The sequence below is a fragment of the Pseudomonas sp. 203-8 genome, from assembly GCF_020708595.1.
GTDB classification, from domain to species: domain Bacteria; phylum Pseudomonadota; class Gammaproteobacteria; order Pseudomonadales; family Pseudomonadaceae; genus Pseudomonas; species Pseudomonas aeruginosa.
In genome coordinates, this window is record NZ_JAJFDF010000013.1 from 1 (window position 1) to 110,694 (window position 110,694).

The 110,694-nt window shown below is 66.2% G+C and carries 112 protein-coding genes, 2 tRNA genes and 3 pseudogenes (1 of these 117 only partly in view); 49 read left to right on the plus strand and 68 right to left on the minus strand.

All coding sequences use genetic code 11. The features are described from left to right. The 10 genes and pseudogenes from oprB to edd all read right to left on the minus strand — a co-directional run. Positions 1-425 (minus strand): annotated as a pseudogene (gene oprB, locus LJF27_RS26545) (carbohydrate porin OprB); the annotation flags it as partial. A gap of 43 nt (positions 426-468) precedes the next feature. Further along, the gene (locus tag LJF27_RS26550) at positions 469-1,629 is read right to left on the minus strand and encodes an ABC transporter ATP-binding protein (RefSeq protein ID WP_010793235.1); all 1,161 of its coding nucleotides are present in this window, start codon (positions 1,627-1,629) and stop codon (positions 469-471) included. 32 nt (positions 1,630-1,661) lie between these two features. Next, entirely contained in the window at positions 1,662-2,507 is an 846-nt protein-coding gene (locus LJF27_RS26555) for a carbohydrate ABC transporter permease (RefSeq protein ID WP_003091470.1), read from the minus strand. After that, complete coding sequence (locus tag LJF27_RS26560; RefSeq protein ID WP_003091471.1) at positions 2,500-3,432, minus strand: carbohydrate ABC transporter permease; 933 nt, start codon at positions 3,430-3,432, stop codon at positions 2,500-2,502. Before LJF27_RS26560 ends, LJF27_RS26555 begins: the two co-directional genes overlap by 8 nt. Positions 3,433-3,532: 100 nt before the next feature. Next, positions 3,533-4,795: an ABC transporter substrate-binding protein gene (locus tag LJF27_RS26565; protein ID WP_023117030.1), complete on the minus strand. Its 1,263-nt coding sequence runs from the start codon at positions 4,793-4,795 to the stop codon at positions 3,533-3,535. 113 nt (positions 4,796-4,908) lie between these two features. Then, positions 4,909-5,262, minus strand: a complete 354-nt coding sequence (locus LJF27_RS26570; protein ID WP_305954541.1) for an endonuclease domain-containing protein — start codon at positions 5,260-5,262, stop codon at positions 4,909-4,911. 57 nt (positions 5,263-5,319) lie between these two features. Next, positions 5,320-6,741: a two-component system sensor histidine kinase GtrS gene (gtrS, locus tag LJF27_RS26575; RefSeq protein WP_003158346.1), complete on the minus strand. Its 1,422-nt coding sequence runs from the start codon at positions 6,739-6,741 to the stop codon at positions 5,320-5,322. 23 nt (positions 6,742-6,764) lie between these two features. Further along, positions 6,765-7,493, minus strand: coding sequence for a two-component system response regulator GltR (gene gltR, locus LJF27_RS26580; RefSeq protein ID WP_003091475.1), 729 nt, complete (start codon positions 7,491-7,493; stop codon positions 6,765-6,767). 34 nt (positions 7,494-7,527) lie between these two features. Beyond that, a complete protein-coding gene (locus LJF27_RS26585; RefSeq protein ID WP_023117031.1) occupies positions 7,528-8,523 on the minus strand; it encodes a glucokinase in 996 nt (331 codons plus the stop codon). A gap of 102 nt (positions 8,524-8,625) precedes the next feature. Further along, positions 8,626-10,452, minus strand: a complete 1,827-nt coding sequence (gene edd / locus LJF27_RS26590) for a phosphogluconate dehydratase (RefSeq protein WP_023117032.1) — start codon at positions 10,450-10,452, stop codon at positions 8,626-8,628. Between the two features lie 129 nt (positions 10,453-10,581). Here edd and gap point away from each other — a divergent pair, with 129 nt between their 5' ends. Continuing rightward, the gene (gap, locus tag LJF27_RS26595; RefSeq protein ID WP_003091480.1) at positions 10,582-11,586 is read left to right on the plus strand and encodes a type I glyceraldehyde-3-phosphate dehydrogenase; all 1,005 of its coding nucleotides are present in this window, start codon (positions 10,582-10,584) and stop codon (positions 11,584-11,586) included. A 6-nt stretch (positions 11,587-11,592) separates the two neighbouring features. Here gap and LJF27_RS26600 read toward each other — a convergent pair whose 3' ends face one another. From LJF27_RS26600 to LJF27_RS26625, 6 genes are all read right to left on the minus strand, one after another. Continuing rightward, on the minus strand, positions 11,593-11,775 hold the full coding sequence (locus LJF27_RS26600; protein ID WP_003091481.1) for a DUF1289 domain-containing protein: 183 nt from the start codon (positions 11,773-11,775) through the stop codon (positions 11,593-11,595). Positions 11,776-11,889: 114 nt separating this feature from the next. Continuing rightward, positions 11,890-12,420 carry a hypothetical protein gene (locus tag LJF27_RS26605; RefSeq protein WP_003114836.1) on the minus strand — a complete coding sequence of 177 codons (531 nt, stop codon included), beginning with the start codon at positions 12,418-12,420 and terminating at the stop codon, positions 11,890-11,892. A gap of 80 nt (positions 12,421-12,500) precedes the next feature. Then, positions 12,501-13,499, minus strand: coding sequence for an SMC-Scp complex subunit ScpB (gene scpB / locus LJF27_RS26610; protein ID WP_003114835.1), 999 nt, complete (start codon positions 13,497-13,499; stop codon positions 12,501-12,503). Between the two features lie 144 nt (positions 13,500-13,643). Next, on the minus strand, positions 13,644-14,396 hold the full coding sequence (locus tag LJF27_RS26615; protein ID WP_003124353.1) for a segregation and condensation protein A: 753 nt from the start codon (positions 14,394-14,396) through the stop codon (positions 13,644-13,646). A 172-nt stretch (positions 14,397-14,568) separates the two neighbouring features. After that, the gene (locus LJF27_RS26620; RefSeq protein ID WP_003091486.1) at positions 14,569-15,198 is read right to left on the minus strand and encodes an L-threonylcarbamoyladenylate synthase; all 630 of its coding nucleotides are present in this window, start codon (positions 15,196-15,198) and stop codon (positions 14,569-14,571) included. After that, positions 15,195-16,082 carry a PHP domain-containing protein gene (locus LJF27_RS26625; protein WP_016253156.1) on the minus strand — a complete coding sequence of 296 codons (888 nt, stop codon included), beginning with the start codon at positions 16,080-16,082 and terminating at the stop codon, positions 15,195-15,197. The genes LJF27_RS26620 and LJF27_RS26625 overlap by 4 nt, the downstream gene beginning before the upstream one ends. A 215-nt stretch (positions 16,083-16,297) precedes the next feature. On the opposite strand from LJF27_RS26625, the gene LJF27_RS26630 reads away from it, so the two are divergent. The 7 genes from LJF27_RS26630 to LJF27_RS26660 all read left to right on the plus strand — a co-directional run bounded on the left by LJF27_RS26630 (position 16,298) and on the right by LJF27_RS26660 (position 20,952). After that, the gene (locus tag LJF27_RS26630; RefSeq protein ID WP_003091488.1) at positions 16,298-16,885 is read left to right on the plus strand and encodes a septation protein A; all 588 of its coding nucleotides are present in this window, start codon (positions 16,298-16,300) and stop codon (positions 16,883-16,885) included. 1 nt (position 16,886) lies between these two features. Then, positions 16,887-17,186, plus strand: a complete 300-nt coding sequence (locus tag LJF27_RS26635) for a YciI family protein (protein WP_003091489.1) — start codon at positions 16,887-16,889, stop codon at positions 17,184-17,186. Between the two features lie 175 nt (positions 17,187-17,361). Beyond that, positions 17,362-17,724 (plus strand): hypothetical protein, encoded by a 363-nt coding sequence (locus LJF27_RS26640; protein ID WP_003114832.1) that lies wholly within the window; start codon positions 17,362-17,364, stop codon positions 17,722-17,724. A 10-nt stretch (positions 17,725-17,734) separates the two neighbouring features. Further along, the gene (locus LJF27_RS26645; RefSeq protein WP_003091491.1) at positions 17,735-18,412 is read left to right on the plus strand and encodes a response regulator transcription factor; all 678 of its coding nucleotides are present in this window, start codon (positions 17,735-17,737) and stop codon (positions 18,410-18,412) included. A 128-nt stretch (positions 18,413-18,540) separates the two neighbouring features. Next, positions 18,541-18,981 (plus strand): Spy/CpxP family protein refolding chaperone, encoded by a 441-nt coding sequence (locus LJF27_RS26650; RefSeq protein ID WP_003114831.1) that lies wholly within the window; start codon positions 18,541-18,543, stop codon positions 18,979-18,981. A 114-nt stretch (positions 18,982-19,095) separates the two neighbouring features. Beyond that, positions 19,096-20,433 carry a sensor histidine kinase gene (locus LJF27_RS26655; RefSeq protein WP_003114830.1) on the plus strand — a complete coding sequence of 446 codons (1,338 nt, stop codon included), beginning with the start codon at positions 19,096-19,098 and terminating at the stop codon, positions 20,431-20,433. Positions 20,434-20,472: 39 nt separating this feature from the next. After that, on the plus strand, positions 20,473-20,952 hold the full coding sequence (locus tag LJF27_RS26660) for a hypothetical protein (protein WP_003114829.1): 480 nt from the start codon (positions 20,473-20,475) through the stop codon (positions 20,950-20,952). Here LJF27_RS26660 and LJF27_RS26665 read toward each other — a convergent pair. Beyond that, the gene (locus LJF27_RS26665) at positions 20,933-21,493 is read right to left on the minus strand and encodes a nitroreductase family protein (RefSeq protein WP_003114828.1); all 561 of its coding nucleotides are present in this window, start codon (positions 21,491-21,493) and stop codon (positions 20,933-20,935) included. The genes LJF27_RS26660 and LJF27_RS26665 overlap by 20 nt on opposite strands. A 64-nt stretch (positions 21,494-21,557) precedes the next feature. Continuing rightward, positions 21,558-21,929 (minus strand): YkgJ family cysteine cluster protein, encoded by a 372-nt coding sequence (locus LJF27_RS26670; protein WP_003114826.1) that lies wholly within the window; start codon positions 21,927-21,929, stop codon positions 21,558-21,560. 157 nt (positions 21,930-22,086) lie between these two features. Between LJF27_RS26670 and LJF27_RS26675 the strand changes: the two genes are divergently transcribed. The 5 genes from LJF27_RS26675 (at position 22,087) to LJF27_RS26695 (ending at position 27,125) form a co-directional block, all read left to right on the plus strand. Continuing rightward, positions 22,087-23,541 carry a TrkH family potassium uptake protein gene (locus tag LJF27_RS26675; protein ID WP_003114825.1) on the plus strand — a complete coding sequence of 485 codons (1,455 nt, stop codon included), beginning with the start codon at positions 22,087-22,089 and terminating at the stop codon, positions 23,539-23,541. A 66-nt stretch (positions 23,542-23,607) separates the two neighbouring features. Continuing rightward, on the plus strand, positions 23,608-24,753 hold the full coding sequence (locus LJF27_RS26680; RefSeq protein WP_003116404.1) for an MlaE family ABC transporter permease: 1,146 nt from the start codon (positions 23,608-23,610) through the stop codon (positions 24,751-24,753). Then, positions 24,750-25,544 carry an ABC transporter ATP-binding protein gene (locus tag LJF27_RS26685; protein WP_003114823.1) on the plus strand — a complete coding sequence of 265 codons (795 nt, stop codon included), beginning with the start codon at positions 24,750-24,752 and terminating at the stop codon, positions 25,542-25,544. The genes LJF27_RS26680 and LJF27_RS26685 overlap by 4 nt, the downstream gene beginning before the upstream one ends. Before the next feature lies 1 nt (position 25,545). Next, entirely contained in the window at positions 25,546-26,484 is a 939-nt protein-coding gene (locus LJF27_RS26690) for an MlaD family protein (RefSeq protein ID WP_003114822.1), read from the plus strand. Then, positions 26,481-27,125: an ABC-type transport auxiliary lipoprotein family protein gene (locus LJF27_RS26695; RefSeq protein ID WP_003109195.1), complete on the plus strand. Its 645-nt coding sequence runs from the start codon at positions 26,481-26,483 to the stop codon at positions 27,123-27,125. The genes LJF27_RS26690 and LJF27_RS26695 overlap by 4 nt, the downstream gene beginning before the upstream one ends. Before the next feature lie 22 nt (positions 27,126-27,147). Here LJF27_RS26695 and LJF27_RS26700 read toward each other — a convergent pair whose 3' ends face one another. Next, positions 27,148-28,161 (minus strand): AraC family transcriptional regulator, encoded by a 1,014-nt coding sequence (locus LJF27_RS26700; RefSeq protein ID WP_003158340.1) that lies wholly within the window; start codon positions 28,159-28,161, stop codon positions 27,148-27,150. A 142-nt stretch (positions 28,162-28,303) separates the two neighbouring features. Here LJF27_RS26700 and LJF27_RS26705 point away from each other — a divergent pair, with 142 nt between their 5' ends. Then, on the plus strand, positions 28,304-28,621 hold the full coding sequence (locus tag LJF27_RS26705) for an Mpo1-like protein (protein ID WP_003114819.1): 318 nt from the start codon (positions 28,304-28,306) through the stop codon (positions 28,619-28,621). 216 nt (positions 28,622-28,837) lie between these two features. After that, the gene (locus LJF27_RS26710) at positions 28,838-30,229 is read left to right on the plus strand and encodes a protein CyaB (protein WP_003124349.1); all 1,392 of its coding nucleotides are present in this window, start codon (positions 28,838-28,840) and stop codon (positions 30,227-30,229) included. Here LJF27_RS26710 and LJF27_RS26715 read toward each other — a convergent pair. Continuing rightward, positions 30,219-31,274: a glycosyltransferase family 4 protein gene (locus LJF27_RS26715; protein WP_003114817.1), complete on the minus strand. Its 1,056-nt coding sequence runs from the start codon at positions 31,272-31,274 to the stop codon at positions 30,219-30,221. The genes LJF27_RS26710 and LJF27_RS26715 overlap by 11 nt on opposite strands. Next, on the minus strand, positions 31,271-32,083 hold the full coding sequence (locus tag LJF27_RS26720; RefSeq protein ID WP_003091510.1) for a UDP-2,3-diacylglucosamine diphosphatase: 813 nt from the start codon (positions 32,081-32,083) through the stop codon (positions 31,271-31,273). Before LJF27_RS26720 ends, LJF27_RS26715 begins: the two co-directional genes overlap by 4 nt. 146 nt (positions 32,084-32,229) lie before the next feature. On the opposite strand from LJF27_RS26720, the gene LJF27_RS26725 reads away from it, so the two are divergent. From LJF27_RS26725 to LJF27_RS26735, 3 genes are all read left to right on the plus strand, one after another. Further along, on the plus strand, positions 32,230-32,994 hold the full coding sequence (locus tag LJF27_RS26725; RefSeq protein ID WP_003114816.1) for a helix-turn-helix domain-containing protein: 765 nt from the start codon (positions 32,230-32,232) through the stop codon (positions 32,992-32,994). Positions 32,995-33,058: 64 nt separating this feature from the next. Further along, positions 33,059-33,394 carry a tRNA-binding protein gene (locus tag LJF27_RS26730; RefSeq protein ID WP_003109191.1) on the plus strand — a complete coding sequence of 112 codons (336 nt, stop codon included), beginning with the start codon at positions 33,059-33,061 and terminating at the stop codon, positions 33,392-33,394. 9 nt (positions 33,395-33,403) lie between these two features. Continuing rightward, positions 33,404-34,303 (plus strand): DMT family transporter, encoded by a 900-nt coding sequence (locus LJF27_RS26735; RefSeq protein WP_003116401.1) that lies wholly within the window; start codon positions 33,404-33,406, stop codon positions 34,301-34,303. A 104-nt stretch (positions 34,304-34,407) separates the two neighbouring features. Here LJF27_RS26735 and azoR3 read toward each other — a convergent pair whose 3' ends face one another. Further along, positions 34,408-35,049 (minus strand): FMN-dependent NADH-azoreductase AzoR3, encoded by a 642-nt coding sequence (gene azoR3 / locus LJF27_RS26740; protein ID WP_003114814.1) that lies wholly within the window; start codon positions 35,047-35,049, stop codon positions 34,408-34,410. A gap of 146 nt (positions 35,050-35,195) precedes the next feature. Next, positions 35,196-35,513, minus strand: a complete 318-nt coding sequence (locus LJF27_RS26745) for a hypothetical protein (RefSeq protein WP_003091533.1) — start codon at positions 35,511-35,513, stop codon at positions 35,196-35,198. Positions 35,514-35,712: 199 nt separating this feature from the next. Between LJF27_RS26745 and LJF27_RS26750 the strand changes: the two genes are divergently transcribed. The 5 genes from LJF27_RS26750 to LJF27_RS26770 all read left to right on the plus strand — a co-directional run bounded on the left by LJF27_RS26750 (position 35,713) and on the right by LJF27_RS26770 (position 40,464). Next, on the plus strand, positions 35,713-36,642 hold the full coding sequence (locus LJF27_RS26750) for a LysR family transcriptional regulator (protein ID WP_003091534.1): 930 nt from the start codon (positions 35,713-35,715) through the stop codon (positions 36,640-36,642). A gap of 6 nt (positions 36,643-36,648) precedes the next feature. Further along, positions 36,649-37,476 carry an alpha/beta fold hydrolase gene (locus tag LJF27_RS26755; RefSeq protein WP_003119699.1) on the plus strand — a complete coding sequence of 276 codons (828 nt, stop codon included), beginning with the start codon at positions 36,649-36,651 and terminating at the stop codon, positions 37,474-37,476. Further along, positions 37,458-38,021 carry a peptidylprolyl isomerase PpiA gene (gene ppiA, locus LJF27_RS26760; protein WP_003114812.1) on the plus strand — a complete coding sequence of 188 codons (564 nt, stop codon included), beginning with the start codon at positions 37,458-37,460 and terminating at the stop codon, positions 38,019-38,021. The genes LJF27_RS26755 and ppiA overlap by 19 nt, the downstream gene beginning before the upstream one ends. Positions 38,022-38,083: 62 nt before the next feature. Next, complete coding sequence (locus LJF27_RS26765) at positions 38,084-39,916, plus strand: ABC transporter ATP-binding protein (RefSeq protein ID WP_003109184.1); 1,833 nt, start codon at positions 38,084-38,086, stop codon at positions 39,914-39,916. Between the two features lie 281 nt (positions 39,917-40,197). Continuing rightward, a complete protein-coding gene (locus tag LJF27_RS26770) occupies positions 40,198-40,464 on the plus strand; it encodes a DUF2790 domain-containing protein (RefSeq protein ID WP_003091540.1) in 267 nt (88 codons plus the stop codon). A 32-nt stretch (positions 40,465-40,496) separates the two neighbouring features. Here the strand turns inward: LJF27_RS26770 and LJF27_RS26775 are convergent, their stop codons facing one another. The 7 genes from LJF27_RS26775 to LJF27_RS26805 form a co-directional block, all read right to left on the minus strand. Then, positions 40,497-41,621, minus strand: a complete 1,125-nt coding sequence (locus LJF27_RS26775) for a GNAT family N-acetyltransferase (RefSeq protein ID WP_003114811.1) — start codon at positions 41,619-41,621, stop codon at positions 40,497-40,499. Between the two features lie 274 nt (positions 41,622-41,895). Next, on the minus strand, positions 41,896-42,054 hold the full coding sequence (locus LJF27_RS26780) for a DUF3309 family protein (protein WP_003109182.1): 159 nt from the start codon (positions 42,052-42,054) through the stop codon (positions 41,896-41,898). Between the two features lie 108 nt (positions 42,055-42,162). Further along, positions 42,163-42,789, minus strand: a complete 627-nt coding sequence (locus tag LJF27_RS26785) for a 3'-5' exonuclease (protein ID WP_016253151.1) — start codon at positions 42,787-42,789, stop codon at positions 42,163-42,165. Beyond that, complete coding sequence (locus LJF27_RS26790) at positions 42,786-44,585, minus strand: cyclic nucleotide-binding/CBS domain-containing protein (RefSeq protein ID WP_003119696.1); 1,800 nt, start codon at positions 44,583-44,585, stop codon at positions 42,786-42,788. The genes LJF27_RS26785 and LJF27_RS26790 overlap by 4 nt, the downstream gene beginning before the upstream one ends. 89 nt (positions 44,586-44,674) lie before the next feature. Next, complete coding sequence (locus LJF27_RS26795) at positions 44,675-46,330, minus strand: cation acetate symporter (protein WP_003091546.1); 1,656 nt, start codon at positions 46,328-46,330, stop codon at positions 44,675-44,677. Next, positions 46,327-46,638, minus strand: a complete 312-nt coding sequence (locus LJF27_RS26800; RefSeq protein WP_003091547.1) for a DUF485 domain-containing protein — start codon at positions 46,636-46,638, stop codon at positions 46,327-46,329. Before LJF27_RS26800 ends, LJF27_RS26795 begins: the two co-directional genes overlap by 4 nt. Before the next feature lie 217 nt (positions 46,639-46,855). Next, the gene (locus LJF27_RS26805) at positions 46,856-47,713 is read right to left on the minus strand and encodes a glycine betaine ABC transporter substrate-binding protein (RefSeq protein ID WP_003452840.1); all 858 of its coding nucleotides are present in this window, start codon (positions 47,711-47,713) and stop codon (positions 46,856-46,858) included. A gap of 293 nt (positions 47,714-48,006) precedes the next feature. On the opposite strand from LJF27_RS26805, the gene LJF27_RS26810 reads away from it, so the two are divergent. The 4 genes from LJF27_RS26810 (at position 48,007) to LJF27_RS26825 (ending at position 51,536) form a co-directional block, all read left to right on the plus strand. Further along, on the plus strand, positions 48,007-48,228 hold the full coding sequence (locus LJF27_RS26810; RefSeq protein WP_003091551.1) for a DUF2061 domain-containing protein: 222 nt from the start codon (positions 48,007-48,009) through the stop codon (positions 48,226-48,228). 142 nt (positions 48,229-48,370) lie between these two features. Then, positions 48,371-49,732, plus strand: a complete 1,362-nt coding sequence (locus tag LJF27_RS26815) for an alpha/beta fold hydrolase (protein WP_003114807.1) — start codon at positions 48,371-48,373, stop codon at positions 49,730-49,732. A 3-nt stretch (positions 49,733-49,735) separates the two neighbouring features. Next, on the plus strand, positions 49,736-50,539 hold the full coding sequence (locus LJF27_RS26820; RefSeq protein WP_003114806.1) for an MlaA family lipoprotein: 804 nt from the start codon (positions 49,736-49,738) through the stop codon (positions 50,537-50,539). A 139-nt stretch (positions 50,540-50,678) separates the two neighbouring features. Beyond that, a complete protein-coding gene (locus LJF27_RS26825; protein ID WP_003116397.1) occupies positions 50,679-51,536 on the plus strand; it encodes a pirin family protein in 858 nt (285 codons plus the stop codon). A gap of 63 nt (positions 51,537-51,599) precedes the next feature. On the opposite strand, the gene LJF27_RS26830 is transcribed toward LJF27_RS26825, so the two are convergent. Together LJF27_RS26830 and LJF27_RS26835 are read right to left on the minus strand one after the other, a co-directional pair. Beyond that, on the minus strand, positions 51,600-52,769 hold the full coding sequence (locus LJF27_RS26830; protein ID WP_003091575.1) for a patatin-like phospholipase family protein: 1,170 nt from the start codon (positions 52,767-52,769) through the stop codon (positions 51,600-51,602). A gap of 67 nt (positions 52,770-52,836) precedes the next feature. Beyond that, entirely contained in the window at positions 52,837-53,775 is a 939-nt protein-coding gene (locus LJF27_RS26835; RefSeq protein ID WP_003158335.1) for a lipid A biosynthesis lauroyl acyltransferase, read from the minus strand. A gap of 159 nt (positions 53,776-53,934) precedes the next feature. Between LJF27_RS26835 and minC the strand changes: the two genes are divergently transcribed. From minC to LJF27_RS26860, 5 genes are all read left to right on the plus strand, one after another. Then, positions 53,935-54,726 (plus strand): septum site-determining protein MinC, encoded by a 792-nt coding sequence (gene minC / locus LJF27_RS26840; RefSeq protein ID WP_003114802.1) that lies wholly within the window; start codon positions 53,935-53,937, stop codon positions 54,724-54,726. Between the two features lie 61 nt (positions 54,727-54,787). Continuing rightward, complete coding sequence (gene minD / locus LJF27_RS26845) at positions 54,788-55,603, plus strand: septum site-determining protein MinD (RefSeq protein ID WP_003091579.1); 816 nt, start codon at positions 54,788-54,790, stop codon at positions 55,601-55,603. Beyond that, positions 55,600-55,854 (plus strand): cell division topological specificity factor MinE, encoded by a 255-nt coding sequence (minE, locus tag LJF27_RS26850; RefSeq protein WP_003091581.1) that lies wholly within the window; start codon positions 55,600-55,602, stop codon positions 55,852-55,854. The genes minD and minE overlap by 4 nt, the downstream gene beginning before the upstream one ends. A 103-nt stretch (positions 55,855-55,957) precedes the next feature. Further along, a complete protein-coding gene (locus LJF27_RS26855) occupies positions 55,958-56,593 on the plus strand; it encodes an RluA family pseudouridine synthase (RefSeq protein WP_003114801.1) in 636 nt (211 codons plus the stop codon). Positions 56,594-56,761: 168 nt separating this feature from the next. Next, complete coding sequence (locus tag LJF27_RS26860; protein ID WP_003114800.1) at positions 56,762-58,051, plus strand: M18 family aminopeptidase; 1,290 nt, start codon at positions 56,762-56,764, stop codon at positions 58,049-58,051. Between the two features lie 42 nt (positions 58,052-58,093). On the opposite strand, the gene LJF27_RS26865 is transcribed toward LJF27_RS26860, so the two are convergent. After that, on the minus strand, positions 58,094-58,645 hold the full coding sequence (locus LJF27_RS26865) for a GNAT family N-acetyltransferase (protein ID WP_003114799.1): 552 nt from the start codon (positions 58,643-58,645) through the stop codon (positions 58,094-58,096). Positions 58,646-58,710: 65 nt separating this feature from the next. Beyond that, positions 58,711-59,427, minus strand: coding sequence for a UTRA domain-containing protein (locus LJF27_RS26870; protein ID WP_003091585.1), 717 nt, complete (start codon positions 59,425-59,427; stop codon positions 58,711-58,713). Positions 59,428-59,790: 363 nt separating this feature from the next. Here LJF27_RS26870 and LJF27_RS26875 point away from each other — a divergent pair, with 363 nt between their 5' ends. From LJF27_RS26875 to LJF27_RS26900, 6 genes are read left to right on the plus strand one after another with little or no spacing between them, the layout of a single operon-like run. Further along, positions 59,791-60,849, plus strand: coding sequence for an ABC transporter substrate-binding protein (locus tag LJF27_RS26875; RefSeq protein ID WP_003160733.1), 1,059 nt, complete (start codon positions 59,791-59,793; stop codon positions 60,847-60,849). A 54-nt stretch (positions 60,850-60,903) separates the two neighbouring features. Further along, positions 60,904-61,713, plus strand: a complete 810-nt coding sequence (locus tag LJF27_RS26880) for an alkaline phosphatase family protein (RefSeq protein ID WP_015649204.1) — start codon at positions 60,904-60,906, stop codon at positions 61,711-61,713. Next, positions 61,710-62,549 (plus strand): ABC transporter permease, encoded by an 840-nt coding sequence (locus LJF27_RS26885; RefSeq protein ID WP_003091588.1) that lies wholly within the window; start codon positions 61,710-61,712, stop codon positions 62,547-62,549. The genes LJF27_RS26880 and LJF27_RS26885 overlap by 4 nt, the downstream gene beginning before the upstream one ends. Next, a complete protein-coding gene (locus tag LJF27_RS26890; RefSeq protein ID WP_003091589.1) occupies positions 62,536-63,333 on the plus strand; it encodes an ABC transporter permease in 798 nt (265 codons plus the stop codon). Before LJF27_RS26885 ends, LJF27_RS26890 begins: the two co-directional genes overlap by 14 nt. A gap of 2 nt (positions 63,334-63,335) precedes the next feature. Continuing rightward, on the plus strand, positions 63,336-64,331 hold the full coding sequence (locus LJF27_RS26895; protein ID WP_003109170.1) for an ABC transporter ATP-binding protein: 996 nt from the start codon (positions 63,336-63,338) through the stop codon (positions 64,329-64,331). After that, a complete protein-coding gene (locus tag LJF27_RS26900; protein ID WP_003091591.1) occupies positions 64,331-64,981 on the plus strand; it encodes an HAD family hydrolase in 651 nt (216 codons plus the stop codon). Before LJF27_RS26895 ends, LJF27_RS26900 begins: the two co-directional genes overlap by 1 nt. Positions 64,982-65,041: 60 nt before the next feature. On the opposite strand, the gene LJF27_RS26905 is transcribed toward LJF27_RS26900, so the two are convergent. Continuing rightward, entirely contained in the window at positions 65,042-66,004 is a 963-nt protein-coding gene (locus tag LJF27_RS26905) for an NAD(P)H-quinone oxidoreductase (protein ID WP_003143495.1), read from the minus strand. Positions 66,005-66,133: 129 nt separating this feature from the next. Here LJF27_RS26905 and LJF27_RS26910 point away from each other — a divergent pair, with 129 nt between their 5' ends. Both LJF27_RS26910 and LJF27_RS26915 read left to right on the plus strand, forming a co-directional pair. Next, on the plus strand, positions 66,134-68,230 hold the full coding sequence (locus LJF27_RS26910; protein WP_003091593.1) for a carboxy terminal-processing peptidase: 2,097 nt from the start codon (positions 66,134-66,136) through the stop codon (positions 68,228-68,230). Between the two features lie 95 nt (positions 68,231-68,325). Next, positions 68,326-70,074: a bifunctional diguanylate cyclase/phosphodiesterase gene (locus LJF27_RS26915; RefSeq protein ID WP_023117033.1), complete on the plus strand. Its 1,749-nt coding sequence runs from the start codon at positions 68,326-68,328 to the stop codon at positions 70,072-70,074. Between the two features lie 13 nt (positions 70,075-70,087). Here LJF27_RS26915 and LJF27_RS26920 read toward each other — a convergent pair whose 3' ends face one another. Genes LJF27_RS26920 through LJF27_RS26930 form a run of 3 tightly spaced genes read right to left on the minus strand, consistent with a single transcriptional unit; the run spans position 70,088 to position 71,236 of the window. Continuing rightward, positions 70,088-70,567 (minus strand): sel1 repeat family protein, encoded by a 480-nt coding sequence (locus LJF27_RS26920; RefSeq protein WP_003114794.1) that lies wholly within the window; start codon positions 70,565-70,567, stop codon positions 70,088-70,090. Then, a complete protein-coding gene (locus LJF27_RS26925) occupies positions 70,557-70,922 on the minus strand; it encodes a hypothetical protein (protein ID WP_003114793.1) in 366 nt (121 codons plus the stop codon). The genes LJF27_RS26920 and LJF27_RS26925 overlap by 11 nt, the downstream gene beginning before the upstream one ends. A 2-nt stretch (positions 70,923-70,924) precedes the next feature. Then, positions 70,925-71,236 carry a helix-turn-helix domain-containing protein gene (locus LJF27_RS26930; RefSeq protein WP_003091597.1) on the minus strand — a complete coding sequence of 104 codons (312 nt, stop codon included), beginning with the start codon at positions 71,234-71,236 and terminating at the stop codon, positions 70,925-70,927. Between the two features lie 103 nt (positions 71,237-71,339). Between LJF27_RS26930 and LJF27_RS26935 the strand changes: the two genes are divergently transcribed. Beyond that, positions 71,340-72,086 (plus strand): substrate-binding periplasmic protein, encoded by a 747-nt coding sequence (locus LJF27_RS26935; RefSeq protein WP_014602680.1) that lies wholly within the window; start codon positions 71,340-71,342, stop codon positions 72,084-72,086. Here LJF27_RS26935 and LJF27_RS26940 read toward each other — a convergent pair. The 4 genes from LJF27_RS26940 to LJF27_RS26955 form a co-directional block, all read right to left on the minus strand. Continuing rightward, positions 72,074-72,505 carry a YkvA family protein gene (locus LJF27_RS26940; protein ID WP_003114790.1) on the minus strand — a complete coding sequence of 144 codons (432 nt, stop codon included), beginning with the start codon at positions 72,503-72,505 and terminating at the stop codon, positions 72,074-72,076. The genes LJF27_RS26935 and LJF27_RS26940 overlap by 13 nt on opposite strands. A gap of 369 nt (positions 72,506-72,874) precedes the next feature. Continuing rightward, on the minus strand, positions 72,875-73,636 hold the full coding sequence (locus LJF27_RS26945) for an FKBP-type peptidyl-prolyl cis-trans isomerase (protein ID WP_003091600.1): 762 nt from the start codon (positions 73,634-73,636) through the stop codon (positions 72,875-72,877). A 256-nt stretch (positions 73,637-73,892) separates the two neighbouring features. Continuing rightward, positions 73,893-73,969 (minus strand) — tRNA-Asp (locus LJF27_RS26950). A gap of 16 nt (positions 73,970-73,985) precedes the next feature. Beyond that, positions 73,986-74,061, minus strand: a tRNA-Val gene (locus LJF27_RS26955). Positions 74,062-74,225: 164 nt separating this feature from the next. Here LJF27_RS26955 and rdgC point away from each other — a divergent pair. The 4 genes from rdgC (at position 74,226) to LJF27_RS26975 (ending at position 77,046) form a co-directional block, all read left to right on the plus strand. After that, a complete protein-coding gene (rdgC, locus tag LJF27_RS26960; protein ID WP_003091601.1) occupies positions 74,226-75,146 on the plus strand; it encodes a recombination-associated protein RdgC in 921 nt (306 codons plus the stop codon). An 86-nt stretch (positions 75,147-75,232) separates the two neighbouring features. After that, positions 75,233-76,168 carry a bile acid:sodium symporter family protein gene (locus tag LJF27_RS26965; protein ID WP_003115569.1) on the plus strand — a complete coding sequence of 312 codons (936 nt, stop codon included), beginning with the start codon at positions 75,233-75,235 and terminating at the stop codon, positions 76,166-76,168. A gap of 139 nt (positions 76,169-76,307) precedes the next feature. Beyond that, positions 76,308-76,622 (plus strand): quaternary ammonium compound efflux SMR transporter SugE, encoded by a 315-nt coding sequence (sugE, locus tag LJF27_RS26970; RefSeq protein ID WP_003091603.1) that lies wholly within the window; start codon positions 76,308-76,310, stop codon positions 76,620-76,622. A gap of 214 nt (positions 76,623-76,836) precedes the next feature. Further along, entirely contained in the window at positions 76,837-77,046 is a 210-nt protein-coding gene (locus LJF27_RS26975; RefSeq protein ID WP_003115568.1) for a cold-shock protein, read from the plus strand. A 60-nt stretch (positions 77,047-77,106) separates the two neighbouring features. Here the strand turns inward: LJF27_RS26975 and LJF27_RS26980 are convergent, their stop codons facing one another. The 4 genes from LJF27_RS26980 to LJF27_RS26995 all read right to left on the minus strand — a co-directional run bounded on the left by LJF27_RS26980 (position 77,107) and on the right by LJF27_RS26995 (position 82,926). Next, on the minus strand, positions 77,107-78,981 hold the full coding sequence (locus LJF27_RS26980) for an MFS transporter (protein ID WP_003117607.1): 1,875 nt from the start codon (positions 78,979-78,981) through the stop codon (positions 77,107-77,109). Positions 78,982-79,155: 174 nt separating this feature from the next. After that, positions 79,156-81,321: a TonB-dependent receptor family protein gene (locus tag LJF27_RS26985; RefSeq protein ID WP_003091606.1), complete on the minus strand. Its 2,166-nt coding sequence runs from the start codon at positions 81,319-81,321 to the stop codon at positions 79,156-79,158. A 96-nt stretch (positions 81,322-81,417) separates the two neighbouring features. Continuing rightward, positions 81,418-82,272, minus strand: coding sequence for an AraC family transcriptional regulator (locus LJF27_RS26990; RefSeq protein ID WP_003091607.1), 855 nt, complete (start codon positions 82,270-82,272; stop codon positions 81,418-81,420). A 66-nt stretch (positions 82,273-82,338) separates the two neighbouring features. Further along, a complete protein-coding gene (locus tag LJF27_RS26995; protein ID WP_003119682.1) occupies positions 82,339-82,926 on the minus strand; it encodes a GNAT family N-acetyltransferase in 588 nt (195 codons plus the stop codon). Between the two features lie 265 nt (positions 82,927-83,191). On the opposite strand from LJF27_RS26995, the gene LJF27_RS27000 reads away from it, so the two are divergent. Then, positions 83,192-86,671: a PAS domain-containing hybrid sensor histidine kinase/response regulator gene (locus tag LJF27_RS27000; RefSeq protein WP_003117605.1), complete on the plus strand. Its 3,480-nt coding sequence runs from the start codon at positions 83,192-83,194 to the stop codon at positions 86,669-86,671. A 7-nt stretch (positions 86,672-86,678) separates the two neighbouring features. Here LJF27_RS27000 and LJF27_RS27005 read toward each other — a convergent pair whose 3' ends face one another. Both LJF27_RS27005 and LJF27_RS27010 read right to left on the minus strand, forming a co-directional pair. Then, the gene (locus tag LJF27_RS27005) at positions 86,679-91,025 is read right to left on the minus strand and encodes a DEAD/DEAH box helicase (protein ID WP_023117034.1); all 4,347 of its coding nucleotides are present in this window, start codon (positions 91,023-91,025) and stop codon (positions 86,679-86,681) included. Positions 91,026-91,093: 68 nt separating this feature from the next. After that, entirely contained in the window at positions 91,094-91,477 is a 384-nt protein-coding gene (locus tag LJF27_RS27010) for a hypothetical protein (RefSeq protein ID WP_003091614.1), read from the minus strand. 166 nt (positions 91,478-91,643) lie between these two features. Between LJF27_RS27010 and LJF27_RS27015 the strand changes: the two genes are divergently transcribed. Further along, entirely contained in the window at positions 91,644-91,931 is a 288-nt protein-coding gene (locus LJF27_RS27015; RefSeq protein ID WP_003091615.1) for a hypothetical protein, read from the plus strand. 78 nt (positions 91,932-92,009) lie between these two features. Here LJF27_RS27015 and LJF27_RS27020 read toward each other — a convergent pair whose 3' ends face one another. The 13 genes from LJF27_RS27020 to LJF27_RS27080 all read right to left on the minus strand — a co-directional run bounded on the left by LJF27_RS27020 (position 92,010) and on the right by LJF27_RS27080 (position 102,626). Beyond that, entirely contained in the window at positions 92,010-92,339 is a 330-nt protein-coding gene (locus LJF27_RS27020; protein ID WP_003091616.1) for a YnfA family protein, read from the minus strand. Continuing rightward, a complete protein-coding gene (locus LJF27_RS27025; RefSeq protein ID WP_003091617.1) occupies positions 92,336-92,758 on the minus strand; it encodes a hypothetical protein in 423 nt (140 codons plus the stop codon). The genes LJF27_RS27020 and LJF27_RS27025 overlap by 4 nt, the downstream gene beginning before the upstream one ends. Positions 92,759-92,990: 232 nt before the next feature. Next, the gene (locus LJF27_RS27030; protein WP_023117035.1) at positions 92,991-93,803 is read right to left on the minus strand and encodes an SDR family oxidoreductase; all 813 of its coding nucleotides are present in this window, start codon (positions 93,801-93,803) and stop codon (positions 92,991-92,993) included. 125 nt (positions 93,804-93,928) lie between these two features. Then, positions 93,929-94,228, minus strand: coding sequence for a hypothetical protein (locus LJF27_RS27035; RefSeq protein WP_003091621.1), 300 nt, complete (start codon positions 94,226-94,228; stop codon positions 93,929-93,931). Between the two features lie 168 nt (positions 94,229-94,396). Beyond that, complete coding sequence (gene oprP, locus LJF27_RS27040; protein WP_023117036.1) at positions 94,397-95,719, minus strand: outer membrane porin OprP; 1,323 nt, start codon at positions 95,717-95,719, stop codon at positions 94,397-94,399. 458 nt (positions 95,720-96,177) lie between these two features. After that, complete coding sequence (gene oprO, locus LJF27_RS27045; RefSeq protein WP_003104423.1) at positions 96,178-97,494, minus strand: outer membrane porin OprO; 1,317 nt, start codon at positions 97,492-97,494, stop codon at positions 96,178-96,180. A 246-nt stretch (positions 97,495-97,740) separates the two neighbouring features. After that, complete coding sequence (locus LJF27_RS27050; protein WP_003114076.1) at positions 97,741-98,331, minus strand: DoxX family protein; 591 nt, start codon at positions 98,329-98,331, stop codon at positions 97,741-97,743. Positions 98,332-98,333: 2 nt separating this feature from the next. Continuing rightward, positions 98,334-99,068, minus strand: coding sequence for a DNA-binding domain-containing protein (locus tag LJF27_RS27055; RefSeq protein WP_003114075.1), 735 nt, complete (start codon positions 99,066-99,068; stop codon positions 98,334-98,336). Further along, positions 99,065-99,919, minus strand: a complete 855-nt coding sequence (locus tag LJF27_RS27060; protein ID WP_003114074.1) for a DUF692 domain-containing protein — start codon at positions 99,917-99,919, stop codon at positions 99,065-99,067. Before LJF27_RS27060 ends, LJF27_RS27055 begins: the two co-directional genes overlap by 4 nt. A gap of 18 nt (positions 99,920-99,937) precedes the next feature. After that, on the minus strand, positions 99,938-100,252 hold the full coding sequence (locus tag LJF27_RS27065) for a hypothetical protein (protein ID WP_003091625.1): 315 nt from the start codon (positions 100,250-100,252) through the stop codon (positions 99,938-99,940). A gap of 405 nt (positions 100,253-100,657) precedes the next feature. Then, a complete protein-coding gene (locus LJF27_RS27070; protein WP_003104432.1) occupies positions 100,658-100,897 on the minus strand; it encodes an anti-sigma factor family protein in 240 nt (79 codons plus the stop codon). Beyond that, entirely contained in the window at positions 100,891-101,502 is a 612-nt protein-coding gene (locus tag LJF27_RS27075) for an RNA polymerase sigma factor (protein ID WP_003104434.1), read from the minus strand. The genes LJF27_RS27070 and LJF27_RS27075 overlap by 7 nt, the downstream gene beginning before the upstream one ends. A 2-nt stretch (positions 101,503-101,504) precedes the next feature. After that, positions 101,505-102,626 (minus strand): beta-ketoacyl-ACP synthase III, encoded by a 1,122-nt coding sequence (locus LJF27_RS27080; RefSeq protein WP_003104436.1) that lies wholly within the window; start codon positions 102,624-102,626, stop codon positions 101,505-101,507. 490 nt (positions 102,627-103,116) lie between these two features. On the opposite strand from LJF27_RS27080, the gene LJF27_RS27085 reads away from it, so the two are divergent. Continuing rightward, positions 103,117-103,632 carry an ankyrin repeat domain-containing protein gene (locus LJF27_RS27085; RefSeq protein WP_003091630.1) on the plus strand — a complete coding sequence of 172 codons (516 nt, stop codon included), beginning with the start codon at positions 103,117-103,119 and terminating at the stop codon, positions 103,630-103,632. A gap of 3 nt (positions 103,633-103,635) precedes the next feature. Here the strand turns inward: LJF27_RS27085 and LJF27_RS27090 are convergent. Then, positions 103,636-104,138, minus strand: a pseudogene (locus LJF27_RS27090) (cysteine hydrolase family protein). A gap of 79 nt (positions 104,139-104,217) precedes the next feature. Between LJF27_RS27090 and LJF27_RS27095 the strand changes: the two are divergent. After that, positions 104,218-104,631, plus strand: coding sequence for a hypothetical protein (locus tag LJF27_RS27095; protein WP_003091632.1), 414 nt, complete (start codon positions 104,218-104,220; stop codon positions 104,629-104,631). Positions 104,632-104,670: 39 nt separating this feature from the next. Here the strand turns inward: LJF27_RS27095 and LJF27_RS27100 are convergent, their stop codons facing one another. The 6 genes and pseudogenes from LJF27_RS27100 to tssI all read right to left on the minus strand — a co-directional run. Next, entirely contained in the window at positions 104,671-106,806 is a 2,136-nt protein-coding gene (locus LJF27_RS27100) for a T6SS phospholipase effector Tle1-like catalytic domain-containing protein (RefSeq protein ID WP_023117037.1), read from the minus strand. A gap of 530 nt (positions 106,807-107,336) precedes the next feature. After that, positions 107,337-107,888, minus strand: coding sequence for a DUF3304 domain-containing protein (locus LJF27_RS27105; RefSeq protein WP_071535749.1), 552 nt, complete (start codon positions 107,886-107,888; stop codon positions 107,337-107,339). Positions 107,889-108,075: 187 nt separating this feature from the next. Then, entirely contained in the window at positions 108,076-108,270 is a 195-nt protein-coding gene (locus LJF27_RS30490; RefSeq protein ID WP_079281339.1) for a DUF3304 domain-containing protein, read from the minus strand. Between the two features lie 139 nt (positions 108,271-108,409). Beyond that, positions 108,410-108,929: pseudogene (locus LJF27_RS27110) on the minus strand (DUF3304 domain-containing protein). Continuing rightward, positions 108,926-109,741, minus strand: a complete 816-nt coding sequence (locus tag LJF27_RS27115) for a DUF4123 domain-containing protein (protein ID WP_003107607.1) — start codon at positions 109,739-109,741, stop codon at positions 108,926-108,928. Before LJF27_RS27115 ends, LJF27_RS27110 begins: the two are co-directional and overlap by 4 nt. A 9-nt stretch (positions 109,742-109,750) precedes the next feature. After that, positions 109,751-110,694, minus strand: the 3' end of a protein-coding gene (tssI, locus tag LJF27_RS27120; protein WP_010791865.1) for a type VI secretion system tip protein TssI/VgrG. Its footprint extends 1,123 nt past the window's final position; only the last 944 of its 2,067 coding nucleotides appear in the window; its start codon lies beyond the right edge, outside the window; the stop codon is at positions 109,751-109,753.

Here is a 110,694-nt window from a genome sequence, read left to right on the forward strand (position 1 = left end):
CCGCGGCCCCAGACCTCCTGCACCGAGCTGATGTGCCCGGCACGCGGGTCGCCGATGCGGTCGTTGGAAAGGTTCTTGCCGTTGCGCTCGGTGACGGTGAACTGGAACTCGGTAGCCTTCCAGCCGAAGATCTTCTCCAGATCCATGTGCACGCCCAGGGCGAACTGGTCGGTGTAGCGTCCGGTCTTGTCGTCGTCATAGCCGCCATCGAGGTTGGCCGCCGCCTCGCCGACGTACTCCAGCTTGAAGTCGTAGCCCTTCTCCAGCAGCTCGGTGCGCTTGCCGCCCCAGTCGCCGAGCATCCATTTCGAGTTCGGGGAGAACGCCTCGGCGGCGTGCGCCGCGCTCCCCAAGCCCAGCGCTCCAAGGGCAAACAGGCAGCCAACGGTCCTGGCGGCCGGTCTGGTTTTCTTGTTCTTGTACATTTCCAGCGTCCTCGTGGTTGTAGTCTAGGCAGTACGAAAGGATTCAGGAGTTCTTCTGGCGATTGCCGTTCAAGGCGGTGACCTTTTCCGCCGCCACGCCCGCCGTGCGCACGGCCACGCGCTCGCCGCTCTGCGCGTCGAACAGCAGGACCCGCGCGGGATCGAAGCGCAGGCTCATGCCGCTGCCCGCGGCCGGCGCGACGTCCGGCGCCAGGCGGCAACAGACCTTGACCTGGTTGACGGTGACGAAGACCAGGGTGTCCGGCCCGGTCGGTTCGAGCACCTCGACCTCGGTACGCAGGTCATGGGCAGCGCTGCCATCGCCCAGGGCGATCTGCTCCGGTCGTACGCCGAGGATCAGCTCGCGCCCCTCCTCCAGGCTGGGCTCCAGGCTCAGCGGCAGTTCGATACGGTCCTGGCCGCTATCGAGCAGGCCGGTCCAGCGTCCGTCCCGGCGCTGCAGGCGCAACGGAATGAAATTCATCGGCGGCGAACCGATGAAGCTGGCGACGAACAGGTTGGCCGGGTCGTTGTAGATCTGCTGCGGCGTGCCGAACTGCTGGATGACGCCGTCCTTCATCACCGCCACCTTGTCGCCGAGGGTCATGGCCTCGATCTGGTCGTGGGTGACATACACGGTCGTGGTCTTCAGCCGCTGGTGCATCAGCTTCAGCTCGGTGCGCATTTCCACCCGCAGCTTGGCATCGAGGTTGGACAGCGGCTCGTCGAACAGGTAGACCTTGGGCCGCCGCGCCAGCGCCCGGCCCATGGCCACCCGCTGCTGCTGGCCGCCGGAGAGCTGCGAGGGCTTGCGTTCGAGCAGGTGCTCGATCTGCAACAGCCTGGCCACCCGCGCCACCTCCTCGTCGATGGCGGCCTGGGGCATCTTGCGGATCTTCAGGCCGAAGGCGATGTTCTCGCGCACGCTCATGGTCGGGTACAGGGCGTAGGACTGGAAGACCATGGCGATGTCGCGGTCCTTGGGGCTCATGCCGCTGATGTCCTGGCCGTCCACCAGGATCGCACCGCCGGTGATGCTCTCCAGCCCGGCGATGCAGTTCATCAGGGTCGACTTGCCGCAACCCGAGGGCCCGACGAGGATCAGGAATTCGCCGGAGTCGATCTTCAGCCGGATGTCCCTGAGGGTATCCGCCAGGCCGCTGCCGTAGCTCTTGTGCAGGTTGCGCAGTTCGAGGGTTGCCATGTTTCGTTCGTCTCCGGGGTCAGCGACCCGTCTCAGCCTTTCACGGCGCCGGCGGTGAGGCCGCGCACGAAGTACTTGCCGGCCAGTACGTAGACCACCAGCGTGGGCAGCGCGGCGATCATCGCCGCGGCCATGTCGACGTTGTATTCCTTGACCCCGGTGGTGATGTTCACCAGGTTGTTCAGGGCCACGGTGATCGGTTGCGAATCGCCGCTGGCGAACACCACGCCGAACAGGAAGTCGTTCCAGATCTGGGTGAACTGCCAGATCAGGCAGACCATCACGATGGGCGTGGACATCGGCAGCAGGATGCGCAGGAAGATGGTGAAGAAACCGGCGCCGTCCAGGCGCGCGGCCTTGACCAGGGCATCCGGGATCGCCACGAAATAGTTGCGGAAGAACAGCGTGGTGAAGGCCAGGCCGTAGATCACGTGGACCAGCACCAGGCCACTGGTGGTATTGGCCAGGCCGAGCTTGCCGAGGGTGAAGGACATCGGCAGGAGGATCACCTGGAACGGCAGGAAGCAGCCGAACAACAGCGCGCCGAAGAACAGCTGGGAACCGCGGAAGCGCCACATCGACAGCACGTAACCGTTCAACGCGCCGATGAAGGTGGAGATCAGCACGCCGGGCACGGTGATCAGCACCGAGTTCCAGAAGAACGCGCCGACGCTGTCCCAGGCCTTGAGCCAGCCGATGACGGTGAAGGTGTCGGGCAGCGACAGCAGGTTGCCGGTGCGGATGTCGTCCGGCGTCTTGAAGCTGGTCAGCAGCATCACCAGCAGCGGCACCAGGTAAAGCGCGCAGGCGCCCCAGAGGGTCAGGTGCACGGCCAGGCGGCTGACGCTGAAGCTCGGGTTCAGGGACGCGTCACGCATGGCGCTTGCCTCGCAGTTCGGAATACAGGTAAGGCACCACGATCGCCAGTACAGCGCCGAGCATCAGCATCGCGCTCGCCGCGCCGAGCCCCATCTGGCCACGGGTGAAGGTATGCGCATACATGAACATCGCCGGCAGGTCGGAGGAATAACCCGGGCCGCCGGCGGTCATCGCCGCCACCAGGTCGAAGCTCTTGATCGCGATATGGGCGAGGATCATCAGCGCGCTGAAGAACACCGGGCGCAGGCTCGGCAGGACGATGCGCAGGTAGATGGTCGGCAGGCTCGCACCGTCGACCTGGGCGGCGCGCACGATGGCCGGGTCGACCCCGCGCAGGCCGGCGAGGAACAGCGCCATGACGAAGCCGGAGGCCTGCCACACGGCGGCGATCACCAGGCAGTAGACGACCCGCTCCGGGTCCACCAGCCAGTCGAAGCGGAAACCTTCCCAGCCCCAGTCGCGGAGCAGCTTGTCCAGGCCCAGGCCCGGATTGAGCAGCCACTTCCAGGCGGTGCCGGTGACGATCATCGACAACGCCATGGGATACAGGTAGAGGGTGCGGATGAAGCCTTCGCGGCGGATGCGCTGGTCCAGCAGCACTGCGAGGAACACTCCGAGCACCAGGCAGATGGCGATGAACGAGCCGCCGAAGAGCAGCAGGTTCTTGCTCGCCACCCACCAGCGGTCGTTGTCCCACAGGCGCTGGTACTGGCTCAGCCCGGCCCACTTGTAGCTGGGCATGAAGCGCGAGTTGGTGAAGGACAGCAGCAGCGTCCAGCCGATGTAGCCATACATGCAGAACAGCACCACGACCACGCTTGGCGCCAGCACCAGCTTCGGCAGCCAGCCTTGCAGGCGATCGAGTGGCGAGACGCGACGAGGCGCTACCGGAGCCGTGGGATAGACAGGGGAATTGGTCGCCATGCGTTTTCTCGCGTGCGAAGGAACCCACCCGTGCCGCTCGGCGGCACGGAGCCAGTCGGGAGGATCGAGCGGAGCCCAGGCCGGGCTCCGCGCCAGGGACTTACTGCGCCGCCGCCTCGATGGCGGCCGCCAGTTGCTGGGCGGCCTTCTGCGGATCCGCGGCGGGGTCGTTGAAGAAGTTGGTCACCACGTCGAAGATCGCCCCCTGCACGTAGCTGGAAGCGGCCATGCTGTGGGCCATGCTCGGCACCAGGTTGCCGTCCTGGGAAGCCTGCTTGAAGTCCTTCATCGACTGCTGGGCGCAACTGTCGAACGGCGCCATGTCGGCGTCCAGGCGAACCGGGATGGAGCCCTTGTTGAGGTTGAAGTCCTTCTGGAAGGACGGGTCGAGCACGCTGCGCGCCAGGTCTTCCTGGGCCTTGCGGTTCTCCGCGTTGCTCAGCTTGAACATCACCAGCGAGTCGATGTTGTAGTCGAAGGCTTTCTGCGTGCCGGGGAACGGCAGGCACTGGTAGTCCTTGCCCGGCACCTTGCCGGCGGCGGTGAACTCGCTCTTCGCCCAGTCGCCCATGATCTGCATCCCGGCCTTGCCGTTGATCACCATCGCCGTGGCGGCGCTCCATTCGCGACCGGCGGCGTCGGCATCGACATAGCCGCGGAGCTTCTTCAGCGCGGCGAACACCTCGACCATCTGCGCTCCGGTGAGGGTCGCCTTGTCCTGTTCGACGAAGGCCTTGCGATAGCCTTCCGGACCCATCTTGCTCAGCACCAGGTTCTCGAACACGGTGCCGTCCTGCCACGGTTGGCTGCCATGGGCCAGCGGCGTGAAACCGGCGGCCTTGAGCTTGTCGGCGGCGACGAACAGTTCGTCGAGGGTGGTCGGCGGGGTGGCGCCGGCCTTCTTGAACACTTCCGGGTTGATGTAGAGCCAGTTCACCCGGTGTACGTTGATCGGCACTGCTACGTAGTCGCCGTCGTACTTCATGATCTGCGCCACCTGCTTCGGCAGCAGGCGGTCCCACTTGCCTTCGGCGGCCACCGCGTTGAGGTCGGCGAGCAGGCCCAGTTCGCCCCACTCCTGGATATCCGGCCCCTTGATCTGCGCCGCGGCCGGCGGATTGCCGGACACCGCGCGGGTCTTCAGCACGGTCATCGCAGCCTCGCCGCCACCGCCGGCCACGGCGAAGTCCTTCCAGGTGTGGCCCTTGGCTTCGACCAGCTTCTTCAGGGTTTCGGCGGCGCGCTTCTCGCCGGCGGAGGTCCACCAGTGCAGCACTTCGACTTCGCCGGCCTGGGCCAGCAGTGGGGAGAGGCAGAGGGAGGAAAGACAGATGACGGCAGAGAGGCGACGGATCGCATTCATGAGGAAAACCTTCTTCTTGTTATTCGGAGCAAGTCTGCGCTTGCAATGCTTCGAGTCTATTCAAGCGTTCCGCGTCGCGGGTAACGAAGCGATCCGGGTTTGTCACGGAGTGGTTACATTGGGATTGAGGCAGAGCAGGAAAATCTGGACTCGAACTCGGCAAGGCGGTTTCGCGACAGAAACCTCCTACAACACGAGAATGACCTCCAGCAGCACCTCCCTGCGCGCCAGCACCTTGTCGTTCCAGAACCGCAGTACCCTGGACCCCGGCTCTCCAGCCAGGCATCGGCCGGCGAACCCACATGCTGCCCGCCATCCAGTTCGATCACCAGCATCCGCTCATGGCAGACGAAATCGACGATGTACGGCCCGAGAACCTTCTGCCGACGAAACTTCAGCCCGAGCAATCGATGCCCGCGCAAACACTGCCATAGCGCCCGCTCCGCCTCTGTCTGCGGCTGCCGCAGAACACGGGAGAACCTCGTGCCTGCCCGCCTCGTTCAAGGGCCCGGCAGGCCAGCCCATCACTCCAGCCCCAGGCGCGGCAAGCGCAGGCTGACCCGCAGGCCGCCCTCGCGACGGTTCTGCAAACTGACTTCGCCGCCATGGGTGTGCGCGATGTTGCGCGCAATGCCCAGGCCCAGCCCGTAGCCCTGCCCTCGCGGAGACAGACGGAAGCGCGGCTCGAAGATCTGTTCCAGGCGCTGCTCGGGCACGCCGGGGCCGTCGTCGTCGACGTGCAGCGCCACCGCTTCCGGCCCGTCCTCCAGGCTCAGGCGGGCGCGTTCGCCGTATTTCAGCGCATTGTCCAGCAGGTTGCCGATACAGCGCTTGAGCGCCAGGGGCTTGCCCGGATAAGGCTCCGCGGCGCGACCGACGACCTCCACCCGGCCATCGGCCAGGTAGGGCTCGGCGATGTGCTGGAGCAACAGGTTGAGGTCGACCGGCTCGACGTTCTCGTGGATATCGGTGTCCTTCACGCACTGCAGCGCGCCCTTCACCAGCAGTTCCAGCTCGTCCAGGTCGCGCCCGAACTTCTCCTGCAAGCGCTCGTCCTCGAGGAGTTCTACCCGCAGGCGCAGGCGGGTGATCGGCGTGCGCAGGTCGTGGGAGATGGCGCTGAACAACTGCCCGCGCTCGTTCAGGTAGCGGTCGATGCGCTCATGCATGGTGTTGAAGGCGCGCGCCACCTCCACCAGTTCGCTGGCGCCGCGCTCCTCCAGCGCTGCCGACGGACTGCCCAGGGCCAGGTCGCGGGCGGCGCGCGCCAGGCGCTTGAGCGGACGGCTCTGCCAATGCATCAGCAAACCGGTGAAAAGCAGCAGCAACAGGCTGGTGAAAACGATCGAGAGCACCTGCTGCGGTTGCAGTCCCTCGGGTTCCAGGCTGACGTACGGCGCCGGCATCAGGCTGGCGATGTACAGCCACTCGCTGTCGCCGATGCGGATCTGGGTCACCAGCACCGGCGGGTTCACCGGCTCCAGGGTCAGCGCGTAGTGCGCCCAGGAACGCGGCAGCTCGTCGAGCTTCAGCGCGCCGTTGAACAGGCGCAGCTCGTCGGGACTGACGAATTCGACCTGCAGCTCGACCTCCTTGCCCAGGCGTTGGTGCAACACGTCCTGGACGATCTCCAGCACCGCCTGCTTGTTCGGCGTGTCCGGCAGGGCACGCATCTCCAGCGGCCGGTCGTTCAGCGAGACGAAGAAGCGCGTACCGCCCATGCTGCGCAACTGGTCGAGCACCAGCGGACGGTAGCCGAGCGGCAGGGAACGGAAGTAGCTGACGCTGGCCGCCATCGAGTAGGCCAGGCTGCGCGAGCTGGTGAGCAGGCCCTCGCGCTGGCTGGAGCGCAGGTGCGACAGCCAGAACAGGCTGGAAAGCCCTTGCGCGACCAGCACCGCGAGCAGGGTCAGGAGCAGCATGCGCCCGAGCAGCGAGCGCGGCACCGGCGACCAGCGCCGCCGTTCGCTCATGGCTGCAGGTGCGGCCGCACCTGCGCCGCCAGCAGGTAGCCACTGCCGCGCACGGTCTGGATCAGCCGCGGCGCCTTGCCGGTGTCGCGCAGGCGCTGGCGCAGGCGGCTGACCGCCATGTCGACGATGCGCTCCAGCGGCAGCACCTCGCGGCCGCGGGTGGCGTTGGCGATGGTGTCGCGGTCGAGGATCTGCTGCGGATGGTCGAGGAACAGCTTGAGCAGGGCGAAATCCGCGCCGCTGAGGAAGAACTCCTCGCCGTCCTCGTGGAACAGTCGGTGGCTGACCGTGTCCAGCCGCCAGTCCTCGAAAGCCAGTACGTCGCCACCGCGCACCTGGGTGAACTGCGCGCGGCGCAGCAGGGCCTTGATCCGCGCCAGCAGCTCGCGCGGGCTGAACGGCTTGCCCAGGTAGTCGTCGGCACCCAGTTCCAGGCCGATCACCCGGTCGGCCTCGTCGGAACTGGCGGTGAGCATGATGATCGGCATGCAGGCCAGGCGCTGGTGGGAGCGAATCCAGCGACAGAGGCTGAAGCCGTCCTCGTCCGGCAGCATCACGTCGAGGATCGCCAGGCTCGCCTCCTCCTCGCACAGCGCCTGGCGGAAGTCGGCGCCCCGCGAGACGCTGCGGACCTGGAAGCCGGCGCGGCTCAGGTAGGTCTCCAGCAATTCGCGGATTTCCTGGTCATCGTCCACCAGCAGGATCGATCGTCCGTTCGCGCTCACGAGGCTCCTCCTTATGCGGTTGCTCGACGCCGACTCAACCCTCGGCGTCCAGGGCCTGCTGCAGGGCGACTCCGGCGCCGAGCAGGCCCGGATGTTCGGCGGTCATGACCCACACCGGTACGTCCTGCAGGTAAGCGCCGCTAGTCTTGCCACGGCTGGCGAAGGCCTCGGCGAAGCCGCTGGCGATGAAACGCTCGAGGAAACGCGGGACGATGCCGCCGGTAATGTAGACGCCACCGAGCGCGCCGACGGTGAGCACCGCGTTGCCGGCGACCCGCGCCAGCCACAGGAAGAAGTGCTCCAGCACGGCGTCCGCCTGGGCGTCGCCGGCCATGGCCAGGGCACCGACTTCCGCCGCACTGCTCGCGCGTACGGCGACCCCGTCCAGGGCACAGCTGATTTCATAGAGGGCGAGCAGGCCGTTGCCGGACAGTGCGCGCTCGGCGGAGACATGTCCGTAGCGCGCCTGCAGGCCCTGCCAGAGCGCGAAGTCGCGCGGCGAAGTGACCGGCAGGTCGACGTGCCCGCCCTCGCAGGGCAGCACTTCCCAACGTCCCCCGCCCAGCGGCAGCAGGCTGCCGACGCCAAGGCCGGTGCCGGGACCGATGATCAGCCGGGCACGATCCGCCTGGGCACTGCCGGCGCGGACCTGCACCAGCTCGTCCGCGCCTAGCCGCGAGGCGGCCCAGGCCATGGTGCTGAAGTCGTTGACCAGCAGCAGGTGATCCAGCCCCAGCTCCTCGCGGAACGCGGCACGATTGATCACCCAGTGGTTGTTGGTGAAACGGAAATCGGCCGCCCCGACCGGACCGGCGCAGGCCAGGCAGACCGAGTCGATGTTCGCCACCGATTCGCCGATCCGCGCCAGGTAGTCGCGCACGGCCAGTTCAGGCCGCGGGTAGTCGGCGCAGGCGAGCACCTCGATGAATTCCAGGCGCTGCCCGCGCCAGAGCGCGAAACGCGCATTGGTGCCGCCGATATCGCCGACCAGGCCGAGGCCGCCGGCGCTTCTCTTGTTGTCGTTATTCATCGTCGTTGAACCGCAATGCCCCGCGCCAGGGCGGGACGGTCGGCAGATGTTGCCGGAGAGACAGCCGCCAGCCAAGCGCCGGCGGATATCGACCTATCAGAATCAGCGCCAGCCGTTGAGGCTCTCGGTAAAGCTGCAGGCGCCCTCTTCCGCGCTGCTCATGGCGTTGCGCATGAAGGCGAACAGCTCGCGGCCGCAACCGAGATTGCCGTCCTGCGGCGCCGGCTCCAGGCTGCGCGCCTGCCATTCGGCGTCGTCGACCAGCACCCGCAACTCGCCGTTCACCCCATCCACCCGCACCCGGTCGCCGTCGCGCAGGCGCGCCAGCGGACCGCCGGCGATGGCTTCCGGACTCACATGGATGGCCGCGGGCACCTTGCCCGACGCCCCGGACATGCGCCCGTCGGTGACCAGCGCCACCTTGAAGCCACGATCCTGCAGGACCCCGAGGAACGGCGTGAGCTTGTGCAGCTCCGGCATGCCGTTCGCCCGCGGGCCCTGGAAACGCACCACGGCGACCAGGTCGCGCTCCAGCTCGCCGGCCTTGAAGGCCGCGGCCAGGCTGGCCTGGTCGTGGAAGATCCGTACCGGCGCCTCGACCACTTGGTGTTCCGGCGCCACCGCCGAGACCTTCATCACGCCGCGACCGAGGTTGCCCTTCATCAGGCGCAAGCCGCCTTCGGCGGAGAACGGCTTGTCCAGCGGACGCAGGATGGCTTCGTCGAGACTCCGTTCCGGCCCTTCGCGCCAGACCAGCCGGCCATCCTCGAGGAACGGCTCGCGGGTGTAGCGGCGCAGGCCGGGGCCGGCGACGGTCTGTACGTCCTCGTGAAGCAGCCCGCCGTCGAGCAGTTGGCGGATCAGGAAGGACATGCCGCCGGCCGCCTGGAAGTGGTTGATGTCGGCCTGGCCGTTCGGATAGATGCGCGCCAGGGTCGGCACCACATGGGACAGCTCGGACATGTCCTGCCAGGTCAACTGGATGCCCGCCGCCTGGGCGATCGCCAGCAGGTGCAGGGTGTGGTTGGTCGAGCCGCCGGTGGCGAGCAGCGCCACCACCGAGTTGACGATGGCCTTCTCGTCGACGATCTCCGCCATCGGCACGTAGTTGCCGTTCTCGGGGGTCAGCCGGCTGGCCTGGCGTGCCGCTTCGCGGGTGAGTTCGTCGCGCAGCGGGGTGTTCGGGTTGACGAAGGAGGCACCGGGCAAGTGCAGGCCCATCACCTCCACCAGCAACTGGTTGGTATTGGCGGTGCCATAGAAGGTGCAGGTGCCGGGTGCATGGTAGGAGGCCATTTCCGAGGCCAGCAGCTCTTCGCGAGTGGCCTTGCCCTCGGCGAACAGTTGGCGCACCGCGGCCTTTTCCTTGTTGGAGATGCCGGTCGGCATCGGCCCGGCCGGGACGAACACGGTGGGCAGGTGGCCGAAGCGCAGCGAGCCGATCAGCAGGCCCGGCACGATCTTGTCGCAAACACCCAGGCACAGCGCTGCATCGAACATGTTGTGAGACAGCGCGATGGCGGTGGACATGGCGATCACGTCGCGGCTGGCCAGCGACAGTTCCATGCCCGGCTCGCCCTGGGTCACCCCGTCGCACATGGCCGGCACGCCGCCGGCGAACTGGCCGACCGAACCGATCTCGTGCAGCGCCTGCTTGATCAGCCCCGGAAAGCGCTCGAACGGCTGGTGCGCCGAGAGCATGTCGTTGTAGGCGGAAACGATGGCCACGTTGGCCTGGTTCATCAGCCGCAGGGTCTGCTTGTCGCTTTCGCCACAGGCCGCGACCCCGTGGGCGAGGTTGCCGCACGGCAGGGTGCCGCGGTGCGGCCCCTTGCTGGCCGCAGCCCGGACCATCTCGAGGTAGCGCTGGCGAGTGGCCGCGCTACGGGCCTGGATGCGGCGGGTGACTTCGAGCACACGAGGGTGCATGGCAGATTCTCCTACAGACTATCAATTGTTGTTTTTACAACATAATCATCGGTTGAAGGATGTTTACTTTTCTTTCTGGACGAAATGTAATGGTTTTTACCACAACAATAGAAAAGAGACGACCTCATTATGACTATCCGCCTGGCCATCAACGGCTTCGGTCGCATCGGCCGAAACGTTCTTCGCGCCCTGTATACCGGCCACTACCGCGAACAGTTGCAGGTAGTGGCGATCAATGACCTCGGCGACGCCGCGGTCAACGCCCACCTGTTCCAGTACGACAGCGTCCATGGACGCTTTCCCGGCGAGGTCGAGCACGATGCCGAAAGCCTGCGGGTGATGGGCGACCGCATCGCCGTCAGCGCCATCCGCAACCCGGCGGAACTGCCCTGGAAGAGCCTCGGCGTGGACATCGTGCTCGAGTGCACGGGGCTCTTCACCAGCCGCGACAAAGCCGCTGCCCACCTGCAGGCCGGCGCCGGCAAGGTGCTGATCTCGGCGCCCGGCAAGGACGTCGACGCCACCGTGGTCTACGGCGTCAACCACGAGGTGCTGCGCGCCTCCCATCGGATCGTCTCGAACGCCTCCTGCACCACCAACTGCCTGGCACCGGTGGCCCAGGTGCTGCATCGCGAGCTGGGCATCGAGCACGGCCTGATGACCACCATCCATGCCTACACCAACGACCAGAACCTCTCCGACGTGTACCACCCGGACCTGTACCGCGCACGTTCGGCGACCCAGTCGATGATCCCCACCAAGACCGGCGCCGCCGAGGCGGTCGGCCTGGTCCTGCCGGAACTCGCCGGCAAGCTTACCGGGCTGGCGGTGCGGGTGCCGGTGATCAACGTGTCGCTGGTCGATCTCACCGTGCAGGTGGCCCGGGATACCAGCGTAGACGAGGTCAACCGCCTGCTGCGCGAGGCCAGCGAGGGCTCTCCGGTGCTCGGCTACAACACCCAGCCGCTGGTGTCGGTGGATTTCAATCACGACCCGCGCTCGTCGATCTTCGACGCCAACCACACCAAGGTCAGCGGCCGGCTGGTCAAGGCGATGGCCTGGTACGACAACGAGTGGGGCTTCTCCAACCGCATGCTGGACAGCGCCCTGGCGCTGGCCGCCGCCCGCGACTGACGCGCCTCAGCGGAACTTGCGCCGACCGCGCGCCTGCAACGCCAGCAGGCGCAGGTCGGCCTCGGCGAGGATCAGTCGCTGCTCGGCCTTGTCCGCGCGCTTCCAGGCACGGATTTCCTGGCGCGTACGCCCGCAGCCGCGGCACACGTCGGCATCGAACTCACAGATATTGATGCAAGGACTTTTCAAGCGTTCCCCCTTTTTCGGCGCGGACCGCAACCGGTCCTCGCCCGTCACTTCACGACAGGCGGTGGGCCGGCGTCCAGGAGGGAATGACTATCGGGCCGATCGAGCGGCCCGCGGTCACTCGGCCTCGGCGTCGCGCAGGCTTTCGTAGGCAGGCGCGGCATAGATGCCGGCCTCGACGCAGAGCGCCATGACCCGCGGCAGGTCCTGGGTATAGACCAGCACCGCCTGCAACTCGTCGTCCAGCGGCTCGCTGAAATCCACCAGCACGTAGCCGCCCTTTTCCGGATACATGCTGCTCAGTTGCACCTGGATACGGTTGAGGGCGACCAGCGGCTCGGTCTTGAGCAACTGCTTCGGCTTGATGTTGAACGCCACGTCCTTGCCGAAGGAGGCGACGATCCGGGCGAACAGCTCGGCATAGGTGTCGGCCTGGAACAGCACGATATCCGGCAGGCTACCGACCACCACCCACTCGCCGAGCGGGATCGGGAAGCTGTCGTCGTAGTTGATGTCCGGGTTGGCGGCGAGGAACCCTGCCGGATCGGCGTAGGCCTGGGCCGCCTCGTCGGCGATCCGCCGGATCTCCTCGGCGCCCATGCAGCCGGTGCTGATGAGTGTGATCAGTTCGTTCAGGGTCTCTTTCATGGGGAGTTCCAGGGTCGATGAAACGGAGCGGGCCGGCCTCGCCGGCGCGGCCGGATGAATTCTACAGGGTGGAACGACGGTCAGCGGCGCGGCCAGTCGTCGTCGGCGTCCAGTGCCTCGCGCTCCTCGCGCATGGCCTCCGCCAGGGCGCGCTCTTCGTCATCGGGATCGGCGCCCGCGACAGCCTCCGCGACGGCAGGCTCGACGGCTTGCTCCGCGACCACGGGAATCGGCCCAGCCGCTGGCTCGGCGGACTCGTCGCCCTGCTCCGAGGGCTCCGGAGGGTCGAGCAGGTCGTCGAAGTCGGTCTTCAGGCCCTGCTCCATCTCGTCCAGTTCCAGCAGCAGGCTGCGGAAGCTGGTTTCCTCGCGCGGCTTCTCCGGCTCGCCGGCCTCCCCCTCGATCTCCTCGAGGCTTTCCCCGGCCTCGGCGATGGCGCGATCGGCCAGGGCCTGGATCGAGGCAGGAATCGCATCCTCGTCGAGATCGTCGCGCGGCGGCTGCGCCGCGGGCGCCACTTCGACCGGCGGTTCCGGCTCGGGCTCCATCTCGCGCAGCGCCGACAGCGGCGGCAGCTCGTCGAGGCTCTTCAGGTTGAAATAATCGAGGAACGCCTTGGTAGTCGCCAGCATCGCCGGGCGCCCCGGCACCTCGCGGTAGCCAACGATGCGGATCCACTCCCGCTCCATCAGCGTCTTGACGATCTGGGTGTTCACCGCCACGCCGCGGATCTCCTCGATCTCGCCACGGGTGATCGGCTGGCGGTAGGCGATCAGCACCAGGGTTTCCAGCAGCGCGCGCGAATAGCGCTGCGGACGCTCCTCCCAGAGGCGGCCGACCCACGGCGAGAAACGCTCGCGAATCTGCAGGCGATACCCGGACGCGACTTCCTTCAGCTCGAAGGAGCGCCCTGCGCAGGACAGTGCCAGGATCGCCAGGGCGTCGCGGAACTGCCCCGGCTCCGGCCGCTCTGCCTCGTCGAACAGCTCAGCCAGGCGTTCCAGCGACAGCGGCTTGCCGGCCGCGAGGAGGATGCCTTCGAGCAGGGTGGCGAGTTCGTGGGGATCGGACAGGTTCATCGTCGCAACGGATACCGGAGCCAGGAAGAGGGAAAGATAGCGGAATCGGGCATGCAGCTTAACAGGCCACGGCAGGGAGCGAAGCCGGAAGCTCGGAAAAGGCGACCGTCCGCAGGGGGACGAACGGCCAGCGGCGCGGCGCGCTCACTCGAAATCGTCTTCCAGGGCTTCCTCCAGGGTTTCGCCTTCCTCCGCTTCGCGGGCTATCCGCAGGCGCACATGGATGGCGCCGAAAGCCTCGTTCTGCACCAGTTCCACCATCTGCTCCTTGACCAGTTCGAGGATCGCCATGAAGGTGACCACCACGCCGAGCTTGCCCTCCTCCAGGGTGAACAACTGGATGAAGGGCACGAAGGCGCCGCCTTTCAGGCGCTCCAGCACTTCGCTCATGCGTTCGCGGGTGGACAGTACCTCGCGGGTCACCTGGTGGCTCTCGAACAGGTCGGCGCGGCGCAGCATCTCGCCCATCACCAGCATCAGCTCCTGCAGCGCCAGCTCCGGCAGCAGCTTGCGCGCCCGCGCCTCGGGAGCAGCCACCGCCGGCACCAGCACGTCGCGGCCGACCCGGGGCAGTTCGTCGAGGTCTTCGGCGGCCTTCTTGAACCGTTCGTACTCCTGCAGGCGGCGGATCAGCTCGGCCCGTGGATCTTCCTCTTCCTCCTCGGCTTCCGCCGAGCGCGGCAGCAACATGCGCGACTTGATCTCCGCCAGCATCGCCGCCATCACCAGGTACTCGGCGGCCAGCTCCAGGCGCACCGCCTTCATCAGCTCGACATAGCCCATGTACTGGCGGGTGATTTCCGCCACCGGGATATCCAGGATGTCAATGTTCTGCTTGCGGATCAGGTACAGCAGCAGGTCGAGCGGGCCCTCGAAGGCCTCGAGGAAAACCTCCAGCGCGTCCGGCGGGATATAGAGGTCCTGCGGCAGCTCGGTGACCGCCTCGCCGTAGACCAGCGCCAGTTGCAGCGGCACCCGCTCGGCGGCGGGTTCGGCTGGAGGGGTGTCGGCGTTGGCCGGGTTATCGTCCTGCATCGCTAGGCTCGTGGTGGGCGGATTCGGGCGGCGCTCAGGCCGGCTGCATGAACGGCGCCGGATCGCCGCAACCCACGCGGATCACTTCGGGATCGGTGTCGGTCAGGCTGATCACGGTGGAGGCCTCGCCGCCGCCATAGCCCCCGTCCACGATCAGGTCGACCTGGTGTTCCAGTACCTGGCGCATTTCATAGGGATCGTTCAGTGGCTCGCCGCTGCCGGGCATGATCAGGCTCACGCTCATCAGCGGTTCGCCCAGTTCCTCCAGCAGCGCCCGGGCGATCGGACAGTTCGGCACGCGCAGGCCGATGGTGCGGCGCTTGGGGTGCAGGAGCATGCGCGGCACCTCGCGGGTGGCGCTGAGGATGAAGGTGTAGGGACCGGGGGTGTGCGCCTTGAGCAGGCGGAACAGGCCGGTGTCGACCTTGGCATAGACGCCCAGCTCGGAAAGGTCGCGGCAGACCAGGGTGAAGTTGTGCTTGTCGTCCAGTTGGCGGATGCGGCGGATGCGATCCACCGCGGTCTTTTCGCCGATGCGGCAGCCCAGGGCATAGGACGAGTCGGTGGGATAGACGATCACCCCACCCTGGCGGACAATTTCCACCGCCTGCTTGACCAGCCGCGGCTGGGGATTTTCCGGATGGATCTGGAAGAACTGGCTCATTCGGCCCCCTTGGCTTCGGAATGACGTTCGGTATCGCGAAAATGCCTGGCGAAACGCGGCCACATGGCCGGAAGGTCCTCTGGAACCGCACGGTACATGCCCAGTTCGGACCAGTCGCCCGGCGCGTGGAAATCGCTGCCGGCGGTGACCATCAGGCCGAACTCGCGGGCCAGGATCGACAGGGTACCGACCTGTTCGGCCGGCTGCACGCCATTGACCACCTCGATGGCGTGTCCGCCGGCCTGGAGAAAGTCGGCGACCAGGCGCCGGCGCTTGGTCCGGGTGAAATCATAATGATACGGGTGCGCCAGGCTGATCCAGGCGCGCGCCTCGTGCAGGCAGCCGACCACTTCCTCCAGGGTCGGCCAGTGCTGCTTGACGTCTCCCAGCTTGCCGGCCCCCAGCCACTTGCGGAACGCGTCGGCGCGATCCTTGACCCAGCCGCCCTGGACCAGGAACTCGGCGAAATGCGGCCGCGCCGGCGCGTTGCCGCTGTCGCCCAGGGCCCGCTGGATCGCCCGCGCGCCCTCCAGCGCACCGGGCATACCCTTGGCCGCAAGCCGCCGGTCGATTTCCTCGGCGCGCGCCCAGCGGCCCCGGTGCAGGGCTTCGGTCGCCTGGCGCAGGGGAGCGGCGTCGAGGTCGAAACCGTAGCCCAGCACATGAATGGTGGCACCGCCCCAGGTGCAGGACAGCTCGACACCGTTGACCAGTTCGATACCGAGTCGAGCGGCCGCCTGGTGGGCTTCCGGCAGGCCTTCCAGGGTGTCGTGGTCGGTCAGCGCCAGCAGCCCGACGCCTTTCTCGTGGGCCCGCTGCACCAGGGCGGCGGGCGCGAGCACGCCATCGGAGGCGGTACTGTGGCAATGCAGATCGACACGCATGGCTGAATCCTGATTCCAGTGAAGAATGGTGATGAAGCAACGCCGATTCGCTGCCTCGCGGTATCGAGACGTACCGTTCATGGGTCCGGGGAGCCTGCTCCACCTGGCGAATGCGCCTGCGGCACAGGCCTGACGCATTCGGAAAGACAGGATGACTGTTTCAGAACATCCAGAGGTTGCTATTATGCCGTTTCAACCGTGTCCTGACTGCCACCATGAAGCAATTCATCGATTTCATCCCACTGATCCTGTTCTTCATCGTCTACAAGATAGACCCTCAGAACGTCGAGTTCGCCGGGTTCAATCTGAGTGGCATCTACGGCGCGACCGCGACCCTGATCCTCGCCTCGGTGATCGTCTACGGCGCCCTCTGGCTCAAGCACCGCCACCTGGAAAAGAGCCAGTGGTTCACCCTCGGCGCCTGCCTGGTCCTCGGCGGCCTGACCCTGGCCTTCCACGAGGACACCTTCCTCAAATGGAAGGCGCCGCTGGTCAACTGGCTGTTCGCCCTGGCCTTCGCCGGCAGTCACTTCATCGGCGACAAGCCGATGATCCAGCGCATCATGGGCCATGCCATCCAGTTGCCGCAGGGCCTCTGGGTGCGCCTGAACATCGCCTGGGTGGTGTTCTTCCTGGTGTGCGGCTTCGCCAACCTGTACGTGGTCTTCACCTATCCGAACTTCTGGGTGGACTTCAAGGTGTTCGGCAGCCTCGGCATGACCTTGCTGTTCCTGATCGGCCAGGGCCTGTTCCTGGCTCGCCACCTGCACGACGCCGATACCGGCGAAAAGCCCAAGGACTGACATGCTCTACGCGATCATCGCCCGTGACATCCCCGCTTCCCAGGAACGCCGCCTGGCCAGCCGCCCGGCCCACCTGGCCCGTCTCGAACAGCTGAAGGAAGAAGGCCGCCTGGTACTCGCCGGCCCGCACCCGGCGATCGACAGCAACGACCCGGGCGCCGCCGGCTTCACCGGCAGCCTGATCGTCGCCGAATTCGATTCGCTGGCCGCGGCGCAGAGCTGGGCCGAGGCCGATCCCTACCGGGCCGCCGGGGTGTACGCCGAGGTGGTGGTCAAGCCGTTCAAGAAAGTCCTGCCCTGAGGCAGTCGCCGGGTACCGGCGGCCGGCCCGGTCGCCCTCCCGGCAAACGTTTTCGCACCGGACGCCGCTTTCCGGTGCCCGCCGCAGCGCAACCAGGCCGGCCCGGCGCTTTCGCCAAGCCGGAAGGGCGAACCGGAAGACAGTGCAATCCGTCGCTTCATCGGTACAAGGAGTCATGATGCGTCCATCCGCTGCCCATTGCCTGCTGCTGAGCCTGGGAGCTTCCCTGGCCCTGGCCGAGGAACCCGCGCCAGCACCGATTCCAGCCGCGCAGCCTTCCATTACGCAGGCTACCGCCGAACTGGAGCGCCGCCTGGTGGAAACGGAACGCCAGCGCGACGAACTGGTCAGTCGTATGCGCCAGGAGAACCGCCAGTTGCGCGAGCAGCTGCAGGCGGCCCAGGCGCAGCGGCAACCGCCGCTGCTCACGGAAGAGCAGACCTGGTATGTCGCCGGCGCCGCCACGGCCCTGCTCGCGTTCGTCCTCGGTGCCCTGAGCCGCGGCCGCCGGCGACAGCGACGCGAATGGATCAATTGAGCGACACTCGATGAGCGAACTGCTGTTGATCGACGATGACCGGGAGCTCTGCGAGCTGCTCGGTACCTGGCTGGTCCAGGAAGGTTTCTCCGTGCGTGCCAGCCACGACGGCGCCCAGGCCCGTCGCGCCCTCGCCGAGCAGACACCGGATGCCGTGGTGCTCGACGTGATGCTGCCGGACGGTAGCGGCCTGGAACTGCTCAAGCAACTGCGCGGCGACCATCCCGACCTGCCGGTGCTGATGCTGTCCGCCCGCGGCGAGCCGCTGGACCGCATCCTCGGTCTGGAACTGGGCGCCGACGACTACCTGGCCAAGCCCTGCGACCCGCGCGAACTCACCGCACGGCTGCGCGCCGTGCTGCGGCGAACCCACCCGGCGCAACCCAGCGCGCAGATGCAACTGGGCGACCTGTCGCTGAACCTGACGCGCGGCGTGGCGCAGATCGACGGCCAGGAGATCAGCCTGACCCTTTCCGAAAGCCGCATCCTCGAAGCGCTCCTGCGCCAGCCCGGCGAGCCGCTGGACAAGCAGGCCCTGGCGCAACTGGCGCTGGGCCGCAAGCTGACCCTCTACGACCGCAGCCTGGACATGCACGTCAGCAACCTGCGCAAGAAGCTCGGCAGCCACCCCGACGGCAGCCCGCGCATCCTCGCCCTGCGCGGCCGCGGCTACTACTACAGCCACTGAGCGGGTTTCGTCAGCCCGCCGACACAAGGTCTTTACCCAAGCTTTACCCAGGGCTGACCGCGCTTGACCTTGACCTCCCTAGACTGGGCTCATCCGGTAAATGGCCGGACCCAGAAAGGAGAAACACCATGCGCAAGACGCTAACCGCCCTGTTCATCGCCGCCGCCCTGCCGACCTTCGCCATGGCCGCGCCCGCCGCCAACGACCTGCCCCCCCCGCCGATGGAAGGCGGCCACATGATGGGCCAGCACGGTCCCCGGCATGGCGGCCCGATGAAGGAACTGGACCTGACCCGCGAACAGCGCCAGCAGATGGGCAAACTGATGGGCGAACAAATGAAGGCCCGCCACGAGATCACCCAGCGCTACCTGGCCAAGCTGCCGGCGGCCGAGCAGAAGGCCCTGAAGGACGAACTCAAGGCCAGCCACGAGAAGACCCAGAAGGACATCCGCGCCCTGCTCACCCCCGAGCAGCAGAAGAAGTTCGACGAACTGCAGAAGAAGCGCGAGCAGCGCAAGGCAGAGTGGGCCGAATTCCAGCAATGGAAGGCCGACAAGAAGTCCAACTGACGTCCGAGCCACCGCTACCGGGTCCTCCGGTAGCGGTCTTCCGACCAGCCGGAATCGCATATCCTAGGGGTTTACCCTCGCGGCCGGCCCGACATGCGATTCAACAGGAAAACCATGCGTTCACTCTTCTGGCGAATCCTCGCCGCCTTCTGGCTGGCCCTGCTGCTGGTCGCCGGGCTGTCCATCCTGCTGGGTCGTGCGCTGAACCAGGACACCTGGATCATCGCCCGCCATCCTGGCCTGAAGGATCTCGCCGAGCAGTGGACCGCCCTCTACGAAGAACAGGGCAGCTACGCGGCCCAGGGCTTGCTGGAGCAACGCCGTCGCGACTACGGGATTTCCATCCAGGTGCTCGATGAAAGCGGCCAGCGCCTGGTCGACGGCACCTACCTGCCGCGCCCCCACCACCGCCCGCCGCGCACCAGCGACCGCAACCTGCCGCGCTTCCCCTGGCGCCAGCTGAGCCAGGAATACGTCAGCCCGCAGAGCAACCATACCTATCTGTTCATCTACCGCATCCCGCACCCGGAGCTGGAGGCCTGGCACCGCGGCAGCCTGCTCTGGCCGCTCAGCGCGCTGGGCATCGCACTGGTGGTGCTGACCCTGTTCAGCCTGCTGCTGACGCTGTCCATCACCCGTCCGCTGAACCGTCTGCGGCGCGCCGTGCACGACCTCGGCCAGACCGCCTACCAGAAGGACAGCCTGGCCCGCCTGGCGCGGCGCGGCGATGAACTGGGCACCCTGGCGCGCGATTTCAACCGCATGGGCGAACGCCTGCAAAGCCTGATCGGCAGCCAGCGTCAGTTGCTCCGCGACGTATCCCACGAACTGCGCTCGCCGCTGGCTCGCCTGCGCATCGCCCTGGCCCTGGCCGAACGCGCCGAACCGGAAGCGCGGGCGCAGATGTGGCCGCGCCTGGAACAGGAATGCGACCGCCTGGAAGCGCTGATCGGCGAGATCCTCGCCCTCGCCCGGCTCGACGCCGAACCCGGCGCGAGCCAACGGATCGCCCTGCTACCGCTGCTCCAGCGGCTGCGCGAAGACGCCCTGCTGCTGGCTCCGGAACAGGATATCCGCCTGGAGGTGGCGCCTGACCTGAGCATCGACGGCTGGCCGGACATGTTCGAACGCGCGGTGGACAACCTGCTGCGCAACGCCGTGCGCTTCAACCCCGTCGGCCAACCCCTGGAGGTGCGTGCCAGCAGCGCCGGCGACTACCTGCGCCTGAGCGTCCGCGACCATGGGCCAGGCATCGCCGCCGAACTGCAGGAGCAGTTGGGCGAGCCGTTCTTCCGCGCACCCAACCAGAGCAGCCCGGGACACGGCCTGGGCCTGGCCATCGCCCGCCGCGCCATCGAGCGCCACGGCGGGCACCTGCGCCTGGGCAACCATCCCGACGGCGGCTTCATCGCCACCCTCAGCCTGCCGCTACGGCGCAAGGCGACCGAATGACGCCGCGCCCAGATGAACAATTCCCCAGGAGCATCCGGCATGACTCTTCCCGCTTCGTTGTTCCTCGATGAACGCCCGCTCGCCCAGGCCATCGCGCCGCCGCCGGAACCTCCCGGCGACGAACCGCAATCGCTGGTCCTGGCGGTCGAGCTGGGACAGGTCGCCCAGCAACTGCGGCATCGCTGGGCGCGCCTCGACCTGAACCTGCCGGAACGCGGCACCTGGCCGCTGGAAAGCTGGCGCCCGGCCTTGCACGAGGCGCTCTACGGCCTGCTCGGCGGCGCCGCGCAGGCCCGCCCGTGGCAGCGCATCACACTGAATCCGGCGCTGGACGCACGCCACGGCCGGCTGCGCCTGGACATCCTCGGCCAGGCGGAAGAAGGCCGGCGCTGGCTGCCGGCGGCCGTGGAAGCCGCCCGACGACTGGCCGGCTGGCAGGGCGGACGACTGCTCTGGCACGCCCAGGGCGCGTATTGGTGCGTACGCCTGCTGTTGCCGCTCAGCCCGGCCAGGCGCTGACGAAGGCCGTCGGGTCGAGTTCCGCCGGCGTGCGCAACTCGCCCATCGGCGTACCCAGGTAGACGAAGCCGATGATCCGCTCCTGCTCGCCGAGCCCCAGGCCGGCGTGCACCACCGGATCGGTGGCCATCTCGCCGGTCCGCCACATCGCCCCCAGTCCCTGGGCATAGGCGCCCAGCACCAGGCCGTGGGCGGCGCAGCCGGCAGCCAGCAGTTGCTCAGCGTGCGGCACCTTCGGGTGGTCCTGCAGGCAAGCGACCGCCACGACCAGCAGCGGTGCGCGCAGCGGCATGTTGCGGGCCTTGGCCAGCGCTTCCTCGGCGGCGTCCGGCTGGCGGCTCGCCAGGGCGCGGGCGTAGAGGTCGCCCAGGGCCCGGCGGCCTTCGCCCTCTACCAGGATGAAGCGCCAGGGCCGCAGTTGCCCGTGGTCCGGGGCACGCAAGGCGACCCGGAACAGCCGGTCGAGCTGCTCCGGCGAGGGCGCGGGATCGCTCAGGCGGGCGTGGGAAACGCGAGTGAGCAAGGCGTCGAGAGCCTCCATGGGCGAACTCCTGTCAGAAACGAAATCGCCATTGTAGACGCAATCGCCAGGCTCACGCCCGCTCTCAGGCGACCCGTCCCGGCGCCAGGTGCGGCTGCAGCGGCGGGGTCAGCGGCGGCAGGCCGTAGGCGGCGCGCGCGGCATCGCAGGCCGGGTTGGGCTGGCCGTTGGCCCAGGCCGCCTCGAACTCGCGGCAGGTACTCGAGCGCTGCTCGTAGACGGTGCAGCGAACGCCGCAACCGACCTCGCCGAGCAGCCCGACGCAGCGTGCCGGCTTGTTCTCGGTACCGCTCATGGCAACCATCTGCGGGCTGATGCGGACGGTCAGTTCGTCGGGTACGACGCCGCCTGCGGAACGGCACTCGCCCCAATAGAAAGACACACGAAAATGCGCACAGCAGGCGCCGCAGGTAAGACACGGATTGTCAGTGGACATGGTTGGCAGAACACCAGAGAAACCGGCGAGCGCCGGCGGGCGAAGCGAGATTCTAGCGATTTCGCGGCAGCTGTGAAGAGGGGTGCAGCGGCAGATTTACTCTCCGCGGACGGCTGGTAGAATGGCCGGTCCGCCACAGCCCAGAGCCCCACGATCCATGGCCTTGCCGACCCTACGTATCCTCGGTTTCATCATCGGCATCTTCCTGATCACTCTGGCCGCCAGCATGCTGGTCCCGATCCTGACCATGCTCGCCTTCGACCGTACCGAAGGCATCCAGGCATTCATCTGGTCCAGCGTCGCCACCTTCGTCACCGGCCTCGGCCTGGTCCTGCCGGGACGTCCCGAGCATGTCCACCTGCGCCCGCGGGACATGTACATGCTCACCGTATCGAGCTGGGTGCTGGTATGCATCTTCGCCGCCCTGCCGTTCGTCCTGCAGCAGCACATCAGCTACACCGATGCCTTCTTCGAAAGCATGTCGGGAATCACCGCCACCGGCTCCACCGTGCTCAGCGGGCTGGACGACATGTCCCCGGGCATCCTCATCTGGCGCTCTCTGCTGCACTGGCTGGGCGGCATCGGCTTCATCGCCATGGCCGTGGCGATCCTGCCGATGCTGCGGATCGGCGGCATGCGCCTGTTCCAGACCGAATCCTCGGACCGCTCGGAAAAGGTCCTGCCACGCTCGCACATGGTCGCCAAGTACATCGTCGCCACCTATGTCGGCATCACCCTGCTCGGCAGCCTGGCCTTCTGGGGCGCGGGCATGAGCCCGTTCGACGCGGTCAACCACGCCATGTCGGCGATTTCCACCGGCGGTTTCTCCACCTCCGACCAATCCCTGGCCAAGTGGAAGCAGCCAGCGGTGCACTGGACCGCGGTAGTGGTGATGATCCTCGGCAGCCTGCCGTTCGCGCTCTACGTCGCCACCCTGCGCGGACACCGCAAGGCGCTGATCAAGGACCAGCAGGTCCGCGGCCTGCTCGGCCTGCTGCTGGTGACCTGGCTGCTGATGGGCACCTGGTACGCGGTAACCTCCAAGCTGCCCTGGATGGATGCTTTCCGCATTGTCGCAGTGAACGTCACCTCGGTGGTCACCACCACCGGCTTCGCCCTCGGCGACTACAGCATGTGGGGGCACTTCTCGATCATGCTGTTCTTCTACCTCGGCTTCATCGGCGGTTGCTCCGGTTCTACCGCCGGCGGTATCAAGATCTTCCGCTTCCAGGTCGCCTATACCCTGCTCAAGGCCAACCTCTACCAGTTGATCCATCCGCGCGCAGTGCTCAAGCAGAACTACAACGGCCATCGCCTGGACGAGGAAATCGTCCGCTCGATCCTGACCTTCTCGTTCTTCTTCGCGATCGTCGTCTGCCTGCTCGCCCTCGGCCTGTCGCTGATCGGCCTGGACTGGATGACCGCGCTCACCGGTGCCGCCAGTACCGTGGCCGGCGTAGGCCCGGGGATGGGGCCCATCATCGGCCCCTCGGGCAACTTCGCCAGCCTGCCGGACGCCGCCAAGTGGCTGCTGGCCGCCGGCATGCTGCTCGGTCGCCTGGAGATCATCACCGTGCTGGTCCTGCTGACCCCGGCGTTCTGGCGCCACTGAGCGCTCACGGGCCTGTCTGCAATGGCTCTACTCAGGGACTGAAAAGCCGGTGTAAGCTTCTGCACCATGACGACACAGCCGCAACCCGGCCACGTGAGCCTGGATAGCTCCACCCAGCCCGCCCGCGTCAGAGCCATAGGTGATTGGACGCTCGCCCACTACACGGCTCTGGAGCGCGAGGTGACGCGCCTGCGCAGCGAAGTGGCGGGCAACGCCAGCTTCGACCTGAGCCAATTGGGCGCCCTGGATACCGCCGGCGCCGCCCTGCTCGCCGAATTGCTCGGCGCCGAGCGCCTGGCCGACCTCGCCGAGCTGGAGCCCGGCCTGCCGCGCGAGCGCCAGGCCCTGCTGAAGACCGTCGGCCACGCCCTGCACGACTTCTGCGAGCCGGAGAAACCCAAGCCGCCAACCACCGCCATCGAACTGCTGGCTCGCATCGGTTGTGCCATGGAGACCTTCTGGCTGCACCTCAAGGCACTCCTCGGCTTCATCGGCCTGACCCTGGAGACCCTGTTCCGCAGCCTGGTCCGCCCGGCCAGTTGGCGGGTCACGCCGCTGGTGGCGAACATCGAGAAGAGCGGCCTGGACGCGGTGCCGATCATCGCCCTGCTGACCTTCCTGGTCGGCGCGGTGATCGCCTTCCTCGGCGCCACGGTGCTGGCCAACTTCGGCGCGACCATCTACACGGTCAACCTGGTGGTGTTCTCCTTCCTCCGCGAGTTCGCCGTGCTGCTCACCGCGATCCTCATGGCCGGCCGCACCGCCAGCGCCTTCACCGCACAGATCGGCTCGATGAAGGCCAACGAGGAGATCGACGCGATCCGCGCCCTCGGCCTCAACCCCATCGAGCTGCTGGTGCTGCCGCGGGTGCTGGCGCTGCTGGTATCGCTACCGATGCTGACCTTCGTCGGCATGCTCTGCGGCATCGTCGGTGGCATGACCGTCTGCGCCTGGACCCTGGACATCCCGCCGGCGATGTTCCTGTCGATCATGGAGGACGGAATCGGCGTACAGCATTTCCTGGTCGGTATCAGCAAGGCCCCGCTGTTCGCCTTCCTGATCGCCGTGATCGGCTGCCTGGAAGGCTTCAAGGTCAGCGGCAGCGCCCAGTCGGTGGGCGAGCACACCACCACCAGCGTGGTCCACTCGATCTTCGTGGTGATCCTGCTCGACGCCCTCGCCGCGCTGTTCTTCATGGAGATGGGCTGGTGAACCAGGACAACCCGCAGGCGATCATCCAGGTCCGCGACCTGTGCAACCGTTTCGGCGCCCAGGCGGTCCACGAGCACCTCGACCTCGACGTCCGTCGCGGCGAGATCCTCGGCGTGGTCGGCGGCTCCGGCACCGGCAAGTCGGTGCTGCTGCGCAGCATCGTCGGCCTGCGTCGGCCGACCTCCGGCAGCGTGCGGGTGTTCGGCGAAGACCTGCTGCAACTGCCAGAGGAGCGCCGCTCCCTGGTCGAACGGCGCTTCGGCGTGCTGTTCCAGCAGGGCGCGCTGTTTTCCTCGCTTACCGTGGTGGAGAACGTCGCCCTGCCGCTGATCGAGAACGCCGGCCTGCCGCGCGCCGACGCCGAGCACCTGGCCCAGGTCAAGCTGGCCCTGGCCGGGCTACCGGCCAACGCCGGCGACAAGTATCCGGCCTCGCTTTCCGGCGGCATGATCAAGCGCGCCGCCCTGGCCCGCGCCCTGGCGCTGGACCCGGACATCCTGTTCCTCGACGAGCCCACCGCCGGCCTCGACCCGATCGGCGCGGCGGCCTTCGACAACCTGATCCGTACCCTGCGCGACGCCCTCGGCCTGACCGTGTTCCTGGTCACCCATGACCTGGACACCCTGTACACCATCTGCGACCGGGTCGCCGTGCTGTCGCAGAAGAAGGTCCTGGTAGTCGATACCCTGGAACGGGTCGCCGCCACCGACGACGCCTGGGTCCGCGAATACTTCCACGGGCCGCGCGGGCGCGCCGCCCACCAAGCCGCCGCCGTGCCGGAGAATCACTGAGATGGAAACCCGAGCCCACCATGTGTTGATCGGCCTGTTCAGCGTGATCGTGATCGGCGCCGCCCTGCTCTTCGGCCTGTGGCTGGCCAAGTCCGGCTCGGAGGGCAAGTTCAACTACTACGACATAGTCTTCAACGAAGCGGTCAGTGGCCTTTCCCAGGGCAGCTCGGTGCAGTACAGCGGGATCAAGGTCGGCGACGTGGCCTTCCTCCGCCTCGATCCGAAGGACCCGCGCAAGGTCTGGGCACGCATCCGCGTGGTGGCCAGCGCGCCGATCAAGCAGGACACCACCGCCAAGCTGGCGCTCACCGGGATCACCGGCACCTCGATCATCCAGCTCAGCAGCGGCACGCCCGCCAGCCCGATGCTGGAGGGCAAGGACGGGAAGATCCCGGTGATCGTCGCCACGCCCTCGCCGCTGACCCAGTTACTGAGCAACGGCGAAGACCTGATGGGCAACATCAACCAGCTCATCGCGCGCTTCAGCAACCTGCTCTCCGAGGAAAACACAGCGCGCATCAGCCGCACCCTCGACCATCTCGACCAGGCCACCGGCGCGCTCTCCGCCGAGCGCGAGAACGTCAGCGCGGTGATGCAGCAGTTGGCCCAGGCGAGCAGGCAGGCCAACGCCGCCCTGGCCCAGGCCAGCGAGTTGATGCGCAGCGCCAACGGCCTGCTCAACGAGCAAGGCAAGGGGATGCTGGAAAACGCCAACAAGACCATGGCTTCGCTGGAGCGCACCAGCGCCACCCTCGACCAGTTGATCAGCGAGAATCGCCACTCGCTGGACGGCGGCATCCAGGGACTCGCCGAGCTGGGCCCGGCGGTCAGCGAACTGCGCGATACCCTGGCGGCACTGCGCGGAATCAGCCGGCGCCTGGAAGAGAACCCGGCGAACTACCTGCTGGGCCGGGAAAAAACCAAGGAGTTCACCCCATGAGGCTCGCCCTTCGCCCGCTGCGTCGCCTGTCCCTGGCCGCCGGCCTGGCCGCGCTCGCCACCCTCGGCGCCTGCTCGATCCTGCCGGAGGCGCAGGTCCTCCAGGTCTACCTGCTACCGGTGCACAACCCTCCGGCCAGCGCCGCCGCGCGGCCGGTCGACTGGTCGCTGCGGATCGCCCGGCCGCGTACCAGCCTGGTGCTGGAGAGCCCGCGCATCGCGGTGCGCCCACACGGCGACGAAATCAGCGTGTACCAGGGCGCGCGCTGGAGCGATCCGGCGCCGTCGCTGCTGCGCGACCGTCTGATGCAGGCGTTCCAGGCCGACGGCCGGGTCCGCGGCCTGAGCAGCGACGACAGCAACCTGCAGGCCGATTTCGAACTGGGCGGCGACCTTCGCGCCTTCCAGACCGAGTACCCGAACGGCCAGGCCAGCGCGCTGATCCGCTACGACGCGCGCCTGGTGCGTACCGACGACAAGCGCGTGGTCGCCAGCCGGCGTTTCGAGGTCAGCCAGCCGGTGGATGGCAAGAAGGTCGCGGCGGTGGTCAGCGCCTTCGGCAAGGCCGGCGATACGCTGTCGGCCCAGGTTCTCGACTGGACCCTGCGCCAGGCCTCGGCGCAACCCGCCGTGCAACCCTGAAGCGTCCCGCCTGGCCTGGCGACTAGCCCGGGCGCTCCTGGCGGCGCGCCCGGTATTCGTTGGGCGTGCAGCCGAACCAGCGGCGGAATGCCCGGAAGAAATTGCTCGGATCGGCGAAACCCAGCAGGTAGGCGACTTCCAGCAAGGTCAGGCCGGGCTGCTGGAGATACTGTTCGGCCATATCCCGGCGCGTGTCGTCGAGCAGTTGCTGGTAGCTGGTGCCTTCTTCCTGGAGGCGCCGTTGCAAGGTGCGCTGCGACAGGTGCAGCGCCTGGGCCACCCGTTCGCGCTTGGGTTCTCCCTGCGGCAGCAGCCGGCACAAGGTCTGCCGGGTCAGATGGGTAATGCGGCTGGTACTGAAACGCGCCAGGTATTCGCCGGCGAAGCGATCGTGCAACTGGGCCAGCGCCTCGTTGGCCGAGGGTAGCGGCGTCTCGAGGTCGACGCGGGAAAACACCAGCGCGAACTCCTCGGCGTGAAAGCGCAGCGGCGCGCGGAACAGATCGACATAGGGTGCCAGCGGCTCGCGGGGCGCGCCGGGCAGCTCCACCGCCAGCGGGTCCAGCGACCGGCCGGTGATCCAGCGGACCATGTCCACCAGGTAGGCCAGCGAGCATTCGGCACTCTGCGGTGGCGCCGGCAGGCGATCGCCATGCACCGTGACGCCGATTCGATAGCCCTGCGGCGTGCGGCGGAAAGTCAGGTCGGACGCTTCCGCGATGATCCGCTGGTAGCGCTCCAGGCGCGCGAAGCCTTCCGCCAGGTTGCGGCTCGACATCAGCGCATAGCCGACGACGTGGAAAGCCGGGCGCCGGACCCGGGCGATGTTCAGGGCGATCGCCGGGTTGCCGCTGAGCGCCACCGCACGCTGCCACAGACGGCTCATGGCGTCCTGCGGGAAGCGCGCGTCGGGGTCCTGCAAGGCCTGGTAGTCGAGGCCCAGCTCGGCGAACAGCTGGCGTCCGTCGAGGCCTTCCAGCTCCAGGGCGAGGACGATGCCCTGGACCCAGCTGGACAAGGTTGTACGTTCCGGCATCGGTCTCTTCTTGTTCTGGCGGGAGGCACGCCGACCGTCGTCCGGCCTGGCGGCCCAAGGATACTAAACTGGCCCTGTATGTCATCCGCGACATCGTGCGGCCCGCACTACACTGCGCGGACACAACGAGAGGAGGCATTCCATGAGCAGCCCTGATGACGAGCGTTTCCACAGTTTCGCCGAGTTCTACCCCTACTACCTGCAGGAACACAGCAACGCGGTGTGCCGCCGCCTGCACTACGTCGGCAGCCTGCTGGTGCTGGCGGTGCTCTTCCACGCCGTGGCCAGCCAGCAGTGGCTATGGCTGCTGGCGCTGCCGCTGGTGGGCTACGGCTTCGCCTGGGTCGGCCACTTCGTCTTCGAGAAGAACCGCCCGGCCACCTTCAAGTACCCGCTGTGGTCGTTCATGGGCGACTGGGTGATGCTCAAGGACGCTTTCACCGGCCGCATCCGCTTCTGACCCATCCGCGCGGCTGGCCCCCGGGCCGGTCGCTCCCCCGGGACGACCGTCGGTCCCGGATCGGCGCGCTTTCCTGAACTATCGATCAGCTGTCACTGGCCGCCGCGCAAACGCTTGGTTAAGATTCCGCCAGCAACCTGGCCACCCGCCATTCCCCAGGCGGAAAGCTCACGAGGCCGAGCCGGGACGAAAATACACAGGGATCCTCTCCAGCGCATGAAGCCTACCCTCCCCGACCGCTCGCCGACGAGCCGGTCCGTCGCGTCCATGCGTGAATACTATTCGCGCGTGCTGGCCTATATCGCCTGTGGCGCCAGCATCGCGGCGGGAACCTACACCCAGTATTTCAGCTACGGCATCCTCTGGATGGTGCCCTATGCGCTGCTCTACCCGCACCTGGCGTACCACCTCGGCCAGCGCTTCCGCCAGCACGACCCGCGCAAGGTGACCCGCGCCCTGCTCGCGGTCGACGCCGTGCACTGTGGCCTGGGCATGGCGCTGCTCGGCTTCTCCGTGGTGCCCAGCCTGATGTTCCTGCTGGTGCTGAGCTTCACCGCGCTGGTCATCGGCGGCCTGCGCCTGCTCGGCATGGCCTTGCTGGTATCGGCCAGCAGCGCCCTGCTGGTCGCCGTGCTCGTCGCCCCGCCGCTGCTGGGCAATACCCCGGTCGAGGTGGCCGCGGTCAGCATCCTGTTCTGCGGACTGTACATCTGCATCACCGCCTTCTTCGGCCACCAGCAGGGCCTGCGCCTGGCCCAGGTGCGCCAGGAGATCGCCCGCGAGCAGGAAAAGGCCGCGCGGCTCGCGCGCAACCTGGCCAAGTACCTGTCGCCGCAGGTCTGGGAAATGATCTTCAGCGGCAAGAAGAGCGTGCGCCTGGAAACCCAGCGCAAGAAGCTCACCGTGTTCTTCTCCGACATCCGCGGCTTCACCGAGCTATCCGAGGAACTGGAAGCCGAGGCCCTGACCGACCTGCTCAACAACTACCTCAACGAAATGTCGAAGATCGCCCTCAAGTACGGCGGCACCATCGACAAGTTCGTCGGCGACTGCGTCATGGTGTTCTTCGGCGACCCCAGCACCCAGGGCGCGAAGAAGGACGCCGTGGCTGCGGTATCGATGGGCATCGCCATGCGCAAGCACATGAAGGTGCTACGCCAGCAGTGGCGGGCCCAGGGCATCACCAAGCCGCTGGAAATCCGCATGGGCATCAACACCGGCTATTGCACGGTGGGCAACTTCGGCGCCGACACGCGCATGGACTACACCATCATCGGCCGCGAGGTGAACCTCGCCAGCCGCCTGGAAAGCGCCTCGGAAGCCGGCGAAATCCTCATTTCCCACGAGACCTACTCGCTGATCAAGGACGTGATCATGTGCCGCGACAAGGGCCAGATCGCGGTCAAGGGCTTCAGCCGCCCGGTGCAGATCTACCAGGTGGTGGACTCGCGCCGCGACCTCGGCGCCGCGCCCAGCTACGTCGAGCACGAATTGCCCGGCTTCTCCATGTACCTGGACACCAACAACATCCAGAACTACGACAAGGAACGGGTCATCCAGGCCCTGCAACAGGCCGCCGAACGCCTGCGCGACAAGGTCATCCTCTAAGTTCGTCGAACGCCGCCGGCAGTTCGTCGCGCCATTCCGGCGCAGTCCGTGGGCCGCTCGCCTGCAGCGCCAGGAACTCCTCCGCCGAAACCCGCCAGGACTGCTCCCGCGCCCAGCGCCCGCAGGCCTGGCGATCCAGCGCCAGCGCCTGGCGGCAGGCTTCGCCAAGATCCTCGTGCATGACCCCGGTCACGCCCTGCTGCAATACATCCAGCGGCCCCGGCACGGCGAAGGCCGCCACCGGCACGCCACAGGCCAGGGCTTCGAGCATCACCAGGCCATAGGTATCGGTCAGCGAGGGGAACACCAGCACCGAGGCCGCCCGGTAGGCGTCGGCCAGCGCGCGGCCATGGCGGTAGCCGAGAAAACGCGCCTGTGGATAGCGCTGCTCCAGCGCCGCCCGCTGCGGGCCGTCGCCCACCAGCCATTTTTCGCCCGGCAGTTCGAGATCGAGGAACGCCTCCAGGTTCTTTTCCGTCGCCAGCCGCCCGACATACAGGAACACCGGCGGCCGCTCTTTCGCCGGAGGTGTCTCGGCGGGATGGAACAGTTCGGTATCGACGCCCTTGCGCCACAGCCGCAGGTGCTGGAAGCGCCAGGCGCAGAACTCGTCGCGCAGGCGCGGGGTGCTCACCAGCACCGCCCGGCTCGGCCGATGGAAGGTGCGCAGGAAGGCATAGCCCCAGGACAACGGCAGCCACGGACAGCGGTCACGCAGGTATTCGGGAAAGCGCGTATGGATCGCCGAGGTGAAGTCCAGGCCGCGCTTGCCCAGCCAGCGCCGCGCGGCCCAGCCGAGCGGCCCCTCGGTGGCCAGGTGCACGGCATCCGGGGCGAAGGCCTCGATCAACCCGCCGAGGCGCCAGAGGTTCCAGGCCAGGGGGATTTCCGGATAGCTGGGACAGGGCAGGCAGCGGAAGTCGGCGGGCGACAGCACCCGTACCTGGTGGCCCAGCAGTTCCAGCTCGCGCTGCAGGGCCAGCAGGCTGGTGACGACTCCGTTGACTTGCGGTAACCAGGCGTCGCTGACGATCAATAGCCTCATGCCGCCGGCTCGACCGCCGCGGCCTGCGCCGCCAGCCGCGCCTGCTCCTCGGCCAGGCGGTAGAGCTGGATGCTGCCGTCCCAGTGTTCGATCAGCGCCGTGCAGGACTCCACCCAGTCGCCGCAGTTGAGGTAATCGACGCCCTCGATGCGGCGGATCTCGGCATGGTGGATGTGCCCGCAGACCACCCCGTCGAGCCCGCGCTTGTGGCACTCGTGGGCGATGGCTTCCTCGAAGTCGCTGATGAAGTTCACCGCGGTCTTGACCTTGTGCTTGAGGTACGCCGACAGCGACCAGTAGCCGTAGCCCCAGCGCCGCCGCCAGTGGTTCAGCCAACGGTTGAGGAGCAGGGTGAACTCGTAGGCGGAATCGCCGAGGAACGCCAGCCAGCGGTGGTAGCGGGTGATCACGTCGAACTGGTCGCCGTGTATCACCAGCAGCTTGCGGCCGTCGGCGGTACTGTGCACCGCCTCGTCGACCAGGCGGATGTTGCCGAGGATCAGGCTCGAATAGCGGCGCAGGAATTCGTCATGGTTGCCAGTGACGTAGATCACCTCGGTGCCGCGCTTGCTCAGGGTGAGCAGGCGGCGGATCACGTTGGTGTGCGCCTGCGGCCAGTAGATGCCGCCGCGCAGCTTCCAGCCGTCGATGATGTCGCCCACCAGGTAGATGCGATCGGCGTGGTAGCGCTTGAGGAACGCCGCCAGGTGTTCGGCCTGGCAATCCCGCGTCCCCAGGTGGACATCCGAGATCCACAGGGTCCGGACCCGCTGCTTGCGGTTCGAGGTGAAGCGTTGCGCGGTGCTCATCGGCGGGTCTCCGACGGTGTTTTTCCGATCTTGGCCGGCGCCGGTGAAACGACTGTGACAGGCCGGCGACCGTTGCGTGACAGGGCCCGGCTGTCTGTCGCCGGCGCCAGCGGGTAGACTGGGCGCCTGCCTCCGGGAGCTTCGCCATGGGTTCGATCCTTTCCCTGCGCCACTACAGCCACGACCAGATCGTCCACAGCCATGACCATGCCCAATTGGTCCTGGGCCTCAGCGGCTGCCTCGACTTCGAGGTCGAGGGGCGCGGCAGCCGCGTGTTGCGGCAGACCTTCGCGGTGGTTCCGGCGCAAGCCCGGCATGCCTGCTCGAGTCCCTCCGGCAGCCGCTGCCTGGTCCTCGACCTGCCCTGCGACGGCAGCCTGCTGCTGGGCCTGGGCGAACACGCCGAAGCCGGCAGGCGGCTGTTCGAGCGACCGCAGGCGCTGTCGCTGACGCCCGCCCAGGGCCAACTGGTGAACTGGCTGGCCAGCGGCCCGATCAACGACCCGGTGATCGCCCACCAGGGCGCCGGCCTGCTCCTCGCCAGCCTGGCCAGCGAGCGCCAGCCGCCGCGCCAGCAGCCCCGCCTGCCACTGGCCAGCCTCGACGCCTACCTCGACCGCCATGCCGCCCATCCGCTACAGGTAGCCGACCTGGCGCGGCTGGCCGGTCTTTCGGTGGCGCGCTTCCACAGCCTGTTCCTCGCCGAGACCGGACAGACGCCCATGGACTACGCGCGCAGCCGACGCCTGCACCAGGCCCACGAACTGTTGCTGGAGAGCAGCCTGGCGGTGGGCGAGATCGCCGCCCGGGTCGGCTACGCCTCGCAGAGCGCCTTCACCGCAGCGCTGGTCCGCGAGTTCGGCGTCACCCCGCGACAACTGCGTCGCGAGTCCCGCGACAAAACCGGCTAGCCGCACGACAGACAAATCCGTCACGACTCCTTACTCTCTGCCCATCGACAGAACAGGAGTCAGCATGGACATCATCGAATGGCAGGATTTCGAACGCGTCGAACTGCGCGTCGGCACCATCCTCAGCGCCGCTCCCAACCCCAAGGCACGCAAACCCGCCTATGTCCTCGAGGTCGACCTCGGACCGCTCGGCCTGCGCACCTCCAGCGCGCAACTGACCGCACACTACCAGGCCGAGCAACTGGTCGGACGCCAGGTCCTCTGCGTCTGCAACTTCGCTCCGAAGCAGATCGCCGGGGTGCGCTCGGAGGTCCTGGTCACCGGGGTCTACGATAGCGAGGACAAGGTGGTCCTGGCCGGCTTCGACAAGCCCCTGCCCAACGGTGCGCGCCTGGCCTGAAGGATCCCCATGAATCGACGTTCCGCCCTCGCCGCCCTGCACGGCGGCGCCCTCCTCTTCGGCCTGACCGGGGTGTTCGGCAAGCTGGCCAGCGCCTCCCCCGGGGTGATCGTGTTCGGTCGTGCGCTGTTCGCGGTGCTCGCCCTCGGCCTCTTCGCCCGCCTCGCGGGCCAGGCCTGGCGCGCCCTGGGACCCGCGCAATGGCTGCGCCTGGCGCTCTGCGGCCTCCTCCTGGCCGGCCACTGGGTGAGTTTCTTCATCGCCGTGAAGACCGCCGGCGTGGCCATCGCCACCCTCGGCTTCGCCAGCTTCCCGGCCTTCACGGTAATCCTCGAAGGGCTGCTCTTCCGCGAGCGCATTCATCTCGCGGAAGGACTGCTGGTGGTCCTGGTCAGCCTTGGCCTGGTGCTGGTCACGCCGAACTTCGACCTCGCCAGCGGCGCCACCCTCGGCCTGCTCTGGGCGATCCTTTCCGGCCTGCTGTTCGCCCTGCTGTCGCTGGCCAACCGTAGCAACAGCGGGCAGGTCGGCCCGGTGCAGGCGGCGCTCTGGCAGAACCTGGTAGTCGCCCTGTGCCTGCTGCCATTCGCGGTCGGCGAACTACCGGCGCTACCCGCTCTCGACTGGCTCTGGCTGGCCCTGCTGGGCGTCTTCTGCACCGGCCTGGCGCACAGCCTGTTCGTGGCCAGCCTGGCGGTGGTCAAGGCCCGCACCGCGGCACTGGTATTCGCCCTGGAGCCGGTCTACGGGATCGCCTTCGCCTGGCTGCTGTTCCATGAGACGCCGGGGCCGCGGATGTTCCTCGGCGGTGCCCTGATCATCCTCGCCATCGTGCTGTCGGCGCGCCTCGGTGCACGGGGCAGGAAAACCGCAGTCGGCGACGAACGAGGCGATCCCGAGCGCGCCTGAATCCGCCCCGGCCGTCACACCGGCAACCATCGAAAGTCCGCAGGGAATAAAAAAACCCGGTCGAACACGCGGGGGGAAGGGGTTCGACCGGGTGCTGCGTCCAATCACCGGAGCGTTGGCAGAGGGACGCAAAGGGAGGTGTCGGTTTCCAGCGCCTGCCGCATCCGCTCACGGGCTCGCGCCAGGCCTTTCTCACGGAATTCCGGGCCCATGTTCATGCCCTCCGCGTGGATGAAGGTGACGTCGTGGATGCCGACGAAGCCCAGCACCTGGCGCAGATAGGGTTCCTGGTGATCGAGACCACCGCCGGCGTAGATCCCGCCGCGGGCGGTGAGAACGAAGGCGCGCTTGCCCTGTAGCAGGCCTTCCGGCCCCTGCTCGGCGTAACGGAAGGTCAGGCCGGCGCGCAGCACATGGTCGAACCAGCTCTTCAGGCTGCTGGGAATGGCGAAGTTGTACATCGGTGCCGCCAGCACCAGCACGTCCGCCATCCGCAACTCCTCGGTCAGGCGATTGGAACGCTCGAGGGCGCGCCTTTCCGCAGCGCTATGGCCATCACAGGGGGTGGTCCAGGCTCCCAGCAATAATTCATCGAGGTGCGGCAGCGGCTCGCGCGCCAGGTCGCGGACCTGGAAGCGATCAGCGGGATGCGCGATTTTCCAGTGGGAGATGAATTCCGCCGTCAGCAGGCGGGAAACCGAGCCCCGTTGGCGGGCACTGCTCTCGATAACCAGGACACGGGACATGACTCGACCTCCACCCACTGCGCTACAACGATGGAGGTGAGGGTAGAGAATGATTAATCGATTAAAAAGTTGAAAAAACCGCTGTTAAATATCGACCAGGTTGATTTATAAACAGGCACCACCTAGTCTTTCGGTGAGAGAACGCTCTATTTCGCGATCTTGCAGGTCAGCTTGATCCGCAACTTGATGATGTCGCGGCCGAATTGCGCGGTGAAGTTGCTGTTCTGCCCGGGCTGGATCACGCCCTTGCGCACTTTCGGGGTCTCCGGGCCGTTGCGGAACACCGCCGTGCACTCTGCCGCCTGGCCTCCCAGGTTGGTGAGAAGGATCGCGCCCATGTCGCGCCCGATGTCCTGGGTGCTGTAGGAGACCTCGGTGCCGTTGAGTTGCGGGTCGACCTCGATCGGATAGGCGAAAGCGGACAGGGGCAGCAGCGATAGTGCGAAACAGCAAAGCCTTTTCATGGCCGGACTCCCGGTAGCGACAGATGGAAAAATGGCAACACCCTGAAAACCACGGCATCCCGTACGTCAAGAGAATGGACAGCTACCCCGTACAGGACGCCGACGACACGATAAGCGAAGTCGCCCCTCCGGCGCACTCGTCATCGCCTGCCGGCCGCGGAAACGCCGGCGAGGCATCCCTGCATTCGAGGAGGCGGAAATGAAAGCGCCACGCGTAACCCTGGACCAATGGCGGACCCTGCAGGCGGTGGTCGACCACGGCGGCTTCGCCCAGGCCGCGGAAGCCCTGCACCGCTCGCAATCGTCGATCAGCTATACCGTGGCGCGCATGCAGGAACAGCTCGGCGTGCCGCTGCTGCGCATCGACGGACGCAAGGCGGTGCTGACCGAGGCCGGCGAAGTATTGCTGCGCCGTTCGCGGCAACTGGTCAAGCAGGCCGGGCAACTGGAGGAACTGGCGCACCACATGGAACAGGGCTGGGAACCCGAGGTGCGCCTGGTGGTGGACGCCGCCTACCCCACCGCGCGGATCGTCCGCTCGCTGTCCGCCTTCATGCCACAGAGCCGCGGCTGTCGCGTGCTGCTGCGCGAGGAAGTGCTCTCCGGCGTCGAGGAAGCGCTGATCCAGGGCGCCGCCGACCTGGCGATCAGCGGCCTGATCATTCCCGGCCACCTCGGCGCCGACCTCAGCGTGGTCGAGTTCGTCGCCGTGGCCCACCCCGACCATCCGCTGCACCGCCTGCAACGCGAACTGACCCACCAGGACCTGGAAACCCAGATGCAGGTGGTGATCCGCGACAGCGGCCGGCTACAGCCGCGCGACCACGGCTGGCTGGGCGCCGAACAGCGCTGGACGGTGGGCAGCCTGGCTACCGCGGCGACCTTCGTCGGCAACGGCCTGGGCTTCGCCTGGCTGCCGCGACACATCATCGAGCGCGAACTGCAGAGTGGCCAGCTCAAGCCGCTGCCGCTGAGCCAGGGCGGCGTGCGGCAGAGCCGCTTCTACCTCTACACCAACAAGGAAAAGCCGCTCGGCCCGGCCAGCCAGATCCTCATGGAAATGCTCAAGTCGTTCGCCAACGTACCGCTCAACGCGCCCTTCGCGGCGCCCGAACCGGCCGCCGAGTGAACGCAGATGCCTGACTTCCAGCACCGCGACTGCACCCTCGTCTACGACGACCACCCCGGTCCCACCGAGCGCGCGCCGGTCCTGCTGCTGCACGGTCTCGGTTCGAGCGCCCGCGACTGGGAATACCAGTTGCCGGCCCTGCTGGGCCACTACCGCCTGCTGGTCCCGGACCTGCGCGGCCACGGCCGCTCCGGCAAGCCGCGCGGCGGCTACAGCATGGCCGGCTTCGCCGAGGACTGCGCGGCGCTGCTCGACCGGCTCGGCTGCGGCCCGGTACACCTGGTCGGCATCAGCATGGGCGGGATGATCGGCTTCCAGTTGGCCTGCGACCGACCCGACCTGCTGCGCAGCCTGACCATCGTCAACAGCACTCCGGAAGTCATCCCGCGCAAGCCTCGCGAACATCTGGAGGTGGCCAAGCGCAAGCTCCTCTCGCGCCTGCTCAGCCTGCGGACCATCGGCCGCGCCCTCGGCCGGCTGTTGTTTCCCAAGGCGGAACAGGCCGGGCTGCGAGAGAAGATCGAGGCGCGCTGGGCGGAGAACGACAAGCGCGCCTACCTGGCCAGCCTCGACGCGATCATCGGCTGGGGCGTGCAGGAACGATTGGCCGAGATCGCCTGTCCGACCCTGGTGATCAGCGCGGATCGCGACTACACGCCGGTATCGCTGAAGCAGGCCTATTGCGAGCGGATCGCCGACGCCCGCCTGGTGGTGGTGGAGGACTCCCGCCACGCCACGCCGATGGACCAACCCGAGATTTTCAACACCACCCTGCTCGGCTTCCTCGCCGATATCGATAAAACCAAGGAACAACCATGCTCAAACGTCTCCTGATCGCCGCCTGCACCCTGCTCTTCGCCGGTTCCCTGCTGGCCGCCACTCCTGCCGCCAAGCCGCACGTCCTGATCGCTACCAGCCTCGGCGAGATCGAGGTAGAACTCGATCCGGCCAAGGCGCCGATCAGCGTGAAGAACTTCCTCGAGTACGTCGACAGCGGCTACTACGACGGCACCCTGTTCCACCGCGTGATCCCGGGCTTCATGGTGCAGACCGGCGGCTTCAGCGCCGGCATGCAGGAGAAGAAGACCCGTGCACCGATCAAGAACGAGGCCGACAACGGCCTGCTCAACGAGCGCGGCACCCTCGCCATGGCCCGTACCGGAGTGGTCGATTCGGCCACCAGCCAGTTCTTCATCAACCTGACCGACAACGACTTCCTCAACCATGGTGCCCGCGACTTCGGCTATGCCGTGTTCGGCAAGGTGGTGCGTGGCATGGGCGTGGTCGACCAGATCGCCAAGGTTCCCACCACCCGCCGCAACGGCTTCGCCGACGTGCCGAGCGACGACGTGGTGATCCTGTCCGCCAAACGCCTCTGAGTCCAGCCGCAGGGGCTTGATCCGGCGGGCCCAGGACGGGCCCGCTCCAGAAGAGAGCCATCATGCTTTATCGTCGTTTCGAACGTCTGATCGACCCGTTCCGCAGTGCTTCCGAACGCATGCCGCCCAGCGAAGTGCTGCGTTTCTATGTCTACTTCCTGCGCCAGGTCTGGCCGGTGTTCCTGGCCCTGCTGGTGGTCGGCCTGATCGTCGCGCTGATCGAGGTGGCGCTGTTCAGCTACCTCGGCCGCATCGTCGATCTCGCCCAGAGCACGCCCAGCGCGGAGTTCTTCCGCGTGCACGCCAACGAACTGATCTGGATGGCGGTGGTGGCGCTGGTCCTGCGCCCGCTGTTCAACGCCCTGCACGACATGCTGGTGCACCAGAGCATCAACCCGAGCATGACCAACCTGATCCGCTGGCAGAACCACCGCTACGTGCTCAAGCAGAGCCTCGGCTTCTTCCAGAACGATTTCGCCGGGCGCATCGCCCAGCGCATCATGCAGACCGGCAACTCGTTGCGCGATTCGGCGGTGCAGGTGGTGGACGCCCTCTGGCACGTGCTGATCTATACCGTCAGCGCCCTGGTGCTGTTCGCCGAGGCCGACTGGCGCCTGATGATCCCTCTGGTGCTGTGGGTGTTCGCCTACGTCGGCGCCCTCGCCTACTTCGTTCCCCAGGTCAAGCGCCGCTCGGTGGAGGCCTCGGATTCGCGCTCGAAGCTGATGGGGCGGATCGTCGACGGCTACACCAACATCACCACGCTGAAGCTGTTCGCCCACACCCGCCAGGAAGAGGACTACGCCCGCGAAGCGATCGGCGACCAGACCCTCAAGTCGCAACGCGCCGGGCGCGTAGTGACCTCCATGGACGTGACCATCACGGTGATGAACGGCGTGCTGATCACCGGCACCACCGGCCTGGCCCTGTGGCTGTGGAGCCAGGAGCTGATCTCGGTGGGCGCCATCGCCCTGGCCACCGGGCTGGTGATCCGCATCAACAACATGTCCGGCTGGATCATGTGGGTGGTCGGCGGCATCTTCGAGAACATCGGCCAGGTCCAGGATGGCATGCAGACCATCGCCCTGCCGCGCAAGGTGGTCGACCGCGAGGACGCCCAGCCGCTGCGGGTAGAGCGCGGCGAGGTGGAGTTCGAGCACATCGCCTTCCACTACGGCAAGGGCAGCGGCGTGATCCAGGGTCTCGACCTGAAGGTCCGGCCCGGCGAGAAGATCGGCCTGGTCGGACCTTCCGGCGCCGGCAAGTCGACCCTGGTCAACCTGCTGCTGCGCCTGTACGACCTGGAGAGCGGACGCATCCTGGTCGATGGCCAGGACATCGCCGGGGTGACCCAGGAAAGCCTGCGCGCGCAGATCGGCATGGTCACCCAGGACACCTCGCTGTTGCACCGCTCGATCCGCGACAACCTGCTCTACGGCCGCCCCGGCGCCAGCGACGCGGAACTCATGGAAGCGGTGCGCAAGGCTCGCGCCGACGAGTTCATCCCGCTGCTCAGCGACGCCGAGGGCCGCCGCGGCTTCGACGCCCATGTCGGCGAACGCGGAGTGAAGCTCTCCGGCGGCCAGCGCCAGCGCATCGCCATCGCCCGGGTGCTGCTCAAGGACGCGCCGATCCTGATCCTCGACGAAGCGACCTCGGCGCTGGACTCGGAAGTCGAATCGGCGATCCAGGAAAGCCTGGAGACCCTGATGCAGGGCAAGACGGTGATCGCCATCGCCCACCGCCTGTCGACCATTGCGCGCATGGACCGCCTGGTGGTGCTGGACAAGGGCCACATCGCCGAAAGCGGCACGCATGCCGAGTTGCTCGCCCATGGCGGCCTCTATGCGCGCCTCTGGCAACACCAGACCGGCGGCTTCGTCGGCGTCGACTGAAGCCTCGGCACCGGGCGGCGGCTCGCGCCGCCCGGCCTGGGTGACCTTGTCAAAGGCTCTGCAACGGGCCTTTTCGCGGCAATCATCACCGCCGTCGATCTCGACTAGCACGCGCTTCGATTTTTTCCGCCAGCGAAACGGTGTTCTTATCGAACCCGTGCCCCGGCTCGATCCCGACGCCTGCCGCATCGTCCCCGTCCACCTGGCGTCGGCCACGGACGACCAAGGATGCCAGTGCTCGGTACCGGGGATTTCGCCCCATCGCTACGGAGAATCACAGAATGAAACTTGCCTCTGTCGTGTCCGCCGTCATCACCAGCCTCGCCCCCATGGCCTTCGCCCAGGACGTGGACAAGGACCCGGGCCGCGGCCTGCCGGTCGAGGAATACCACTACGGCATGCAACTGGACGTGAAGAATGTCCTGCACCGTACCGACAATTCGACCAGGACCGGCGTAGTGCCGGTGACCGTGGTCTACGAGGACCATAGCGGCGAGCTGCACAAGATCCGCTTCCTCGAATGGGGCGGCAGCACCAGCAACGGCTGAGCGGACGCCACGCCCTATCGTTCCGGCCCCCTTCAGGCCTGGCGGTAGGGCAACAGGCCGTGGGCCTCCTCGGCGTAGGCGCGCACACCCGCCCGCTCCTGTTCGAGGAACTGCGCCACGGCATCGCGCAGACCGGGATGCGCCAGGTAGTGCCAGGAGCGCGTCAGCACCGGCTCGAAACCGCGGATCAGCTTGTGTTCGCCCTGGGCGCCGGCGTCGAAGCGCGCCAGGCCGGCGCCGATGGCGAATTCCAGGCCCTGGTAGAAGCAGGTCTCGAAGTGCAGCCGGTCGAACTCGGCCAGGCATCCCCAGTAGCGCCCGTACAGGGTATCTCCAGCGACCAGGCTGAACGCCATCGCCACCGGCTTGCCACGCTGGTGGGCGAAGACCACACGGATCGCCTCCGGCATGCGCTCGGCCAGCAGGCCGAAGAACTCGCGGCTCAGGTAGGGATCGCGGTCGCGCACCAGGTAGGTGTTGGCGTAGCAGAGATAGACGAAATCCCACTCCAGTTCGGACAACTGGCCGCCTTCCCGCCATTCGAACTCGATGCCCTGTCCGCCGACCTGTTCGCGCTCCTTGCGCAGTTGCTTGCGCTTGCGCGAACTGAGGGCCTCGAGGAAGTCCTGGAAGTCCCGATAGCCGCGGTTGTGCCAGTGGTACTGGCAACCCAGGCGTTCGAGCCAACCGTCACGCGCGGCAAGCAAGGTGTCCGCCCGGGCGTCGGTGAAATTCACATGGATGCTCGACAGACCGCTCGCCTCGGCCTCCTCGCCAAGGGACGCGAGCAGCCCCTGCAACCCTTCGTCCTCGCCCAGCAGGCGCGCACCGGCGACCGGGGTGAAGGGCACCCCTACCAGCAGCTTCGGGTAGTAGCGGATACCGGCCCGCTGGCAGGCGTCGGCCCAGCTCCAGTCGAACACGTATTCGCCGTACGAGTGCGCCTTCACATAGGCCGGCAGCGCCGCGCACAGCCGCCCTTGCGGATCGCGCAGCACGCGATGAGCCGGGCGCCAGCCGGTAGCGGGCGTCACGCTGTGGCTGTCTTCCAGCGCGGACAGGAAAGCATGACGCAGGAATGGCTGGGCGGGAGGCAGCAAGGCGTCCCACTCGGCGGCGTCGATATCGGCAAGGGTGGCAAGCGTCTGGATCGGCATGCGCGCCAGTCTGGCGCGAGACGCAAGGCAAGTGAAGCCGGTCGATGGAAAAAAGCGCCCGGCGGACCCGCGATGAAACCGCCCTTCTCCAAGCGAAGGCTTCGATCCATCCTACGTAGAGCGCATAACGCCAACGGCGTTATCCGCCGATACCCCGCCGCAACGGCGGAGCGAAAGCTGGGAACCCTCCGCGTAGGGCGAATAACGCCGGAGGCGTTATCCGCCGATACCCGCCGCGACGGCGGACAACCGCGACGGCATTCCCGATCGGGCCCTAGATCATGCCCAGCAGCAACAGGACCAACAGCACCACCAGCAATGCGCCGATGATCCCCGAGGGCCCGTAGCCCCAGTTGCGCGAATGAGGAAAGACCGGCAGGCCGCCGATCAGCAGCAGGATCAGGATGATCAGAAGAATCGTACCGAGACTCATGGGCGTCGCTCCTGTTCGGCTCATGGGGCAAAGGGCGGGAGATTCCGCCCTTGTAGTTCTCGACCCCCGCCGAGCAACGAAGATTCAATAAATCCGCGACCTCCAGCCTCAGTGGATGACCTTGGGCGCCGGCCCCTTGAGCAGACGCATGAACATCAGCGCCACCGCCTGGGCGTCGCCGAGGGCGGTGTGGCGACCGCTGACCGGCACATCCAGGGCCCGCGCCAGGGTGTCGAAGCGCAGGTCGATGTGTGCGTCGGGAAAATGCCGGCTGACCTTCCGGTGGTACAGCGACGAAATCTCGATGGAGGGGTTGTGCAACTGTCGGTCGAGGAGCTGGCGCAGGTGCCGGTTCAGCACGGCGACATCGAACGACAGATAGTAGCCCAGCAGCGGTCGGTCGCCGATGAACGCCAGCACCTGGCGCAGGGCCTGCTCCAGCTGCAACTGTCCCTCCAGGTCGGCGCGGCGCAGCTTGTGGATGCGGATCGACTCCGCATCCAGGCTCGGCGGCGGCTCGACGTAGAGTTCCAGGCGCTCGCCCATGACCAGTTTGCCGCGCCGCACCAGCACCGCGCCGATGCTGAGGATGTCGGCACGACGCGGGTCGAGGCTGGTGGTCTCGAGATCGAGGGAGATCACTTCTTCCGCCTCGACCGCCTCGTGCATCAACCAGTACAGCCGGCGGCGCCAGCCCGGCCAGCGGCTGTCGGGCAACTTGACCATGGTGTTCATCGGGTCTCCAGGTGGAATTGACGGGCCACGCTCTGCTTGAACTTCTTCACCACATGCAGGCCGTAGCGCAGCATGTCGCGATCGTGGCGGCTCATGCCGCTGACGTCCAGGCCCTGCTGGCGACCGTCGCGTTGGCCGGCCAACTGGCGGGTCAGGCGCAGTTGCAGGAACAGCTCGAAAGACTCGCTCAGGTCGTCCGCCAGGCGTGCTTCGAGGACCTTGTGTCGCTTCAGCGCCTCGATCCGTGCCAGGGTCCCGCGGGTCTCCAGGCCTTCGCGCAGGGCCAGGGTGCGGATGCCGTGGACGATGGGGAAGATCCCGCCGCGCTTGAGATCGAGGCGGGCGTCCTGGGTTTTCAGCTGGCCGAGGAAGGTCAGCGGCGTATCGAATTGCAGGGCCGCCGCCGCGATATCCGCCAGCCAGCGCTCGCCGCCGTCGGCGAAACCGCGCAGTTGCCGACGCAACGGCTCGAACAGCTGCAGGTTGCCGGCCACCGGCCAGGCATCGGCCAGGATCGACAGGCGCAACAGCTGCTCCGGCTTGCCCTCCAGCAGCGTCCCGCGCAGCTCCGCCTGCCAGGCCACCAGCGGCTTGCACCATTCCGGCCGACTGGCCATTACCCCTCCGGGACAGGGCGGATAACCGAACTCCAGCAAGGCCGCGCTGAAGCGCTGCATCATCGCCAGGGCCTGTTCCTGCGGCAGATCGTCGGCCAGGACCAGGGCATTGTCCTGGTCGGTCTTCAGCAACTGCTCGCCGCGTCCTTCGCTGCCCATCACCAGCAAGCAGCAGCGCCCGCGCAGGGTTGGCGGCAGCAACAATTCGAAAAGCCGTTCGAGCAATTGCTCGTTGAGCGCGCTGACCAGCTGCATGATGAAGCGCAGGCGGATACCGTTGCCGGCCAGGGTAGCGATCAGGGTGTCCAGGGTTTCCGCGCAGCGGCGCAGGTCGCCGAGGTCGTCGGCGCGGGCGATGCGCAGCGCCAGGACGTGGGAATGGGTGGAGAACAGGCTGAGCACCTGGGTCAGGTGCAACAGGCCGATCACCTGACCGTCCTCCGTGACCGCGACCCGCTCGATACGCTGGCGCGTCATGAGGATCATCGCGTCGAACAGGAAATCGCCCAGTTCGACGCTGGCCAGCGGACCATGGGCCAACGGCCCGATAGCCTCCAGCTCGCTGCGCCCGTCGCGGAAGTGCGCGCTCATGAGGTCGGTGCGGGTGACGATGCCGAGCTCGGGCCCGTCCCTCTCCAGCCGCACCAGCAGGGCATCGGCGCCGTGGCTCAATTGCAGGCGCGCGGCGTCGCCGAGGGACAGCGAGGCCTCCACCTCCAGCGCCGGCAGCAAGTGCTCGCGGGCGATGCGGGTAAGGATGAACTCGGCAAGGTTCTGCCCGTCGCGCTGGGCCAACTGGCGCTTGGCCGCCAGGTCGGCCTGGAAGAACCGGGCGAAACCCGGGTTCTCCCCGCACAACTGGTGGAAGCAACTGGCCGGCAGTTCGTAGACGATGCTTTCCTCGATCGCCAGGTAGCGATGCTTGCTGCTGCCGGAGAACAGCCCGCGGACGTCGAACAGGTCGTCCGCGGCGTACTGGGCGAACACTCGCCCGTCGTCGCCGCGCTCCTCGACCACGCCCTTGAGCAGGACGAACAGCCCGGGGACCGCCGAACCGGCCTCCAGCAAGGTTTCCCCCGGCGCGTAGTAGCCTACGCTGAGGGCCTGCTTGAGGGTCTCGCGCTGATGGGGACGCAACTGGTCGAAGGGCGGCGAGGCGAAGTTGAAACTGTCAGGCATGGCTCATCTCGCTGTAACCGGGACGCTGAAACGAAAGGCGGCGGACCGGAAATCCGGCCGCCGCCTCGGGCTACGTCTTCACGTAGCGCTTAGTGGGCCACCGCGCCAGAGGCGCCCAGGCCGGTCTGGGAACGGATGAACTGCGGGAAGAAGCGCGCCCGCTCCTCGTCGGCCGCCGCCGACTTGTCGGTGATGGAGAAGAACCAGATACCGACGAAGGCGACGATCATCGAGAACAGCGCCGGGTACTCGTACGGGTAGATGGCTTTCTCGTGGCCGAGGATCTGCACCCAGATGGTCGGGCCGAGGACCATCAGGCCCACCGCGGTGATCAGGCCCATCCAGCCGCCGATCATGGCGCCGCGGGTGGTCAGCTTCTTCCAGTACATGGAGAGCAGCAGCACCGGGAAGTTGCAGCTGGCGGCGATGGAGAAGGCCAGGCCGACCATGAAGGCGATGTTCTGCTTCTCGAAGAGGATGCCGAGCACGATGGCGACCACGCCCAGGGCCACGGTGGTCATCTTCGAGACCCGCAGCTCGTCCTTCTCGTTGGCCTTGCCGCCCTTGAACACGCTGGCGTACAGGTCATGGGAGACGGCCGAGGCCCCGGCCAGGGTCAGCCCGGCGACCACCGCGAGGATGGTGGCGAAGGCCACCGCCGAGATGAAGCCGAGGAACAGGCTGCCGCCCACCGCGTCGGCCAGGTGCACCGCCGCCATGTTGTTGCCGCCGATCAGGGCGCCGGTGGCGTCCTTGAAGTCCGGGTTGGTGCTGACCAGCAGGATCGCGCCGAAACCGATGATGAAGGTCAGGATGTAGAAGTAGCCGATGAAACCGGTGGCGTAGAACACGCTCTTGCGCGCTTCCTTGGCGTCGCTGACGGTGAAGAAGCGCATCAGGATGTGCGGCAGCCCGGCGGTGCCGAACATCAGCGCGAAGCCCAGGGAGAATGCCGAGATCGGATCCTTGACCAGGCCGCCCGGACTCATGATCGCCTCGCCCTTCGGATGCACCTTGATGGCTTCGGAGAACAGCGTGCTGACGTCGAAGTTGACGTGCTTGAGCACCATGATCGCCATGAACGAGGCGCCGGAGAGCAACAGCACGGCCTTGATGATCTGCACCCAGGTGGTCGCCAGCATGCCGCCGAACAGCACGTAGAGCACCATCAGGATGCCCACCAGGACCACCGCGACATGGTAGTTGAGGCCGAACAGCAGCTCGATCAGCTTGCCGGCGCCGACCATCTGCGCGATCAGGTAGAACGCCACCACCACCAGCGAGCCGCAGGCCGACAGGGTGCGGATCTGCTTCTGCTTGAGGCGGTAGGAGGCGACGTCGGCGAAGGTGTACTTGCCCAGGTTGCGCAGGCGCTCGGCGATGAGGAAGAGGATGATCGGCCAGCCGACCAGGAAGCCGATCGAGTAGATCAGGCCGTCGTAGCCGGAAGTGAAGACCAGCGCCGAAATACCCAGGAAGGATGCCGCCGACATGTAGTCGCCGGCGATCGCCAGGCCATTCTGGAAGCCGGTGATGCGGCCGCCTGCGGCATAGTAGTCGGCCGCCGAGCGGTTGCGCTTGGATGCCCAGTAGGTGATGCAGAGGGTCGCGCCGACGAAGGCGACGAACATGACGATGGCCGAGACGTTCAGCGGCTGGCGCTGCACGTCGCCGGTCAGCGCGTCGGCCCAGAGGGCCGGAGCGAAGGCCGCAAGGCCGAGCGCGGCAAGGAGACGAGCGATCATTGCTGCGCCTCCTTGAGGATTTCCTGGTTCAGGCTGTCGAACTCGCCGTTGGCGCGACGCACGTACAGGCCGGTCAGGATGAACGCGGCAAGGATCAGTCCGACACCCATCGGGATGCCCCAGGTCACGGACGAATCGGGACTGATACGCGCGCCCAGCAGCTGCGGCTGGAAAGCGATCAGCAGGATGAATATCACGTAGAGGCCAAGCATGATCGAAGAAAGTATCCAGGCGAAACGCTCTCGCTTGGCCACCAACTCCTTGAAGCGCGGATTGGTATCAATCCGCTGGTAGATGCTGTCGTTCATTGTTTTTATCCTCACAGCGGGGTGACGCGGAATGTCGTCGATATCCACTGTAGGACGCTGGTGCAAGCGCTCCAGACGACTTTAGTCGTAGCGTTTCGCCAGCCGCTCTAGACCGGTATTCCCGGGCCTTCCGGCAGATTCCGGAGCCAGCCTTCGGCAAGGAAAAACGCCGTGCCCGGTTGCCCGGGCACGGCGTTCCCCGATCGAACCAGCCGTGCTACTGCACCCAGTCCTTGACCCGTCCCGGGTTGGCCGCCACCCACTGCTTCGCCGCATCCTCGGGTTTGGCGCCCTCCTGGATCGCCAGCATCACCTGGCCGACCTCGTTGCCATCCCTCCAGCCGAACTTCTTCAGGAACTCCCAGACCGGCTTGGCCTTGGCCTCCAGCGCCGGGTTGGCGACGGTGTCGACATGCTCGGTATCGCCATAGACCTTCTTCGGATCGTCGAGGAACTTCAGCTTCCACTTGGCGAACATCCAGTGCGGAATCCAGCCGGTCACCACCACCGGCTTCTTCTCGTTCTCGGCACGGGTCAGCTCGGCGATCATGCCGCTGCCGGAACTGGCCACCAGCTTGTAGTCGAGGCCATATTGCTTGATCGCCTCGTCGGTCTTGATCATCACCCCGGCGCCGGCATCGATACCCACCACGCGGCCGCCGAAAGCGTCCTTCTGCGCCTGGAGGTCGGCGATGCTGTTGGCGCTCACGTATTCGGGGACGATCAGGCCGATGCGTGCGTCCGGGTAGTTGATGGCAAGGTTGACCACCTTATCCTTCATCTTCTCGTAGTAGGCGCCGTGGGTGCCCGGCAGCCAGGCCGAGAGCATGGCATCGAGCTTGCCGCGCGCCACGCCCTGCCACATGATCCCCGCCGCCACCGGCATCAGCTTCACCTCGTAGCCGAGCTTCTCGCGGATCACCTCGGCGGCCACATGGGTGGTCGCCACGCTGTCCGACCAGCCGTCCACGTAACCGATGGTGATCACCGGCTTGTCCGCCGCGGCCGCCATCCCCACAGCCGCCGACATTGCCAGGCCCGCACTCCAGCACAACAGTCGTCGCATCATTCGCATCAGACGTACCCCTTGTTCTATGCCGACGGGGACGCTCCCCGGCGGTCGCGGCACTCTGCGGTGCCGCCGTCCATCATCGGCGCGCCCGGACGGCGGACTGCTCTGAGAACGACACCCATCGCACCCGATAACGACATGCCTCGAACTGCGCTGCGGCACGCTGCGGATGTGCTCCGAGACAGTGCGATCGAAGCGCTCTATGCACTCGATTGGACAGGCCGATTTCCGCTTGGCCGAGCGCCTGGATAGGCTTTCGCCAAAGAGGAATGATTCTCGATCAAAGGAGAGCAGCCATGCTCAAGACCCTGACCTTCACCGTCATGCACTTCATCATCGCCTTCAGCGTGGCCTATGCGCTGACCGGCAGCATAGCGGTCGGCGGGCTGGTGGCGGCGGTCGAGCCGCTGTGCAACTCGGTCGGTTTCTACTTCCACGAGAAGATCTGGAAACGCTTCGAGAAAGACGGCGCGCCGCGCCCGGCTAGCGCCCATGGCTGGCTGCACCGCCACGCCTGAAGGGATATTCGCGAGGCACGGCAAGAGGCGGGAAAGACCGATTGGAACGCTGGCTGCAATAACCCACTGCACTACTGAGGCTTGCAGTTGTCATAGCGGCAGTATATTCACTCAGTACTTTTCCCTCGAAGGGATTCCCCCGATGCCCCACTTCCTCCGTTTCGCTGCCCTGCTCGGCGGCCTCGCCCTCGGTTGTGCCAATCTGGCGCAGGCCCGGGACGTGGACGCCGCGAGCTACGGCTATCCACTGACCAACCCGTTCGAGGCGACCATCGCCACCACGCCGCCGGAACTGCGTCCCGAGCTTCCGCACAGCGAGGACATCGACCAGAAGGACTACAGCCTGAAATTGCGCCCGGAGCGCGAGTTCGCCCTGCCGGACAACTTCTGGCCGGTGAAGAAGCTGCGCTACCGCCTGGCCCGCCAGGATCATGCGGCGCCGCTGATCTTCATCATTGCCGGGACTGGCGCCCACTACGCCAGCAGCTTCCCGGAATACCTGAAGAAGCTCTTCTACCAGGCCGGCTACCACGTGGTGCAGTTGTCCTCGCCGACCAGTTGGGACTTCATGGCCAGCGCCTCGCGCTTCGCCACACCGGGCTTTTCCAGCGACGACGCCGATGACCTGTACCGGGTGATGCAGGCGGTGCGCGCGCAGCAGCGCGACCTGCCGGTGACCGACTATTACCTCACCGGCTATAGCCTGGGGGCGCTGAACGCCGCGTTCGTCAGCCACCTCGACGAAAGCCGCCGGAGCTTCAACTTCAAGAAAGTGCTGCTGCTCAACCCACCGGTGAACCTCTACACCTCGGTGAGCAACCTCGACAAACTGGTGGAAACCCAGGTCAAGGGCATCACTGACTCGCGCACCTTCTACGAGGTGGTGCTGAGCAAGCTGACCCGCTACTTCCGGCAGAAAGGCTACGTCGACATCAACGACGCCATGCTCTACGACTTCCAGCAGTCAAAGCAACGCCTGAGCAACGAAGAAATGGCCATGCTGATCGGCACCTCGTTCCGCTTCTCCGCCGCCGACATCGCCTTCACCTCGGACCTGGTCAACCGTCGCGGCCTGATCACCCCGCCGAACTACCCGATCAACGAAGGCACCAGCCTGGAGCCCTTCTTCAAGCGCGCGCTACAGTGCGACTTCGAGTGCTACATGACCGAGCAACTGATCCCGATGTGGCGAGCCCGTTACGACGGCGGCAGCCTGACCCAACTGGTCAACCAGGTCAGCCTCTACAAGCTGCAGGACTATCTGCACGACAGCCCGAAGATCGCCGTGATGCACAACGCCGACGACGTCATCCTCGGCCCGGGCGACCTCGGCTTCCTCCGCCGGACCTTCGGCGAACGCCTGACCGTCTATCCCTATGGCGGTCACTGCGGCAACCTCAACTACAAGGTCAACGCGCAGGACATGCTGGACTTCTTCGCCACGCCCGCTGCCGGACAGACCCAGGTCGCCAGCGCGGCCCTCACCCAGCAGGCAGGAAACTGATCGATGAGCCGAACCGCACACTGGATGTTCGCCCTTCTGCTGAGCGCTGCCGCCAGCGCCCAGGCCGACGAGGCCGCCGCGCCGGCCGAACTGCCGCCACGCCAGCTCGACGGCGACGGTTTCAGCCGTCCACTGGACCAACTCAAGTTCAATCCCGGCCTGGATCAACGCGAATTCGAGCGCGCCACCCTCGACGCACTGAACATGTACGATCCCTGGGAATCCTGGAACCGCCGGGTCTACCACTTCAACTATCGCTTCGACGAGTGGGTGTTCCTGCCCGTGGTACGAGGCTACGAATACGTCACCCCGCACTTCGTCCGCAGCGGCGTGAGCAATTTCTTCGACAACCTCGGCGACGTGCCCAATCTGCTGAACAACCTCGCCCAATTGAAGGGCAAGGCGGCGATGGAAACCACCGCGCGGCTGCTGTTCAACACCACCTTCGGTGTGCTCGGCCTGTGGGACCCTGCGACCAGGATGGGCCTGCACAAGCGCAGCGAGGATTTCGGCCAGACCCTCGGCTTCTACGGCGTGGGCAGCGGCCCCTACCTGGTGCTGCCGATCCTCGGCCCGTCCAACCTGCGCGACACCGGCGGACTGGTGGTGGACTACGTCGGCGAATACCAGGTGAACTACCTCAACGTTCCCCAGGCCAGCGGCGACCACCCGGAGATCACCGCCCTGCGCGTGGTGGACAAGCGCTACAACACCAGCTTCCGCTACGGCCAGATGAACTCGCCGTTCGAGTACGAGAAACTGCGCTACATCTATACCGAGGCGCGCAAGCTGCAGATCGCCGAGTGAGACGAAGAACCGCCGCCCTGTGCGGCGGTTTCTTTTCCTCAGAACGATTCAATAAATCGATAGGAATCACATAAAACCCGCATCCATATATCGATCACAGAGGACTATCATCGAGCCATACACGAACCAGGAGGTTCCCATGACCCGCTACCGTGATGTCCTCGAACTGCATACCGGCCACCCCGCCTCCGATGGCGCCGGCGTCCGCCTGACCCGCGTGATCGGCGGCCCGTCCCCGGAACGCTTCGACCCGTTCCTGATGCTCGACCAGTTCGATACCCAGAACCCGGATGACTATGTCGCCGGTTTCCCTTCGCACCCGCACCGCGGCTTCGAGACCGTGACCTACATGCTCGAAGGGCGTATGCGCCACGAAGACCACCTCGGCAATCGCGGCCTGCTCAAGCCCGGCGGCGTACAGTGGATGACCGCCGCCCACGGCATCATCCACAGCGAGATGCCGGAACAGGTGGAAGGCGCGATGCGTGGCTTCCAGCTGTGGGTCAACCTGCCGGCGAAGAACAAGCTGGCCCCGGCCGGCTATCGCGATATCGAGCCGGAAGACGTGCCGCGCCTGGAAACCGCCGGAGGCGTGAAGGTCACGGTGATCGCCGGTCGCTTCGACGACGGCCAGGCGCAGCAGATCGGCGCCGTGGAAAGGCCGGACACCGAGCCGCACTACTACGACCTGCAACTGCCTGCCGGCGGCCGCATCGCCCCGCGCCTGCCGGACGGCCATCGCGTGCTGCTGTACGTCTACGAAGGCAGCCTGACGGTGGAAGGCGAACGCCCGGTGGAAATCGCCACCAATCGCCTGGCTCGGCTGTCCGAAGAAGGGGAACTGAGCCTGCGCAGCGAAGCCGGCGCCCGGGTACTGGTTCTCGCCGGCAAGCCGTTGCGCGAGCCGATCGTCCAGTACGGTCCGTTCGTGATGAACAGCCGCGAGGAAATCGAGCAGGCGCTACGCGACTATCGCGACGGTGTCCTGGCCGTCTGAGCCGTGCGCGAGCCGCCCTTCGGGGCGGTTTTTTCCTTCCGCCTGTCCCGTCCTGAATAAGGTTTACCGCTCGATCCGCAGGAAGCGCTCCAGTTCCGCCCGCTTGCCCATCGCATCGTGGTAGCCCAGTTCGATCAGTTCGCTGCAATAGCCGCGCTCGAACAACAGGTAGCTCAATACCCCCGCCCCGCTGGCGCGGGTCGCTCCGGGACCGCGCAGGAAAAGCCGCAGCACCCGCGACAGCTCCCGGTAGTGCCGCGCGGCGATCTCGTCCAGCGGCCGGCTCGGCGACACCAGCAATACCTCCACCGGCTCCAGCCCACCCGCCTGGCGGCGCACCTCCGGCGCCACCAACTGGCCGATCTGGTTCATCCGCTGCAACTGCTCGATGTCGCCTTCCAGGCTGTCGATGAAGGTGCTGTTCAACAGGTGGGCGCCGATCTGCGCCAGGCTCGGCGGTCGGTCGGACGGCGGCAGGCCGGTCATGGCACTGTCGCCACCGGTGGCCGGGTTGCCGCTGACGCCGATCACCAGCACCCGCGTGGCGCCCAGGTGCAACGCCGGGCTGATGGGCGCCTGGGAACGCACCGCGCCGTCGCCGAAGTATTCGCGGTTGATCCGCACCGGCGGGAACAGCAGCGGGATCGCCGCGCTGGCCAGCAGGTGCCGAAGCTCCAGGCGGGTGGGAATGCCCAGGCGCCGATGGCGTACCCAGGGATCGATGGTCGCGCGCCCCTGGTAGAAGGTCACCGCCTGCCCCGACTCGTAGCCGAACGCGGTCACCGCCACCGCGCGCAACTGGCGCTGGCGCACCGCCGCATGAATCCCGGAAAAATCCAGCTCACGTGCCAGCAGCTCATGCAACGGCCGGTTGTCCAGCAACGCCACCGGCACCCGCCGCCCCAGGCCGAGCAGGCTATGGCCGAGGAAGCGCGAGGCCTGGCGGGTCACGCCCGGCCAGTCGCTGCGATAGACATGTTCGGTGCGGAATCCCTGCCAGACCGCGGTCAGGCGCTGGATCGCCTGGCGGAATTGCAGGGCGCCGCAAGCCAGGCCAACGGCGTTGATGGCGCCGGCGGAGGTACCGACGATGACCGGGAAAGGATTGCCGGCGCTGTCCGGCAGCAGGTCGGCGATGGCGGCCAGGACCCCGACTTGGTAGGCCGCGCGGGCGCCGCCCCCGGAAAGGATCAGGCCGGTGAGCGGCGGACGTGGGGCAAGGGGATCGGACACAGCGGGGCTTCCGTCATGAACTGCGGCGAGTATAGCCAGACCCCGCGCGCGTCCGGAATGCCCGTCCTCAGCGCTTGCGCCGTTTCGGATAGAGCTTGGCTTCGCCTGGCGGGCGGGTCTTGAAACGCCGGTGCGCCCACAGGTACTGCTCGGGCTGCTGGCGCACGCAGCGCTCGACCCACTGGTTGATCCGCAGGCAATCGGCTTCCTCGCTCTCGCCGGGGAAGTCCTCCAGCGGCGGGTGGATGGTCAGGCGATAACCGCTGCCATCGGCCAGGCGGCTCTGGGTGAACGGCAACACCCGCGCCCGGCCCAGGCGGGCGAACTTGGTGGTGGCGGTGACGGTGGCCGCCGGGATGCCGAACAGCGGCACGAACAGGCTCTGCTTGGCGCCGTAGTCCTGGTCCGGTGCGTACCAGATGGCGCGGCCGCCACGCAGCACCTTGAGCATCGAGCGCACGTCCTCGCGCTCGATGGCGGTGGCATCGAGGTTGTGCCGCTCGCGGCCACGGCGCTGGATGTAGTCGAACACCGGGTTGTCGTGCTCACGGTACATGCCGTCGATGGTGTGCACCTGGCCGAGCAGCGCCGCGCCGATCTCCAGGGTGGTGAAATGCAGGGCCATGAGGATCACCCCCTCGCCCTGCGCCTGGGCCTCGCGCAGATGCTCCAGGCCTTCTATATGGGCAAGACGGGCCAGGCGCGCCTTCGGCCACCACCAGCTCATGGCCATCTCGAAGAAGGCGATGCCGCTGGAGGCGAAGTTCTCCTTCAGCAGACGCTCGCGTTCGGCGGGCGACTTTTCCGGAAAGCACAGTTCGAGGTTGCGCGCGGCAATCTCGCGGCGCGAGCCGACCAAGCGGTACATCAGCGCCCCCAGGCCACGGCCGAGCATCAGCAGGACGGGATACGGCAACTGCACCACCAGCCAGAGCAGTCCCAGGCCGAACCAGAGCGGCCAGTAGCGGGGATGGAGGAAAGCGCTGGAGAAACGGGGGCGATCCATGGACGGTTCCGACGACGATCAAAGCCCGCCATTCTACCCTGCCCGCCGTCCCGGCGGGACGCCGCGTTGCCGATCGATGCCGCCCCGGCTATCTGCCACGCTTGCGGGCATCCGGCGTTCTCGTTATAAGTCCCTGCAATTCAACGACCGACAAGCCCCATGAGCCAAGCCGACCTCCTCGATCAAGACCCCGTATTCCAGCTCAAGGGCAGCATGCTCGCGGTGACCATCCTCGAACTGGCGCACAACGACCTGGCGAGGCTCGAACGGCAACTCGCCGACAAAGTGGCGCAAGCGCCCAACTTCTTCCGCGACACCCCCCTGGTCATGGCCCTCGACAAGCTGCCCGAAGGCGAAGGCCGCCTCGACCTGCCGGCGCTCCTCGAGGTCTGTCGCCGCCACGGCCTGCGCACCCTGGCGATCCGCGCCGGGCGCGAGGAGGACATCGCCGCCGCCCAGGCCCTGGACCTGCCGGTGCTGCCGCCCTCGGGCGCCCGCGAACGACCGCTGGACATCAAGGACAGCGCCCCGCGCAAGCCTGCCGAAGAGCCCAGCCCGAGCGCCGGTGAAGCCAGGCCCGAGCCGGCCAAGGCGGAAGAGAAGCCCGCCGAGCCCGTCAGCCGCCCGACCAAGGTGGTGAAGACCCCGGTGCGCGGCGGCATGCAGATCTACGCCGCCGGCGGCGACCTGATCGTGCTGGCCGCGGTCAGTCCCGGCGCGGAACTTCTCGCCGACGGAAACATCCATGTGTACGGCCCGATGCGCGGACGCGCACTGGCCGGCGTGAAAGGCGACGCCACGGCGCGAATCTTCTGCCAGCAGCTGGCCGCCGAACTGGTCTCCATCGCCGGTAACTACAAGGTCGCGGAGGACCTGCGACGCAGCCCGCAGTGGGGCAAGGCAGTGCACGTCAGCCTGTCGGGTGACGTGTTGAACATCACCCGCCTTTAACGGATACTGCCGCCACTTTCAGGGACCAGAATTCTTACGTTTTTCATTGGGGTGAATCACCTTGGCCAAAATTCTCGTAGTCACTTCCGGTAAGGGTGGCGTCGGTAAAACCACCACCAGCGCAGCTATCGGCACCGGCCTGGCCTTGCGCGGTTTCAAGACCGTCATCGTCGACTTCGACGTCGGCCTGCGTAACCTCGACCTTATCATGGGCTGCGAACGCCGCGTGGTGTACGACTTCGTCAACGTCGTCAACGGCGAGGCCACCCTCACCCAGGCCCTGATCAAGGACAAGCGCCTCGAAAACCTGCATGTCCTGGCCGCCAGCCAGACCCGCGACAAGGACGCCCTGACCAAGGAAGGCGTCGAGAAAGTCATGGCCGAACTGCGCAAGGATTTCGAATACATCATCTGCGACTCCCCGGCGGGCATCGAGAAAGGCGCCCACCTGGCCATGTACTTCGCCGACGAAGCGATCGTCGTGACCAACCCCGAGGTTTCCTCGGTACGCGACTCCGACCGCATGCTCGGCCTGCTGGCAAGCAAGTCGCAGCGCGCCGAGAAAGGCGAGGAGCCGATCAAGGAACACCTGCTGCTGACCCGCTACAACCCGGAGCGCGTCACCAAGGGCGAGATGCTCGGCGTCGACGACGTCGAGGAGATCCTCGCCATCCGCCTGCTCGGGGTGATCCCGGAATCCCAGGCCGTGCTCAAGGCGTCGAACCAGGGCGTGCCGGTGATCCTCGACGAGCAGAGCGACGCCGGCCAGGCGTACAGCGATGCGGTCGACCGCCTGCTCGGCAAGGAAATACCGCATCGATTCCTCGATGTGCAGAAGAAAGGATTCCTGCAAAGACTGTTCGGAGGACGTGAATGAGCCTTTTAGACTTCTTTCGCAGTCGGAAATCGCAGAACAGCGCTTCCATCGCGAAAGAACGACTGCAGATCATCGTTGCCCACGAACGTGGCCAGCGCGCACAGCCGGATTATCTGCCCCAGTTGCAGAAAGACCTGCTGGAAGTGATCCGCAAGTACGTACCGATCGACCAGGAGCAGATCCAGGTGGAACTGGAGAACCAGGGCAACTGCTCGATCCTGGAACTCAACATCACCCTGCCGGATCGTTGATTCGCCCAGGGTCCATACTGCGGCGGCCATTGGCCGCCGCAGTCGTTTCACCGAGCCTGCCCGTCAGGCTCCCTGCCGCCTCCCGGCGATGAGCCCGTTCGCTATGCCGCTGTCCCAGATCCGAATCGTTCACCAGGATGACGCCCTGCTGGTGGTCGACAAGCCCACCCTGCTGCTGTCGGTGCCCGGCCGCGCCGATGACAACAAGGACTGCCTGGTCACCCGCCTGCAGGAAAACGGCTATCCCGAGGCCCGCATCGTCCACCGCCTGGACTGGGAAACCTCCGGCCTGATGGTGCTCGCCCGCGACGCCGACAGCCACCGCGAGCTGTCCCGCCAGTTCCACGACCGCGAGACCGAGAAAGCCTATACCGCCCTTTGCTGGGGCCTGCCGGAACTGGACAGCGGGCGCATCGAACTGCCGCTGCGCTACGACCCGCCGACCAAGCCGCGTCACGTGGTGGACTTCGAGCACGGCCGCCACGCCCTGACCTTCTGGCGCGTGATCGAGCGTCATGAACGCTGGAGCAGGGTCGAGCTGACGCCGATCACCGGCCGTTCGCACCAGTTGCGCGTGCACATGCTCTCCATCGGCCATCCGCTGCTCGGCGACCGCCTCTACGCCAACCCCGAAGCCCTCGCCGCCCACGAACGCCTGTGCCTGCACGCCAGCCTGCTGTGCCTGACCCATCCGCAGAGCGGCGAACGCCTGCGCTTCGAGTCGCCGGCGCCGTTCTGAGCCTTCCCCGCCGCGTCCCGGCCCGCCGGGACGCCGCCCGCCGATTTCCGGTACCCCGTCTTGCCATACAACGACCAGCTTCCGCTTTTTCTGGCCGGCCCCGCCGCCAACGACCTGAACCCCGTCGGACAATACGATAGACTGCATGGATTGCCGTCCGGAGCCACTATGCGCGCAGAACTCAACCAGGGCCTGATCGATTTCCTCAAGGCCTCGCCCACGCCTTTCCATGCAACCGCCAGCCTCGCCCGCCGCCTGGAAGCCGCCGGCTACCGCCGCCTCGACGAGCGCGACGCCTGGCACACCGAAACCGGCGGCCGCTACTACGTGACCCGTAACGACTCGTCGCTGATCGCCATCCGCCTGGGCCGTCGCTCGCCCCTGGAAAGCGGCTTCCGCCTGGTCGGCGCGCACACCGACAGCCCCTGCCTGCGGGTCAAGCCGAACCCGGAGATCGCTCGCAACGGCTTCCTCCAGCTCGGCGTCGAAGTCTATGGCGGCGCCCTCTTCGCCCCCTGGTTCGACCGCGACCTGTCACTGGCCGGGCGCGTCACCTTCCGCGCCAATGGCAAGCTGGAAAGCCGCCTGGTCGACTTCCGCAAGGCCATCGCGGTAATCCCCAACCTGGCCATCCATCTCAACCGCGCCGCCAACGAGGGTTGGCCGATCAACGCGCAGAACGAACTGCCGCCGATCATCGCCCAACTGGCGCCGGGCGAGGCCGCCGACTTCCGCCTGCTGCTCGACGAACAGCTGCTGCGCGAGCACGGCATCACCGCCGACGTGGTACTGGACTACGAGCTGTCGTTCTACGACACCCAGTCCGCCGCGGTGGTAGGTCTCAACGACGAGTTCATCGCCGGGGCGCGCCTGGACAACCTGCTGTCCTGCCACGCCGGCCTGGAAGCCCTGCTCAACGCCGAAGGCGACGAGAACTGCATCCTGGTCTGCACCGACCACGAGGAAGTCGGTTCCTGTTCGCATTGCGGCGCCGACGGTCCGTTCCTCGAACAGGTACTGCGCCGCCTGCTGCCGGAAGGCGACGCCTTCAGCCGGGCGATCCAGCGCTCGCTGCTGGTCTCGGCCGACAACGCCCATGGCGTACACCCGAACTACGCCGACAGGCACGACGCCAACCATGGCCCGGCGCTGAACGGCGGTCCGGTGATCAAGATCAACAGCAACCAGCGCTATGCCACCAACAGCGAAACCGCCGGCTTCTTCCGCCACCTCTGCCAGGACAGCGAAGTGCCGGTGCAGAGCTTCGTGACCCGCAGCGACATGGGATGCGGCTCGACCATCGGCCCGATCACCGCCAGCCAGGTCGGCGTGCGCACCGTCGACATAGGCCTGCCGACCTTCGCCATGCACTCGATTCGCGAGCTGGCCGGTAGCCATGACCTGGCGCACCTGGTCAAGGTGCTCGGCGCCTTCTACGCCAGCAGCGAGCTGCCCTGAGCGCCAGGCGCGCTCACGCCCCGGGCATTCGCCCGGGGCCACTCAGGCGTGCGCAGCGTGCCATTCGCTGCGCAACAGCGTGTAGATCGCATGGTCGTGGGCACGCCCGGCGATGATCTCGTTGGCCCGGATCACTCCGTCGCGCCGGAAGCCCTGGCGCTCGGCGGCGCGCTGGCTGCGCAGGTTCTCGGTGGAACAGCGGATCACCAGGCGCTGCCGGTCGTAGCCAAGGAAACCCAGCTCGATCGTCTTCCCCAACGCCCTGGCCAGCAGCCCGCGCCCTTGCGCGGACGCCGCCAGCCAGTAGCCGATGCTGGCGCTGCGACTGTCCTCGGTGAAGTCGTGCAGGTCGATGACGCCGACCAGGCATCCGGATTCGACGATCCCGCAGCGGCAGCTCCTGCGCTCCGCCCACAACCGCTGGCCTTCGCCAATGAAACGGCGGGTATCGTCCACGCTCTGCGTCAGCGGCACCCACGGCATCCAGGGCGCCAGGTGCTCGCTGTTGGCACGTACCAGGCGGAACAGTTCCTCCGCGCGCGGCTGGTCGAGCAGCTCCAGGTGCAGGTCGGACGAAATCGGCAGTATGAACATGCGAGGGCTCCTTTTCCCGGAGCCCCATCCTCGCAGAAGGTGCCGCAGGTCGTCGACGCGTGGCGTTACTGCGGTACCTCGACGCTGATATGGATGGCGTCGTGGCGCCAGAACTCCAGGTCGCAGTCGATCAGCCGACCACGCTGGTCGCGGTTGATCCGGCTGATGCGCAGGGCCGGGCTGCCCACCGCCACCTTCAGCGGCGCCGCAGCCTCGGCATGCAGTGCTGTGGGCACCATGTCGAAACGCACCCGCCCATAGTGGATGCCGTACTCGCTGGCATAGAGTTCGGTCAGCGAGCGGGTCAGGTCGTGGCCGAGGATTCCGGGGAAGTACTGCGCGTTCAGGTAGTGCTCGACATACAGCACCAGCCGCCCGTCCACCCGCCGCGCCCGGCGGATCTGGTAGACGCTGGACAGCGCCGGCAGCTCCAGCAGCTCGCAGACCGCCGCGCTCGCCGGCATCTGCCGGGCCGACAGAACCTCGGTCGCCGGCACCCGGCCCTGTTCGCTGACCATCGCATGGAAGTGACTGCGGACCAGCGGGTTGTAGGCCAGCCGCTCAGGGGAGACGAACCAGCCGCGGCGCTCCTCACGGTAGATCAGGCCCTGCGACTCCAGTTGGATCAGCGCCTCGCGCAGGGTGATCCGGGTCGTCGCGAACAGCTCGCTGAGCTTGCGCTCGGCCGGCAGCTTGCCACCCGCCGGCAGCAGACCATGGCCGATCTGCTCGCTGAGCGCCCGGCAGATCGCCGTTACGGTGGGTAGCGCTTCGTCACGCATCGACAGCTTCCTTATTGGTCTAGTCCAGCCCCAACAAGGGGCATTTCCGCCGGCCCGCCCTGTGCCTCCGGCTCGTCCGATGCTAGGAAACCCAGATGACCGGGACGTGACAGGTACAAGACAACGGTCTTCCCGGAGGCGCCCGGCGCCCATGGAATCGAGGGCTTAAGCATGGTCTACGCTTCTGCGGATGCAAGCCGCGGCGATGCCAGGCGCGGCTAGCTGACATGAAACCGTCATCCAGCGGCTCTAGATTGGCCTGGGTCTTGCTGATCTAGACCACACCCGCGGCAGTCCCGCCCGAAGGAGCGTCGAGAACTCCCGAGGCTGCCCGACCGAACCTCTCGAACGAAGGAGCACCGAATGAAACGCATGCTTGCTTCATTGCTGGGAACCACCATCGCCCTCGGCAGCGGCCTGGCGTTGGCCGCCGAAGCGGACCTGCAGGCGCTGGAACAGGCCGCGCGCAAGGAAGGCCAGGTCAACAGCGTCGGCATGCCCGACAGCTGGGCGAACTGGAAGGACACCTGGAAGGACCTTGAGAGCAAGTATGGGCTCAAGCACATGGATACCGACATGAGTTCGGCCCAGGAGCTGGCCAAGTTCAAGGCCGAGAAGGACAACGCCAGCGCCGACATCGGCGACGTCGGCGCCGCCTTCGGCCCCATCGCCGTGCAGCAGGGCGTCAGCCAGCCGTACAAGCCGAGCACCTGGGAACAGATCCCGGCCTGGGCCAAGGACCAGGACGGCCACTGGGCACTCGCCTACACCGGGACCATCGCCTTCATCGTCAACAAACAACTGGTGAAGGACGTACCGCACAGCTGGGCCGACCTGCTGCAGGGCAAGTACAAGGTCACCATCGGCGACGTCAGCGCTGCCGCCCAGGCGGTCAATGGGGTGCTCGCCGCGGCCATCGCCAACGGCGGCGACGAGAAGAACATCAAGCCGGGCCTGGAGTTCTTCGGCAAGATCGCCAAGCAGGGCCGCCTGTCGCTGACCAACCCGGTGATCGCCACCCTGGAAAAGGGCGAGGTCGAAGTCGGCATCGTCTGGGACTTCAACGGCCTCAGCTACCGCCAGCAGATCGACCCGGAGCGCTTCGAGGTGCTGATCCCCTCGGACGGCTCGGTGATCTCCGGCTACACCACCATCATCAACAAGTACGCCAAGCACCCGAACGCCGCCAAGCTTGCCCGCGAGTACATCTTCAGCGACGCCGGACAGATCAACCTGGCCAAGGGCAACGCGCGACCGATCCGCGCCGAGAGCCTGACCCTGCCGGACGACGTGAAGGCCCAACTGCTACCCAACGAGCAGTACGCCAAGGCCCAGCCGATCAAGGACGCCAAGGCCTGGGAGGAAACCTCCAAGCGCCTGCCGCGGCAGTGGCAGGAAGCGGTGATCATCAACATGCAGTGACGCGGAGCGCGGCCGCCCTCCCCGGCGGCCGCCCCGCATCGACGGATACCCCGAATGCGCCACGACGTCATCCTCGTCCTGTTGGACGGCCTCAACCATAGCGTCGCCCGCGACTGCATGGGGCATCTCCAGGCCCTCTGCGGCGCCGGCCGCGGCCAGTCGTACCGCCTGGAATGCGAGTTGCCTTCGCTGTCCCGGCCGCTCTACGAATGCATCCTCACCGGAGTGCCGCCGATCGATAGCGGCATCCTGCACAACGACGTGGTCCGCCTGAGCCAGGAACAGAGCCTGTTCCACTACGCCCGCGCGGCCGGCCTGAGTACCGCGGCAGCGGCCTACCACTGGGTCAGCGAACTGTACAACCGCGCGCCGTTCGACCCGGCCCGCGACCGCCACACCGACGACAGCGCAATGCCGATCCAGCGCGGACACTTCTACTGGAGCGACCACTATCCGGACTCGCACCTGTTCGCCGACGCGGAAAGCCTGCGCCGCCGGCACGCACCGAACTTCATGCTGGTCCACTCGATGAACATCGACGACGCCGGGCACAGGCACGGCCTCGCCAGCCCCGCCTACCGCAACGCCGCGCGGCGCGCCGACGCACTGCTGTCGGAATACCTGCACCAGTGGCTGGCGGCCGGCTACCAGGTGGCGATCACCGCCGATCACGGAATGAACGAGGACCGCAGCCACGGCGGCATCCTCGAGGAGGAGCGCGAGGTGCCGCTGTTCGTCTTCGGCGACGCCTTCAGCCGCGACGACCTGGCGCAACCGCTGCAGACCGACCTCTGCGGCACGCTCTGCGAAATCCTCGGCGCCGCCCACGACAAACCCGTCTGCCGGGAGCTGCTCGCCCCATGAAACGACTCTCCGGCAAATGGCTGGCGCTGCTGTTCCTGCTGCCCTTCGCGGCGTTCTTCGTGATTTTCCAGATAGCGCCGCTGGCCTGGGTCGCGCTGAACAGCCTGAAGGCCAGCGACGCCTGGAGCCTGGCCAACTACCTCGAGCTGTTCGGCTCGCCCTTCTACCGCCAGGCGATCCGCCACAGCCTGGAGATCGCCGGCTGGTCGAGCCTGCTCGGCCTGCTCATCGCGGTGCTCGGCAGCCATTCGCTGCGCCACGTCGACAGCCGCCTGCGCGACTTCGTCATGGCCTTCTCCAACATGACCAGCAACTTCGCCGGGGTACCGCTGGCGTTCGCCTTCATCATCCTGCTCGGCTTCAACGGCGCGCTGACCCTGTTGCTCAAGCAGGCCGGCTGGATCGACGACTTCAATCTCTACTCGAAGACCGGTCTGATAATCCTCTACACCTATTTCCAGATCCCCCTCGGGGTGATGCTGCTCTACCCGGCCTTCGACGCCCTGCGCGAGGACTGGCGCGAGTCCGCCGCGCTGCTCGGCGCCAACGGCTGGCAGTACTGGCGACACATCGGCATCCCGGTGCTGACCCCGGCGCTGCTGGGTACCTTCGTCATCCTCCTGGCCAACGCCCTCGGCGCCTACGCCACGGTGTACTCGCTGACCACCGGCAACTTCAACGTGATCCCGATCCGCATCGGCGCGCTGGTCGCCGGCGACGTGTTCCCCGACCCGAACATGGCCAGCGCCCTGGCCATGGTGCTGGTCGGCCTGATGACCCTGATCACCCTGGTCCACCAATGGCTGCTGCGCAGGAGCTACCATGTCGCGCGCTGATCGACGTCCTGCCGCGCTCTACCATCGCCTGGTGGTCTGCGCGCTGTTCCTGATCCTGGTCCTGCCGCTGGCGGCGACCCTGCTCTACTCGCTGGCCACCCAGTGGTCGGCGACCCTGCTGCCGGACGGCCTGACCCTGAAGTGGTACCTGACGCTGTGGAGCGACCAGCGCTTCCTGCTGGCCTTCGCCCGCTCGCTGCTGGTCTGCTTCGGCGCCCTGGCGTTCAGCGTGTTGCTGATCCTGCCGCTGATGTTCGTCATCCACTACCACTTCCCGCGCCTGGACGGCGTGATGAACGTGCTCATCCTGCTGCCCTTCGCGGTGCCGCCGATCGTCTCCTCGGTGGGCCTGCTGCAACTCTATGCCAGCGGGCCGCTGGAAATGATCGGCACGCCCTGGGTGCTGGTCGGCTGCTACTTCACCATCGCCCTGCCGTTCATGTACCGGGCGATCACCAACAACCTGCAGGCGATCAACCTGCGCGACCTGATGGACGCCGCCCACCTGCTCGGCGCCAGCACCTGGAAGGCGGCGCTGCTGGTCGTGCTGCCGAACCTGCGCAAGGGGGTGATGGTGGCCCTGCTGCTGTCGTTCTCCTTCCTCATCGGCGAATTCGTCTTCGCCAACCTGCTGGTCGGTACCCGCTACGAGACCCTGCAGGTGTTCCTCAACAACATGCGCAACAGCAGCGGCCACTACACCAGCGCAGTGGTGGTCTCCTACTTCGTGTTCGTCCTGGTCCTGACCTGGGCGGCCAATCGACTGAACAAGGACAAGGCCTGATCATGTCGTTCGTCAGCGTCGAACAGCTCGACAAGAGCTACGGTGCCACCAGCATCTTCCGCGATATCGACTTCGCCGCCGCCCGCGGCGAGTTCGTCACCCTGCTCGGCCCCAGCGGCTGCGGCAAGTCCACCCTGCTGCGCTGCATCGCCGGGCTGACCGAGGTCGACAGCGGGCGCATCCTCATCGACGGCGAGGATGTGGTGCCTTTGCCGCCGCAGAAGCGCGGGATCGCCATGGTGTTCCAGAGCTACGCGCTGTTCCCCAACATGACCGTGCAACAGAACGTCGCCTTCGGCCTGCGCATGCAGAAGGTGCCTGCGGCGGAACTGAAGCAGCGGGTCGCCGAAGCCATCGAACTGGTGGAGCTGGGCGAGTACGCCGCACGCTACCCGCACCAACTCTCCGGCGGCCAGTGCCAGCGCGTGGCGCTGGCCCGCTCGCTGGTGACGCGCCCGCGCCTGCTGCTGCTCGACGAGCCGCTGTCGGCCCTCGACGCGCGCATCCGCAAGCACCTGCGCGAACAGATCCGCCGCATCCAGCAGGAGCTGGGGCTGACCACGGTGTTCGTCACCCATGACCAGGAGGAAGCGCTGACCCTGTCCGACCGCATCGTCCTGATGAACGCCGGACGCATCGTCCAGAGCGGCGACGCGGAGACCCTCTACACCGCGCCGGAAAACGCCTTCGCCGCCGGCTTCATCGGCAACTACAACCTGCTCGACGCCGAACAGGCCAGCCGCCTGCTCGGCCAGCCCTGCGCGCAACAGGTGGCGATCCGCCCGGAATCCCTGCGCCTGGGCAACGAACCGAGCGAAGGCGTGCCGGCGCTGGTACGCTCGCACAGTCTGCTCGGCAACGTGATCCGTTACCGCGTCGAGGCCGCCGGGGTGGAACTCACCGTCGACGTCCTCAACCGCAGCGCAGACCGCCTGTATCCGGCCGGCAGTCAGCTGACGCTGGTCATCGATCGCAACAGTATTCGAGAGGTAGCTTGATGAGCCTGGTGATCTTCGACCTGGACGAAACCATGATCCACGGCGACTGCTCCAGCCTGTGGAGCCAGCGCATGGCGAGTCTCGGCTGGGTCGACGAATCCTTCGTCCGCCGCGACGCCGAACTGATGGAGCAGTACGCCGAGGGCAAGCTGTCCATGGACCTGTACATGGACTATACCCTGCAACCGCTGATCGGTCGCAGCGTCGAGGAAGTCGAGCGGGAAGTGGAGGCCTACGTCGAGGAGGTCATCGAGCCGCTGATCTACAGCGACGCCTGCGCCTGCCTGGCGCGCCACCGCAGCGCCAACGACCGGGTGCTGATCGTCTCCGCATCCGGGGTGCACCTGGTCAAGCCGATCGCGGCGCGGATCGGCGTCGACGAAGTCCTCGCCATCGATCTCGAAGTGCTCGACGGACACTACACCGGCCGCACCCTCGGCACCCTCACCTATCGCGAAGGCAAGGTATTGCGTCTGCTCGACCTGCTGGAAGGAGACGATCGCCAACTGGCCGACGCCTGGTTCTATTCGGACTCGCGCAACGACCTGCCGCTGCTGAAGCTGGTCGGCCATCCGAACACGGTCAATCCGGACCCGACCCTGCTCGCCTACGCCAAGGAAATGGGCTGGCCGGTCAACGCCTGGCGCTGACAGGCTCGCCGCGAAAGCGCGAGCGGATCGCGCTTTCCATCGCCTCGCCGAAGCGGCCCTTCAGGCCAGCGACGGGTCCACCACCAGCACGACCTTGCCCTGCACCTGGTTGCTCGCCAGCGCCTCGAACGCCGCCTCGGCGTCGCCGATCGGGAAGGTTCGCTCCAGCTGCGCACGGAGTTTCCCGGCGGAGAACAATGGCCAGACCTTCAACCCCAGCTCGGCGATCAACTGCGCCTTGAACTCGGTATCGCGGGTACGCAGGGTCGAGCCGGTCAACTGGATGCGTTTGCCTAGCAGTTGAGCCAGGTCCAGTTGCGCCTCGCGGCCGCCCATCAGGCCGATGATCACCCAGCGCCCGTCGCGCCGCAGCAACTCCAGGTTCAACCCGGCATAGCGGGCGCCGACCGGATCGAGGATCACGTCGAACGGGGCGAAATCGCGCAGCGATTCCAGGCTCTGCTTGCGCAGCACGCCGCCGGCGGCGCCCAGGGATTCGCAGTAGGCCAGGCGTTCGGCGGAACCGACGCTGACCCAGCAGGGGTTGCCGAACGCCTTGCACAATTGGATGCCGGCCGAACCGACGCCGCTGGCGCCGGCGTGCAGCAGCACTTTCTCGCCGGGCTGCAACGCCGCCAACTGGAACAGGTTCAGCCAGGCCGTGGCGTAGACCTCCGGAATCCCCGCCGCCTCCGCCAGGCTCAGCCCTGCCGGGACCGGCAGTACGTGGCGCGCGTCCACCACCACTTCCTCGGCCATGCCGCCGCCGGCGAGCAGCGCGCAGACCCGGTCGCCGACCTGCCAGGTGCTGCCCGCGCCCACCTCGCTGACCACACCCGCACACTCGAGCCCCAGCGCCGGGCTGGCGCCGGGTGGCGGCGGGTAGAGCCCGGCCTTCTGCAACAGGTCGGCGCGGTTGAGTCCGGCGGCCGCCACGCGGATGCGGATTTCGCCCTGACCGCAGGACGGGGCGGCGATTTCCGACCACTCGACACGACCTTCGATACCTTGCAATGCGTTCACGCTGCCTCCATAGTGGGGTTGTCACGGCCCGATCACCCAGAGTCGGGCTTTTTGCATTGCGCCAAGGGAACCCGGCGCCGGCTAATAAGGCCTAATATGCGTCATTACTCCGCGATCAGTCGAATCAGCATGAAGCGTTTTCTGCCCCGTACCGCCCTGTTGCTCCTCCTCGGCGCCAGTTCGCTGCCGCTGTTCGCCTCGACCGCCGTCTCCGTCGGCAGCGCCCAGAATTCCTGGGACAGCCTGCAGCCGGACCGCGAGCAGGTCATCGCCAGCCTCAACGTCGTGGAACTGCTCAAGCGGCACCACTACAACAAGCCGCCACTGAACGATGAACGCTCGGCCAAGATCTACGACAGCTACCTGAAGATGCTCGATCCGGCGCGGATGTACTTCACCGCCGGCGACATCGCCGAGTTCGATCGCTGGCGCAACAGGTTCGACGACTTCCTCAAGAGCGGCGACCTCGATCCCGGCTTCGTCATCTACAAGCGCCACCTCGACCGCCTGAAAGGTCGGCTCGACTATGCCCTGGCGATGCTCGACAAGGGCGTCGACAAGATCGACTTCAGCGTCGACGAGAGCCTGCTGATCGACCGCGAAAAGGCCCCCTGGGCGAAGGACACCGCAGAGCTCGACGACCTCTGGCGCAAGAAGGTGAAGGACGAGGTCCTGCGCCTGAAGATCACCGGCAAGGACGACAAGGCGATCCAGGAACAGCTCACCAAGCGCTACAAGAACCAGCTGTCGCGCCTGAAGCAGACCCGCAGCGAAGACATCTTCCAGGCCTACATCAACGCCTTCGCCCAGTCCTACGATCCGCACACCCAGTACCTGTCGCCGGACAACGCGGAAAACTTCGACATCAACATGAGCCTCTCGCTGGAAGGCATCGGCGCGGTGCTGCAGAGCGACAACGACTACGTCAAGGTCGTACGCCTGGTGCCGGCCGGCCCGGCGGCGAAGAGCAAGCAGATCGCCACCTCCGACAAGATCATCGGCGTCGCCCAGGGCAAGGGCGAAATGGTCGACGTAGTCGGCTGGCGCCTGGATGAAGTGGTCAAGCTGATCCGTGGGCCGAAAGGTTCCCAGGTACGCCTGGAAGTGATTCCGGCGAGCAACGCGCCGAACGACCAGACCAGCAAGATCGTCGCCATCACCCGCGAGGCGGTGAAGCTGGAGGACCAGGCGGCGAAGAAATCCATCATCAAGGTCGACCACGAAGGCCGCAGCTACAAGCTCGGCGTGATCGACCTGCCGGCCTTCTACCTGGACTTCAAGGCCTACCGCGCCGGCGACCCGAACTACAAGAGCACCACCCGCGACGTGAAGAAGCTGGTCGCCGAGTTGCAGAAGGACAAGGTCGATGGCATCGTCCTCGACCTGCGCAACAACGGCGGCGGCTCCCTGCAGGAGGCCACCGAGCTGACCGGCCTGTTCATCGACCAGGGCCCGACCGTGCTGGTGCGCAACAGCGACGGCCGCGTCGACGTGCTCAACGACGACGAAGGCAAGGCCTTCTATACCGGCCCGCTGGCGGTGCTGGTCAACCGTCTCTCGGCCTCCGCCTCGGAGATCTTCGCCGGCGCCATGCAGGACTACCACCGCGCGCTGATCCTCGGTGGACAGACCTTCGGCAAGGGCACCGTGCAGACCATCCAGCCGCTCAACCACGGCGAACTGAAGCTGACCCTGGCGAAGTTCTACCGTGTCTCCGGGCAGAGCACCCAGCACCAGGGCGTGATCCCGGACATCAGCTACCCGTCCATCGTCGACGACAAGGAAATCGGCGAAAGCGCCCTGCCCGACTCGATGCCCTGGGACACCATCCGCCCGGTGGTGAAGGACGAGGCCAACCCGTTCAAGCCGTTCCTCGCGCAACTCAAGGCCCAGCACGACGCGCGCACCGAGAACAACGCCGACTTCGTCTACGCCCGCGAGCGCCTGGCGCTGGCCCAGGAGCTGATGAAGGAGAAGACCGTCAGCCTGAACGAGGCCAAGCGCCGCGCCCAGCAGACCAGCATCGAGAACCGCCAGTTGGCCATGGAGAACGCCCTGCGCAAGTCCAAGGGCCAGGAGCCGCTGAAGGAACTCAAGCGCGAGGACGAGAACGCCCTGCCGGAAGAGGACGACAAGACCAAGCCGCAGGACGACGCCTACCTCACCGAGTCCGGGCACATCCTGCTGGACTACCTGAACCTCAACTCGGCGGTGGCCAAGCACTGAGTTCAGCGGGAGCGTCATAAAACAGTCATGGGACTGTCGTGAAATACGGGGCCGGTTGCACAACCGGCCCTTTTTCATTGCGACGAGAGCGTTCCATGACCGTCACCGAGCAGTTGAGCGCCCTGGACAGCATCCTGGCCCACGGCGACCTGCACTGCCTGTTCCAGCCCATCCTCTCGCTTTCCGAACGGCGCCTGGTCGGCTACGAAGCGCTGACCCGCGGTCCGTCCAACAGCCCGCTGCACTCGCCCCTGGCGTTGTTCGCCGTGGCCCGCCAATGCGGACGGCTGAGCGAACTGGAACTACTCTGCCGACAACGCGCCTTCAGCCGCTTCCGCGACATCCAGGGCGACGCCATGCTGTTCCTCAACGTCTCCCCGGAGTCCCTCCTCGAGGCCGGTCATCCGCCCGGCCGCACCCTGCAATTGCTGCAACAGCTGGGGATCTCGCCGAACCGGGTGGTGATCGAACTGACCGAGCAGACCCCCATCGACGACTTCGACCTGCTCGACACCGCGCTGCACCACTATCGCGCCATGGGCTTCTCCATCGCCCTCGACGACCTCGGCGCTGGCTACTCCAGCCTGCGCCTGTGGTCGGAACTGCGTCCGGACTACGTGAAGATCGACCGCCACTTCGTCGACGGCATCCACCTGGACACCGTGAAACGCGAGTTCGTCGGCTCCATCCTGAAGATGGCGCGGGCCTCTCGCGCCCAGGTCATCGCCGAAGGCATCGAACTGCCCGAGGAACTCGCGGTGCTTAGCGAGATGGGGGTCGACCTGGTGCAAGGCTATCTGTTCGGCCGCCCGCAGGAACACCCGGCGAGCGACGTACAACAGATGCTGCCCAGCGCTGACGCCCCCAGCCAGTCTTCCAGCGACGAGCACGGCGACCTGCGTGCGCTGCTGCTGGAACAGCGCGCGGTCGACGTTCGCACCTCGACCCAGGAAGTGGTGGAAATCTTCCGCCGCCAGGCCAACCAGAACTCCCTGGCGATCCTCGACGAAGAAGGGCGTCCCATCGGCATCGTCCATCGCCACGCGCTCACCGACGCCTTGCTCCGGCCCTTCGCCTGCGACCTGTTCCTGCGCAAGCCGATCAGCCGCCTGATGAGCGACGATTTTCTCGCCGTGGAACTCGGCCAGACCCTGCAGCAGGTCAGCCGCCTGCTGACCAGCCGCGCACGCCAGCGTATCGAGGAAGATTTCATCGTCACCCGCGGCGGGCACTATGCGGGCATGGGCCGGGTGATCGACGTGCTCAGGCTGATCACCGAGGAAAAGCTCCAGCAGGCGCGGCACGCCAATCCGCTCACCTTGCTTCCCGGCAACGTGCCGATTCAGCAATGCCTCGAACGCCTGCTGCAACAAAGGCGCGAGGCGGTGATCTGCTACATCGACGTCGACAGCTTCAAACCCTTCAACGATCTCTACGGCTACGCCCGCGGCGACGAGGTCCTGCTGTGCCTGGCACAGTGCCTGAGCGAACGGATCGACCCGGGCAGCGACTTCGTCGGCCACATCGGCGGCGACGACTTCATGCTGGTGCTCGGCCCCGAGGACTGGCGCACACGGATCGACCGGTTGCTGGAAACCTTCCAGAGCCAATGCCGGCGCTTCTACAGCCGCGAGCACCTGGAAGCCGGCTGTTTCGTTGCGCACAACCGCCATGGCCAGCGCGAGGAGTACCCGCTGCTGTCATTGTCCGTCGGCGTGGTGCACCTACCGGCCGAAGCCTGCCAGGGAATGGATGCCGCGCACCTGGCGACGCTGGCCTCCGAGGCCAAGCGCCAGGCCAAGGCGGTGCCAGGCTACAGCCTGCACCTGATCGAGGCCGCCTGAACCGTTCGTTCAGCTAGAGACCGAGCGCGGACGCCCGTTGCGCATAGTGCTCGGCGCGCTCGCTGTCCGGCGCCAGGCCCGGGCCTCCATCGCGGTAGAGTTCCGCCAGCTTGCGCGCCGCCAGCGGGTGGCCCGCCTCTGCCGCTAGTGCCCAGTGGCGGCTGGCTGCCAGCGCGTCGGGCGCTTGCCGGCTGTCGCCCTTGAGCGCCTGCACGCCGAGCTGGTAGGCCGATTTCCCATCGCCCGCGCTGGCAGCCAGGCGCAGCAGGCGCAGGCCCTCCTCGCGTGCGCCGAAGCCCTGTCCACGGAACAGCAGCAGGTGACCGTAGAACGCCTGGGCGTCGCGGTGTCCGAGGTTGGCCATGCGCGAGAACTGCCCTTGCATCCACTGCCAGGCTCGCGGCTGCTTGACCAGCCAGGGCCAGCCCAGCAACTGCCGGGCCACGCCGTAACCGAGGCGGGCGCGCAGGCGCCAGATCCATTCAGAGTTCATCGGGATACTCGAATTCGAAGACACGGACCACTTCCGCCGCATGCCAGCCAGCCGCGGCCGGGCCGTCCGGCGGACCGGAAAAACGCCCGAGGCGCTCCACGCACTCGAAGAAACCGGTGCGCGGCAAGCGGCTTGCGCCCTGGCTGATGACCAGCGAACTGCGCAACGGACGCCCCGAGCGCGCATCCAGCGATGCCAGGTGCTCGAGAGCCGCTGTGAGGGTGGTCATCGCCGGAGTCGGCAGTTGCAGGCGCTCGATCAGCGCCCGGTAGGTGAGCAGATGACGCTGGCGACGCGCATCCTCGATTTCCAGCAGCAGGCTATCCCAGTGTTTACGGCTGATCAGCACACTCAAGGTCAGGCCCCCGTCGCTTTGCCCAGCACACGCTCCAGGGCGAACAGGATGGCCTCGCTGGCCTCGCGTTCGCCGCGTTCGATCATCGCCATGTAGGAAGGACTGATACCGACCTCCCGGGCCACCTGTTCCAGGCTCAGGCCGCGCGCCTCGCGGCGCTCCAGCAGGCTCGCGGATGGCACCGCCGGCGCGGTCGTCTCCACCGCGACACTGGCGGCCGGGCGACCGGCGGCGGCCAGCAACGCCTGGTATTCGGCCCAGGGCAACACCGCGTATTCCGCCTCGCCGTCTCGCGTGATCACTTGGACATTCATGTCGGTCTCCTTGCAAGCCGCCATCTTATCAGGCACCGCGCCGCTGCGGACTGGCTATACTGCTGCCCTGGTCACACAGTCTGCCTGGTGGAGGAGCCCACGGGTGCGCCGGAGAAGTCTTGGTTTGTGCATCCTGCTGGGAGTCGGACAGGCCTTCGCCGGCGAGCTGCGCTGGGGCTTCAGCCCCGCCGACGGCATGCCCTACGTGGACATCGTCGATCACCAGCTGCAAGGCGGCTTCACCCGCCAGTTGGGGGAGCGGGTCGCGCAGCGGCTGGGATTGTCGCTGCGTTTCGTGGAAACGCCGAACCGAAGGATCGACGGCTTCATGGCCAGCGGACATATTCACGTGATCTGCAACTCCAACCCCGGATGGGATAGCAAACCCGAACGCTACCATTGGTCTCCTGCCCTCTTCGAAGAGCAGGACGTCCTGCTGCAGCGCGACGACCGTCCGGCGATCCGCGACTTCGCCGAGCTGCGCGGCAAGACCCTGGGTACAAGTCTAGGCTATGTCTACGCGGACAATCTCATGCAGGCCTTCGCTGCCGGGGAAATTCGCCGCGAAGATACCCGCGACCTGGCCAGTCGCGTGCAGATGCTCAAGCGTTCGCGCCTGGACGCCGCGGTGGACATGCGCCGCCCGCTGCTCTACCTGACGCGCCAGCATCCCGAGCTGGGCCTGAGGGTCAGTCCGCTGGTACTGCAGAGCTATCGGATGCACTGCATCTATGGCGGACAACTGCCGGTCCCCGTCGAAAGTATGGACCGGGTGCTCGATGAGATGGTCAGGGACGGCAGCATCGGGCGCCTACTGGAAAACAGCCTGCAAGCGCCTCAGGAACCCTGAACGCGCTCCGCCCTGGGAGCCGGCAGCTCTCGCAGCGCCTGTTGCGTCTCGACGCCCTGGGCGTCACGCCAGACCTTGAAGGCATCCAGCTCGGCCTGCCAGCGACGCACTACCCAGGCCAGGACGGCGAGATCGTCGAGCAGGCCGACACCGAAGATGAAGTCGGGAACGATATCCACCGGCGAAAGGAAATAGGCCAGCGCCGCGATCACCGAGAGCAACGCCTGGCGGCTGAGTCCGCGGTATTCGCCGCGAACCCAGGCCACCAGCAGTTCCTGCAGCAGGCGCAGGTCGCTCTTCACCAGCTTCAGGCGCGAGCGCTTGCGTGCTACTGCAATCAACAAGGCGGGCACCCGGCCACGGGCCAGGAAACGTTCCGCGATCCCCAGGTAACGACTGAATCCTCGTGGTGCATCCATCCTTCCACCTCGCTCAAGCGCTTGCCGCCGAGGCTCTCCGGGTTATCCACGCATACTGTGGATAACCTTGTGAACAGCCCCCCCTTCCGTCGGCGAGAAGCCCGTCGCTACAGGCTTTCCGACAGATCGGACACTTTTTAGACAATGCTCTAAAAGCATTGAAAATCAAGGGTTTGACCTAGCGCAACGGACAACCCTAGGTCAATACCGTAGGTCGGGTCGACGTGCGACAAATGTGTGCATAAGGGTAACACCGGCCGTGCCCTCGACCTGTTTTCAGACCCTCGCGGCAGCGCCTGGGTTCAGCCGAATCCGCAAATGAAAACGCCCCGTCATGGACGGGGCGTTTCATGCATCGCGGCGGAAAAATTACTTCTTCGCGTCCGCCTTGGCTTCGGGCTGCGCTGCGGCACCGGCCTCGGGCTCCGCGTCCGGCTTGGACGGATCCTTGATGCCGAGCAGTTCCATGTCGAAGACCAGTACCGAGTTGGCCGGGATCGCCGGGCTCGGGCTCTGCGCGCCGTAGGCCAGCTCGCTGGGGATGTACAGCTTGATCTTCTCGCCGACGTGCATCAGTTGCAGGGCTTCGACCCAACCCGGGATCACGCCGCTGACCGGCAGGTCGATCGGGCTGCCGCGCTCGATGGAGCTGTCGAAGACGGTGCCATCGGTCAGGCGGCCTTCGTAGTGGACGGTCACCACGTCGGTGGCCTTCGGTTGCGGGCCATCGGCCTTCTTCACGATTTCGTACTGGAGGCCGGAAGCGGTGGTGGTCACGCCGTCGCGCTTGCCGTTTTCCTCGAGGAATTTCTTGCCGGCCTTGGCGTTTTCGTCGCCGATGGCGGCCATCCGCTCCTCGGCACGTTTCTGCAGGAAGGCGAAGGCTTCGGTCAGCTCTTCATCGGTGAGCTGCTGCTTCTTCTTGCCGAGGGCGTCTTCGATGCCCTTGGCGACGGCTTTCGAATCCAGGTCGTCCATGCCTTCCTGGGACAGGCTCTTGCCCATGTTCAGGCCGATACCATAGGAAGCTTTCTGTGCCGGGGTCTTCAACTCAACGTTGGTCTGCGAATCGCAGCCGGAGAGAACCAGACCGACCAGTGCGATCGCTGCTGCCAACCGATGTTGTTTCATGCTGAGTCCTTTAATCTGTTCGCCGCTCGGGCATATTCGATGAAGCCGCGAGCTTAGCAGGCTGTCGCGACCAGTGGCTATGGGCAATAGGAACAGGTGCGCGCGGATAAGTTCAAGGCCGAACTTTCCGAAAAATGAAGGAGATAGCAGAACGAACGCGTGGAACGAGGACAGAAGAACAGCGGAAAGGAAGCGTCGAGAAACGTCGAATTATGAAGCGGGAAGGAAGCGCAAGAGATACAGCTGAGGAAGGAAATGGCGCAGCGGACGGGACTCGAACCCGCGACCCCCGGCGTGACAGGCCGGTATTCTAACCGACTGAACTACCGCTGCGCGTAACTTGCGAGATTGGTGGGTGATGACGGGATCGAACCGCCGACCCTCTGCTTGTAAGGCAGATGCTCTCCCAGCTGAGCTAATCACCCTTCACTCTCGAAGTGGGGCGCATTCTACGGAGCGATTCGCCCCCTGGCAAGCCCCTCGATGAAAAAAATTTTCTGCCGTTCCAAGGAGTTAGCGACGGACCGGGGTTGGCCTGAGCCGCCAGCGGCGGAATAATGGGTCCTTTGTGCCCGGAGAGAACGACCCCATGTGGTTCCGCAATCTGCTCGTCTACCGCCTCACCCAGGATCTGCAACTGGATGCCGATTCCCTCGAGAAAGCCCTCGGCGAAAAACCCGCCCGCCCCTGCGCCAGCCAGGAGCTGACCACCTACGGCTTCACCGCGCCGTTCGGCAAAGGCCCGGACGCACCGCTGGTACACGTCAGCCAGGACTTCTTCCTGATCTCGGCACGCAAGGAAGAGCGCATCCTGCCGGGCAGCGTCGTGCGTGACGCACTGAAGGAAAAGGTCGACGAGATCGAAGCCCAGCAGATGCGCAAGGTCTACAAGAAGGAACGCGACCAGTTGAAGGACGAGATCGTCCAGACCCTGCTGCCGCGCGCCTTCATCCGCCGCTCCAGCACCTTCGCCGCGATCGCGCCGAGCCTCGGCCTGATCCTGGTCGACTCGGCCAGCGCGAAGAAGGCCGAAGACCTGCTCTCGACGCTGCGCGAAGCGCTCGGCTCCCTGCCGGTACGCCCGCTGAGCGTGAAGGTCGCGCCGACCGCGACCCTCACCGACTGGGTCAAGACCCAGGAAGCCGCCGGCGACTTCCACGTGCTCGACGAATGCGAGCTGCGCGACACCCACGAGGATGGCGGCGTGGTCCGCTGCAAGCGCCAGGACCTGACCAGCGAGGAAATCCAGCTGCATCTCACCGCCGGCAAGCTGGTCACCCAGTTGTCCCTGGCCTGGTCGGACAAGCTGTCCTTCGTCCTCGACGACAAGCTGGCGGTCAAGCGCCTGCGCTTCGAAGACCTGCTGCAGGAGCAGGCGGAAAAGGACGGCGGCGAAGACGCCCTCGGCCAGCTCGATGCCAGCTTCACCCTGATGATGCTGACCTTCGCCGAATTCCTTCCGGCGCTCTTCGAGGCCCTCGGCGGCGAAGAAATCCCCCAGGGCGTCTGACGCCCCGCTCTCCCGGCGGCGCCCGCCGCTGGGAGAGTCGCGCCCGGCATGGCAGACTGGCGGCCGTCCAATAACAAGGAAAGCCCATGCGTGCCCTGACCGCCCTGAGCCGCTTCGTCAGCGCCAGCTTCCCGTTCTGGGTCCTGCTGTTCGCCATCCTCGCCTTCTTCCGCCCTGCCTGGTTCCTCCCGCTCACCGCAGCCATCGCGCCACTGCTCGGCCTGGTGATGTTCGGCATGGGCCTGACGCTCAAGGGCGAAGACTTCCGCGAGGTCGCCCGGCACCCCATACGGGTGCTGATCGGCGTGCTGGCCCAGTTCGTCATCATGCCCGGCCTGGCCTGGCTGCTCTGCCGCCTGTTGCAGTTGCCGGCGGAGATCGCGGTGGGCGTGATCCTGGTCGGCTGCTGCCCCGGCGGCACCGCTTCCAACGTGATGACCTGGCTGTCCCGTGGCGATGTCGCCCTGTCGGTGGCGATCACCTCGGTGACCACCCTTCTCGCCCCGCTGGTCACGCCGGCGCTGGTCTGGCTGCTGGCTTCGGCCTGGCTGCCGGTGTCGTTCGCGGCAATGTTCCTGTCGATCCTCCAGGTGGTGCTGGTGCCCATCGCCCTCGGCCTGCTGGCACAGCGCCTGCTCGGCGAGCGCACCCGGCAGGTGGCGGAGGTGCTGCCGCTGGTCTCGGTATTCAGCATCGTGGTGATCATCGCCGCGGTGGTGGCCGCCAGCCAGGCGCGGATCGCCGAGTCCGGCCTGCTGATCATGGCCGTGGTGATGCTGCACAACGGCTTCGGCCTGTTGCTCGGCTATCTCACCGGCAAGCTGACCGGCATGCCGCTGGCGCAGCGCAAGGCCCTGGCCATCGAAGTCGGCATGCAGAACTCGGGGCTCGGCGCGGCGCTGGCCAACGCCCATTTCTCGCCCCTGGCAGCGGTGCCCAGCGCGCTGTTCAGCGTCTGGCACAATCTCTCCGGTTCGCTGCTGGCCGCCCTGTTCCGGCGCCTGGATGATACGCCGCGTTGAACTGGGTCCCGGTCGGGAAGCCTTGTCCCGACCGATGAACCATGCAAAATACCGCACGCAGTGAGGACGACCTCACCACCCGCCTCCGGCCGGTGATCGAATGGGGACGGCCCCGCCACCCGTTGCCCTGGAGATCGCCATGTCCTGGATCATCCTGTTTTTCGCCGGCCTGTTCGAAGTGGGCTGGGCCGTTGGTCTGAAATACACCGAGGGCTTCAGCAAGCCGCTTCCCACGGTCCTCACGGCGCTCGCCATGCTGGTCAGCCTGGGCCTGCTCGGCCTGGCCATGAAGCACCTGCCGCTGGGCACCGCCTATGCCGTCTGGACCGGGGTCGGCGCGGTCGGCACGGTCATCGCCGGGATCGTCCTGTTCGGCGAATCCATGGCATTGCTGCGCCTGGCCAGCGTCGCGCTGATCGTCTGCGGACTGGTCGGCCTCAAGCTGAGCCATTAGACATCCATCGAATATGCTCCGAGGGGTATCGCTTTCCGCAGTTTTATCGCGTACTCTGCGACCACTGTGCTTGCTTGGGTCACAGTGAATCGTGACCTGGTGTGGTAGATCTCGGTCCGCTCATCGCCTCGGCTCCTCGTACTCTTTGCAACTCAGTACCTACCGGCTCGGATATTTCCGTCGCCGCAATCAACTTTGTTTCAGGAGTTACACCATGTCGAATCGTCAGAACGGCACCGTAAAATGGTTCAACGACGCCAAAGGCTTCGGCTTCATCACCCCGGAAAGCGGTAACGACCTGTTCGTTCACTTCCGTTCCATCCAGGGCACCGGCTTCAAGAGCCTGCAGGAAGGCCAGAAGGTTTCCTTCGTGGTCGTCAACGGCCAGAAAGGCCTGCAAGCCGACGAAGTACAAGTTGTCTAACTTGTAGTTCGCCAAAAAAAGCCCCGGCATCGCCGGGGCTTTTTCGTTTCTGCGGATCGATCAGCGAGCTTCGCCGCGCAAGCTCGTCACCCGCGCCTGCAGGTCGAGGCGCTCCACCGCCTCCGGCGCCACCGATTCGCCGGCCACCAGGCTTACCCGCGACCACAGGCGGCGGAAGAAGCCCTTGTTCGGGTCGCGGCTGAAGAAGCTGCCCCACAGACCCTGCAGCGCCATGGGGATCACCGGAACCGGGGTTTCCTCGATGATCCGCTCGATCCCGGCGCGGAACTCGTTCATCTCGCCGTCGGCGGTCAGCTTGCCTTCAGGGAAGATGCACACCAGCTCCCCGTCCCTCAGGTAGTCGGCGATGCGCTGGAAGGCGCGTTCGTAGATCCCTTCGTCCTCGTGGCGCGCCGCTATGGGCACCGCGCCGGCGGTGCGGAAGACGAAGTTGAGCACCGGCAGCGAGAAGATCCTGTAGTACATGACGAAGCGCACCGGCCGCCGGATCGAGCCGGCGATCAGCAGCGCGTCCACGTACGAGACGTGGTTGCACACCAGCACCGCCGCTCCCTCGTCCGGGATCGCCTCCAGGTTCACATGCCGGACCCGGTACATGGTGTGGCTGAGCAGCCAGACCAGGAAGCGCATGGTGAATTCCGGGACGATCTTGAAGATGTACACGTTCACCGCGACGTTCATCAGCGACAGGGCGAGGAACAGCTGCGGGATCGACAGCTTGGCGACGCTGAGGAAGAGGATCGAGACCAGCGCAGCGGCGACCATGAACAGGGCGTTGAGGATGTTGTTGGCGGCGATCACCCGGGCCCGCTTGTCCTCGTCGGTGCGCGCCTGGATCAGGGCGTACAGCGGTACGATATAGAAGCCGCCGAAAATGCCGATGAACAGGATGTCGGCCAGCACCGCCCAGGTCTCATGGTGGCGCAGCACCGCCAGCCAGTCGTAGGGCGCCTCGCCTGGGGGAATGCCGCCGGCGTGCCACCAGAGGAGGATGCCGAAGACGGTCAGGCCGATCGAGCCGAACGGCACCAGGCCGATCTCCACCTTGCGACCGGAAAGCTTCTCGCAAAGCATCGAGCCCAGCGCGATGCCCACCGAGAACACGGTGAGGATCAGGGTCACCACGCTTTCGTCGCCGTGCAGCCATTCCTTGGCGAAGGTCGGGATCTGCGTCAGGTAGACCGCGCCGAGGAACCAGAACCAGGAGTTGCCCACCAGCGAGCGCGAGACCGCCGGGCGCTGGCCGAGCCCCAGGCGGAGGATGCTCCAGGACTGGGCGAAGATGTTCCAGTCGAGCTTCAACCCCGGCAGCGCCGCCGCCGCTCGCGGAATGCCGCGGCTGGCCAGGTAGCCGCAGGCGGCCACCAGCACCACCGCGGTGGCCACCGCCGCCGCGTAATGCGCATGGGACATCAGCACGCCGGCGCCGATGGTGCCGGCCAGGATCGCCAGGAAGGTGCCCATCTCCACCAGCGCGTTGCCGCCGACCAGTTCGTCCTCGTGCAGGTGCTGGGGCAGGATCGAATACTTCACCGGGCCAAATAGCGCCGAGTGGGTGCCCATGGCGAACAGCGCGACGAACATCAGCGGCAGGCTGCCGAAGACGAAGCCGGCAGCGCCGACCAGCATGATGCCTACCTCGGCCAGCTTCAGCGCGCGCATCAGCGCGTCCTTGTTGTACTTCTCGCCGAACTGTCCGCCCAGTGCCGAGAACAGGAAGAACGGCAGGATGAACAGCAGTGCGCAGAGGTTGACCAGCAGGCTGCGGTCGCCGCTGACGCTGAGGTGATAGAGGATGGCGAGGATCAGCGACTGCTTGAAGATGTTGTCGTTGAAGGCGCCGAGCAGCTGGGTGATGAAGAACGGCAGGAAACGCCGCTTGCCCAGCAGGGCGAATTGCGAATGTTGGGTCATCGTCCTTGTTACCTTGCGTGGCCGCCGAAAGGAAGCCCGTCATCGATTGGACTGCATGGACCGCGGATCAGGCCACAGCGTTCCGATGGAAATTCCGCGCCCATCATAGAACAGGCGTCCGCGTTACCGCAGGACGCCTGTCGTCGGACGATGCGCCAAGTCGCATCCGAATATTCAGAAACCGACGCTGGCCTGCATGAACAGCGTTCGCGGCTGACCCACGTAGATTCCCGAATTGTTGTCGCTGGAGCGGGTGAAATACTGCTTGTCGAACAGGTTCTTCACCCCGAGTCCGAGCTTCAGGTTCGACGCCTGCGGGCCGAAGTCGTAGCCGACGCGGGCATTCCAGGTCACGTAGCCGGGAATGTCGCCGTACTGGCCGTCGGCGCTGGGCTCGGTGATGTAGTTGTGGGTGAAGTTGCCCTGGCTGTCGGTGCTCAGCCCTGGCGCGCGCTGCATGGACTGGGCGAAGGCGTCGAGGTTGTAGGTCCAGCGGTCGACCTCGTAGCGCACCCCGGCGGTGGCCACCTGGCGCGAGTAGAGCGGCAGGTCGCGCCCCTTGAAGGAGGGAATGTCGCCTTCGTAGGTGGCGCGGGTATAGGTGAGGCTGCCGTAGACCGACAGGCCGTCCAGGCGCGGATCGAGAGCGGCGAAGTCATAGTGGCCGGAAGTCTCGATGCCCTGGTGCTTGGTGGCGCCGAGGTTGGTCCAGCCGACGTCGTTGCTGACGTACTGCAGCTCGTCGTCGAAGTCGATGTAGAACAGCGTGATCTCGCCGCCCCAGCTGCCGTTGTCGTAGCGCGTGCCCAGTTCGTAGGTCTTGGCCTTCTCCGGCTCCAGGCCGGCGGCGGTATCGTTGCCGCTGCCGCCCTGGCCGAGCTGGAAGTACTGCAGGCTGCCGAACGATTCGGAGTAGTTGGCGAACAGCTTCCACTCGTCGCTCAAATGATACATCAGGCTCAGCGCCGGCAGCGGTTCGTTGTAGTCCTTGCTGCGCTTCTTCTCCTGCACCGGCTTGCCGTTCAGGCCGAGCACCGGGCGGTCGCGCCAGTCGCTGTCGATCTTCTCGAAGCGGATGCCGGGGGTGATGGTCCAGTTGCCGACATCGATCTTGTCGTCGATGTAGAAGGCGCTGGCCTCGGTACCGCCGGTACGGTCCTGGTAGGTATGGCCGTCCGAGCCGGGACGCACGGTCGGCACATTGTCGACCAGGGCCAGCTGACTGGCGCGCTCGTTCATCGCTTCCTTCAGGTAGCGGTAGCCGATGCCGATCTCCTGGGTGGTCGGGCCGGCGAAGAAGATCCGCGAGACCCGCGGCTCCACCGCGAACACATGGTAGTCGCGCGGGTACGAGGTGATGGTCCTGAGGTTGCGCGCGGCGATGCTGCTGCCGCGGAAACTGTCGCTGTAGTAGGTGAGCACCTCGAACTGGGTGAGGTCGTCGACCTGGCGGGTGTACTTCAGCGAGAAGTCCTTGCGCCGACCACGGAAGTTGTCCCAGTCGCGCACCGACTGGAAGGGATCGTCGTCGTACTGCGCCTGGGTCAGGCCGCCCGGCATATCGGCGTAGGCGTCGTAGTAGTGGAAGTTGGCCGCCAACTGGTCGCTGTCGGTGAGCTGCCAATGGGTCTTGAGCAGCACGTCGTCGATATCGTTGTCGTTGTTGCCGTCGCGGTAGTCGGCGCCCTTCACCCCGGAATACAGCAGCGCCACGCCCAGGCCGTTGTCGGCGGTCCCGCCGAGGAACGCCTGGTTGAGCTTCTTCCAGCCGCCATGGCCGGCATGCTCGATGGTGGTGCCGATTTCGCCGGAGAACTTCTCCGGAATCGCCCGGGTCACGAAGTTGATCACCCCGCCGACGTTCTGCGGGCCGTAGCGCACCGAGCCGGCGCCGCGCACGACGTCGATACTCTCCAGGTTGCCGATGGACAGCGGCATCATCGACAGCTGCGGCTGGCCGTAGGGCGCCACCGCCGCCGGCACGCCGTCGATCATCACCGTCGAGCGCGGCGACAGGCGTGAAGTCAGGCCACGCACCCCGACGTTCAGGGAGATGTCGCTGCCGCCGGTACCGTTGTTGTCCTGCACTTGCACGCCGGGCACCTTGCGCAGCACGTCGCGGACGTTCTGCGCACCGCTCTCGAGCATTTCCCGACGACGCACCACGCTGCGCGCGCCGGGATGGTTCTGCACCACCGCCTGGTCGGCTTCGCCCAGCCAGTCGCCGACCACGGTGACCGTGCCCAGCTCCTTGGCTTCCTCTTCGGCCTGCGCCGCCTGCATGGACACACCCAGCGCGATGGCGACGGCCAGGCGCGACAACGAACTCACGGACGACATCGAGGCTCCCCCAGGGACGCAGGAAAAAGTGGGGCGCAAAATTACGGCAAATCGTAAAGAACGTAAATACAAATGATTTGCAAATGTGAGCTTGACTTATTCGTATGTCGTCAAGGACGAGCGCGCGCAGGCCGAGCGGTATTCACCCGGTGCCACCCCGTAGGCCTGCTTGAACTGGCGACCGAGGTGGCTCTGGTCGGCGAAGCCCAGCTCCAGGGCCACCTCCAGCGGCGCCCGGCCGCTCTTGAGCAGTGCCCTGGCCTGCTCCAGGCGGCGCTGTCTGAGCCAGGCGTGGGGCGGCATGCCGGTGGCGCGACGGAAGACCCGGGCAAAATGGAACGGGGACAGATTGACCGCCGCCGCCAGTTCCTCCAGCGAAGGCGGATCGAGCAACCGCGCCGCCAGCAGTTCGCGGGCGCGGGCCACCGCCAACGGCTCCTGCCCGGCCTTCGGCGCTTCTGGCAGGCGGGCGTGGCGACGGAACAGGGCGAGCATCGTCTCGCGCCAGCGGGTCTGGGTTTCCAGGCTGCCGGCATGCTCGGCCAGCAGGCGGTGCAAGTGGACGAAGGCGCGTGCCAGGGGCTGGTCGTGGATCACGCTGTCGGCGAAACGCGGCACGCCGCCATGATGGATTTCCAGCTCGTCGAGAATCCCGTCGATCTGTTCCATTTCCGGGTAGTAGCCGCGATAGAGCCAACCGGCATCATGGGCCTTGGAGCCGGTGTGCACTTCGTCGGGGTTGATCAGCACCATGCTGCCCAGCGGGGCTAGGTGCTCGCCGCCACGATGGCGGAAGCGCTGCGCGCCCTGCTCGATGATGACTAGGGCGAAGCTGCTGTGCACGTGCGGCGCGAAGCGCTGCTCCACATAGCGCGCGTGCAGCAGTTCGACGCCGCCCAGTTCGGCGGCGCGCCAGAAATGCGTGTGTTCTCCGCTCGTCTCGTCCGGCACTGCCGTCTCCTCGTTCGCCCGTCCGGACGGGCCGCCCAGCATACCGCAGGAGCGACGGAACCGGCTTCAGCCGGTGAAGCTGGCTTCCAGCGCCGCCTTGACCTGCGGCCATTCGTGGTCGGTGATGCTGTAGACGAAGGTGTCGTCTAGCCGCCCGCCGGCCAGCCGCCGGTGGTTGCGCAGCACGCCCTCGCGCTGCGCGCCGAGCTTGTCGATGGCGCCCTGGGCGCGCAGGTTGCTCGCCGCCGTGCTGAGCTGCACGCGGACCATGCGCAGGTTGTCGAAGGCATGCTTGAGCATCAGGTACTTGATCATGCGGTTCAGGCCGCTGCCGTGCTGGGCCTGGTCGAGCCAGGTCCAGCCGATCTCGCAGGCCGGCAAGGCGGGAAGGAATTCGGCGAAGCGCGTGGTCCCGACCAGTTGCACGCCGAGGCGGACGGCGAGCGGCAACGCCCTGCCCTCGCGCTGCTCGGCGAGGCTCTGGCGGTACCAGTCCGGCCGCGTCGGTCCGTCCATGTACTGCAGCGCCTCGCGGTTGGCTTCGGCGAGGCTCACCAGCTCGGGAATGTCCGCTTCCACCAGCGGCTCGAGACGCAAGGCTCCGCGCTGCAGGGTGATCGGTAGCGGCTTGAACATGGGCGCCCTCCTCGACATCGACGCAAAACTCCGCTCCCATCAGAGCGTAGCGGCCGCGTTTAGTGCCGCAGCCGAAACCGGCTACGATGAACGGACAGCCGGCCGCCGGGGCCGTCCGCGCTCACGCAGCCCGGCACGCTACCAACTCCGCGCGTCCGGCTCAAGCATGCGTGCGACCTTGGTCGCAGGCGGCCTGACGCGCGGGCCGACAAGTGCGAAACTGGCGCGAAAGCAAGACCCCCGCCTCACGCCAGCTTCACGCGGGGACATCATCGGAGTTCGCATGTCGCTGTCCATCGGGCTGATCGCCGTGGTCGCCCTGGTCTACATGGCCATCCTGTTCGCCATCGCCTTCTATGGCGACCGTCGCCGCACCCCGCTCTCACCCCGCCTGCGTGCCTGGGTCTACAGCCTCTCCCTGGCAGTGTACTGCACCAGCTGGACCTTCTTCGGCGCGGTCGGCCAGGCCACCGACCAGCTCTGGTCGTTCCTGCCGATCTACCTCGGACCGGTGCTGCTGATGCTGTTCGCGCCCTGGGTGCTGCAGAAGATGATCATGATCAGCAAGCAGGAGAACATCACCTCCATCGCCGACTTCATCGCCGCCCGCTACGGCAAGTCGCAGGCGCTGGCGGTGGTGGTGGCGCTGATCTGCATGGTCGGCGTGCTGCCCTATATCGCCCTGCAACTGAAAGGCATCGTCCTCGGGGTGAACCTGCTGATCGGCTCCGGCGCCGACTCCACCGGTACCCGCGCCCAGGACACGGCGCTGATCGTGTCGCTGGTGCTGGCGCTGTTCACCATCGTCTTCGGTACCCGCAGCCTGGATGTCACCGAACACCACCGCGGCATGGTCCTGGCCATCGCCTTCGAGTCGCTGGTCAAGCTCACCGCCTTCCTCGCCGTGGGCATCTTCGTCACCTTCGGCCTCTACGACGGCTTCGCCGATCTCTTCTCCCAGGCCCGCGCCGCGCCGCAGTTGGCCGACTACTGGGAAGAGACCGTGCACTGGCCGGCGATGCTGCTGCAGACCGGCGTGGCGATGACCGCGATCATGTGCCTGCCGCGGCAATTCCACGTCACCGTGGTGGAGAACATCGAGCCGCGCGACCTCAACCTGGCGCGCTGGGTGTTCCCCATCTACCTGGTGCTGGCCGCGTTGTTCGTGGTGCCGATCGCCCTCGCCGGCCAGTTGCACCTGCCCGCCGGGGTAATGCCGGACTCCTTCGTCATCAGCCTGCCGCTGGCCGAGGCGCACCCGGCGCTGGCCCTGCTGGCATTCATTGGCGGCGCCTCGGCCGCCACCGGAATGGTCATCGTCGCCAGCGTCGCGCTGTCGACCATGGTCTCCAACGACATGCTCCTGCCGTGGCTGCTGCGACGCCGGGAAAAGGACACCGAACGGCCCTTCGAGGCCTTCCGTCACTGGCTGCTGACCGTACGCCGGGTGAGCATCGCGGTGATCCTGCTGCTCGCCTACGTGGCCTACCGCCTGCTCGGCTCCAGCGCCAGCCTGGCGACCATCGGCCAGATCGCCTTCGCCGCCATCGCCCAGCTCGGCCCGGCGATGATCGGCGCGCTGTACTGGAAACAGGCCAACCGCCGCGGGGTCTTCGCCGGCCTCGCCGCCGGCTCGCTGCTGTGGGCCTATACGCTGGTCCTGCCGGTGGTGGCCAAGGGCCTCGGCTGGCCGCTGGAGCGCATCCCCGGCCTGACCTGGCTGGCAAGCAATCCCTTCGGCCTGCCGATCGAGCCGCTGACCCAGGGCGTGCTGATCTCGCTGGTCGGCAACTTCGCCCTGTTCGGCCTGGTCTCGGTGCTCTCGCGCACCCGCGTGTCCGAGCACTGGCAGGCCAGCCGCTTCATCGGCCAGGAGATCTCCCAGCGGCAGAACTCGCGCTTCATGCTCGCGGTGCAGGTGGAAGACCTGCTGATGCTCGCCGCGCGTTTCGTCGGCGAGGAACGCGCGCGGCAAAGCTTCATCCGCTTCGCCTACCGCCAGGGCAAGGGCTTCACCCCGAACCAGACCGCCAACAACGAGTGGATCGCGCACACCGAGCGCCTGCTCGCCGGGGTCCTCGGCGCGTCCTCGGCGCGGGCGGTGGTGAAGGCCGCCATCGAAGGGCGCGAGATGCAGGTGGAGGACGTGGTGCGGATCGCCGACGAAGCCTCCGAGGTGCTGCAATTCAACCGCGCCCTGCTGCAGGGCGCGATCGAGAACATTACCCAGGGCATCAGCGTGGTCGACCAGTCGCTGCGCCTGGTGGCCTGGAACCACCGCTACCTGGAGCTGTTCGAGTACCCGGACGGGCTGATCTACGTCGGCCGGCCGATCGCCGACATCATCCGCTACAACGCTGATCGCGGCCTGTGCGGGCCCGGCGATCCGGACATGCACGTGGCCAAGCGCCTGTACTGGATGCGCCAGGGCACTCCGCACACCTCCGAGCGGCTGTTCCCCAACGGCCGGGTCATCGAGCTGATCGGCAACCCGATGCCCGGCGGCGGCTTCGTCATGAGCTTCACCGATATCACTGCCTACCGCGAAGCCGAACAGGGCCTCAAGGGCGCCAACGAGTCGCTGGAACAGCGGGTCCAGGAGCGTACCCAGGAACTCTCGCAGTTGAACCAGGAACTCAGCGAGGCGAAGAGCAACGCCGAGGCCGCCAACCAGTCGAAGACCCGCTTCCTCGCCGCCGTCAGCCACGACCTGATGCAGCCGCTGAACGCCGCGCGGCTGTTCTCCGCCGCCCTCGCCCACCAGGACGCGCTGCCCGGCGAGGTCCGCGACCTGGTGCAGCACCTCGACTCGTCGCTGCGTTCCGCCGAGGACCTGATCACCGACCTGCTGGACATCTCGCGCCTGGAAAGCGGCCGGGTCAGCGCCGAACGCAACCCGTTCCCGCTGAACAACCTCTACGATGCCCTCGGCGTCGAGTTCAAGGCGCTGGCCCAGGAACAGGGCCTGCATTTCCGCCTGCGCGGCAGCCAGCTGCGGGTGGACAGCGACATCAAGCTGCTGCGGCGCATCCTGCAGAACTTCCTGACCAACGCTTTCCGCTACGCCAAGGGCCACGTGCTGCTCGGCGTGCGCCGCGAGGACGGCTACCTGCGCCTGGAGGTCTGGGACCAGGGGCCGGGCATCCCACCGGACAAGCAGAAAGTCATCTTCGAAGAGTTCAAGCGCCTGGACAGCCACCAGACCCGCGCGGAGAAAGGCCTCGGTCTCGGCCTGGCGATCGCCGACCGGCTCTGCAAGGTCCTCGGCCATCCGCTGGAAGTACGTTCCTGGCCGGGCAAGGGCAGCGTCTTCAGCGTCCGCGTACCGCTGGCGCGGCAGGCGCCGCCGGCCCTGGCCAACGGCCACAAGGCCGAACCGGCGCAGGCGTTGAACGGCGCCCAGGTGCTCTGCGTGGACAACGAGGACAGCATCCTCGCCGGCATGAACAGCCTGCTCAGCCGCTGGGGCTGCCAGGTCTGGACCGCGCGCAGCCGCGAGGAATGCGCCACGCTGCTGGACAGCGAGATGCGCCCGCAACTGGCGTTGATCGACTATCACCTGGACGACGGCGAGACCGGTACGCAATTGATGGCCTGGCTGCGCACGCGCCTGGGCGAGCCGGTGCCGGGCGTGGTGATCAGCGCCGACGCGCGGCCGGAACTGGTGGCGGAGATCCACGCCGCCGGCCTCGACTACCTGTCCAAGCCGGTCAAGCCGGCCGCGTTGCGGGCCCTGCTCAGCCGCCATCTGAGCCTGCGCTGAGCGGGCCTCAGTGACGGCGGATCAGCAGCGCACGGATCTGCTGCGCGGTCTCGCCGTCGACTTCCGCGAGCATCCGCACCTTGCCGGCTACCAGCGCCGCCAGCGGCGCTCCGTCTCGATAGAGCAGGCGGTTGCCGGTCACCGCCGGCACCCGTTCGCCGGGTAGCAGGCCGCCGACCAGGTTCAACGGATCGACTGCCGACACCACCAGCATCGCCCCATCCGGCGGTCGCTTGCGCACCTCGCGCAACAGGCCGACCGCTTCCGCCAAGGCGAACTGCTCGCCGGCCAGGCCGGCGATGAAGCGCCCGCCGCGAATCTCGCCGCGCGCTTCCAGGCGATGGTAGACGCGCAGCAACTCGCGCCACGGCGGCAGCCAGTCGGCCTCGCGCTCCAGCAGGCGCCAGGCGACCACCCCATAGCGCCGCAGCAAGGTCCGGGCGACATGTTCGAGAACCTCCGCCGGCAAACGCTGCCCCGCCTCTTCCGCCTTCGCCCGGCGCAGCGGCGCCCAGCGCCCGGCGTCCTGCATGCCGCCCGGCAGGCCGCGCGAGCGGCGCTCCTGGCGGCTGCGCTTGTCCGCCGGCATCAGCAGGGTGCGCAGCCCGGCGAAGCTGTCGGCGTTGACCCGGCCGACCGAGACCAGCTCGCCGAGGGCGTTCTCCAGCTCGCTGCGCAGCAGGTGGGCATCCTGGCTCAGTTCGTCGAAGAACGATGCACCCTGCTCGCGCAGCACCTCCAGTACCCTGGCCGCGCGCGGCGACAGTTCCGGCTCCGGCGCGTCGCGCTGCAGGACGCTCCAGAGCCCCAGCTCGCGGCGCGGCAGGAGCACGATCGGCGCGCTGCGCAGCGGACCGCCGGCGGCCTTGCTGCGTCCGGCCAGGCGCGCCCAGACGATGCGTCCGGAACGGCACAGCTGGTCCAGCCAATGGCTGGCGTAGTCGGCCACCCGCGCTGCCAGCAGTTCGCTTTCCCAGGCGGCCGCCGCGGCCTGGAAGCCTTCCAGCTGCTCGACCACCGTAGCCAGGGACTCCGCACCCCGGCCACGGGTGCCCGGCGCCAGGCGCTGCCAGTCGAACAGGAAACGCATGAAATCGGCGCGCTCCACCGGCTCGATTTCCCGGCGCAGGCGCTTCACCGTATAGCGATGGATGCGCGCCAGCAGATGGCGTTCGCACCACTCCTCTTCCGTCGCGCCAGGACTGAAGCGGCCACGCAGCACATAGCCTTCGCGCTCCAGGGCGGCCAAGGCGTACTGCTGGTCGGCCAGGCCGATGCCCAGGTCGGCCGCCAACTGCCCGGCCGTGCGTGGCCCGAAGCCACCCAGGCGGGCGCGGGTCAGCTCCACGGTCGCCGCTTCCGCCGAGTCCGGCGGCGGATAGCCGCGAGGCGCCTGGAAAGCGTCGGGCACCTTCGCCGCGGGATGCACCAGGCGCATCGCCGGCAGGCGCTCCGCCGCCAGCCAGAGAGTGCTGCCTGCGCAGTCCAGGCGTCCGGCGCGGCGTTGCTCCGACAGTTGCGCAAGCCATTCCCCCCAGCCCGGATTGGCCTCGGCCTCGCCCGAGGTGAGGAAGCCCAGGCTGTTCAGCGCCTCATGCATCTCGTCGGCGTTGCGCGCTTCCGGCCAGGCCTCGCCACGCACCGCCTCGATCGCCTCAAGGTCCAGGGCGCCGAGGTCGTCGGCGGACTCGGGATCGCTCCAGCGGCGATTCTGTACCGCCTGGGTACGCCGCTCCTCCAGCGGCGCATCGTCGAGATAGGCGTAGGGACGCGCGGTCAGTATCTCCGCCGCCAACGCCGAAGGCGCCGGCAGGTCGCGCGCCAGCAAGTCCACCGCGCCGCTCTCCATGTCGCGCAGCAGGGCCAGCCAGCCCTCGCAATCCATCGCCTCGTGCAGGCAGTCGTCGAGGGTCTGCGCCACCAGCGGGTGATCGGGCACCTCGCGCTCGCCGACGATATTCTCCAGGCACGCCACCTGGTCGGGGAACACGCTGGCCAGCAGATCCTCGCTCTTCATCCGCAGCAGTTGCGGCGGCACCTTGCGACCGCCGGCATAGCGCGGCAAACCGAGCGAGGTGGTCAGGTTCCAGCGCCAGCGCACGCCGAACAGCGGCGCGTCGAGCACGGCCTGTACCAACAGGTGCTCGGCGCTCGCCGAATGCAGGTAGCGCCAGACCTCGTCGAGGGGAAAGCTGTGGCTGGTGGACAGCGAGAGGATGATCGCGTCCTCGGTGGCCGCCGCCTGCAGCTCGAAGTTGAAGCTGCGGCAGAAACGCTTGCGCAGCGCCAGGCCCCAGGCGCGGTTGAGGCGGCTGCCGTGGGGACTGTGGATGATCAGTTGCATGCCGCCGGATTCGTCGAAGAAGCGTTCCATCACCAGCCGCCGGCTCCCGGGCAGGCCACCCAGGGCCTGGCGGGCGCGGGCCAGGTACTCGACGATCTGCCGCGCGGCGCCATCGTCCAGCCCGAGGGTGGCGCCGAGCCAGGCGATGGCTGGCTCCAGCCGCCGCCCTTCCGGCAATGCCTGGCCTTCGCCGAGCAGCTCGTCGAGGGTGTCGCGCAGGCGCGCCACGCTGGCCGACAGCTCGTCGCTGCGCCCCGGCGCCTCACCCAGCCAGAACGGAATGTTCGGCGGCTGGCCCTGGGCGTCCTCGACCCGTACCCGTCCCGGCTCGATGCGGATGATCCGGTACGAGGTGTTGCCCAGTTGGAACACGTCGCCGGCCAGGCTCTCCACCGCGAAGTCCTCGTTGACCGTTCCCACCAGCAGGCCCTGCGGCTCCAGCAGCACGCTGTAGTCGCCGGTATCGGGAATGGTCCCGCCCGAGGTCAGCGCGGTCAGCCGCGCGCCACGGCGGCCACGGAGCAGGCCGTTGAGCGCATCGCGATGGAGATAGGCGCCGCGCACGCCGAGGCGTGAGTGGTAGCCCTCGGCAAGCATCCGCAGGACTTCGTCGAAGCGCTCGCGCTCCAGCCCGGCGTAGGGTTCGGCGCGGATCACCAGGCGATAGAGGTCGTCCTCGCGCCACTCCTGGCAGGCCACTTCGGCGACGATCTGCTGCGCCAGCACGTCCAGCGGCTGGCGTGGCAGCACCAGGCTGTCCAGCTCGCCACGGCGCACGCTGTCGAGCAGCGCCGCGCATTCCACCAGGTCGTCGCGGGAGGTCGGGAACAACCGGCCCTTGGGGGTGCCGCCGACACTGTGCCCGGAACGCCCGACCCGTTGCAGGAAGGCGGCGATGGAGCGCGGCGACGACAACTGGCAGACCAACTCGACGTCGCCGATATCGATGCCCAGCTCCAGCGAGGCGGTCGCCACCAGTACCTTCAATTGCCCGGCCTTGAGGCGTTGCTCGGCATCCAGGCGCAGCTCCTTGGCCAGGCTGCCGTGGTGGGCCGCCACCTGGCGGCTGCCGAGGCGTTCGGCGAGGAAGCGGGTGACCCGCTCGGCCATGCGCCGGGTGTTGACGAACACCAGGGTGGTGCGGTGCTCGCCGGCCAGGTGCGCCAGGCGGTCGTAGACCAGCTCCCAGGTGTCGTTGGACATCACCGCTTCCAGCGCCACCGGCGGTACCTCGATGCCCAGGTCGCGGGGGCGCGTATAGCCGATGTCGACGATCCGGCAGGCCGGATCGCGCGGATTGCCGCTGGCGCCGACGAGGAAGCGCGCGACCTTCTCGATCGGTTTCTGCGTGGCGGACAGCCCGATCCGCAGCAGCGGTCGCGGACACAGCGCCTGCAGGCGCTCCAGCGACAGCGCCAGGTGGCTGCCGCGCTTGCTGCCGGCCAGGGCATGGATCTCGTCGACGATCACGCTGCGCACCCCGGCAAGCATCTGCCGGCCCGACTCCGAGCCGAGCAGGATGTACAGCGATTCGGGCGTGGTGACCAGGATGTGCGGCGGGCGCTTGCGCATCGCTCCGCGTTCGACCTGCGGCGTATCGCCGGTGCGCACCGCGCTACGGATATCGACGTCGGGCAGGCCGAGACGCGCCAGTTCCTCGCGGATGCCAGCCAGCGGTTGCTCCAGGTTGATGCGGATGTCGTTGGACAGCGCTTTCAGCGGCGAGACATAGACCACCTGGGTGGCATCCGCCAACTCGCCGCCGGCGGCCAGCCCCTCCACCACCAAGGCATCGATGGCGGCGAGGAAGGCGGTCAGGGTCTTGCCCGAACCGGTGGGCGCGGCGACCAGGGTCGAAAGCCCCTCGCGGATCGCCGGCCAGGCCTCCACCTGCGCCGGCGTGGGCGCGGCGAAGTGGCGTTCGAACCACTGGCGGACGACGGGATGGAACTCCGCCAGGGGCCGCGGAGCCGGCTCGGCGCGGCGGGCGGAAGAGGATGAAATAGGCATCATGCTCCGCACTATGGTGGCGCCGCGGGCGACTCACAAGCCCCGCCGATCGCCCGTCGGGCGCAGTTTCAGAGCCCGGCGACGAAACGGTCGAAGCGCTCGGCGTGCAGCGCTTCGCTGCCGTTCTCCTCGAGCAGCCGGCGAGCCTCGGCGGCCTTCGGCGTCTCGCCGCCGATCAGGCCGAGCAGGCGCTCGCCGCGCGGCGTGAGGACGAAGTTCTCGCCATTGCCGCCCTGCTCTTCCGGACGCGGCTCGATGAAGCCGCCCTCCAGCAGGATCGCCTCGTAGTCGGCGGCCTTCTGCTTCAACGCATCCATGTCGCCGACCCGCTGCCCGGCCTGGGAGCGTTCCTCGGCCAGGCGTTCGGCATGGGCGCGCGGGGCGAAGTTCTCATGGGCGGACTGCCGGACCTCCAGCAGCAACCGTTCGACCAGATCCCAATCGTGAGTCATGGCATACCTCCTGCGGCATAAGCAACGAGGGTCCTTCGCACCCTCTCTATGCGTGCGACCCGCAACCCGCCGCGAGGGTTCGAATCGGTCGCCGTCCGGCGTTGCGGCTGAACTTTGTCGGCTCGACCGGGCTCCACCGCTCAGGACCACCCCACAGGAGTACGCCATGAAACCGCTTTTCGCCCTCGCCAGCGCCTGCGCCTTGCTGGTCGCCACGCCGGTCTTCGCCTGTTCCGAAGCGGAGGCGGAAAAGATGGGCAAGGAAGTCGCCACCAAGGTCGCCTCGATCACCCAGAAGAACCCGCAACGGGCCAGGGAACTCAACGAGCAGTTGCGCCAGCGCCAGGAAGCCCGCTCGGAACAGAACCGGCCGAGCGATTGCGATGCCTACGCGCAGATGCTCAAGGAACTGGATCAGGAAAAAGGTGACGTACAGCGCAACACTTCGCAGTGATCCGCCGGTTCGGGGTGCGGTGGCCCGGGACGGCGGGGTCCGGCGCCCGTGACGGGCGCGCCACCTACCCCGCCTGAGTCACTGAGACAGGCGCGGGCCGAACAGCACGACGCTGGCACCGACCACGCACAAGGCCACGCCCAGCCAGTCGCTCCATAGCGGCCGCGAGCGCTCGACGAAAGCCAGCCAGAACAGCGACGCGGCGACGTAGATGCCGCCATAGGCGGCATAGGCGCGGCCGGCGTAGCTGGCCTCCACGCGGGTCAGCAGCAAGGCGAACAGGGTCAGGCTGAGCAGGCCGGGCAGCACCCAGAGGGCGCTCTTGCCCAGCCGCAGCCAGAGATAGAAAGCGTAGCAGCCGGCGATCTCGCAGAACGCCGCGAGGACGAACCAGAGGTAGTTGATCACCGCCGCCCGCCCTCCCGCTCCCAGGCGCAGCGGACCTGCAGGTCGCTCTCCTGGGGGGTATGGAAGCCACGCTCGGACTCCCAGCGAAAGGTATGGCTGCCGTTCACTTCGGTCTCCAGGTGGACCACCGCGCTGGCCCAGTAGAGGCGCCTGAGCAACGCCTCGAACTGCTCGACCCACAGGCTCCACTCGTATTCGATGGCCTGGTAGCTGGCACCGAAGTGGATGATCTGGGTCTGGTAGAGCCCGGCCCCGGACTGCTCGCAGCGGCTGAACATCTCGCGTCCGAGGAACGGCCAGGCCTCGCCGCCCGGCAGGCTGTCCAGCACGCGGCGGTTGGCGGCACGACGCATGCGCCGCTCCATCGAATCGCCCGGCCAGTCGCGGATGCAGCCATAGACGATGGATTCAGACTCCACAGGGGTACTCCAGAACAGAACGGACTCGCAGAGGCAGCCTTCTAGCACAGGGCGCGAGGGCGGAAAAGCAAAAAGCCTCGCAAATGAGCGAGGCTTCTTGTGGGGTCCAACGTACTTCGGCAGGCAGGCCGGTGACTCAAGCTACTCGATCGCACCGCCTTGGGCAAGCACTATCTGCGCCGCACCGCAATGGTGCAAAGCCGCGCCCCTGCTGGCCTGCAGCCATTTCCACTCAGGCCTGGCGCTGACGCTTGGCCTGCATCTTGCCGGCCATCGCGGTCATCTCGTCATAGATCGCCTGGGGATTCTGCTGCTTGATCCTCCAGGCCATCCGCGCCTGCTCGTGGGGCAGGATCAGGAAACTGCCCTTGGCCACTTCGGCGTGGATGTAGTCGGCGATGTCGGCGGCGCTGATCGGCGAACTCTCCAGCAACTTGCCGACCTGGTGCTTCATCTCGGGGCTCGGGCCGCGGAAAGAGTCCAGCAGGTTGGTCTGGAAGAACGAAGGACAGACCACATGGACGCCGACCTCGACCAGCGCCAGCTCTACCAGCAGGCTTTCCGAAAGCGCCACCACCCCGGCCTTGGCCACGTTGTAGTTGCTCATCGCCGGGCCCTGCATCAACGCCGCCATCGAGGCGATGTTGACGATCTTGCCCTTGCTTCGCTCCAGCAACGGCAGGAAGGCCTTGCAGCCCTTGACCACGCCCATCAGGTTGATCGAGATCTGCCAGTCCCAGTCCTCCAGGGACAACTCGCCGAAGAAGCCGCCGGAGGCCACCCCGGCGTTGTTGACGATGACGTCGATGCCGCCGAACTTCTCCTCGCAGCTCTGCGCCAGCGCGGTCAGTTGACTGTAGTCGCGTACGTCGCAACGCTGGGTGAAGCCATTGCCACCCGCCTCGCGCACCAGTTTCAGGCTTTCCGCCAGGCCGGCCTCGTTGACGTCGGCCAGCGCCAGGCGCCAGCCGTCACGCGCCCAGCGCAGGGCGATTTCGCGCCCCAGCCCGGAGCCGGCACCGGTGATCATCATGCGGTTTTGCATAGGGGGTCCTGCCTTCCTGTTCGTGTGATGAAGGCCAGTGTAACCAAGGGTTTCAGCGCCCTCCGGCTAAATCAGGAAGCTGAATGCCTCGGGCAAACCCGGACATGCCGGGCCGCGCGAGGGGCTCAGGCGAGCAGCAGGACGCAGAGCTTGCCCAGGACCAGGGCGATGCCGCAGGAAACCAGCAGGTAGGAGGCGCCATCGAGACGCCGGCGGTACAACTGGGCGAAGGAACCCACGTGATGCTGCAGGACGAACATTCCCAGTGCCACCAGGATCGCCGGGATCAGGAAGACGAATTGCCAGAAGTGTTCGACCGCCAGCGTCGCTTCGCCGTCGTCCGCGAGCAGCAGGGCGCCCCCCAGCAACTGGCCCAGCAACAGCAGCCCCCCGACGCCAATACAGGCACGTCCCCAGCCGATCATCAGTCCCTCCCAGAGCGTTTCCGAGGGACCAGCATAGCCAGATGCCGCCATGCGATCTGTGCCCTGGGTCAAGCTGGGCGGCCCGCCCGGACATCCACCAGGCAATTTCATGACGCGGGTAACATCCTGCGGAAACGAGCCCCGCCCGCCGGACGGGGCCCGAGCGCCTCAGAACACGTACTGCAGGCGCATCACCAGGCCATCGCCGCCATCGTCGCCGTTGGCATTGCTGATCTTGTCGGTCTTCGCCTTGACGTAGTTGGCGGAAACCTTCACCGCCTCGTTGGCGTACCAGTTGACGCCCAGGGTATGGGTCTTGCCCTTGGCGTCGCCGACCTCGCGGGTGGCGCTGTCGACGACGATGTTGTCATCCTCGACCTTGATCGAGTCGTAGCGGTAGAACAGCTCCCAGGCGCCGATTTCCTTGTTCTCCGGCTTGATGGTGTCGAACTTGGCGCCGTCCAGCTTGTAGAGGCGCGGCTCGCCGGTGAGGGTGTAGGCCAGTTGCGCGTAATAGCCGGAGGCCTTGAGATCCTCGCGGTCGCGCTCGGCCTTGACCGTGCGCCGCAGGTACTCGGCCTGGGCCGAGAAGGCACCCAGCGCCCAGGCGCCTTCCAGGCCCCAGACCGAGTCGTCCTTCCACAGCCCCTCGACTGCCGAACTGCCGCCGAACAGACCGCGGTTGCCATTGCTGCCGGCATCGTTGCCGCCATTGGTGGAGACGCCGCGCATGCCCATGCGCGGGCGGATCCGGGTATCCACCGCGCTGTCCTCCAGGTCGCGATAGGCGTATTGCAGGCCCAGGTGCACCACGTTGCCCGGCTCGTGCAGCGGCGCGAACACGCCGCGCAGGTTGTAGCGCTTGACGCTGTCGCCGTCGGTATCGTTGTTGTTCTCGCTGAACACGCTGCCCGAGAGGAAAGCCATGCCGCCCACCACCGAGCTGGCTTGGATACCGGTACCGACGTTGTCGTTGACCCAGTCGGCGATGTCGTAGGTGAGGTTGCGCTCCAGCGCGGTGACCCATTTGGAGCTGGTGGCCTTTTCCAGGCCGAAGTCGGTGTAGAAGCGGCCGAACTTCAGGTTGACCGGGTTGAAGCCGGTATAGGTGACCGAAGCTTCGTCAAAGTAGCCGGCGCTGTCGTTGCCGACGTTGCGCGACAGGTCGTAGTTGATCTGGTACTTCCAGTCCCGGTAGGCGGTGCCGCCGAACTCCAGGTAGGCGCGGCGGAAGTAGGCGGCATCGGCGGTATTGCCGTTGTTCGTGTAGTAGCCGTCGAAGCGGCCGTAGTCGGCCTGCAGGCGGCCGCCGAGCTTGAAGCTGAATTCCTTGTCGGTGGTGGCGACTTCGAGGCCGCCCTTGGTCTTGATCACGATGTCGGCACCGTCGGTGGTCACGGTCCCGGCCAGGCTCTGCGCGGAAATCGCCAGGCCCAGCAAACTCCAGGCAACACTGCTCCCCACCCCTTTGCACGAGTGTCTGCGAATCATCAGGTAAGTCCCCTGTTCGGATTTCGAATGGTCTTGAGCAGCGCGGAAACGGCCGGTTCTATCGCCGGCCGGCGCTGCTGGAGGGGGATCATCTGGATGGGTTGTGACAGCGAGACTGCAAAGCGCGAAAGCTTTTGTGACAGGCAGCCGGATAGCGCCTGGATGAGGCCGTCGGATAAGGGCGCAGGCCTAGAGGCATCAGGTCCGGGCGACAGATGTAACAGTTTGTTTCATATATTGCGGCAACCTTGCGAAGATTGCATGACTGCAATGAAAACCAAGAGTTTCTGCCGATAACCGTCTGGCTTTCGGATATTCCTGCCAGTACCTGCGGGTAGACCTGTAGCGAAAGAAAGACCCGGTTGCAGGCTGCCAACATCGCCACAACCGGGTAAGGAAGCGATTAAAAAGACCTCGCCGGAGCGAGGCCGAAAACAGGAGCAGATCGTTGTCGCTTCTTAGAACACGTACTGCAAACGGGTCACGAAGCCGTCGCCGTCATCGTCGCCATTGTTGTTGGTGATCTTGTCGGTCTTCGCCTTGACGTAGGCCGCGCTGATCTTCACCGCATCATTGACGTACCAGTTCACGCCCAGGTTGTGGGCCTTGGCCTTGGTGTCGCCGACTTCGCGAGTGGCGGTATCGGCGACCACGTTGTCGTCTTCCACCTTGATGTTGTCGTAGCGGTAGAACACTTCCCAGGCGCCGATTTCCTTGTTTTCCGGCTTGACGGAGTCGAACTTGGCACCTTCCAGCTTGTACTGGCGGGACTCGCCGGTCAGGGTGTAGGCCAGTTGCGCGTAGTAACCCTTGGCCTTGATGTCCTTGTAGGCGTTGTCATCGGCCTTCAGCTTGCGTGCCAGGTATTCGGCCTGGGCCGAGAACGGGCCCATTGCCCAGGCGCCTTCCAGGCCCCAGACGCTATCGTCCTTGTAGGAACCGGCCGGCGAGTTGGAGACACCGCCGAAGGTCGCGCGGTTGCCGTTGTCACCGGCGTCGTTGCCGCCGCTGGTGGCGATGCCGCGCATGCCCAGGCGCGGACGGATGCGCGAGTCGAAGGCGGTGTCGTCGAGGTCGCGGTAGGCATAGTTCACGCCGACATGCAGAACATTGCCGGCTTCGTGCATCGGCGCGAACACGCCGCGGAAGTTGAACTGCTTGACGCTGTCGCCGTCGCTGTCGTCGGCGTCCTTGGCGGATACGCCGGCGGACAGGTAGGCCATGTCGGCGAGGGTCGAGTTGACCTGGGCGCCCATGCCGTCCTGGTGGGTGTTGATCCAGTCGGCCAGTTCGTAGGCGGCGTTACGCTCGGGAGCGGTCACCCACTTGGAGCTGGTGGCCTTTTCCAGGCCGAAGTCGGGGTCGAAGCGACCGAACTTCAGGTTGACCGGGTTGAAGCCGGTGTAGGTGACCGAAGCTTCGTCGAAATAGCCGTTGTCGGAGCTGCCGGTGTTGTGCGACAGGTCGAAGTTGATCTGGTATTTCCAGTCCTTGTACGCGGTGCCGCCGAGTTCGATGAAGGCGCGGCGGAAGTAGGCGGCGTCGGCGGTGTTGCCATTCTTGGTATAGAAACCGTCGAAACGGCTGTAGTCGGCCTGCAGGCGACCGCCCAGCTTGAAGCTGAATTCCTTGTCGGTGGTGGCGACTTCGAGGCCACCCTTGGTCTTGATCACGATATCGGCGCCGTCGGTGGTCACGGTGCCGGCGAACGCCTGGGCAGATACGGCCAGAGCCAGAGCGCTGGCAACGAAGCCGAGCGAGTGCTTACGGATCATCGAAGATTTCCCCTTAATGGTGTGTGCATTGGCAACACGCGAGTGCCTGGCTACAGCGCGCCCCTTGTTCCGCGCTGGCCGTAAGGCGGCCCCTTTGTGTTGGGGGGAATCTTGGCGATGGCAGATTGCAGCCAAATTGCATGGAGATAAATGTTTCATTACAGAGGAACTTTTTATCTCCAATGCGAATAACGCGAAAAGCCCTCTACTACGGGCCTTTCGGGTTATTCGATATGGGTAGAAATCTCAGCGCAATTTTTGAGCAATCCAGAAGTCAGCAGAAAGCCACTTGCCGGCGCCGCCGAAGAACAGCGCGAGCAACATCACCAGGTAGGTCGCGGCGAACTCGATGCCGTTGTTGACGATGGCGAAGCTTCCGCTCGACGTCAGCCAGTCGTAGTTGCCGTATTCGCGCAGGATTTCCCGGGCTCGCGCCAGCTTCTCGCCAGCCTCCAGCACCTGGGCGTTGGCGAACGGCGCGGACGGATCGGCGATCGCCTGCCAGCCGTTCGGCCAGTGCACGGCGAAGATCGCTACCAGCATGGTCACCATCAGCGGCAGGCTGATCCAGCGCACGGCCAGGCCGCACAACAGCAGCACGGCGCCACCGGCCTCGCTCAGCGCGGCGAGCCAGGCCAGCAGTTCGGGAAACGGCAGGCCGAGTCCCCAGTCGGGATTGCCGAACCACTCGATGGTGGCCGGCATGTCCGCCAGCTTCTGGCTGCCGGCCATCCAGAACACCGGCGCCAGGTACAGGCGCAGCGCCAGCGGGGCGAGGAAATCCGCTCGACGGGTGACGTCGAGGGCATGCTGTAAACGCAGGAAGACAGTCTTCATCATCACTCCAGAGCGCCCTCGCCCATGAGGATGCCCTGGGCGTGCCAGTCCTCCAGCAAGGCGAAGGCATTTTCGAAATACTCCACGTCGGCGCTCAGGCCGCAGCTTCCGGCCAACTCGCGCAACAACGGCAGCAGCGCCACCGGCGCCTCGCCCTCCTCGCTCAGGCGCTGCGCGAGGCGATAGGCGAATGGCGACAGGTGCAGGAAGCGCACCCGCTCCGCCGGATCGCGCCAGACCAGCAGGCAGGTCGGCTCGGCCGGCGGCTCCATCGGCCGATGGCTCGGCCCCAGGCGATGGACCGGCCAGCGATAGGCCAGCGGCCAGGCCAGTGGCGACCACGACCAGGCCTGCGGCAGCGTCTCGACAGGCGCCTCGGCCAGCGACAGGGCCAGCTCGACCCACTCGTAGTGAGCCAGCTCCAGCAGGAAGGGCGGATCGCCCTCCTCCGCGCGGTAGCCGTCCTGCAGCCAGCCGATGAACTCCTCGCCCAATTGGCTGAAGTACGGTGTGCGGCAGCGATGCTCGCGCATGAAGGCACGCACCAGGCGATGCCAGCGCGGCTCGTCGAACAACTGGCGCAGGACCGGGAAACCGCTGCTGATGAAACCGTCCAGGTTGTTGAAGAACAGTTCCTCGTAGATCGCCATGCGCTCCGTCGCGATGCCGGGCGGCAAGGCCTGCTGCGGATCGCGGATACGTGCGGCGAAACGCCGTTGCAAGGTCGTGTGGTTCATGTGCCGTACCCCAGGCTGCGCAGTTGCGCTTCACCGCTGCGCCGCTGCAGCTCGCGGATGCGATCGGTTTCGGCATACAGCTCGCTCAGTGGCGGGAGGTTGAAATCGCGCTCCAGCAGCGTCGGGCGTTCGCCATGGCAGGCATAGGCATGTGCCAGCAGTTCCCAGACCGGATCGCAGACCGGCGCGCCATGGGTGTCGATCTTCAGGCTGGCGCCCTGTTCGTCGTGCCCGGCCATGTGCAGGTAGGCGATCCTCCGGCTGGGCATCGCGGCGATGTAGGCGTGTGCGTCGAAACCGAAGTTGCAGGCGTTGACGTAGACGTTGTTGACGTCCAGCAGCAATTGGCAATCGGCTTCCTCCAGTACCGCGCGGACGAAATCGACCTCTTCCAGCTCGCCCGGCAAGCGCGCATACGCCGAGACGTTCTCGACGATCAACGGCCGCTCGAGGACGTCCTGTACCACCCGGACCCGTTCGGCGACCCGGCGCACCGATTCGTCGCTGAACGGTAGCGGCATCAGGTCGTAGAGCTGGCCGTCGTCGGCGCAGGCCGACAGGTGCTCGCTGTAGGCACGGATGTCATGCTGCTCGATGAAACCCTTGATCGCGCGCAGCAACGACATGTCCAGCGGGGCGTAGCCACCGAGGTTGAGAGACAGACCATGGCAGAGGAACGGCAGGCGCTCGGTCAGCTCGCGGAACTGGCGGCCGAGACGGCCGCCGATGCCGATCCAGTTCTCCGGAGCGACCTCGAGGAAGTCGACCCGGACCCCATCGCCGGCGCCGAGCGGCTCCAGCAGCGCGCGACGCAGGCCTAGCCCGGCGCCGCTGACGAATTCCCGTTGCATGGTCCGTCTCCTCAGGCCTTACGACTTCTTCTTGTCGGCGCCGCAGTTGCCTTCGCCGGCCTTCTTCTCGCCACCGCAGGAACCTTCCTTGGCCTTGCGATCCGCACCGCAGCTGCCTTCATGACCTGCCTTGGAGGCTTCGCGCTTGCCCTTGTCGGCACCGCACTTGGCCTCGCCGCAGGAACCTTCCTTGGCCTTCTCGGCGGCAGCCACGCTGTAGCCGCTGCTCAGCTCCTGCACGGCGAAGGGATTCTGCGCGGCATGCGCGCCGACACTGGCTACGCCGAGCAGAGCAGCGCCGACGACGGAGGAAGCGAGGGAAATCTTTTTCATGGGTAACTCCTGAAGTTGGTAGCGGGCGCCGGTATGGCGTCCTCGCTCCAATGGACGGAGCACCCCCGGCGGCGTTACAGCGGAGTCGAAAAAAATTTCCCGTCCCTTTGCCTGAACTCAGGGATTGCCCCTGCTGGAGAAATATCGGTCGGCGATATTCGCCAGGTCCCAGGCGTTCTCCGCGACTTCGGATGCTCGCCCAGCGAAACGGATTGCCGCCCCTCCGTAGGGCGCATATCGCGCAGCGATATCCGCCAAGCCCAGCCACACTCCTCGACCTCGTCACGCGGAAGAGAGAGCCGCCCACGCCAGGCCGGGTCCGGTTCGCCCACGCCGGATAGCGGAAACGAAAAAGCCGCCGCCCACGAATCGCGGGCGGCGGCTTGGTGTCGAGGGTACCCCGGCTCAGCGCCGCGCGGCGTCCTTGCGCAATTCGGAGAGATGCGCGGCCAGACGGTCGAGTTCCGGCCCCGGCCCTTCCGGCAGATGGCGCACGGTCGCCTGGGTCAGGCGCATCTGGCGGATGAAGCGCCGGCAATGCCGGCACATGAGCAGGTGGCTGCGCACCGCCAGTTGTCCGCGGAAGTCCAGTTGCCCATCGAGAAAGTCGCTGGACCGGGCGACCAGTTCCTTGCAACTCAGCATTGGCCGGTCTCCTCGAAATGCTCCAGGGTGGCGAAGACCTTCAGGCGGGCGCGATGCAGCAGCACCCGGACATTGGAAAGCGTGATATCCAGGAGATCACGGATTTCCTCCAGCTCCAAGCCCTGGCGTTCGCGCAGGGTCAGCACGCTGCGCTGCAGCTCGGACAGACCGTTGAGGGTCTTGTCCAGGCAATCGCGCAGTTCGCCCTCGGCGAGCAGGGCTTCCGGCGAATCCTCGTGCCAGGCGTGCGGCGGCTGGCTCCAGTGACCGTCGGCGGCAAAGCGCTGGTCATCCACCGTACCATGGGGCCCCGGCAGGTCGTCGAGGAAAACTTCCCGGCGAACCTGGCGCAAGCGGCTCTTGGCGGTATTGGCGGTAATGGTCAGCAGCCAGGTCTTCAGGCTCGAACGCCCCTGGAACCCGTCCAGCCCGCGAACCGCCGCGAGCCAGGCGTCCTGCACCACTTCCTCGGTATGCGATCTGCCGATGATCGCCCAGGCCACGGCCCGCATGGCGCCCTGGTAGGCGCCAACCAGCTCGCGGAAGGCTCGCTGCTCGCCGGCCAGCAGGCGCGGCAGCAGCTCGGCGTCGGTAGGCGCCGCCACGATCAGTGTTTACGCAGGATCACGCTACCGATCGAGTAACCGGCGCCGAACGAGCTGAGCACCCCGATGGCGCCGCTGGGCAGGTCGTCTTGGTGCTTGTGCAGGGCGATCACCGAGCCGGCGGAACTGGTATTCGCGTAGCTGTCGAGGATCACCGGCGCCTCGTGCGCCTCGGCGTCGCGGCCGAGCAGCTTGCGGGTGATCAGCAGGTTCATGTTCAGGTTGGCCTGGTGCAGCCAGAAGCGCTTGACCTCGGCGACCTGGATTTCATTGGCCGCCAGGTGCTCGCCGATCAGCTCGGCGACCATCGGGCAGACATCCTTGAACACCTTGCGGCCTTCCTGGACGAACAGCTTGTCGCGCTTGCCGATACCGCTCTCGTCGGCGCGGTTGAGGAAGCCGAAGTTGTTGCGGATGTTGTTGGAGAACTGGGTCAGCAGCCTGGTGCTGACGATGTCGAACTGGTGCTTCGACACGGCCAGGTCGGCGCGCTCGACGATCACCGCGGTGCAGGCGTCGCCGAAGATGAAGTGGCTGTCGCGGTCGCGGAAGTTCAGGTGGCCGGTGCAGATCTCCGGGTTGACCATCAGGATCGCCCGCGCCTGGCCGGTCTGGATCGCGGTGGTGGCGGCCTGGATACCGAAGGTGGCCGAGGAGCAGGCCACGTTCATGTCGTAGCCGTAGCCCTGGATGCCCAGCGCGGCCTGCACCTCCACCGCGATCGCCGGGTAGGCGCGCTGCAGGTTGGAGCAGGCGACGATCACCCCGTCGATGTCGGCGGCGCTGCGGCCGGCACGCTGCAGCGCCTCCCTGGCGGCGGCCACGGCCATCTCGCAGAGGATCGACCACTCGTCGTTGCTGCGCTCGGGAAGGTACGGAACCATGCGCTGCGGGTCGAGGATGCCTTCCTTGTTCATCACGAAGCGGCTCTTGATGCCGGACGCCTTCTCGATGAACGCCGAGCTGGACTCGGCCAGCGCCTCCAGTTCGCCCTTGGCGATGGCCTCGGCGTGCTGGTCGTTATACTGGCGCACGAAGGTATTGAAGCTCTCCACCAGCTCATCGTTGGAGATGCTGTAGGGCGGAGTATAAAGACCGGTTCCGCTGATGACGGCTTTATGCACAGTTGTTCCTCTTCTCTCGCTGGGCCGCCGTCGAACGGGGCCGATTAGGCATAGCGGTGCCCGCCTGGGGCCGGCACCGGAAACGGGTTCGCTCGCGGCGATGCCGGGCGCTCTACGAAAAGACGTTGGCGACGCGCTTTCGTACAGGGCCCGGGCAAGGTCGGCCATTGCGCAGTGTGCCACCGCCTCGCTTCGGCAAGCGCGCGCACCGCTCAGTGGTATCGAAGGCGCCAAGGATATTCCAGAGTGCGCGCCGGGCACAGCCGATAGGCGCACGATCGGTTTATTTTCCCCGTTTTCGCCACCGATATCCGTATCGAACTGTAAAGACGACGCAACCAGGCCGGCTTCCGGTCACAGCAGGCTGGCACCTTCCCACCCCAACCATCGATTGAATTTGCCAACCCGCCCCATAGGCAATGCTCAACAGCCCACCCCGGCAAGGCCGCCTATCATTCGGCAAACCCGGTATTCACAAGGAAGCAGCCCCATGACCGATAGCCCTCGTCCAGAACTGGATATGGAAACCCAGGAGTTCGTCCACCAGCTGTTCGACCTGGCCCGCCAGGGCAACAGCCAGCGCCTCGAGCAACTGCTGCAACAGGGCCTGCCGCCGAACCTGCGCAACCACAAGGGCGACAGCCTGCTGATGCTGGCCAGCTACCATGGCCACGCCGACACGGTACGCCTGCTGCTGGCCTACAAGGCCGACCCGGACCTGCGCAACCTGGCCGGGCAGACACCGCTGGCCGGCGCTGCGTTCAAGGGCGACCTGGCGATGGTCGAACTGCTCCTCGCCGGCGGCGCCGACGTCGAGGGCGCCTCGGCCGACGGCAAGACCGCACTGATGATGGCGGCCATGTTCAACCAGGCCGAGGTCGCCGCCAGCCTGCTGGCCCACGGTGCCCGTCGTGACGCCCAGGACGCCGCCGGGCTGACGCCGCTGGCGGCGGCGCGGATGATGAATGCCGAGGCCACGGTCGCGCTGCTCAGCCGGCCCCACTGAGCCTCAATCCGCCAGCACCTCGGCCAGGCTGACGACCTGGCCGAAATGATGCTTCCACAGGCGCACACCCAGCTCCCCCGAGCGATCCAGCGAGGAGCCGAGTACCAGGTCGCCGACCAGGGTCGGTTGCAGGCCGGCGTCGAACAGGGCGAAGCCGGCGGCGAGCACGCAGGTGTCGGCCTGGATGCCGCAGACCAGCACCCGTTCCGCTCGCAGCGCACGCAGATGGTCGACGAGTTCCGCCGTCGGCAGGTAGCCATGCTTGACGAAGACCCGGTCGGCCGCCACCAGGCAGGCATCGTCGAGCGGCGGTCGCCAGCCGAGCTGGCGCTGGAACGGCGTACGCGACTCGTCATGGCGCTCGACGCTGGCCACCGAGGGCATCCGCCCGAGCAGTTGGCCAATGCCTTCCAGCAGCCAGTCCGGCGGGGCGAAACAGGGTTGCACGTCGACGATCAGCAGGGCCTGGCGCATCGGTAGTCGCTCCCGGAGAACAGGCCAGGCATTCTAGCCCACTCCGCCCCGTCGCTCCGCGCTCCAGCGAAACTGGGCTAGCCTGAGGGAACCTTTCGACGGAGAGCCTTCATGCGCCCGATGTACGCCGTAGCGATCCTTTTCCTCCTGGCTGGCTGTTCCTCGGTTCCCGCCGAGAAGACCCGGGCGATCCCCGCCGAACGCCTGCTCGGCTACCAGCAACCGGTGAGCGGTGGCGGCCGGCTGGAAGTCCACCGCGACTATGGCTACCTGGGCGGCGGCTGCTACGTGGCGTTCCTTATCGACCGCCAGGTCGCCGCGCGCATCGGCGTCGGCGAGGAAGCCAGCTTCCAGGTGCCGGCGGGCGAGCATGTGGTCGGTATCGGCATCGATACCCAGGACGACACTCTCTGCGGCAAGGGCCTCCTGAACCGCGAGCTGAGAACCCGGATCGCCGCGGACGGCAACGCGCGCTTCCGCATCGTCAGCGAGGCCAGCAGCGGGTTCGACATCCGCGCCGAATGATCCGGGGCGACAGGTCGGCCGCGTTCGCCCGGTCGAGGTTCAAAGCGATTCCATCAGGTCCTTGCCGCGCTGCAGCCAGCCCGGCGCCGAGCCGGGGCCCGGCGGTTGCGCCTGCTCCGTACCCATGTCCTGCAAGGCCTGCTTCGCCTCGGCGAGCCAGGCCGGGGTCGCCGCCGCGGGCGCCTGGGTGAGTTCGGCCTTGGCCACCAGCCCGGCCAGGCTGCCCAGGTCGCGCGCCTTGAGCGCCTCCACGGTCTGCTGAGCCAGCAGCACCTGCTGCAATGCGGGCGATTGCACCGCCGCGACCGCCAGCGGCGGCGGTGGCGGCAACTGGCCGATCTGCTCGACCTTGTCGCCAGGCTCGCGGGTGAAGGCCCGCAGGTTGTCCAGCGCCGCCCCGCCGACCATCGGCAAGGCGATCCCGGTCAGCGGGTCGAAGGCGCTGATCTCCGGCAGGCCGACCTTGCCGCTCAGCAGCGGACGCGCCAGCGATGGCAGGAACAGCCCGAGCAGCATCCGCGGATCGCGACGCTTGACGCTGAGGCCGACGCTGGCCAGCATCACCCCTACGCCTACCACCCGCCCGGCGGTGGCCAGTACCGAGAGCCGCTTGTTCGACTCGTTGTCGAAATGCACCAGGCGATAGCGGAAGTAGTCGGTGAAGGGTTCTCGCGGGCCTATCGCCGAAGTGTTCATGAACCAGGCGCGGGAGTCGTGCACCTGTTCGTCGAACAGCGCCACCAGCTTTTCCTGGCCCGGCGCCACCCGGTCGGGAGCGCTGAACAACTGGTGGTAGCGCGCGCTGCCGTCGCGGTGGATCTGGCTGTATTCCTCGGCTTCGTCTTCCTCGTTGATCAGGAATACGGTGCCGCCGAGCAGCAGGTCGATCACTCCGCCCACCGTCATGCCGTCGTCGAGCACGCCCCAGTCGCCCTTGTAGTCATGGGCGAACTCGGCGGCGGCGCCGAGCAGTTGGCGCTGGTCCAGCGGCGGATCGAACTGCTTCTCCACCCGCAGGTCGCGCAGTTTGTCCTCGCCGCCGATCAGCGCCACGTTGCGATCCCACTCCGCCTGTTCGGCGGCGCTCATCGGCGGGAGCGGCTTGCCCTGCTGGGCGGCCGCGTACTCCCGGCTACGCCGCTTGTACAGGGCCTCCCAGGCCTTCTGCTGGGCTTCCGGCATGTCCGGCGGGACATTGGCGAAGAACGCCTTGTTGCGCAGCCCGCCGGCATAGCGGTCGATGCGCCAGGCGGTGATCAACGCGGTCTCGCGACGGATCACCTCTTCCAGGGGGCCGGCCTTGGCCTGGGCCTGCCAGGCGTTGAAACGGGTGGCGAGTTCTTCGGAGACGCTGAACTCCGCTTCGGTTTCAGGCGTCATCTCCCGCCAGACTTCATGAAAGTCCGGATGAACGGCTGATTTGGGAACCTGCAAAGGAGCACCGGCACCAAAAGCTTCCGCATACATATGCTGCAGCGCTATCTGGGATAGCAGGAATTCCGAACCTCCCACCGCCTTACCCTGGTTGCCAACGCCATAACCCCCTCCAACATCCGAGTGAACACCAGGGTATGCATATTCCACCGTACCCTGCCGATAGCAGGAAGGCCCCGTACGACGTCCGTTGGCATCCAGGTCGCGACGGCGGATCGAATCCAGCGGAAAACTGGCACGCTGCTCATGGCATGAGATCAAATGCACGCAACGTTTCAGAAAAGCGCAGTCTTCCGGCAATGTGGTCGGTAGGCACTGAACCTGGGCTTCGTCGGGCAGCCGCATGGTGCCGTCGGCCCAATCCATATGTCCGGCGGCGAACGGCGCGCTATCCGCCAGTCCAACTGCCGCCACGGTATCGAAAAGGCCGAGGAACTCGATGGAGATCGGCAGGCCGGCGAAGCGATATTCCACCCGGCCATCGGCGCCGCTGGCCCGAGTCAGCTCCTGCAGCCAGTTGGCGAAGGCTCGTGCCTCCGCCGCCCCACGGGAGAATCCATAGATATACAAACGCATGGCCAGGATATGCGGTTTCTGCCCTGAGTCCTGACGCTGGCGAAGCTTTTCCTCCAGTTCCTTGAGTTTTGGCTCCAAGGCAGCTCGGCGTTTTTTCTCGCCGTTCTCCAACAACCCACCGGTTAGAACCTTGGCAATTCCATTGGTTGCCATGTTCTTAATCATTGTTTGAGACTCATCTAGCAGAAGAGGACTTTCTGGGGTAAGCGTTCCTTGCAAAACATCAACCAAGCGGGTTATTCCCCAGTTTACTCTGTTCTCCCCACCTGCCGCCGCAATCAAACCGAGACTCGACGGAGTATATTCCCGAATATCTGGAAATACCGTACCAACCCCAGGGCAGTAATATCGAAAGAAACCCAACCCTTCCTGCACGGAGCCTTCTCCGACAGAAGCATGAAATAGCTTTGCCACATTACTTCTAGAAGGCGGCAATGATGCACCATCAGCCCGATCATTATTATTAGTGCCATCATAGCCTATGCTCACATGCAGAGTTTTACAACAAGGTATTCCACTGCTTTCTCCGCCACCCTCCCTATCCCGCTTGATTTTTTCCTCATTATACTTCCGCTCTTCTTTTACCTGCCGACTTATATTCTTAGAGAGAACACTTGGCTCAAGCGGAAGAAGCCTTTCCTTCGGAAATTCAGGAGCAACACTGACAGTCACACGAATATCTTCTCGCAAGACATTTATTTCTTCGGACATTCTGCCACTCTCTCCATAACCATCGGATAGTTATAAGGATATCCAGGGTACCCCGGAGAAGTGGCCGCAGCAGTTACACGAACCTGATTGCAAGGCAGAAAGTGAACTCTTATCGGCCCAGGCCTTTCATACCTAGGTATTTCAACAACCGCCTTGTGATGCGTGTAATTTTTAGCATGTCGTCGATAGTCCTGCATATCCAGACTCCCGTACCGATCTCGCTTTAGTTCAGCCTTAGGATTAGGATCAATTTCCCACTCTACAATCGCCTCCAAACCCGGCACCCAGTACTTTGGAATCACGCCACAACATACTTGCCCACCTCCGCCCTGATGAGGGCCCAGGTTTGGCCCCCCGGCACCATTCACCGTAAATTCGTTAATCGCCGCCGGAGTATGGTTGTAACCCATGATAGGTGTAGACAGCACTTCAGGCCCAGCCTGGCATGCCACCAGCCCAAAGAAGGTGCTGAGAAAAACCACCAGCCCAATGGAATTTTTATTTCCCACACAGATCAAGTTCATCAACTTCTGCATGACATACCCCTCATATAAAAGTAACCTTTATTCGGATATTCAGGATGAAACGGCGTATAACAGGCAACTGAAGTAGCAACCTTATCACATGGAAGAAAGTGCATTTTTAGCGAACAAATCTCCTTACTATCACAAGAAGATATATCGACAGTTTCCTTATGACGAACATACAAGACTCCATGCTCTCTCATACATTTTCCCCAGCCATCTGAAAATATCTTTCCGGCCAGTCTTTATAAGCCCCTGACTCAGGATCTACCTCCCACTCTACGGTTGCCTTCAAGCCCGGCTTCCAAACTCTAGGAACGACACCACAACATACCTGCCCTGCTCCCCCTGAAATGGACCAAGGTTTAATCCGCCAGCACCATTTACACTGAATCGGTTAATAGCCGCCGAATTATGGTTGTATCCTCCGATAGGAGTAGACACCATATCAGGGCCTGCCTGGCACGCTTGTAAAAACAAAAAACCTATCAGTAAAGCAATCAGCCAAACAGGTGTCCTTAACCCCTTTGCATTCAAGAGCTTTTGCATGAAGGCTCTCTTCTGAAAATACTTTCTATCTGGATACTCTGGATGCCCCTGGCTGTAATAGGTTGTTGAGACCACGACCTGGTAGCACGGGAGGAAATGCACCTGCAACAGGCATATTTTTTCACTATATCTAGGTACATCCACGATCATCTTGTGTCGGGTGTAGCTTGAGGCATTTCTCAAGTAATCATCTTTATCCAGCCGTCCATATTTATCTCGCCTTATAGCGGCGTGCGGTTTGGGATCTTTCTCCCATTCCACGACAGCTTTCAAATTTGGATTCCACTTCTTTGGAATCACTCCGCAACAAACCTGGCTACCATCCCCCTGATAAGGGCCTAAACGCGGTCCACCCGCCCCATTCACCGAAAACCAATTGATCGCCGCGGACGTATGGTTGTAACCCATCACCGGCGCCGCCAGCATGTCCGGCCCGCTCTGGCAGCCCGCGGCCAGCAGGGGCCCCGGAAGCAGGGCGGGAAGGCCGATGCCGCGCCCGTTCATGCGCGACTCGTTCCCGCCGGGGAAAAGCCGGGGCCGGGGGTCTGTTCGCGTAGCCATTGGGCGACGAAGGCATCGCGCTGGTCGAAGTCCTGCAAGCCCTGGCGGTCGGCGGCCAGGTGCGCCTGGACCAGATGCTGGAGCAGGCTTTCCTGGCTGCCCAGGCCATGCTCGCGGGGCAGCACGAAGTATTCGCGGCGGTAGGCTTCGGCCTCGCTCCAGGCGCGCAAGGCAGCGACCTGGTGCGCTTCCAGGCGGAGGGCCGCTTGCAGCGGCGGCGTCTCGTGGGCCTGGTAATGACCGGCCAGCGCCCTCGGCCGGCCGTCGCGGTCCAGCCAGTGCCAGCTGGAAACCGGGGCATGCAGGTAACGGCTCTGCCGGGGATCGAGCATGTCGCTGACGGCCATGAACAGGCCCGGCTCGTAGAAACGCAGTACGCCGCTGGAACGACCCTGGTTCCACTCGGCCTGGGTGCAGCTGCGCAGGTGCTCGCCCAGGCGCGGCAACGGCCAGGGGCTGAACAGGAGCATCAGGTGGCGGCGGCAGTCGATGCGTTCGAGCAGTTCGTCCAGCCAGGCCGCGTGGCCGTCTTCCAGGCGCAGCAGCAGCGGGCCCTCGTCGGCCAGGGCGGCCTCCGGGGTTTGCTCCAGCAATTTGAACAGCGCCGGAGGATCGCTTTGCCGCGCATGCTCGGCGAGCAAGGGATAGTCGTCCAGCCCGGTGGCATCGACCAATACATCGATGTGGGTCTGCAAGCCGCGATCGCGGGAGCGCTGCCACAGCTCACGGGCCCAATGGCGGGGGTTCGGCGTCATCGCGGTTCCTCAGCGCTCGGCGAGCGCCTGGCCTCTTTTCTTCGCCTGTAGCAGGCACTCTTCGCAGACCGGTTGCCGCGGCGGCAGGTTGGCCGCGACCGCCTCGGGTGGCGCGCCGGAGCTGTCCTGGTCGGCCATGCCCGGCACCCGCGGCATCTTGATCGCGATCCCCGAGCCGCTTCCCGGCGCGCCGCCTGCATTGATCCGTGCCAGCGGGCCGCTGATGGCGATGCCGCTTGCGTCGAGCCGGATGAAGCTGCCGCCGGCCTTCACCGTCAGTTCGCTGTCAGCCTCGATCACCATCTTCTGCCCGGCCTTCAGGTGGATCTCGCGCCCGGCCCTGGCCAGGTAGGCACGACCGAGCTTCACGTGCTGGCTGTCGCCGACCGTCAGGTGGTCATCGGCCTTCAGCTCGACCTTGCGCTCTCCGTGCACGGTGTGATGCTCCTCGGCCTTGAACTCGCTGTAGCTGTTCGCCTCCACGGTGTCGTGGCGTTCGTGGCCGACGCGGATCTTCTGGTCATGCTCGATGTTCTCGTCCCAGTCGCGCTGGGCATGGACGAAGATCTGTTCCTGGCCCTTGCGATCCTCGATGCGCAGCTCGTTGTAGCCACCGCCGCCAGGGCTGCTGAGGCTCTTGAAGACGCTGCGGGTCTGGTTCGCCGGCAACTCGTAGGGCACCGGGTGGGCGGCGTGGTAGACGCAGCCGCTGACCAGCGGCTGGTCGGGATCGCCTTCGAGGAAGTCCACCAGCACTTCCATGCCGACCCGCGGAATGACGATGCCGCCATAGCCGTTGCCGGCCCAACCGCTGGCTACGCGCAGCCAGCAACTGCTCTTATCGTCGCCCTGGCCCTCGCGGTCCCAGTGGAACTGCACCCTGACCCGGCCGTAGCGGTCGCAGTGGATTTCCTCGCCTGGCGGGCCGGTCACCACCGCGGTCTGGCTGCCCA

Coding starts and splice junctions, on each gene's coding strand:
- LJF27_RS26900 (WP_003091591.1), top strand. CDS start 64,331: ATGAGCCTGGTGATCTTCGACCTGGACGAAACCATGATCCACGGCGAC.
- LJF27_RS26965 (WP_003115569.1), top strand. CDS start 75,233: ATGCGTGCCCTGACCGCCCTGAGCCGCTTCGTCAGCGCCAGCTTCCCG.
- azoR3 (WP_003114814.1), bottom strand. CDS start 35,049: ATGTCCCGTGTCCTGGTTATCGAGAGCAGTGCCCGCCAACGGGGCTCG.
- LJF27_RS26835 (WP_003158335.1), bottom strand. CDS start 53,775: ATGGATCGCCCCCGTTTCTCCAGCGCTTTCCTCCATCCCCGCTACTGG.
- LJF27_RS26875 (WP_003160733.1), top strand. CDS start 59,791: ATGAAACGCATGCTTGCTTCATTGCTGGGAACCACCATCGCCCTCGGC.
- LJF27_RS27065 (WP_003091625.1), bottom strand. CDS start 100,252: ATGAAAAAGATTTCCCTCGCTTCCTCCGTCGTCGGCGCTGCTCTGCTC.
- LJF27_RS26930 (WP_003091597.1), bottom strand. CDS start 71,236: ATGAATGTCCAAGTGATCACGCGAGACGGCGAGGCGGAATACGCGGTG.
- LJF27_RS26775 (WP_003114811.1), bottom strand. CDS start 41,621: ATGCCGATCCAGACGCTTGCCACCCTTGCCGATATCGACGCCGCCGAG.
- LJF27_RS27000 (WP_003117605.1), top strand. CDS start 83,192: ATGTCGCTGTCCATCGGGCTGATCGCCGTGGTCGCCCTGGTCTACATG.
- LJF27_RS26625 (WP_016253156.1), bottom strand. CDS start 16,082: ATGCGTGTCGATCTGCATTGCCACAGTACCGCCTCCGATGGCGTGCTC.
- LJF27_RS26690 (WP_003114822.1), top strand. CDS start 25,546: ATGGAAACCCGAGCCCACCATGTGTTGATCGGCCTGTTCAGCGTGATC.
- LJF27_RS26705 (WP_003114819.1), top strand. CDS start 28,304: ATGAGCAGCCCTGATGACGAGCGTTTCCACAGTTTCGCCGAGTTCTAC.
- LJF27_RS26810 (WP_003091551.1), top strand. CDS start 48,007: ATGCTCAAGACCCTGACCTTCACCGTCATGCACTTCATCATCGCCTTC.
- LJF27_RS26815 (WP_003114807.1), top strand. CDS start 48,371: ATGCCCCACTTCCTCCGTTTCGCTGCCCTGCTCGGCGGCCTCGCCCTC.
- LJF27_RS26885 (WP_003091588.1), top strand. CDS start 61,710: ATGAAACGACTCTCCGGCAAATGGCTGGCGCTGCTGTTCCTGCTGCCC.
- LJF27_RS26555 (WP_003091470.1), bottom strand. CDS start 2,507: ATGCGTGACGCGTCCCTGAACCCGAGCTTCAGCGTCAGCCGCCTGGCC.
- LJF27_RS26745 (WP_003091533.1), bottom strand. CDS start 35,513: ATGAAAAGGCTTTGCTGTTTCGCACTATCGCTGCTGCCCCTGTCCGCT.
- edd (WP_023117032.1), bottom strand. CDS start 10,452: ATGCACCCTCGTGTGCTCGAAGTCACCCGCCGCATCCAGGCCCGTAGC.
- LJF27_RS26655 (WP_003114830.1), top strand. CDS start 19,096: ATGCGTTCACTCTTCTGGCGAATCCTCGCCGCCTTCTGGCTGGCCCTG.
- minC (WP_003114802.1), top strand. CDS start 53,935: ATGAGCCAAGCCGACCTCCTCGATCAAGACCCCGTATTCCAGCTCAAG.
- LJF27_RS26940 (WP_003114790.1), bottom strand. CDS start 72,505: ATGGATGCACCACGAGGATTCAGTCGTTACCTGGGGATCGCGGAACGT.
- LJF27_RS26695 (WP_003109195.1), top strand. CDS start 26,481: ATGAGGCTCGCCCTTCGCCCGCTGCGTCGCCTGTCCCTGGCCGCCGGC.
- LJF27_RS26790 (WP_003119696.1), bottom strand. CDS start 44,585: ATGCCTGACAGTTTCAACTTCGCCTCGCCGCCCTTCGACCAGTTGCGT.
- LJF27_RS26670 (WP_003114826.1), bottom strand. CDS start 21,929: ATGTCCACTGACAATCCGTGTCTTACCTGCGGCGCCTGCTGTGCGCAT.
- LJF27_RS26820 (WP_003114806.1), top strand. CDS start 49,736: ATGAGCCGAACCGCACACTGGATGTTCGCCCTTCTGCTGAGCGCTGCC.
- LJF27_RS26865 (WP_003114799.1), bottom strand. CDS start 58,645: ATGTTCATACTGCCGATTTCGTCCGACCTGCACCTGGAGCTGCTCGAC.
- LJF27_RS26635 (WP_003091489.1), top strand. CDS start 16,887: ATGCTCTACGCGATCATCGCCCGTGACATCCCCGCTTCCCAGGAACGC.
- LJF27_RS26980 (WP_003117607.1), bottom strand. CDS start 78,981: ATGACCCAACATTCGCAATTCGCCCTGCTGGGCAAGCGGCGTTTCCTG.
- LJF27_RS27085 (WP_003091630.1), top strand. CDS start 103,117: ATGACCGATAGCCCTCGTCCAGAACTGGATATGGAAACCCAGGAGTTC.
- LJF27_RS26805 (WP_003452840.1), bottom strand. CDS start 47,713: ATGCGAATGATGCGACGACTGTTGTGCTGGAGTGCGGGCCTGGCAATG.
- LJF27_RS26645 (WP_003091491.1), top strand. CDS start 17,735: ATGAGCGAACTGCTGTTGATCGACGATGACCGGGAGCTCTGCGAGCTG.
- LJF27_RS26870 (WP_003091585.1), bottom strand. CDS start 59,427: ATGCGTGACGAAGCGCTACCCACCGTAACGGCGATCTGCCGGGCGCTC.
- LJF27_RS27035 (WP_003091621.1), bottom strand. CDS start 94,228: ATGATCGGCTGGGGACGTGCCTGTATTGGCGTCGGGGGGCTGCTGTTG.
- LJF27_RS26660 (WP_003114829.1), top strand. CDS start 20,473: ATGACTCTTCCCGCTTCGTTGTTCCTCGATGAACGCCCGCTCGCCCAG.
- LJF27_RS27030 (WP_023117035.1), bottom strand. CDS start 93,803: ATGCAAAACCGCATGATGATCACCGGTGCCGGCTCCGGGCTGGGGCGC.
- LJF27_RS27060 (WP_003114074.1), bottom strand. CDS start 99,919: ATGCAACGGGAATTCGTCAGCGGCGCCGGGCTAGGCCTGCGTCGCGCG.
- LJF27_RS26995 (WP_003119682.1), bottom strand. CDS start 82,926: ATGTCGAGGAGGGCGCCCATGTTCAAGCCGCTACCGATCACCCTGCAG.
- LJF27_RS26915 (WP_023117033.1), top strand. CDS start 68,326: ATGACCGTCACCGAGCAGTTGAGCGCCCTGGACAGCATCCTGGCCCAC.
- LJF27_RS26770 (WP_003091540.1), top strand. CDS start 40,198: ATGAAACTTGCCTCTGTCGTGTCCGCCGTCATCACCAGCCTCGCCCCC.
- oprO (WP_003104423.1), bottom strand. CDS start 97,494: ATGATCCGTAAGCACTCGCTCGGCTTCGTTGCCAGCGCTCTGGCTCTG.
- LJF27_RS26780 (WP_003109182.1), bottom strand. CDS start 42,054: ATGAGTCTCGGTACGATTCTTCTGATCATCCTGATCCTGCTGCTGATC.
- LJF27_RS26785 (WP_016253151.1), bottom strand. CDS start 42,789: ATGAACACCATGGTCAAGTTGCCCGACAGCCGCTGGCCGGGCTGGCGC.
- LJF27_RS27070 (WP_003104432.1), bottom strand. CDS start 100,897: ATGCTGAGTTGCAAGGAACTGGTCGCCCGGTCCAGCGACTTTCTCGAT.
- LJF27_RS26550 (WP_010793235.1), bottom strand. CDS start 1,629: ATGGCAACCCTCGAACTGCGCAACCTGCACAAGAGCTACGGCAGCGGC.
- LJF27_RS26720 (WP_003091510.1), bottom strand. CDS start 32,083: ATGAGCACCGCGCAACGCTTCACCTCGAACCGCAAGCAGCGGGTCCGG.
- LJF27_RS26715 (WP_003114817.1), bottom strand. CDS start 31,274: ATGAGGCTATTGATCGTCAGCGACGCCTGGTTACCGCAAGTCAACGGA.
- LJF27_RS26765 (WP_003109184.1), top strand. CDS start 38,084: ATGCTTTATCGTCGTTTCGAACGTCTGATCGACCCGTTCCGCAGTGCT.
- LJF27_RS26945 (WP_003091600.1), bottom strand. CDS start 73,636: ATGAAACAACATCGGTTGGCAGCAGCGATCGCACTGGTCGGTCTGGTT.
- LJF27_RS26910 (WP_003091593.1), top strand. CDS start 66,134: ATGAAGCGTTTTCTGCCCCGTACCGCCCTGTTGCTCCTCCTCGGCGCC.
- oprP (WP_023117036.1), bottom strand. CDS start 95,719: ATGATTCGCAGACACTCGTGCAAAGGGGTGGGGAGCAGTGTTGCCTGG.
- LJF27_RS27115 (WP_003107607.1), bottom strand. CDS start 109,741: ATGACGCCGAACCCCCGCCATTGGGCCCGTGAGCTGTGGCAGCGCTCC.
- LJF27_RS26855 (WP_003114801.1), top strand. CDS start 55,958: ATGCCGCTGTCCCAGATCCGAATCGTTCACCAGGATGACGCCCTGCTG.
- LJF27_RS26725 (WP_003114816.1), top strand. CDS start 32,230: ATGGGTTCGATCCTTTCCCTGCGCCACTACAGCCACGACCAGATCGTC.
- LJF27_RS26665 (WP_003114828.1), bottom strand. CDS start 21,493: ATGGAGGCTCTCGACGCCTTGCTCACTCGCGTTTCCCACGCCCGCCTG.
- minE (WP_003091581.1), top strand. CDS start 55,600: ATGAGCCTTTTAGACTTCTTTCGCAGTCGGAAATCGCAGAACAGCGCT.
- LJF27_RS26630 (WP_003091488.1), top strand. CDS start 16,298: ATGAAGCAATTCATCGATTTCATCCCACTGATCCTGTTCTTCATCGTC.
- LJF27_RS27055 (WP_003114075.1), bottom strand. CDS start 99,068: ATGAACCACACGACCTTGCAACGGCGTTTCGCCGCACGTATCCGCGAT.
- LJF27_RS27105 (WP_071535749.1), bottom strand. CDS start 107,888: ATGCAGAAGTTGATGAACTTGATCTGTGTGGGAAATAAAAATTCCATT.
- LJF27_RS26650 (WP_003114831.1), top strand. CDS start 18,541: ATGCGCAAGACGCTAACCGCCCTGTTCATCGCCGCCGCCCTGCCGACC.
- LJF27_RS26675 (WP_003114825.1), top strand. CDS start 22,087: ATGGCCTTGCCGACCCTACGTATCCTCGGTTTCATCATCGGCATCTTC.
- LJF27_RS27015 (WP_003091615.1), top strand. CDS start 91,644: ATGAAACCGCTTTTCGCCCTCGCCAGCGCCTGCGCCTTGCTGGTCGCC.
- sugE (WP_003091603.1), top strand. CDS start 76,308: ATGTCCTGGATCATCCTGTTTTTCGCCGGCCTGTTCGAAGTGGGCTGG.
- scpB (WP_003114835.1), bottom strand. CDS start 13,499: ATGAACCTGTCCGATCCCCACGAACTCGCCACCCTGCTCGAAGGCATC.
- ppiA (WP_003114812.1), top strand. CDS start 37,458: ATGCTCAAACGTCTCCTGATCGCCGCCTGCACCCTGCTCTTCGCCGGT.
- LJF27_RS26860 (WP_003114800.1), top strand. CDS start 56,762: ATGCGCGCAGAACTCAACCAGGGCCTGATCGATTTCCTCAAGGCCTCG.
- LJF27_RS26735 (WP_003116401.1), top strand. CDS start 33,404: ATGAATCGACGTTCCGCCCTCGCCGCCCTGCACGGCGGCGCCCTCCTC.
- LJF27_RS27010 (WP_003091614.1), bottom strand. CDS start 91,477: ATGACTCACGATTGGGATCTGGTCGAACGGTTGCTGCTGGAGGTCCGG.
- LJF27_RS26755 (WP_003119699.1), top strand. CDS start 36,649: ATGCCTGACTTCCAGCACCGCGACTGCACCCTCGTCTACGACGACCAC.
- LJF27_RS26700 (WP_003158340.1), bottom strand. CDS start 28,161: ATGCCGGAACGTACAACCTTGTCCAGCTGGGTCCAGGGCATCGTCCTC.
- LJF27_RS26680 (WP_003116404.1), top strand. CDS start 23,608: ATGACGACACAGCCGCAACCCGGCCACGTGAGCCTGGATAGCTCCACC.
- LJF27_RS26880 (WP_015649204.1), top strand. CDS start 60,904: ATGCGCCACGACGTCATCCTCGTCCTGTTGGACGGCCTCAACCATAGC.
- LJF27_RS26565 (WP_023117030.1), bottom strand. CDS start 4,795: ATGAATGCGATCCGTCGCCTCTCTGCCGTCATCTGTCTTTCCTCCCTC.
- LJF27_RS26750 (WP_003091534.1), top strand. CDS start 35,713: ATGAAAGCGCCACGCGTAACCCTGGACCAATGGCGGACCCTGCAGGCG.
- LJF27_RS26730 (WP_003109191.1), top strand. CDS start 33,059: ATGGACATCATCGAATGGCAGGATTTCGAACGCGTCGAACTGCGCGTC.
- LJF27_RS26895 (WP_003109170.1), top strand. CDS start 63,336: ATGTCGTTCGTCAGCGTCGAACAGCTCGACAAGAGCTACGGTGCCACC.
- rdgC (WP_003091601.1), top strand. CDS start 74,226: ATGTGGTTCCGCAATCTGCTCGTCTACCGCCTCACCCAGGATCTGCAA.
- LJF27_RS26560 (WP_003091471.1), bottom strand. CDS start 3,432: ATGGCGACCAATTCCCCTGTCTATCCCACGGCTCCGGTAGCGCCTCGT.
- LJF27_RS27100 (WP_023117037.1), bottom strand. CDS start 106,806: ATGATTAAGAACATGGCAACCAATGGAATTGCCAAGGTTCTAACCGGT.
- LJF27_RS26975 (WP_003115568.1), top strand. CDS start 76,837: ATGTCGAATCGTCAGAACGGCACCGTAAAATGGTTCAACGACGCCAAA.
- LJF27_RS26920 (WP_003114794.1), bottom strand. CDS start 70,567: ATGAACTCTGAATGGATCTGGCGCCTGCGCGCCCGCCTCGGTTACGGC.
- LJF27_RS26640 (WP_003114832.1), top strand. CDS start 17,362: ATGATGCGTCCATCCGCTGCCCATTGCCTGCTGCTGAGCCTGGGAGCT.
- LJF27_RS27005 (WP_023117034.1), bottom strand. CDS start 91,025: ATGCCTATTTCATCCTCTTCCGCCCGCCGCGCCGAGCCGGCTCCGCGG.
- LJF27_RS26985 (WP_003091606.1), bottom strand. CDS start 81,321: ATGTCGTCCGTGAGTTCGTTGTCGCGCCTGGCCGTCGCCATCGCGCTG.
- LJF27_RS26585 (WP_023117031.1), bottom strand. CDS start 8,523: ATGAATAACGACAACAAGAGAAGCGCCGGCGGCCTCGGCCTGGTCGGC.
- LJF27_RS26605 (WP_003114836.1), bottom strand. CDS start 12,420: ATGAAAGAGACCCTGAACGAACTGATCACACTCATCAGCACCGGCTGC.
- LJF27_RS26710 (WP_003124349.1), top strand. CDS start 28,838: ATGAAGCCTACCCTCCCCGACCGCTCGCCGACGAGCCGGTCCGTCGCG.
- gap (WP_003091480.1), top strand. CDS start 10,582: ATGACTATCCGCCTGGCCATCAACGGCTTCGGTCGCATCGGCCGAAAC.
- LJF27_RS27095 (WP_003091632.1), top strand. CDS start 104,218: ATGCGCCCGATGTACGCCGTAGCGATCCTTTTCCTCCTGGCTGGCTGT.
- LJF27_RS26890 (WP_003091589.1), top strand. CDS start 62,536: ATGTCGCGCGCTGATCGACGTCCTGCCGCGCTCTACCATCGCCTGGTG.
- LJF27_RS26795 (WP_003091546.1), bottom strand. CDS start 46,330: ATGATCGCTCGTCTCCTTGCCGCGCTCGGCCTTGCGGCCTTCGCTCCG.
- LJF27_RS26620 (WP_003091486.1), bottom strand. CDS start 15,198: ATGAGCCAGTTCTTCCAGATCCATCCGGAAAATCCCCAGCCGCGGCTG.
- LJF27_RS27050 (WP_003114076.1), bottom strand. CDS start 98,331: ATGAAGACTGTCTTCCTGCGTTTACAGCATGCCCTCGACGTCACCCGT.
- LJF27_RS26800 (WP_003091547.1), bottom strand. CDS start 46,638: ATGAACGACAGCATCTACCAGCGGATTGATACCAATCCGCGCTTCAAG.
- LJF27_RS26825 (WP_003116397.1), top strand. CDS start 50,679: ATGACCCGCTACCGTGATGTCCTCGAACTGCATACCGGCCACCCCGCC.